Annotated in this window: 111 protein-coding genes, 1 tRNA gene and 2 pseudogenes (1 of these 114 running past the window's edge); 29 read left to right on the plus strand and 85 right to left on the minus strand. The window is 57.1% G+C overall.

Translation table 11 applies throughout. The features are described from left to right. Positions 1 to 35: 35 nt before the first annotated feature. Positions 36 to 1,208: a cation:proton antiporter gene (locus ACXADZ_RS11375; protein WP_475196409.1), complete on the plus strand. Its 1,173-nt coding sequence runs from the start codon at positions 36 to 38 to the stop codon at positions 1,206 to 1,208. Here the strand turns inward: ACXADZ_RS11375 and ACXADZ_RS11380 are convergent, their stop codons facing one another. Next, entirely contained in the window at positions 1,209 to 1,616 is a 408-nt protein-coding gene (locus tag ACXADZ_RS11380) for a c-type cytochrome (RefSeq protein ID WP_475196411.1), read from the minus strand. It lies immediately after the preceding gene. Between the two features lie 160 nt (positions 1,617 to 1,776). After that, positions 1,777 to 3,381: a Na/Pi cotransporter family protein gene (locus ACXADZ_RS11385; RefSeq protein WP_475196413.1), complete on the minus strand. Its 1,605-nt coding sequence runs from the start codon at positions 3,379 to 3,381 to the stop codon at positions 1,777 to 1,779. Positions 3,382 to 3,820: 439 nt separating this feature from the next. On the opposite strand from ACXADZ_RS11385, the gene ACXADZ_RS11390 reads away from it, so the two are divergent. After that, positions 3,821 to 5,041: an APC family permease gene (locus ACXADZ_RS11390; RefSeq protein ID WP_475196415.1), complete on the plus strand. Its 1,221-nt coding sequence runs from the start codon at positions 3,821 to 3,823 to the stop codon at positions 5,039 to 5,041. A 283-nt stretch (positions 5,042 to 5,324) separates the two neighbouring features. Further along, positions 5,325 to 6,701: an MFS transporter gene (locus ACXADZ_RS11395; RefSeq protein ID WP_475196419.1), complete on the plus strand. Its 1,377-nt coding sequence runs from the start codon at positions 5,325 to 5,327 to the stop codon at positions 6,699 to 6,701. On the opposite strand, the gene ACXADZ_RS11400 is transcribed toward ACXADZ_RS11395, so the two are convergent. Both ACXADZ_RS11400 and ACXADZ_RS11405 read right to left on the minus strand, forming a co-directional pair. After that, on the minus strand, positions 6,702 to 8,294 hold the full coding sequence (locus tag ACXADZ_RS11400; protein WP_475196422.1) for a trypsin-like peptidase domain-containing protein: 1,593 nt from the start codon (positions 8,292 to 8,294) through the stop codon (positions 6,702 to 6,704). It abuts the gene before it with no gap. Positions 8,295 to 8,513: 219 nt separating this feature from the next. Further along, positions 8,514 to 8,933 (minus strand): Hsp20/alpha crystallin family protein, encoded by a 420-nt coding sequence (locus ACXADZ_RS11405; protein WP_475196425.1) that lies wholly within the window; start codon positions 8,931 to 8,933, stop codon positions 8,514 to 8,516. A gap of 364 nt (positions 8,934 to 9,297) precedes the next feature. On the opposite strand from ACXADZ_RS11405, the gene ACXADZ_RS11410 reads away from it, so the two are divergent. Next, a complete protein-coding gene (locus ACXADZ_RS11410; RefSeq protein WP_475196429.1) occupies positions 9,298 to 10,602 on the plus strand; it encodes a ferredoxin reductase family protein in 1,305 nt (434 codons plus the stop codon). Positions 10,603 to 10,939: 337 nt separating this feature from the next. Next, positions 10,940 to 11,503, plus strand: a complete 564-nt coding sequence (locus tag ACXADZ_RS11415) for a flavodoxin domain-containing protein (protein WP_475196432.1) — start codon at positions 10,940 to 10,942, stop codon at positions 11,501 to 11,503. A 78-nt stretch (positions 11,504 to 11,581) separates the two neighbouring features. Here ACXADZ_RS11415 and ACXADZ_RS11420 read toward each other — a convergent pair whose 3' ends face one another. The 20 genes and pseudogenes from ACXADZ_RS11420 to ACXADZ_RS11515 all read right to left on the minus strand — a co-directional run bounded on the left by ACXADZ_RS11420 (position 11,582) and on the right by ACXADZ_RS11515 (position 30,188). Then, positions 11,582 to 12,427, minus strand: a complete 846-nt coding sequence (locus ACXADZ_RS11420; RefSeq protein ID WP_475196435.1) for a universal stress protein — start codon at positions 12,425 to 12,427, stop codon at positions 11,582 to 11,584. Positions 12,428 to 12,515: 88 nt separating this feature from the next. Beyond that, positions 12,516 to 12,893: a SnoaL-like domain-containing protein gene (locus tag ACXADZ_RS11425; RefSeq protein ID WP_475196438.1), complete on the minus strand. Its 378-nt coding sequence runs from the start codon at positions 12,891 to 12,893 to the stop codon at positions 12,516 to 12,518. A gap of 85 nt (positions 12,894 to 12,978) precedes the next feature. Next, positions 12,979 to 13,125, minus strand: a pseudogene (locus tag ACXADZ_RS11430) (IS6 family transposase); the annotation flags it as partial. Between the two features lie 83 nt (positions 13,126 to 13,208). Then, the gene (locus ACXADZ_RS11435) at positions 13,209 to 14,216 is read right to left on the minus strand and encodes a LacI family DNA-binding transcriptional regulator (protein ID WP_475196441.1); all 1,008 of its coding nucleotides are present in this window, start codon (positions 14,214 to 14,216) and stop codon (positions 13,209 to 13,211) included. A 5-nt stretch (positions 14,217 to 14,221) separates the two neighbouring features. Beyond that, complete coding sequence (locus ACXADZ_RS11440) at positions 14,222 to 15,391, minus strand: dihydrodipicolinate synthase family protein (RefSeq protein ID WP_475196443.1); 1,170 nt, start codon at positions 15,389 to 15,391, stop codon at positions 14,222 to 14,224. Between the two features lie 4 nt (positions 15,392 to 15,395). Further along, on the minus strand, positions 15,396 to 15,704 hold the full coding sequence (locus tag ACXADZ_RS11445; protein ID WP_475196444.1) for a Dabb family protein: 309 nt from the start codon (positions 15,702 to 15,704) through the stop codon (positions 15,396 to 15,398). A 2-nt stretch (positions 15,705 to 15,706) separates the two neighbouring features. Further along, positions 15,707 to 17,293 (minus strand): GMC family oxidoreductase, encoded by a 1,587-nt coding sequence (locus ACXADZ_RS11450; RefSeq protein WP_475196445.1) that lies wholly within the window; start codon positions 17,291 to 17,293, stop codon positions 15,707 to 15,709. Between the two features lie 16 nt (positions 17,294 to 17,309). Next, complete coding sequence (locus tag ACXADZ_RS11455; RefSeq protein ID WP_475196448.1) at positions 17,310 to 18,068, minus strand: 3-ketoacyl-ACP reductase; 759 nt, start codon at positions 18,066 to 18,068, stop codon at positions 17,310 to 17,312. Further along, on the minus strand, positions 18,065 to 19,555 hold the full coding sequence (locus ACXADZ_RS11460; protein ID WP_475196451.1) for a GMC oxidoreductase: 1,491 nt from the start codon (positions 19,553 to 19,555) through the stop codon (positions 18,065 to 18,067). The genes ACXADZ_RS11455 and ACXADZ_RS11460 overlap by 4 nt, the downstream gene beginning before the upstream one ends. Further along, positions 19,552 to 20,664 carry an ABC transporter ATP-binding protein gene (locus tag ACXADZ_RS11465; protein WP_475196454.1) on the minus strand — a complete coding sequence of 371 codons (1,113 nt, stop codon included), beginning with the start codon at positions 20,662 to 20,664 and terminating at the stop codon, positions 19,552 to 19,554. Before ACXADZ_RS11465 ends, ACXADZ_RS11460 begins: the two co-directional genes overlap by 4 nt. A 6-nt stretch (positions 20,665 to 20,670) precedes the next feature. Beyond that, positions 20,671 to 21,552 (minus strand): carbohydrate ABC transporter permease, encoded by an 882-nt coding sequence (locus ACXADZ_RS11470; RefSeq protein ID WP_171189151.1) that lies wholly within the window; start codon positions 21,550 to 21,552, stop codon positions 20,671 to 20,673. After that, positions 21,552 to 22,445, minus strand: a complete 894-nt coding sequence (locus ACXADZ_RS11475) for a carbohydrate ABC transporter permease (RefSeq protein WP_170376146.1) — start codon at positions 22,443 to 22,445, stop codon at positions 21,552 to 21,554. Before ACXADZ_RS11475 ends, ACXADZ_RS11470 begins: the two co-directional genes overlap by 1 nt. Positions 22,446 to 22,546: 101 nt before the next feature. Continuing rightward, on the minus strand, positions 22,547 to 23,797 hold the full coding sequence (locus ACXADZ_RS11480; protein ID WP_171189153.1) for an ABC transporter substrate-binding protein: 1,251 nt from the start codon (positions 23,795 to 23,797) through the stop codon (positions 22,547 to 22,549). Positions 23,798 to 23,853: 56 nt separating this feature from the next. Further along, positions 23,854 to 25,377, minus strand: a complete 1,524-nt coding sequence (locus ACXADZ_RS11485; RefSeq protein WP_171668972.1) for an aldehyde dehydrogenase family protein — start codon at positions 25,375 to 25,377, stop codon at positions 23,854 to 23,856. Positions 25,378 to 25,381: 4 nt separating this feature from the next. Continuing rightward, entirely contained in the window at positions 25,382 to 26,149 is a 768-nt protein-coding gene (locus ACXADZ_RS11490) for an enoyl-CoA hydratase/isomerase family protein (RefSeq protein ID WP_475196458.1), read from the minus strand. After that, entirely contained in the window at positions 26,146 to 27,717 is a 1,572-nt protein-coding gene (locus ACXADZ_RS11495; protein ID WP_475196459.1) for an acyl CoA:acetate/3-ketoacid CoA transferase, read from the minus strand. Before ACXADZ_RS11495 ends, ACXADZ_RS11490 begins: the two co-directional genes overlap by 4 nt. Next, a complete protein-coding gene (locus ACXADZ_RS11500; protein ID WP_475196461.1) occupies positions 27,717 to 28,718 on the minus strand; it encodes a Gfo/Idh/MocA family protein in 1,002 nt (333 codons plus the stop codon). The genes ACXADZ_RS11495 and ACXADZ_RS11500 overlap by 1 nt, the downstream gene beginning before the upstream one ends. Before the next feature lie 211 nt (positions 28,719 to 28,929). After that, entirely contained in the window at positions 28,930 to 29,103 is a 174-nt protein-coding gene (locus ACXADZ_RS11505) for a TauD/TfdA dioxygenase family protein (protein ID WP_475198566.1), read from the minus strand. Positions 29,104 to 29,194: 91 nt separating this feature from the next. After that, positions 29,195 to 29,674: pseudogene (locus ACXADZ_RS11510) on the minus strand (IS6 family transposase); the annotation flags it as partial. Positions 29,675 to 30,098: 424 nt separating this feature from the next. Further along, positions 30,099 to 30,188, minus strand: a tRNA-Ser gene (locus ACXADZ_RS11515). A 202-nt stretch (positions 30,189 to 30,390) separates the two neighbouring features. Here ACXADZ_RS11515 and ACXADZ_RS11520 point away from each other — a divergent pair. From ACXADZ_RS11520 to ACXADZ_RS11555, 8 genes are all read left to right on the plus strand, one after another. After that, positions 30,391 to 31,713 (plus strand): SPOR domain-containing protein, encoded by a 1,323-nt coding sequence (locus tag ACXADZ_RS11520; RefSeq protein ID WP_475196464.1) that lies wholly within the window; start codon positions 30,391 to 30,393, stop codon positions 31,711 to 31,713. Positions 31,714 to 31,729: 16 nt separating this feature from the next. Beyond that, positions 31,730 to 32,896 (plus strand): D-alanyl-D-alanine carboxypeptidase family protein, encoded by a 1,167-nt coding sequence (locus tag ACXADZ_RS11525; RefSeq protein WP_171092109.1) that lies wholly within the window; start codon positions 31,730 to 31,732, stop codon positions 32,894 to 32,896. Continuing rightward, the gene (gene tmk, locus ACXADZ_RS11530; protein ID WP_475196466.1) at positions 32,893 to 33,519 is read left to right on the plus strand and encodes a dTMP kinase; all 627 of its coding nucleotides are present in this window, start codon (positions 32,893 to 32,895) and stop codon (positions 33,517 to 33,519) included. The genes ACXADZ_RS11525 and tmk overlap by 4 nt, the downstream gene beginning before the upstream one ends. Before the next feature lie 3 nt (positions 33,520 to 33,522). Beyond that, entirely contained in the window at positions 33,523 to 34,644 is a 1,122-nt protein-coding gene (locus ACXADZ_RS11535) for a DNA polymerase III subunit delta' (protein WP_475196467.1), read from the plus strand. After that, positions 34,641 to 35,447 carry a TatD family hydrolase gene (locus tag ACXADZ_RS11540; RefSeq protein WP_475196468.1) on the plus strand — a complete coding sequence of 269 codons (807 nt, stop codon included), beginning with the start codon at positions 34,641 to 34,643 and terminating at the stop codon, positions 35,445 to 35,447. Before ACXADZ_RS11535 ends, ACXADZ_RS11540 begins: the two co-directional genes overlap by 4 nt. Further along, a complete protein-coding gene (locus tag ACXADZ_RS11545; protein ID WP_171668664.1) occupies positions 35,444 to 36,241 on the plus strand; it encodes an MBL fold metallo-hydrolase in 798 nt (265 codons plus the stop codon). Before ACXADZ_RS11540 ends, ACXADZ_RS11545 begins: the two co-directional genes overlap by 4 nt. A gap of 54 nt (positions 36,242 to 36,295) precedes the next feature. Beyond that, positions 36,296 to 37,228 carry an AEC family transporter gene (locus tag ACXADZ_RS11550; RefSeq protein ID WP_171646694.1) on the plus strand — a complete coding sequence of 311 codons (933 nt, stop codon included), beginning with the start codon at positions 36,296 to 36,298 and terminating at the stop codon, positions 37,226 to 37,228. Positions 37,229 to 37,289: 61 nt separating this feature from the next. Continuing rightward, positions 37,290 to 37,988 (plus strand): CbiX/SirB N-terminal domain-containing protein, encoded by a 699-nt coding sequence (locus ACXADZ_RS11555; protein ID WP_475196471.1) that lies wholly within the window; start codon positions 37,290 to 37,292, stop codon positions 37,986 to 37,988. Positions 37,989 to 38,002: 14 nt separating this feature from the next. On the opposite strand, the gene ACXADZ_RS11560 is transcribed toward ACXADZ_RS11555, so the two are convergent. From ACXADZ_RS11560 to ACXADZ_RS11580, 5 genes are all read right to left on the minus strand, one after another. Next, positions 38,003 to 38,995: a GGDEF domain-containing protein gene (locus tag ACXADZ_RS11560; RefSeq protein ID WP_475196472.1), complete on the minus strand. Its 993-nt coding sequence runs from the start codon at positions 38,993 to 38,995 to the stop codon at positions 38,003 to 38,005. Continuing rightward, on the minus strand, positions 38,992 to 39,579 hold the full coding sequence (locus ACXADZ_RS11565; protein ID WP_475196474.1) for a heme NO-binding domain-containing protein: 588 nt from the start codon (positions 39,577 to 39,579) through the stop codon (positions 38,992 to 38,994). The genes ACXADZ_RS11560 and ACXADZ_RS11565 overlap by 4 nt, the downstream gene beginning before the upstream one ends. A 118-nt stretch (positions 39,580 to 39,697) precedes the next feature. After that, on the minus strand, positions 39,698 to 41,257 hold the full coding sequence (locus ACXADZ_RS11570; RefSeq protein WP_171668669.1) for a trimethylamine methyltransferase family protein: 1,560 nt from the start codon (positions 41,255 to 41,257) through the stop codon (positions 39,698 to 39,700). Positions 41,258 to 41,374: 117 nt separating this feature from the next. Then, positions 41,375 to 42,067: an HAD family hydrolase gene (locus ACXADZ_RS11575; RefSeq protein WP_171668670.1), complete on the minus strand. Its 693-nt coding sequence runs from the start codon at positions 42,065 to 42,067 to the stop codon at positions 41,375 to 41,377. A gap of 24 nt (positions 42,068 to 42,091) precedes the next feature. After that, on the minus strand, positions 42,092 to 42,376 hold the full coding sequence (locus ACXADZ_RS11580; protein WP_171092130.1) for a DUF3572 domain-containing protein: 285 nt from the start codon (positions 42,374 to 42,376) through the stop codon (positions 42,092 to 42,094). An 88-nt stretch (positions 42,377 to 42,464) separates the two neighbouring features. Here ACXADZ_RS11580 and ACXADZ_RS11585 point away from each other — a divergent pair, with 88 nt between their 5' ends. After that, positions 42,465 to 43,865 (plus strand): diguanylate cyclase, encoded by a 1,401-nt coding sequence (locus ACXADZ_RS11585; RefSeq protein WP_475196477.1) that lies wholly within the window; start codon positions 42,465 to 42,467, stop codon positions 43,863 to 43,865. Between the two features lie 6 nt (positions 43,866 to 43,871). Here ACXADZ_RS11585 and ACXADZ_RS11590 read toward each other — a convergent pair whose 3' ends face one another. Genes ACXADZ_RS11590 through ACXADZ_RS11605 form a run of 4 tightly spaced genes read right to left on the minus strand, consistent with a single transcriptional unit; the run spans position 43,872 to position 45,779 of the window. Continuing rightward, positions 43,872 to 44,345, minus strand: coding sequence for a periplasmic heavy metal sensor (locus ACXADZ_RS11590; RefSeq protein WP_475196480.1), 474 nt, complete (start codon positions 44,343 to 44,345; stop codon positions 43,872 to 43,874). Beyond that, entirely contained in the window at positions 44,342 to 44,695 is a 354-nt protein-coding gene (locus ACXADZ_RS11595; protein WP_475196482.1) for a hypothetical protein, read from the minus strand. The genes ACXADZ_RS11590 and ACXADZ_RS11595 overlap by 4 nt, the downstream gene beginning before the upstream one ends. Continuing rightward, the gene (locus ACXADZ_RS11600; RefSeq protein WP_475196484.1) at positions 44,685 to 45,302 is read right to left on the minus strand and encodes an RNA polymerase sigma factor; all 618 of its coding nucleotides are present in this window, start codon (positions 45,300 to 45,302) and stop codon (positions 44,685 to 44,687) included. Before ACXADZ_RS11600 ends, ACXADZ_RS11595 begins: the two co-directional genes overlap by 11 nt. 6 nt (positions 45,303 to 45,308) lie before the next feature. Then, entirely contained in the window at positions 45,309 to 45,779 is a 471-nt protein-coding gene (locus ACXADZ_RS11605; RefSeq protein WP_475196485.1) for an EF-hand domain-containing protein, read from the minus strand. A 220-nt stretch (positions 45,780 to 45,999) separates the two neighbouring features. Between ACXADZ_RS11605 and ACXADZ_RS11610 the strand changes: the two genes are divergently transcribed. Both ACXADZ_RS11610 and ACXADZ_RS11615 read left to right on the plus strand, forming a co-directional pair. Beyond that, the gene (locus ACXADZ_RS11610) at positions 46,000 to 46,398 is read left to right on the plus strand and encodes a DUF983 domain-containing protein (protein WP_171092142.1); all 399 of its coding nucleotides are present in this window, start codon (positions 46,000 to 46,002) and stop codon (positions 46,396 to 46,398) included. Between the two features lie 25 nt (positions 46,399 to 46,423). Further along, on the plus strand, positions 46,424 to 47,125 hold the full coding sequence (locus ACXADZ_RS11615) for an NUDIX hydrolase (RefSeq protein ID WP_475196486.1): 702 nt from the start codon (positions 46,424 to 46,426) through the stop codon (positions 47,123 to 47,125). 10 nt (positions 47,126 to 47,135) lie between these two features. On the opposite strand, the gene ACXADZ_RS11620 is transcribed toward ACXADZ_RS11615, so the two are convergent. From ACXADZ_RS11620 to ACXADZ_RS11780, 33 genes are all read right to left on the minus strand, one after another. Continuing rightward, positions 47,136 to 48,803, minus strand: coding sequence for a ribonuclease J (locus ACXADZ_RS11620; protein ID WP_475196488.1), 1,668 nt, complete (start codon positions 48,801 to 48,803; stop codon positions 47,136 to 47,138). Then, the gene (locus tag ACXADZ_RS11625) at positions 48,800 to 49,579 is read right to left on the minus strand and encodes a type III pantothenate kinase (protein ID WP_171092148.1); all 780 of its coding nucleotides are present in this window, start codon (positions 49,577 to 49,579) and stop codon (positions 48,800 to 48,802) included. The genes ACXADZ_RS11620 and ACXADZ_RS11625 overlap by 4 nt, the downstream gene beginning before the upstream one ends. A 12-nt stretch (positions 49,580 to 49,591) precedes the next feature. Then, entirely contained in the window at positions 49,592 to 50,341 is a 750-nt protein-coding gene (locus tag ACXADZ_RS11630) for a biotin--[acetyl-CoA-carboxylase] ligase (RefSeq protein ID WP_475196489.1), read from the minus strand. A gap of 54 nt (positions 50,342 to 50,395) precedes the next feature. Beyond that, on the minus strand, positions 50,396 to 51,838 hold the full coding sequence (gene nuoN, locus ACXADZ_RS11635; protein WP_171105703.1) for an NADH-quinone oxidoreductase subunit NuoN: 1,443 nt from the start codon (positions 51,836 to 51,838) through the stop codon (positions 50,396 to 50,398). A 15-nt stretch (positions 51,839 to 51,853) separates the two neighbouring features. Beyond that, on the minus strand, positions 51,854 to 53,398 hold the full coding sequence (locus ACXADZ_RS11640) for an NADH-quinone oxidoreductase subunit M (protein WP_171668679.1): 1,545 nt from the start codon (positions 53,396 to 53,398) through the stop codon (positions 51,854 to 51,856). After that, positions 53,398 to 55,575, minus strand: coding sequence for an NADH-quinone oxidoreductase subunit L (gene nuoL / locus ACXADZ_RS11645; RefSeq protein ID WP_475196491.1), 2,178 nt, complete (start codon positions 55,573 to 55,575; stop codon positions 53,398 to 53,400). Before nuoL ends, ACXADZ_RS11640 begins: the two co-directional genes overlap by 1 nt. A 7-nt stretch (positions 55,576 to 55,582) precedes the next feature. After that, on the minus strand, positions 55,583 to 55,888 hold the full coding sequence (gene nuoK / locus ACXADZ_RS11650; RefSeq protein WP_005984024.1) for an NADH-quinone oxidoreductase subunit NuoK: 306 nt from the start codon (positions 55,886 to 55,888) through the stop codon (positions 55,583 to 55,585). A gap of 4 nt (positions 55,889 to 55,892) precedes the next feature. After that, positions 55,893 to 56,495 carry an NADH-quinone oxidoreductase subunit J gene (locus tag ACXADZ_RS11655; RefSeq protein ID WP_170615376.1) on the minus strand — a complete coding sequence of 201 codons (603 nt, stop codon included), beginning with the start codon at positions 56,493 to 56,495 and terminating at the stop codon, positions 55,893 to 55,895. Then, entirely contained in the window at positions 56,492 to 56,902 is a 411-nt protein-coding gene (locus ACXADZ_RS11660) for a carboxymuconolactone decarboxylase family protein (RefSeq protein ID WP_171092158.1), read from the minus strand. The genes ACXADZ_RS11655 and ACXADZ_RS11660 overlap by 4 nt, the downstream gene beginning before the upstream one ends. After that, positions 56,899 to 57,393 (minus strand): NADH-quinone oxidoreductase subunit NuoI, encoded by a 495-nt coding sequence (nuoI, locus tag ACXADZ_RS11665; RefSeq protein WP_170331439.1) that lies wholly within the window; start codon positions 57,391 to 57,393, stop codon positions 56,899 to 56,901. The genes ACXADZ_RS11660 and nuoI overlap by 4 nt, the downstream gene beginning before the upstream one ends. Then, positions 57,390 to 58,163, minus strand: coding sequence for a methyltransferase domain-containing protein (locus ACXADZ_RS11670; RefSeq protein WP_475196493.1), 774 nt, complete (start codon positions 58,161 to 58,163; stop codon positions 57,390 to 57,392). Before ACXADZ_RS11670 ends, nuoI begins: the two co-directional genes overlap by 4 nt. 4 nt (positions 58,164 to 58,167) lie before the next feature. Then, positions 58,168 to 59,205: an NADH-quinone oxidoreductase subunit NuoH gene (gene nuoH, locus ACXADZ_RS11675; protein ID WP_475196494.1), complete on the minus strand. Its 1,038-nt coding sequence runs from the start codon at positions 59,203 to 59,205 to the stop codon at positions 58,168 to 58,170. Beyond that, positions 59,198 to 59,413 (minus strand): hypothetical protein, encoded by a 216-nt coding sequence (locus tag ACXADZ_RS11680; RefSeq protein ID WP_171092164.1) that lies wholly within the window; start codon positions 59,411 to 59,413, stop codon positions 59,198 to 59,200. The genes nuoH and ACXADZ_RS11680 overlap by 8 nt, the downstream gene beginning before the upstream one ends. Next, positions 59,410 to 61,431, minus strand: coding sequence for an NADH-quinone oxidoreductase subunit NuoG (gene nuoG / locus ACXADZ_RS11685; protein ID WP_475196496.1), 2,022 nt, complete (start codon positions 61,429 to 61,431; stop codon positions 59,410 to 59,412). The genes ACXADZ_RS11680 and nuoG overlap by 4 nt, the downstream gene beginning before the upstream one ends. 7 nt (positions 61,432 to 61,438) lie before the next feature. Continuing rightward, positions 61,439 to 61,885: a DUF5333 family protein gene (locus tag ACXADZ_RS11690; RefSeq protein ID WP_475196499.1), complete on the minus strand. Its 447-nt coding sequence runs from the start codon at positions 61,883 to 61,885 to the stop codon at positions 61,439 to 61,441. Between the two features lie 3 nt (positions 61,886 to 61,888). Continuing rightward, a complete protein-coding gene (locus ACXADZ_RS11695; protein ID WP_475196501.1) occupies positions 61,889 to 62,293 on the minus strand; it encodes a DUF5333 domain-containing protein in 405 nt (134 codons plus the stop codon). Between the two features lie 101 nt (positions 62,294 to 62,394). Then, positions 62,395 to 62,745 (minus strand): hypothetical protein, encoded by a 351-nt coding sequence (locus ACXADZ_RS11700; RefSeq protein WP_171092169.1) that lies wholly within the window; start codon positions 62,743 to 62,745, stop codon positions 62,395 to 62,397. Positions 62,746 to 62,782: 37 nt separating this feature from the next. Then, entirely contained in the window at positions 62,783 to 63,199 is a 417-nt protein-coding gene (locus ACXADZ_RS11705; protein ID WP_171092171.1) for an MAPEG family protein, read from the minus strand. Positions 63,200 to 63,204: 5 nt separating this feature from the next. Then, positions 63,205 to 64,503: an NADH-quinone oxidoreductase subunit NuoF gene (nuoF, locus tag ACXADZ_RS11710; RefSeq protein WP_475196505.1), complete on the minus strand. Its 1,299-nt coding sequence runs from the start codon at positions 64,501 to 64,503 to the stop codon at positions 63,205 to 63,207. A gap of 12 nt (positions 64,504 to 64,515) precedes the next feature. After that, positions 64,516 to 64,737, minus strand: a complete 222-nt coding sequence (locus ACXADZ_RS11715; protein ID WP_475196506.1) for a DUF5337 domain-containing protein — start codon at positions 64,735 to 64,737, stop codon at positions 64,516 to 64,518. Between the two features lie 30 nt (positions 64,738 to 64,767). Then, positions 64,768 to 65,886 carry an NADH-quinone oxidoreductase subunit NuoE gene (gene nuoE, locus ACXADZ_RS11720; RefSeq protein WP_475196507.1) on the minus strand — a complete coding sequence of 373 codons (1,119 nt, stop codon included), beginning with the start codon at positions 65,884 to 65,886 and terminating at the stop codon, positions 64,768 to 64,770. Further along, a complete protein-coding gene (locus ACXADZ_RS11725; protein ID WP_475196509.1) occupies positions 65,886 to 67,109 on the minus strand; it encodes an NADH-quinone oxidoreductase subunit D in 1,224 nt (407 codons plus the stop codon). Before ACXADZ_RS11725 ends, nuoE begins: the two co-directional genes overlap by 1 nt. Beyond that, entirely contained in the window at positions 67,109 to 67,231 is a 123-nt protein-coding gene (locus tag ACXADZ_RS11730; protein ID WP_256367953.1) for a hypothetical protein, read from the minus strand. The genes ACXADZ_RS11725 and ACXADZ_RS11730 overlap by 1 nt, the downstream gene beginning before the upstream one ends. Before the next feature lie 24 nt (positions 67,232 to 67,255). Next, positions 67,256 to 67,858 (minus strand): NADH-quinone oxidoreductase subunit C, encoded by a 603-nt coding sequence (locus ACXADZ_RS11735; RefSeq protein WP_475196512.1) that lies wholly within the window; start codon positions 67,856 to 67,858, stop codon positions 67,256 to 67,258. Between the two features lie 11 nt (positions 67,859 to 67,869). Continuing rightward, positions 67,870 to 68,403: a NuoB/complex I 20 kDa subunit family protein gene (locus tag ACXADZ_RS11740; RefSeq protein WP_010442777.1), complete on the minus strand. Its 534-nt coding sequence runs from the start codon at positions 68,401 to 68,403 to the stop codon at positions 67,870 to 67,872. Continuing rightward, positions 68,394 to 68,759: an NADH-quinone oxidoreductase subunit A gene (locus ACXADZ_RS11745; RefSeq protein WP_050602775.1), complete on the minus strand. Its 366-nt coding sequence runs from the start codon at positions 68,757 to 68,759 to the stop codon at positions 68,394 to 68,396. The genes ACXADZ_RS11740 and ACXADZ_RS11745 overlap by 10 nt, the downstream gene beginning before the upstream one ends. 187 nt (positions 68,760 to 68,946) lie before the next feature. After that, complete coding sequence (locus tag ACXADZ_RS11750) at positions 68,947 to 69,735, minus strand: crotonase/enoyl-CoA hydratase family protein (RefSeq protein WP_475196516.1); 789 nt, start codon at positions 69,733 to 69,735, stop codon at positions 68,947 to 68,949. 1 nt (position 69,736) lies between these two features. Beyond that, positions 69,737 to 70,588, minus strand: a complete 852-nt coding sequence (locus ACXADZ_RS11755) for a hydroxymethylglutaryl-CoA lyase (protein ID WP_475196517.1) — start codon at positions 70,586 to 70,588, stop codon at positions 69,737 to 69,739. A 77-nt stretch (positions 70,589 to 70,665) separates the two neighbouring features. Then, positions 70,666 to 72,597, minus strand: a complete 1,932-nt coding sequence (locus ACXADZ_RS11760; RefSeq protein ID WP_475196518.1) for an acetyl/propionyl/methylcrotonyl-CoA carboxylase subunit alpha — start codon at positions 72,595 to 72,597, stop codon at positions 70,666 to 70,668. A 5-nt stretch (positions 72,598 to 72,602) separates the two neighbouring features. Beyond that, positions 72,603 to 73,028, minus strand: coding sequence for an ASCH domain-containing protein (locus ACXADZ_RS11765; RefSeq protein WP_475196521.1), 426 nt, complete (start codon positions 73,026 to 73,028; stop codon positions 72,603 to 72,605). Between the two features lies 1 nt (position 73,029). After that, positions 73,030 to 74,637 (minus strand): carboxyl transferase domain-containing protein, encoded by a 1,608-nt coding sequence (locus ACXADZ_RS11770; protein ID WP_475196523.1) that lies wholly within the window; start codon positions 74,635 to 74,637, stop codon positions 73,030 to 73,032. After that, positions 74,634 to 75,554, minus strand: coding sequence for a hypothetical protein (locus tag ACXADZ_RS11775; protein WP_475196525.1), 921 nt, complete (start codon positions 75,552 to 75,554; stop codon positions 74,634 to 74,636). Before ACXADZ_RS11775 ends, ACXADZ_RS11770 begins: the two co-directional genes overlap by 4 nt. Continuing rightward, positions 75,551 to 77,074 carry an AMP-binding protein gene (locus ACXADZ_RS11780; RefSeq protein WP_475196528.1) on the minus strand — a complete coding sequence of 508 codons (1,524 nt, stop codon included), beginning with the start codon at positions 77,072 to 77,074 and terminating at the stop codon, positions 75,551 to 75,553. Before ACXADZ_RS11780 ends, ACXADZ_RS11775 begins: the two co-directional genes overlap by 4 nt. 136 nt (positions 77,075 to 77,210) lie before the next feature. Here ACXADZ_RS11780 and ACXADZ_RS11785 point away from each other — a divergent pair, with 136 nt between their 5' ends. Further along, positions 77,211 to 77,813 (plus strand): OmpW/AlkL family protein, encoded by a 603-nt coding sequence (locus ACXADZ_RS11785; RefSeq protein ID WP_475196532.1) that lies wholly within the window; start codon positions 77,211 to 77,213, stop codon positions 77,811 to 77,813. Between the two features lie 53 nt (positions 77,814 to 77,866). On the opposite strand, the gene ACXADZ_RS11790 is transcribed toward ACXADZ_RS11785, so the two are convergent. The 3 genes from ACXADZ_RS11790 to ACXADZ_RS11800 all read right to left on the minus strand — a co-directional run bounded on the left by ACXADZ_RS11790 (position 77,867) and on the right by ACXADZ_RS11800 (position 81,090). Further along, a complete protein-coding gene (locus ACXADZ_RS11790) occupies positions 77,867 to 79,030 on the minus strand; it encodes an isovaleryl-CoA dehydrogenase (protein ID WP_475196535.1) in 1,164 nt (387 codons plus the stop codon). A 158-nt stretch (positions 79,031 to 79,188) separates the two neighbouring features. Next, positions 79,189 to 80,379, minus strand: a complete 1,191-nt coding sequence (locus ACXADZ_RS11795) for a DegT/DnrJ/EryC1/StrS family aminotransferase (protein WP_171092198.1) — start codon at positions 80,377 to 80,379, stop codon at positions 79,189 to 79,191. A gap of 39 nt (positions 80,380 to 80,418) precedes the next feature. Then, complete coding sequence (locus tag ACXADZ_RS11800; RefSeq protein ID WP_475196538.1) at positions 80,419 to 81,090, minus strand: HAD-IA family hydrolase; 672 nt, start codon at positions 81,088 to 81,090, stop codon at positions 80,419 to 80,421. Between the two features lie 134 nt (positions 81,091 to 81,224). On the opposite strand from ACXADZ_RS11800, the gene glmU reads away from it, so the two are divergent. The 4 genes from glmU to ACXADZ_RS11820 are packed head-to-tail and all read left to right on the plus strand — an operon-like array spanning position 81,225 to position 85,642. Further along, positions 81,225 to 82,577 carry a bifunctional UDP-N-acetylglucosamine diphosphorylase/glucosamine-1-phosphate N-acetyltransferase GlmU gene (gene glmU, locus ACXADZ_RS11805; RefSeq protein ID WP_475196540.1) on the plus strand — a complete coding sequence of 451 codons (1,353 nt, stop codon included), beginning with the start codon at positions 81,225 to 81,227 and terminating at the stop codon, positions 82,575 to 82,577. Positions 82,578 to 82,581: 4 nt separating this feature from the next. Next, positions 82,582 to 84,405, plus strand: coding sequence for a glutamine--fructose-6-phosphate transaminase (isomerizing) (glmS, locus tag ACXADZ_RS11810; protein ID WP_475196542.1), 1,824 nt, complete (start codon positions 82,582 to 82,584; stop codon positions 84,403 to 84,405). 3 nt (positions 84,406 to 84,408) lie between these two features. Beyond that, entirely contained in the window at positions 84,409 to 84,951 is a 543-nt protein-coding gene (locus tag ACXADZ_RS11815; protein ID WP_475196543.1) for a pyridoxamine 5'-phosphate oxidase family protein, read from the plus strand. Between the two features lie 4 nt (positions 84,952 to 84,955). Further along, the gene (locus ACXADZ_RS11820) at positions 84,956 to 85,642 is read left to right on the plus strand and encodes a DNA alkylation repair protein (RefSeq protein ID WP_475196545.1); all 687 of its coding nucleotides are present in this window, start codon (positions 84,956 to 84,958) and stop codon (positions 85,640 to 85,642) included. Here the strand turns inward: ACXADZ_RS11820 and ACXADZ_RS11825 are convergent. Further along, positions 85,630 to 86,061: a hypothetical protein gene (locus tag ACXADZ_RS11825; protein ID WP_475196548.1), complete on the minus strand. Its 432-nt coding sequence runs from the start codon at positions 86,059 to 86,061 to the stop codon at positions 85,630 to 85,632. The two genes, ACXADZ_RS11820 and ACXADZ_RS11825, sit on opposite strands and share 13 nt — an antisense overlap. A gap of 91 nt (positions 86,062 to 86,152) precedes the next feature. On the opposite strand from ACXADZ_RS11825, the gene moaA reads away from it, so the two are divergent. Together moaA and ACXADZ_RS11835 are read left to right on the plus strand one after the other, a co-directional pair. Continuing rightward, positions 86,153 to 87,160 (plus strand): GTP 3',8-cyclase MoaA, encoded by a 1,008-nt coding sequence (gene moaA / locus ACXADZ_RS11830; RefSeq protein ID WP_171092643.1) that lies wholly within the window; start codon positions 86,153 to 86,155, stop codon positions 87,158 to 87,160. Between the two features lies 1 nt (position 87,161). Next, positions 87,162 to 88,460 (plus strand): 3-deoxy-D-manno-octulosonic acid transferase, encoded by a 1,299-nt coding sequence (locus tag ACXADZ_RS11835; protein WP_475196550.1) that lies wholly within the window; start codon positions 87,162 to 87,164, stop codon positions 88,458 to 88,460. Between the two features lie 66 nt (positions 88,461 to 88,526). On the opposite strand, the gene ACXADZ_RS11840 is transcribed toward ACXADZ_RS11835, so the two are convergent. The 5 genes from ACXADZ_RS11840 to ACXADZ_RS11860 are packed head-to-tail and all read right to left on the minus strand — an operon-like array spanning position 88,527 to position 95,089. Next, positions 88,527 to 89,690, minus strand: a complete 1,164-nt coding sequence (locus ACXADZ_RS11840) for a M20 aminoacylase family protein (protein WP_171184902.1) — start codon at positions 89,688 to 89,690, stop codon at positions 88,527 to 88,529. A gap of 17 nt (positions 89,691 to 89,707) precedes the next feature. Then, positions 89,708 to 90,871, minus strand: a complete 1,164-nt coding sequence (locus tag ACXADZ_RS11845) for a M20 aminoacylase family protein (RefSeq protein ID WP_475196552.1) — start codon at positions 90,869 to 90,871, stop codon at positions 89,708 to 89,710. Between the two features lie 15 nt (positions 90,872 to 90,886). Next, positions 90,887 to 92,053 (minus strand): M20 aminoacylase family protein, encoded by a 1,167-nt coding sequence (locus ACXADZ_RS11850; protein WP_475196554.1) that lies wholly within the window; start codon positions 92,051 to 92,053, stop codon positions 90,887 to 90,889. A 43-nt stretch (positions 92,054 to 92,096) separates the two neighbouring features. After that, positions 92,097 to 93,263, minus strand: a complete 1,167-nt coding sequence (gene argE / locus ACXADZ_RS11855; protein ID WP_475196557.1) for an acetylornithine deacetylase — start codon at positions 93,261 to 93,263, stop codon at positions 92,097 to 92,099. 5 nt (positions 93,264 to 93,268) lie between these two features. Further along, positions 93,269 to 95,089: an ABC transporter ATP-binding protein gene (locus tag ACXADZ_RS11860; protein WP_171668704.1), complete on the minus strand. Its 1,821-nt coding sequence runs from the start codon at positions 95,087 to 95,089 to the stop codon at positions 93,269 to 93,271. Between the two features lie 284 nt (positions 95,090 to 95,373). Here ACXADZ_RS11860 and ACXADZ_RS11865 point away from each other — a divergent pair, with 284 nt between their 5' ends. The 3 genes from ACXADZ_RS11865 to ACXADZ_RS11875 all read left to right on the plus strand — a co-directional run bounded on the left by ACXADZ_RS11865 (position 95,374) and on the right by ACXADZ_RS11875 (position 99,155). Next, positions 95,374 to 97,080, plus strand: coding sequence for a peptide ABC transporter substrate-binding protein (locus tag ACXADZ_RS11865; protein WP_171092219.1), 1,707 nt, complete (start codon positions 95,374 to 95,376; stop codon positions 97,078 to 97,080). A 94-nt stretch (positions 97,081 to 97,174) separates the two neighbouring features. After that, positions 97,175 to 98,182 carry an ABC transporter permease gene (locus ACXADZ_RS11870; RefSeq protein WP_170375080.1) on the plus strand — a complete coding sequence of 336 codons (1,008 nt, stop codon included), beginning with the start codon at positions 97,175 to 97,177 and terminating at the stop codon, positions 98,180 to 98,182. Next, entirely contained in the window at positions 98,175 to 99,155 is a 981-nt protein-coding gene (locus tag ACXADZ_RS11875) for an ABC transporter permease (RefSeq protein WP_475196562.1), read from the plus strand. Before ACXADZ_RS11870 ends, ACXADZ_RS11875 begins: the two co-directional genes overlap by 8 nt. A gap of 7 nt (positions 99,156 to 99,162) precedes the next feature. Here the strand turns inward: ACXADZ_RS11875 and ACXADZ_RS11880 are convergent, their stop codons facing one another. The 6 genes from ACXADZ_RS11880 to ACXADZ_RS11905 all read right to left on the minus strand — a co-directional run bounded on the left by ACXADZ_RS11880 (position 99,163) and on the right by ACXADZ_RS11905 (position 105,876). Then, positions 99,163 to 100,260 carry an MFS transporter gene (locus ACXADZ_RS11880; protein ID WP_475196564.1) on the minus strand — a complete coding sequence of 366 codons (1,098 nt, stop codon included), beginning with the start codon at positions 100,258 to 100,260 and terminating at the stop codon, positions 99,163 to 99,165. A gap of 108 nt (positions 100,261 to 100,368) precedes the next feature. Beyond that, on the minus strand, positions 100,369 to 101,646 hold the full coding sequence (locus tag ACXADZ_RS11885; RefSeq protein ID WP_475196568.1) for a DUF3422 family protein: 1,278 nt from the start codon (positions 101,644 to 101,646) through the stop codon (positions 100,369 to 100,371). Positions 101,647 to 101,753: 107 nt separating this feature from the next. Beyond that, positions 101,754 to 102,110, minus strand: a complete 357-nt coding sequence (locus tag ACXADZ_RS11890) for a VOC family protein (protein WP_475196569.1) — start codon at positions 102,108 to 102,110, stop codon at positions 101,754 to 101,756. A gap of 149 nt (positions 102,111 to 102,259) precedes the next feature. Next, positions 102,260 to 103,714 carry an NAD(P)(+) transhydrogenase (Re/Si-specific) subunit beta gene (locus ACXADZ_RS11895; RefSeq protein ID WP_475196570.1) on the minus strand — a complete coding sequence of 485 codons (1,455 nt, stop codon included), beginning with the start codon at positions 103,712 to 103,714 and terminating at the stop codon, positions 102,260 to 102,262. A gap of 13 nt (positions 103,715 to 103,727) precedes the next feature. After that, positions 103,728 to 105,299, minus strand: coding sequence for a Re/Si-specific NAD(P)(+) transhydrogenase subunit alpha (locus ACXADZ_RS11900; RefSeq protein WP_475196573.1), 1,572 nt, complete (start codon positions 105,297 to 105,299; stop codon positions 103,728 to 103,730). Positions 105,300 to 105,426: 127 nt separating this feature from the next. Then, complete coding sequence (locus ACXADZ_RS11905) at positions 105,427 to 105,876, minus strand: methyltransferase family protein (protein WP_475196575.1); 450 nt, start codon at positions 105,874 to 105,876, stop codon at positions 105,427 to 105,429. A gap of 175 nt (positions 105,877 to 106,051) precedes the next feature. On the opposite strand from ACXADZ_RS11905, the gene kynU reads away from it, so the two are divergent. Further along, positions 106,052 to 107,245 carry a kynureninase gene (gene kynU, locus ACXADZ_RS11910; RefSeq protein WP_475196576.1) on the plus strand — a complete coding sequence of 398 codons (1,194 nt, stop codon included), beginning with the start codon at positions 106,052 to 106,054 and terminating at the stop codon, positions 107,243 to 107,245. Here kynU and ACXADZ_RS11915 read toward each other — a convergent pair. Beyond that, positions 107,238 to 107,816 carry a TetR/AcrR family transcriptional regulator gene (locus ACXADZ_RS11915; protein WP_475196580.1) on the minus strand — a complete coding sequence of 193 codons (579 nt, stop codon included), beginning with the start codon at positions 107,814 to 107,816 and terminating at the stop codon, positions 107,238 to 107,240. The genes kynU and ACXADZ_RS11915 overlap by 8 nt on opposite strands. A 99-nt stretch (positions 107,817 to 107,915) precedes the next feature. On the opposite strand from ACXADZ_RS11915, the gene ACXADZ_RS11920 reads away from it, so the two are divergent. Next, entirely contained in the window at positions 107,916 to 108,380 is a 465-nt protein-coding gene (locus ACXADZ_RS11920) for a (2Fe-2S)-binding protein (RefSeq protein ID WP_475196582.1), read from the plus strand. Positions 108,381 to 108,383: 3 nt separating this feature from the next. Further along, positions 108,384 to 110,624, plus strand: coding sequence for a xanthine dehydrogenase family protein molybdopterin-binding subunit (locus tag ACXADZ_RS11925; protein WP_475196584.1), 2,241 nt, complete (start codon positions 108,384 to 108,386; stop codon positions 110,622 to 110,624). A gap of 56 nt (positions 110,625 to 110,680) precedes the next feature. Here the strand turns inward: ACXADZ_RS11925 and ACXADZ_RS11930 are convergent, their stop codons facing one another. From ACXADZ_RS11930 to ACXADZ_RS11940, 3 genes are all read right to left on the minus strand, one after another. Then, complete coding sequence (locus ACXADZ_RS11930; RefSeq protein WP_475196586.1) at positions 110,681 to 111,490, minus strand: autotransporter outer membrane beta-barrel domain-containing protein; 810 nt, start codon at positions 111,488 to 111,490, stop codon at positions 110,681 to 110,683. An 80-nt stretch (positions 111,491 to 111,570) separates the two neighbouring features. After that, complete coding sequence (locus ACXADZ_RS11935) at positions 111,571 to 111,918, minus strand: hypothetical protein (protein ID WP_475196589.1); 348 nt, start codon at positions 111,916 to 111,918, stop codon at positions 111,571 to 111,573. A 492-nt stretch (positions 111,919 to 112,410) separates the two neighbouring features. Then, positions 112,411 to 112,746: the end of a gamma-glutamyl-gamma-aminobutyrate hydrolase family protein gene (locus tag ACXADZ_RS11940; RefSeq protein ID WP_171184935.1), read on the minus strand. 441 nt of this gene lie beyond the right edge of the window; the window shows 336 of its 777 coding nt (coding positions 442-777); its start codon lies beyond the right edge, outside the window; it ends in the stop codon at positions 112,411 to 112,413.

Consider the following 112,746-nt stretch of genomic DNA (forward strand, 5'->3'; position numbering starts at 1 on the left):
AGTAGTCTAGACAAGAACTTAACGTTTGGATTTCTATGCACATTGCCGGCTTTCTGATTACTCTTGGTGTTCTCTTTCTTGCCGGATTGGCGGCCGACCAACTAGGCCGGGCCACGCATCTTCCTCGTGTTACAACCTTACTGTTCCTCGGACTGATCGCCGGGAACGCCGGAATGGGGCTAATCCCACTCGACGTTGCCATGTGGTTCGACGAGATTTCCATTGTGGCTTTGACGATGGTCGCGTTCCTTCTTGGCGGATCTTTGACCCACGAGAACCTGGTTCGACATGGCCGGGCCATTCTGACGATTTCGATTTCAATCGTGGTTGCAACCCTTGTTATCGTGTCTGCTGGATTGACCGCAATTGGTATGCCGTTTGGATTGGCATTGGTGTTGGCGGCAATTGCCACAGCTACGGCTCCGGCCGCCATGACTGATGTGATCAAACAATCTGGGGTGTCTAACAGCTTTACCGAGACATTAAAGGGCGTCGTCGCAATTGATGACGCTTGGGGTCTGATCGTTTTCAGCATCGCCCTGGTTCTGGCCGGTCATTCGGATGGTTGGGCCAGCATCACCGCCGCAGCGATGTGGGATTTCGGGGGCGCCATTGTTTTGGGTGTCACCTTGGGCGTTCCGTCCGCTTACCTAACCGGCCGTTTGAAACCGGGAGAGCCAATGCAGGCAGAAGCAGTGGGCATCGTCTTTCTTACAGCGGGTCTCGCGCTTTGGCTGGAGGTTTCATTTCTAGTAGCAGGCATGGTTGTCGGCGCGGTGATCGGGAATCTTGCCCGCCATCACGACCGTGCTTTTCATGAGATCGAGCACATTCAGTGGCCATTCATGATCCTGTTCTTCCTGTTGGCTGGCGCCACGTTGGAAATTGAAGCCTTCGGTTTGATGGGCTGGGCTGGTGTTCTTTTCCTATTCTTACGTGCCGTGGCCCGCCTTGTCGGAGGTTACTGCGGAGCAAAACTGGGCGGCCTGCCTCGCCGTCAGACCCGCTGGTACGGTCCCGCTTTGTTGCCACAGGCTGGTGTCGCGGTAGGTATGGCCCTTGTAGCCGGAGAGCAATTTCCGCATTGGGCCGCGTCGATCATGGCCTTTACTCTAGCCAGTACTGTGGCCTTCGAGGTGTTGGGGCCGCCGTTGACTCTCATGTCAATCAGACGAACGGCTGAAACGGATGACCAGATTGGTCAGTGACTATTCAGACTGGATCGATTCAAGAAAGGCGAGCAAATTCGCCAACGGCAGGCCTACCATCATAGGTTGCCCATTAGGTAGAGCCACCGCGATTTGTTGGTCTGTCTCAAACACCGCGCCAAAGATTGGCATTTCGCCCCCATGGGCGAGCAATTGTGAACGACCATCAATCTGTTCAGCTATGCGAACTATCGGAAACACACCGTCGTTTTCGCCCGCCAATTTGGTAAGGTCGGGTGTTCGAATAGCCAACATTTCGGCCATTGGCCCGTCTCCGGTCGCTTCGAAACCGTGACATTGCCAGCAATACGTCCGGTACAAATCACTTCCCTCACTGACGCTGACCTCCTGCGCTAGTGCAGGCCCCGTGACGAATAGTGCCAGTAAAATCCCTCGATAAACCTGCATATTCCCCTCCAAATCTCTGCCACAAATGAAGATCCCATTAAACAGTATAGCTAAGGAACGTCTTTGACCTTGCTCATGTTGTCCGCACCTGCACGAACATTGGCGTTTCAGTCGAATAGCGTTTGAGCGCGCGCCGAATCTAATCCAAGCCAACCTCCAACTACGCAACCTCGTCATCGACCTCACCACCCTTGCGCCCAGACGGCACTCCTTCCAATGCGTTCAAATGCAGACGAATTCGCCAGAGGTGATAAGACACTCGATGCAACCATCTGAGGGCATCCAAGCGAGCCCAGACCACGTCGACCGGCAGACTGTCAGTCGCAGCGTCAGAGATGAGCAAGTCTCTGCGAAGTTTCCTCTGTCGTCGCAGAAAACGGCGAACGCGGTTCAGCGTAATTTCACACTCCACTGGGTCGTCGATTTCCAAATAGCCATCAGTTGCTGCAATCATCACCGAAGCAAGCCGCTTCAACCGCCAGTCTTTTGGTAACTCGCTTATCCGATCATCTTGGCCACACCGGTAAAGCAACCGGTCAAGATGATCCAGGATATGGTACATATCCTTGATGTTGGATATCTCTGCGTCGGGCATGCTGGGCAGTTCTATTTTGTCCAGATACGAGCGGGCTTCGGACACGGCGGTCTGATTGTTATTCCGACCAAAATCGATTCCGTTTGTCTGAGATGCCCCCAGACACGACCGAAGGTGCGCCACTTCGGCCCTTACAATGCGTTCGACTGCAGCCTTTGCCGCATCCACGGCTAATTCCGGCATCCCAAGGACAAGCGGATCCAGAGATCTCGTTAACTCAGCACCTCGGTCAGGTATAAGCGCCTCGACAAATCTGGCGAAGGGTTTCGCGAACGGCAAGATCAGCGCCACGCCTATGGCGTTGAAGAAACTATGGAACGCGACCAGCGCAGTCAGAGAATTTCCGGCCCCCGCCCCGCTTGCAAACACCGAAGTAAATGGACCTAGCAAGAAAAAAGCCATTGCTCCTGTCATCACGTTGTAGATCACATGAGCAAACCCGGTTCGACGCGCCATCGTGCCCCCGCCCAAAGTCGCCAGAACTGCCGTAAAAGTCGTGCCCACATCCATTCCAATGACGAGAGCTGCTGCTTGAGGGAAGTTCACAGCACCCGCGCTCAACGCAGCCAATGCGGTCGCAACGCCAGCGCTCGAAGACTGCGTCACCATCGTGATAAGCACGCCTATCAATACAAGCTTCAGCCTGCCTAGCAGTGTATCTGGCGGGAAATCGGCAGGAGTCACTATGCCGCGAAATACGTCAAGCCCGGACTTGAGTTGCTCGATCCCAATGAAAATCAAGCTGAACCCGGCCAACGCCAGCCCAAGGCCGGAAACCGCTTTCCTTCCCGAAAGCGCCAGCAAAGCCCCAACAAAAACAACGGGCAACATCACTTGCCCCAGGTCTAGCTTGAACCCCAAGAGCGCGACGAGCCAACCTGTCATAGTCGTTCCGATATTGGCCCCAAAGATGATCCCAAGCGCCTGTGGAAACGTGAGAAGGCCAGACGCGACAAATCCTACTGCCGCGACAGTCGTTGCACTAGAAGACTGGATTGCAGCTGTCGTGACCGCGCCTGTTACCGCCCCGGTAAACGGTGTCGACGTGAACCGACCCAAAATATCTCGTAATTTCGCCCCTGCCAAAGCCTTCAAACCGTCCGTCATCAGCAGCATGCCGATAAGAAACAGGCCGATGCCACCCAAAGCTGGTAACAGGTTCCAGAACATCGCGAATAGCTTTTCACCTTTGATCTGACATTGCCGAACATTTTAGCTTTGCCTTTAAGTTCGACGGTATTCGACAATTGGTTTGCATCCAGCATCGCAACCCCGACACTGCAAGTTGATTGACATAGATCAAAGCACCAACATGAATCACATACTGAAATGCGAATGTTTCAACTTGTTCTACGTTCACCGACCTGTCCCCAAGCGAACACTATGGTGAACGGAATTTTGTAGGAGTGGAAGTTCCACCCACGGGGGCTCGGCAGAAGTGATGGCGAGCCCCCAGTTGGTTGATTGGCGCTCAATGCGCCCACACGTTGAGACACAAAGCATTCGGTGCAGCTTTGACCATAGGGTTGAGCTGCTCCGCCAATCGCGGAAATTAACGAGAAGGACGCCAGTGACGACGTTCTGAATGGGCAGTTGGTGGAAATCGCTTATGAGCTCTGTTGATCCAAACGAACAGAAACTCAGACGGGCCCTTACTACCCCGTTGCTCACGCTTTACGGCCTTGGGGTGACGGTCGGAGCGGGCATTTACGTTTTAGTCGGTGCGACAGCAGACATTGCCGGACCGTTTGCGGCGTTGTCGTTCGTTGTAGCCGCGCTCGTCGTATCACTGACCGCGCTTTCGTATGCAGAACTCGCAACACGATTTCCTGTCAGTGCAGGTGAAGCAGCCTATGTTGAGGCGGGATTTCAGAAAAGATGGTTGGCGGTTTTCGTAGGGCTCGCGGTCGCGGCTTCGGGGGTTATCTCTGCCTCTGCCGTTGCAATTGGCGCAGCATCATATCTTCATGCTTTGACCGGTTTTGCGATTCCTGTTTTGACCATCAGCGTCGTTTTGATCATGGGTCTAATCGCGCTTTGGGGGATCACTGAATCGGTCTTTGTTGCGGCCGTCATTACGATCATCGAGATCGCAGGCCTTCTCTTTGTGATTGGCTGGGGCATGTCGGTTCAGGATCCGCAGGGATACGGGATCAGTTCGATGCTTCCACCACTTGAACTCGACGCGTGGAGAGGCATTTTCGCAGCATCACTTCTCGCCTTCTTTGCATTTGTTGGCTTCGAGGACATGGCCAATGTCGCGGAAGAGGTCAAAGACCCCGTGCGCACCATCCCAAAAGCGATTTTACTAACCCTCGTTCTGGCGACCATGTTGTATCTGGGAACCTCAATGACGGTTCTACTTGTTGTTCCGATCGATGTTCTCTCGACATCCACAGCACCCCTCGCGCTTGTGTTTTCAAACGCCCCCGAGGTGATCAAACAGGGGTTTTCCGCGGTCGCGATTGTGGCGACAGTCAATGGAGTACTGATCCAGATGATCATGGCCTCGCGGGTGATCTACGGCCTAGCTGACCGTAACCATTTACCGAAGGTTCTGGCGATTGTCCCAAAAGCAACTCAGACACCAGTTATCGCTACTTTGCTGGTCGTGGCGATCATCGTTTTGCTGACCCAAACTATACCGATTGGTACTCTGGCAGAGCGCACGTCTCAGATCGTTCTAGGCGTCTTTGTGCTCGTCAACATTTCGCTGATCTTGCTGAAGATGAAGCCGGACGAGGCCGCCAAGCACTTCCGTGTTCCTCTTGTGGTACCGATCCTTGGGGTGATCACCAGTGCATTGCTTTTCGGATCTGGATTTCTCTAACTAAACACAACGACCCAAAGGCTTCCACGAGCTACCACGGCAAATGACGACTGACCAAACTTCAATAGGATCAAAACTTTCGGCCTGGTGGCATAGAACGTTTGTGGATCTGGTTCAGCAACTGCAATGGTCGTATTTACCGCCATTGATGGTCTACTTCGCTGCCGGCGTGTCCGGCCTGACCTCGGTCGTCGGAGTTTTTTTCCTCAAAGACTATCTAGATTTATCCGCCTCTTTCGTTGCTGGACTTGCATTTTGGGCTGGTATCCCGTGGATACTCAAAATGCCGCTTGGCCATGTCGTGGACCTGTTCTGGCGCTGGAAGTCCCTGCTGATCCTGTTTGGCGCATCCCTGATCACGTTGTCATTGCTAACAATGTATGGGCTTGTGACCGCGCCTGCACAGATGTCCAGTTTCATGCCACTGGAAGACTGGTATGTTGTTGCCTTGCTGTTGGCGCCTTCGGGCTATGCCATTCAGGACGTTGTTGCCGACGCCATGACGGTTGAGGCGGTTCCCAAGGTCAACCAGCACGGCCTCCCGTTTACACCTGAAGAAACCCGTGCACAGCACACAACGATGCAGACCTTGGGCAGAGTCTCGATCATTTCCGGGTTTGCGGCGGTTGCGGCTGTGAACATCTGGATTTTCTCTGGAACCGAAGATCTGCAAAAATCCGAGCGCCTCGCGCTCTATGGCCGAGTGTACCTAGTAGCACTGGCCATACCCGTGTTGTCGGTCAGCGGAGTCGTTCTTCACAGCTTGATCCAGCGTCAACGTGTCCAGCGGGGACACCCGCCCCACACACCGGACGCAGTCACAGAAGTCAAATGGTCCATATTGCTCGGCGGTCTCGCATTCGTGGTGCTCAGCATCGTTCTGGGAACCGCTGATTTCGAATTTGCGCAGGAAACAGTTTTCGCGGTTTCCCTGACGGTAATTCTGTACCTCATGTCGCGCCTGCTCAAAGAGCTGGAACCGGCCCAAGCCAAAGCCTTAATTGGGACAGCGACAATCATTTTTGTTTTCCGTTCCGTTCCTCTGCCGGGACCAGGCCTGACCTGGTTTGAAATCGATGAACTAGAGTTCGATGAGCAATTCTTAGCAATCTTGGCTTTGTTGACTTCGCTGCTGGCGCTGCTGGGGTTAATTGTTCTGCGACCATTCATGGCCAACCGCTCAATTGCGCATGTGGTGATATTGCTGACAATCGCCGCAGGCATACTCGCCCTGCCTAACCTTGCTCTCTACTACGGCATTCATGAATGGACAGCGGAGCGAACCGGCGGAATTGTAGACGCAAGATTTATTGCCATTCTCGACACCGCCGTTGAGTCTCCACTCGGACAGATCGCCATGGTCCCGATGTTGGCTTGGATTGCACGCAATGCCCCAACTCATTTGAAAGCGACCTTCTTTGCCGTGATGGCATCGTTTACCAACATGGCATTGTCGGCCAGCAGCCTCAGCACCAAATACCTCAACCAGACATACGTCGTCACGCGCGCTGTCACCAAGCCCGAAACCGGTGAGGTCACGTCGACTGCGGACTACAGTCAACTTGGGTACTTGCTGATCTCCGTGGCCCTGATCTCAGTGATCGTTCCACTGGTCACTGTGTTCTTTGTTCAAAACTCGCGCTTCCGAACGAGCGAATGATCACTGGCTTTCCACCTCTCCTAGCAGAGTTCTGAGATGTGAGACCGGGACGCCGATGTTTGAACCACCAAACTCGGGCAGGATCGCAGCATTGATCGCAACGACCTCGCCCTGCCGATTCAATGCTGGTCCTCCACTCCCACCGGTCGTAGTCTCAGCGTCATAAACGATGGCGCTCCCACTTGTCCGCGCGACGATCCCCCGGCTTGCTAGCGGGTGAATCTTGCTTTGAGCGGAAAGCCGGGACGCAATCGACCAAAAGTTCAACGTTCCTTCTTCCTCCAGTTCCTCTAGAAAGCCCGGACCAGCCTGCGCGATCAAAGCTTTCAAACCCGTTGGATATCCCAACAGATAAAGCTCTTCACCAACGCGCGACGTGGCATCCGCCAACGGAATTCCGAGGTCCTGAACGCGGCTTGGCTCAACTGCCAAAATCGCCAAGTCTGCGGCTTCACTGAACCGGACCAAACGCGCCTCTATTGGTTCCGTCTGATCAGGCAAATAGGCCAGCAGTCTCAACATCTCTGGCTCAAGACCAGCGTCGCTCAGCGCTTTCTCTCGGTTCCCCGAGGTCCAGGGCAAAGCGACATGGCGGTTGGTGGCCATCAATGGCACCCCAGCAATCAAAAACCCTGTTCCGGTGAACTGAAATTCTGCAGGTTCGCCGGTCCCGTCCGGTTCGATCCAAGGCTGGCCAAACGGGGTCTTCAGGTTTTCTCTGTTAGGTCCCAACACATGCCGTAAAATCTTTCCGCTTTCCACATGGCGCAATCCGTAAGCCCCCTGAAGGAAAGCGACCGATCGAGTGGAGGCAGCGATCACCCGCGTTGGTGCTCCCGCCCGCTGCTCCAAGGTTCCAAGACGCTGCTCGGTCGACAGAACTTGGTTTTCAAAAGCATCACGCAACGAAGCCAGGTCATCAGGCGTAAGTGCATCTTCTCGCGTCTGGGCAAGCATAACCGCGACCGCTTCGATTTTACGGGACTCCTGTTCGATACTATCCGCCAAGCGCCGGTCGTTTTGGTAAAGTAGGTACCCAAACCCCGCGATCACAAGAAGCGTTGCAAGTACTGTGATCCTGAACAGTGTCGTGGTCTGAGACGCAAGCCGCAGCCCACTATCGCGCAAGGCACCAGACAGCTTTTTAGCGAAAGGTCGGCGGCTCGCTCGGGCGTAGGCATATGCGTCACTAAAGATATCTTCGACCGTATGGTGCGCGGGAAATGAGTGATCGCACAACCTGTATCGAGACATAGGACCCTTTTCGCCAAACTCGATCATGTCGCCATGCCTCAGAGACACCGATGAGGCTTTTTGTCCGTTTACCCATATATTGCGCCCTGCCGACGCGGTTATTGTGTAACCGTCGTCAACCCACTGTAGGGTCGCAATATCGTTATCATGCGGAGGCAGGTTGCCTTTAGGTCGAAGGCTTAACACCCTGCCATCGTCAACAGAAACGGTCAGGGCTTTATCGACCAGCCAGTTAACGTTTCCGCGCGATGGTCCGGTCAGGCTCTCCAGAAAGGCCCGAACCTCACCTTCACCAGCATGTCCAGAGGGTGTCATGTCGCTCACTTCTGGTTTGCGCATTGTGGCTCCCTATCCAAACGCGTGAGGGCATTCTACCACGCCGCAACACCAAACCCATGGTTTGACGCAAATGTACAAAAAAGCACATTTAAACAAGCACCTGCGATGTTTACCGAATTCAACCCAAAACATCTATCAGACCGCGGTTCGAAGAAGGCCGATCCATGATCGGCCCTCTGCTTTGGCATTTTCAAGCCTCGTATCGAGCCAACTGACCGTTTATTTCGACGATACTTTGATCTTACGGCTTGGATCCTGAGGCTCAGTTTTCGGCATTTCGATATGCAGAACGCCCTTGTCGAATATTGCTGAAATCTTGTCGATTTTCACAGTGTCTGGCAGCGACATGGCTCTGGAAAAGCTGCCGTAGCTTCTTTCGCTGACACGCAGATCGCCCGTTTCGTCATGCGCAATCTTCTTCTGACCGCGCAGGATTAGCCTGCGATCCTTGATTTCAATTTCCACATCATCCTCTTCGAGCCCTGGCAATTCAGCCGTCAGGACAATCGCAGAATCCGTTTCTTGGACATCGATTGCAGGTGAAATCGCACCTGTCATGTCAAGAGACGGAAAACCCGTGCGTTGCGCAGCCGTTTCCATCGGTAGGAAGGGTGATCCTCCCCCCAAAAAACGCGACATCAACGTTTCCATTTCACGCCGAAAGTTGTCGGAGAGCGGATGCGTTCCAATGAAAAGTTGCGGGGACTTTTTCTCTTCTAGCATTTTTTGAGCCTCTTCCTTTGGTCTGATTTCGCGCGCGCAACATTATGGCAGAAAACGCGGTCAAGGACCTTGATCTTGCGCAAGCATACAACCTGATCCGTCGCCAGATCGCTCGCACCGGTTGAACGAACAGAAACGGGAACCGTCGTCCAACAGACTTGTCAGGTCGTGCTGGAGTTAACACCAATCTCAGTAGTCTTGATCGGAACCCCAGGTCAGCTTAGCGTTTATTCTAAATGAGCCTGAGTTGCCTACCTTTAGCGCAGTGGAGCAAAACCGTATGAAATGGCCTTATCTGGCGTTGATTTACGTTTTGCTGATCTTGGCTCCCTTGGGTTTTTCTTGGTCTCTGGGATGGCCACCGCGATCCTTTCATCAAGAGCTCGCGTCCGGGCTTGGAATGCTTGCGTTTTCAATAATCTTAGTCGAGTTCCTGCTGTCTGGCCGGTTCAGGTTCATCTCTTCCGGCTTAGGTATGGATGTGACTATGCGGGTGCATCAGTTGATGGCGCGGACAGCACTTGGCTTTGCACTCATACACCCGCTGCTGTATCAGGGTACGCCTTCTGGCGGACGCCGCCCGTGGGACGAAACAAACCAACTTACGATTTCGACCGACTTTTCCACGCTGGTATCGGGCATCGGCGCATATTTTTTACTGTTCATTCTGGTCGCCTCGGCAATTGCCCGCAAATCCCTTGATTACAAATACGAAACATGGCGCCACTTACACGGGCTGGGAGCCTTGGTGATCGCATGCCTGCTGTTGCATCACACGGTCTATGCTGGGCGCTACGGTGGGCATCCGGTATTGATGTATCTCTGGCTTTCCCTGACCAGTATTGCAGTTGGAACTTTGCTGTATGTCTATCTCGTTCGCCCTTTGCGTCAGAGGAAAAGGCCGTGGCGGGTCACTTCTGTGTCTCGACTAACACCGAAGCAATGGGAGTTGCGTCTCAAGCCCCATGATCACAACGGACTAGCCTTCGAAGCAGGGCAGTTTGCCTGGCTAAACGTCGGCCACAGTGCTTTTTCGCTGCATGAGAACCCGTTCTCGATTAGTTCGGCACCAGCCGAAGGCCCCGAAGTTTCATTCGTGATAAAGGAGCTTGGGGACTTCACATGCGGTCTGGGACAGATCGCTCCGCAAACCACTGTCTATCTAGATGCCCCACACGGGAACCTGTCGATCAGCCACCGCAATGAGACAGGCATTATTCTGATCGCAGGTGGTGTCGGGATCGCGCCCATGTTGAGCATTATGCGTCAAGTTCGACTGAGTGGAACACAAAACGATCTCAAGCTTATCTATGGCAACCGGGTGGAGGAGCAGATTGTTTTTCGCCAGGAGTTGTCCAAAGAAGACACAGTATTTGTTCTATCCGAACCGCCAAAGGATTGGCGAGGCGAAACAGGTTTGATCGACGGTCCCCTGTTGGACCGTAATTTATCTTCCAAGCAATTTGAGAGCTGGCTTTTTGTTCTCTGCGGCCCCCCTGCCATGATGGACGCCGTCGAAGATCATCTGATCGCTCGGGGCACCGCGTCACACCGGATTTTGTCTGAAAGGTTTGACTATGATTAGCCTGATCAGAAACCTGCCCGCACGCCAACAAGTGAAGGTCATTGTGTGGTGCATCAGTTTTATAATCCTCGTCGCTGCCTTGGCCTTTTCTTTAAGGTAGCAAAACAAGCCATTGGGCCACGGCCAGTCTCAAAAATTGTCCGCCAAAAAGGCCGATTTGATTCGAGATGTAGGTCGCCGCAAACTTCCTTAAAAACATGCTCTGCGTGGACAGCAAAAGCGTACCACGACTTTCCCGATACGCTCCCATGTAACGCCTTTGATGGAGATCAAGGGCAACGCAGGCCACTTATTCATAATCAGCAATCTATTCAGACCGATTTATGGGAGGATCGGAATGACCGTACTCATCGCCTTCGCTACAGTCGAAGGCCAGACAGAAAAGATTGCGTGTTTCATCAACGATGTCGCGAAGAATGCTGGTTTCAACGCAAAGCTGATCAATACCGACGAAATGCCCAGCCACGTTTCGCTTGGCGATGTGGTCAAGGTTGTTCTTCTGGCCCCTGTCCACGAGCGTAGGCACCCCAATTCATTTGAGGCATTTATCGCTTCAAATAGAGATGCCTTAATGAAGCGAAAGTCTCTCGTGCTTTCCATCGGTTTAAAAGCTGCTTTTGCGTCAGGTCGAGAAGAAGCACGCGACTATCTTGACGAAATGCTTCTTCGAACAGGTTTTGAACCAAATGCGACGGCTTTGATCGCAGGCGCGGTGAGGCCCGAAAACTACGGGTATTTTGAGAGGGAGATCCTTAAGCACGTCGTCTTGCTCGGTCGAAAAATCGATCCACGAGAAGGAGCAAGGGAGTTTACTGACTGGGATGAGCTAACGTCAATTGTGATAGATTTCCTTGGCGAAAACGGTCGGGCGAACACGCTTCAACCTCCAGCAAAATCTTAAAAAATGGTTTCTCAAGTATTTACCGATGAATTTTAATAGTTTTGGCTCCCAGAAAGTCACAGTCGTCGGCTCACTTCATCAGTGTCCTAAAAGCACTGGTAAACTTGTCTGCTCCAACATTGCTTGCGTCGTGCCCCCAAAAACTGACTCTCGCAAATGGGAATGCCCATAAGCTCCCATAACAACGAGATCGGCCCCCGCTTCGCTTGCTCGTTCTTGAATGCAGTCTGCAATTGAATTTCCCCCGCACTGGAACTGCGACACGGTCACGTCGCAACCGTGATGGCCGAGCCATTCAGCTAGGTCATTTCCGGGCACGCTACCTTCTAAGTCCTCAGGCGACGGGAAATCAAAACACCCAATCACAACTTCATTGGCCGCCAGAAGAATGGGTAAGGCTAAATGCGTCGCCCTAGACGCAGGCAAGCTGCCATTCCATGCCAAAAAAATGCAGTCGCGTTGGGCAAACGGATCTCCATTGATCATCAGAGCGACAGGCGAATGAAACAATACTCCGCACGCGATCATGTGAAATAAATCGGGATCTCTTCGCAATCCAGCGTCTAGAAAGGCGATATCGGAGAATTTTGCTTGTTCTGCTACAATTTGCCGCAACTCTGCTCCAAGCCCCATAAAGGCAACTACATTTGCCGATACGCCCCGCCCAACCAGAAGCGCTTCAACTCTAGTGGCGCGAGACTTTAAGGCGGCTTTTTTCGCGTGAAGAACGTCCAACCAGTTTGAGGGCAGACCCGCCTCAACGAACTTGTTTGACCCATACTTCAGGTAAGGCAGGCTAGGTAACGCCGCGATCAATACGCAATTCAAATGGTCGTTCTGGATACGGGCAGTATCAGCGCATTCCAAAATCGACGCGTCATCGGCATCAACTCCCACATAATATGCCACTGTTCTGTGTTGCATTCCCGACCTCCGTCCGGAATTTCACTTCGCCCGAAAGCCGTGCGCATTGATTGAACCAACAAATAGCCGATGTTGTTAGTCGCTTATCTTACTTCGGCAGCATGAAGAACTCTTCCAACACAATCTTGCCTTCCGCCACCGAATACACTGCGATCTCACGCAGGGTCATACGCTCACCCGTAGCCTTCTGAATTACTTCAGCTCTGAAGCGCACTCCAAAGCGGTTGGGTGGGTGGACGTAGGGGCCGTCCACTTCTAGTTCTTTGATTTCATGCGATGCCAACCAATCCTCTCTTTTTCCCTTGATGGCTTCGCGACCCTTTGAAACGCGGAATTGTCGAACCGGAGGCAGAACGGCCTCTATCGACTGTGCGTTTTCGGCATAAATTTCATCAACACTTCCAAGGCCCCTGCGCTCACGCATGGCCTTGACGAAGGATCTACCGATTTCAATCAACTCTTCCATGACCCCCCTCCCCTAGATCGCCATTGAGTGTACCACTTCTTGCCCGCTCAATTCTTGACAAGGATCAATAAGCACATTGGTGGAAAGTATCGGGACTCACCTCGATGCCAAGATTGTGCAGCAGATCTTCGAGATTTCGAAGCGAGAGCGGCAATCGAGTGTATAGCGTTACCGCAATGCGGATGATCTCGGGACTAATTTTAAAGAATTTGAAAGAGGCAGGTCTGGTCATGGCAAAAGCACGCGACCGCTATGTCCCGCTCAACCAAAGCTCTTCTGACAAGACCTCTCGACAAAGGCTGGTATAGTCTTTTGCTACACCGTGTCTTTCGTAGTTTGCCTCAATACCAAACGCGTTGAAGTCCGCGTGTATTGCGCTGGCGTGGCACCATCCTGCAACCACAGCAAAACAGTGTCCGCAACTTGTTCTCCAAACTCAGAGACGCCGCAGTGTACGGTAGACAAAGCTGGCCAGCATTCTGATGCTTCCTTGATGTCGTCGAAACCGACAATCTGAAACTCCGTGCCAATCTTTATCTGAGTTTCATGGCAGGCATTAATCATCCCAAAAGCAACAAGATCATTGAAACAGACTGCGGCATCGCACGCAGGATGCTCTTTGAAGAGGTTGACCGTTGCTTCATGTCCAAATGATCGGCTGGATTCCCCTGTTTTTACAATAGGCTGCAAGTGGTTGTCTTTCATCGCACTGATATAGCCGGACAGTCTTTCCTGAGTGACTTCGGCACCATCCAGACCACCGACAAAGGCGATGTTCCGCGCGCCCGTTTCGATCAGGTACTGCGTTGCCGCGCGTCCACCCTCTGCGTAATCAGGAGCGATAAAGGGAAATCTGCAAGTTTCGCTTTCAACCTGTCGCAAGACTTGCATCAACGGAATGCCAGCTCGCTCTACCGCGGAGAGGGTGTTTGTGACATCGCCATAAGCAGGCGATAGGATCAAAGCAGAAACACCGTGCTCAAGCATCGCGCCCACCACCTGATCCTGAAGTTCGGGGTCTTCGTTTGTGTTCGCCAATACGACCGCATAGCCTCGGGACGCCAGCGCCATCTGTAACGAAGTCGCAAACTCAGTGAAAAACGGGTTGGTCAGGTCGTTTATCACCAAACCTATTAGCGCCGTTCCCGTGGATCGCAGATTTGCCGCCGATCGGTTATAGACATACCCGATCTCTTTCATCGCGGTATGGACGAGCTTGCGTGTCTCCGGCTTCACCTGCGGACTGCCCTGCAAAACAAGGCTTACCGTCGACTTGGAAACGCCCGCCGAGTTGGCGACATCTATGATCGTGGGTCTTCGCATTCAGGCTATTGTTCAACTCCATGCAAGCTGAGAAGCGTGGTCATCCGTGCTTTAGCCAGTTCAGGGTCTGAGAGTAAACCGGCCTGATCCGCCAATCTGAACACTTGCGCGTAGTGGCAGATGTCACGGCTGGATTGGAACCCACCCGGCATGATGAAATGGGACTGGGCTCCGTTCAGCCATGCCAGACAGGCAATCCCGGCTTTGTAGAACCGCGTCGGAGCCTTAAAAATCTCTCGACTGAGGGGAATAGTCGGTGCGAACAGCGCGTTGTAGCGATCCATGTCGCCCATAGCCAACGCCTCAAGCGCCTGGCTGGCGGCGGGGGCGATAGCAGCGAAAATGCCGAGTAGAGCGTGGGAAAAATGCGTTCCATCCCCGGCAATAAGATCGGCGTAGTTGAAATCGTCACCAGTGTAGAGGCGCACGCCGTCCGGCAACCGCGCGCGGAAGTTTTCTTCATGTGCCTGATCCAGCAAGGATATTTTTATCCCATCAACCTTGGCGGGATTTTCGTTTATCAGGGACAGCACAAAGTCGCTGGCCGCGTTGATGTCCGTGCTACCCCAATAGCCCGTCAATGCAGGATCGAACATATCGCCCAGCCAGTGCAGGATTACAGGCTCCGCAGCCCCATCGATCAGCGCGCGGTATACATCATGGTAGGTGTCTGGACCTGCCTTGATCGATGGGAAGGAGCGTGACGCCATGAGGATCAATTGCCCTCCGCCGGCTTCGATCGCCTCGGCCTGATGCTCGTAGGCTGACAGGATTTCACCCGCTGTGTTCAACGCGCTTAGAGGCAAGTGATCAGTCCCTGCCCCACAAGCCACCCGAGGCGACAACGGATGCGCCTGCGCAGCCTTCATTGTGCGCTGGATCAGCTCCAGCGCGGTCTCCCACTCGACGCCCATACCCCGTTGTGCGGTATCCATGGCTTCGGCCAGACCCAGCCCCTGATCCCAGAGTCCCTGACGAAATCGCAGGGTCGCTTCCCAATCAACTGCGGGACGCCCATCCCAGGGATTACGTTCCGCCAGCGGGTCTGAAACCACATGAGCCGCCGCAAAGGCCGTGCGCGTCAGAGGCACCTGCGGCTTGCGCGGTACTAACGGCGTTCCGGTCAGCGCATAGGGTTCCAGCTGCCCCTCAGGATTTGGCAAAATCAATTTCATTGTCTCAAACCTCCAAATCCAGAACCAGAATGCCGTCGATGCCACCCACCGCGTCCTCGACCAGTTGCGCGCCCAGCGCCTTGTGCGTTTCGTTGTTCTGATAGGCCTCTAGCGCGGCCCAATCGTCGAAGTCGATCACGAAACCATGCATGTATCCGCGTTCGATCTGCTCGGGGCTCTCACTGCGGCCCCCGGTAAACCCGCTGGCTCCGGGAAGGGCCTTTGACACGTCCTCGAGACCTTTGTAGATGGCTCCGATTGTCTCCTCGGTCACGTCGGCGCGGAATTTGGTCAGTACGATATGGCGGATCATTTTTAGAAACCCTGATCTTGTTTGATCATGTCGGAAGCTTTTTCCCCGATCATGATTGTAGGTGCATTGGTGTTCGATGAATTGACCGTCGGCATAATCGACGCATCCGCGACGCGAAGCCCTTCGATCCCATTGAACCGCAGGCGCGGGTCCAGAACGGCTTCGGCATCGCTGCCCATACGACAGGTACCAGCGCAGTGGTGCGATGTTTTGGAGTGTACACAGATAAAATCGAAATACTCCTGCTCGGTCCGCACATCCGGACCCGGCAAACGTTCTGCCAAGATGTACGGCTTCAGCGCATCCTGAGCGAGGATGTTCTGCACCAGCTTCAGCCCCCGAATGGACATCTCGCGATCGTAGGGATCCGCCAGATAGTTGGGATCTATAAGCGGCATCATCGCGGGGTCTGAACTTTGCAACCGGACGGTTCCGCGTGATCTGGGTCGCAAAAAACAGGCGTTCAGTGTAACCCCACCGTTGGGCATCGCCTCGACCCCTGCCTCAATGCCGGTACCAAGCCCCAGATGCAACTGAAGATCCGGTGAACGCGCATCCGGGTCTGCGTACCAGAACCCACCCGTTTCGAACAGGCTGGACGCGACCGGTCCCTTGCGGGTGAAAAGGTATTGCAGGCCTGCAAAAGCTGAAAGGTGCAGCTTAGCGAAACGGTCGTAGGTGTGCGGGCCGGTCACTTCGCAGATGGAATACAAATCCAGATGGTCCTGCAAATTCGCGCCCACCTGCGGCTGATGAAAAACCGCGTCGATGCCAAGGCTGTCCAAATGATCCGCGGGGCCAATTCCCGACAGTTGCAACAAGCGCGGCGAACCGATGGCACCTGAGGACAGAATGACCTCTTTCGCGGCGGAGATCTTGTCCCCATTCATCATCTCGACACCAGTCGCCCTGCCTTTGTCCACCGTAATGCGGCGGACCTGTGCGTCGGTGCGCACGGTCAGGTTCGGGCGGCTGAGGTTCGGCGCGATAAACGCCATAGCAGCAGAGGATCGTCGCGCATTGCGCTGGGTCAGCTGATAGTATCCCGCGCCGTCCTGTTTCGCCCCATTCACATCGCGCGTTTCGGGAATCCCCACTTCCCCTGCGGCCTTGATGTAGGCGTCGCAGATTGGCAAAGGTGCTGCGGGCATGGACACGCCCAGCGGTCCGCCCTTGCCGTGAAACTCGTCGTCGTAGGTGTCGTTGTCTTCGGACTTTTTGAAATAGGGCAGCACGTCGGCATAACTCCACCCCTCGCACCCCATCTGTCTCCAGTCATCGTAATCCTGAGCTGCACCCCGCGTGTAGATTTGCGCGTTAATTGCAGACCCTCCGCCGATCACCTTGGCCTGGGTGTAGTTGAAGACCTTGTTCTGCATGTGCCTTTGCGGAACCGTGGACCAGCCCCAGCTGCCGATACCCTTGGTCATCTTCGCGAACCCGGCTGGTAAGTGGAAGAACGGGTGACGGTCGGTGGAGCCGGCCTCTAGCAACAGCACACGCGCCGACGGTTCTTCGGAAAGACGCACAGCGATCACCGAGCCTGCCGAGCCGCCCCCAATTACAATGAAATCATATCCTTCAGACATTCTTATATGCCCTGACTTACAGACGTGAAATCGACAAGCCGCCATCCACCGGGATGGCGGCACCGTTCGCAAAGTGCATATGCCCCTGAACCAGTGGGACGACAACGGACCCAATATCCTCGGGCTCACCCCAGCGTGCCGCGGGAACAAGACCGCCTTCGATACGGTCGGTGTACTTGTCGCGCACGCCCGCCGTCATCTCGGTCGCGATGATGCCCGGTCGCAGCTCAAAGACGCCGATGCCTTCGGGGGCCAAGCGTACTGCGAACAACTGAGCCATCATCGCTGCGGCTGCCTTGGACACGCAGTACTCGGCGCGTTCGATCGATACCATTGTCGCGCTGACAGAGGTGACAAAGGTGATCGAACGATAGGTATCTTGCGGCTGCTCCAACATGCGCCGGGCCACCTCTTGCGCCAGAAAAAACGCGCCACGCAGGTTGATATTCTGCACGAAGTCCCAGTTCTCGGGCTTCAGATCCAGCATGTCGCCGCGCACTGGCGCCCCAACCCCTGCGTTGTTTATCAACGCGGTGATCGGGCCCAAATCGGCTTCGATCTGATCCAGTAGCGCCGGAACGTGATCAATGTCGGACACGTCGTGCTGTACATAAATTGCGCTTGGGCCAAGCTCTGCCAAAGCCGCCTTAACGACTGGTTTGTCGGGCTCCGAGCGAGAGGCAATTGCGACCTTGTACCCCACCGCGATCAAGGCACGCGCCACCCCTAGTCCAATGCCCTGTTGTCCTCCGGTCACCAATGCTGTTCCGGTCATGCGGCGAACTCCGTTTCAATGATATGACGCCCCGAGCGGAGTGCGAGTGCGGCTATAGTAAGGGCCGGATTCACCGCCGCAGATGTCGGAAGAACTGACGCGTCGACGATGAACAGGTTCTTGTGGTCGTGGCTGCGACAGAACGTGTCGACGACACTGCTTGCCGGGTCATTGCCCATCCGTGCAGTTCCGCATTGATGCGACGGAGTTCGCCGATCAAATGGTCGCGACAGTACCACGGGAAACCCGGCCTGCTTCAGATGCGCCTTTAGCCGCGCAACCAAGGCCTCGTGCGCAGCCCAATTCGAGCGTTTCCAATCCAGCTTGATCTGGTCACCTTCGACCGTCACCCGGCTTTCTGGGTTCGGCAGATCCTCGGACATAGCATAGAAATCAAAACTGCGACTTGCGATCAGTGCTGCAATTGGACCCGGTAGATTGGTTTGCGACGCAAGGATCGGCCCAGTGATCTTTCCCAACATCTGAATGTTGCCCAAAGGCAAGCCACCCTGTCCGTCGCTGTTGTAATAGTCGTTGAACATCAATGTCTTTTGATAGACCGCCCTGTTTCGGCGCAGCGGATGAAGGGCCAGCACCGCCGAACAATTGTGGTTCATGAAGTTCCGTCCGACCTGATCGGACCGATTGGCAAGACCGATTGGACAATTGTCGTTCGCGGACTGCAGCAACAGTACCGAGGACTGTACCGCACCTGCTGCAAGCACGATGACCGGCGCACGCAGGGTACCGTGGCCATCAACTTCGACACTTGTGACACGACCAATGGCATCAGCCTTCAATTTTCGGACACGCGCGTCAGTTAGCAGCTCGACATTCCCATGCTTCAATGCCTCGGCGAGGGCACAGGTTTCGGCGTCCATTTTGCCGCCGCATGTATTGGGAAACGCATCCCAAGTTGTTTGCCCAGCCCGCAACCAGGTTTCGATATCCACGCCCAAAGGCACTGAGGACGGCGTCAGGCCTGCGTGGCTTAGCCGGTTCCTCAGGTCTGCAATATCAACCTCATCCGGCACAGGTGGGTGCGGATAACCCCTACTGTGCGGCGGTTCGGTGGGGTCCTCTTTGGTGGTCCCACGTGCGTCGTAAAGCTGTTCCGCGGTGGTATAATCCGCCTCCAGCTCTTCATAGGGCATGGGCCAGCCGTGCGAATAGCCACCCATATGCTGACGCGGCTCAAAATCCTCTTTCCGATAGCGTATCAAAGCTGCGCCGTAGAACTTGGAATTTCCACCAACGCAGTAGTAGTTTCCGGGGTTGAAAGGTTTGCCTGCTCCATCCAGCCATGTTTCATCAGGGCGAAAGTGCCCATTGGCAAAGATCGCTTTTGGGTCTCGATCCTGAGGTGAGAGCTGCAACCGCTTGCCTCGTTCAAGGATCAGAATGCGACGACCGGACGGAGCCAACGCCGCAGCCAGTGTTGCCCCTCCGATACCCGACCCAATGATTATGACGTCAGCTCGATTCATGGAAGGATCCGCATCTCGCTTTCGGGATCAAAAGCCACGGCCTTTTCCATGTTCACTGCAAAGTTGAAATCCTGACCCGGTGCCACTTCGGCATCCGAACGCATACGCGCGATCACATCTCGTCCGCCCAATTGCATCGAGACGAAGGTGTCCGATCCAGCGGGCTCCGTCACCACGATACGGTTGGCCATCTGCGCGATGTTCGACGACTTTCGATCCGCGCCATCCATATCGGTGATTGTCTCAGGGCGGATTCCCAACAAGATCTCGTGCCCATCCCATGCGGCCAAGTTGTCCTGGCTGAACGGAAGTTGCGCCATAGATCCGTCGTGAACGGCGACCTCTGCATGAGGGCGGCCATTCAAAACCGCAACCTTGGCCGGTACCACGTTCATCGCAGGCGAGCCCATGAATGTTGCAACGAAGATATTCGCGGGTGTGTCATAGATTTCCTGCGGCGTACCCAGCTGTTGGACATAACCGCCGTTCATTACGGCGATCCGGCTTGAAAGCGTCATCGCCTCGATCTGGTCATGCGTCACATAGACGATGGTGGTCCCGAGATTTTGATGCAGCTTCTTGATCTCGGTTCGCATGTCGACGCGAAGCTTGGCATCCAGGTTCGAGAGCGGTTCATCGAACAGAAATACATCAGGGTTCCGTACCAACGCGCGACCCATCGCAACCCGCTGGCGCTGACCGCCCGACAACTGACCGGGCTTACGATCCAGCAACTGCTCGATCTGCAAGAGCTTGGCAACTTCTTGCATCGCTTTGTCGCGTTCAGGCTTGGGCACACCATGCATCTCAAGTCCGAAAGTGATGTTCTGCCCGACCGTCATATTGGGATACAAAGCATAGCTTTGGAAAACCATGGCAATGTTGCGGTTGGACGGGTGCACCCCGTTCATCACCTGATCCTTGATGCGGATTTCGCCGCTGGTGATCTCTTCCAGCCCCGCGATCATGTTCAGCAGAGTGGATTTGCCACAGCCCGAGGGACCGACCAGAACCAGGAACTCTCCTTCCTGCACCGAGATGTCGACCTTGTGCAGAACCTCAACCGCCCCGTAGGATTTGGTCGCGTTGTCTATGTCTAGAAAACCCATGAGGTCTTATCCTTTCACCGAACCCGCCATCAGGCCGCGGACGAAGTATCGTCCGGCCACGATGTAGACGAGCAGAGTTGGCATGGCCGCCAGAATGGCGCCTGCAAAATGAACGTTGTATTCTTTCACACCGGTTGATGACTGCACCAGATTGTTCAACGCCACCGTCATCGGTTGGCTGTTGGCATCGGCAAAGGACGCGCCGAACAGAAAGTCATTCCAAATGTTGGTGAACTGCCAGATGATCGAAACCACGGCGATCGGCCCGGAACTGGGCAGAAGAATGCGCCAGAAAATCTGGAAGAACCCGGCGCCATCAATCTGCGCCGCGCGGATCAGCTCGGTCGGGAACACAGCGTAGTAGTTACGGAAGTACAGCGTCGTAAAGCCAATCCCGTAGACAACGTGGACAAGTGCAAGACCCCAGGTGGTGCCTGCCAGCCCGATTATGCCCAACATCCGTGCCATCGGGATAAGAACAATCTGGAACGGGATGAAGCAGGCGAACAGCATCAGACCGAATAAGATGGTGTCGTACTTGAAGCGCCATTTGGTCAGCACATAGCCGTTCAACGCCCCAAGAATGGTCGAGACGATCACCGCCGGGACCACCATCTTGATCGAGTTCCAGAAGTAGGGCTTCAGCCCAGTCGGATCGACGCCGATCTGCGCCGAAGACCACGCCTTGAGCCACGGCTCAATCGTGAACACATGCGGCAGGTTCATCATGCCGCCGCCGGTGATCTCTTCCAATGGCTTCACCGAGTTCACCAGCATGACATAGAGCGGCAGCAGGTAGAACAGACCGAACAGAAGCAGCACCAGATAGATCAACGTGCGCGTAACGCGGCCCGTTCGGATTGCGGTATCCTGAGTAGCTTGAGACATCAGCGTTTCTCCCGCAATTCAGCGTAAAGATACGGGATCATGATCGCGGCAATGGTCATCAGCATAATCGTGGCCGAGGCCGCACCGATCCCCATCTGGTTTCGCGTGAACGTGTAAGAATACATGAAGGTCGCGGGTAGTTCTGTGGCGCGACCGGGGCCACCCCCGGTCAGGGCGATGACAAGGTCAAAGGTCTTGATCGCCAGGTGGCTGAGGATCACGAAGGCCGACAAGAAGGCTGGTCGTAGTTGCGGGATAATGATCCGGCGATAGAGGTTCCAGTTCGACGCGCCGTCCATCTGCGCAGCCCGCAGAATTTCATTGTCGATCCCACGCAGGCCAGCCAGGAACATTGCCATCACAAAGCCGCTCGTCTGCCAGACGGCTGCTAGAACAACTGTGTAGATGGCGTAATCACGGTTTTTTATCCAGTCGAACTCGAAGCTGGTCCAGCCCCATGTGTGCATCACGTTTTCCAACCCGATACCAGGGTCAAGGAACCACTTCCAGGCTGTACCGGTGACAATGAAGCTCAGAGCCATCGGATAGAGGTAGATGGGACGCAGCAGCCCTTCCCCCCGGATTTTCTGATCAAGGAAGATCGCCAGGCCCAGGCCGATACAGGTGCAGATCACGATATATAGGCTCGCGAAAATCCCCATATTGATCAACGAGGTTTCCCAATGGCTCAGCCGCCACAGTTTGTCGTAGTTTTCCCATCCGACCCATCCAAAGGACGGCAGGATGCGACTGTCGGTGAATGACAGGTAGACCGAAAACAGAATGAACCCGTAGACAAAGACCAGCATCATCGCCAGCGACGGTGACAGGACCAGCTTGGGTATCCAGTTCTGAAGGCGTGTCTTAAAATCCGCGTCGGCTGAAGCAGCCATGGCGCGCCCTCCTCGTTCGAGTCGTGTTAGATCGGAGCTTTTGCGCCCGTTTGGTGAAAGGGCGGCCAGACCGCCGCCCCATCGGGAGGATCAATTGTGGATCACTTGGCGATCGAAACGGCGTCAACCAGTTCGGTCACGGCATCTTCGCTGCCGTACTCGCCGTTAAAGTGGGCGGTCACCACGTCATAGACGGCGTTCTTGACTGACGCCGGCGCGGCATGTCCGTGTGCCATCGAGCCGAACAGGTTGCCTGACGAAGCCGCGGCGGCCAAATCTTTCATGCCCTGCTGACCACACGCATCCAGATCGCTTCCATCCACGTCAGTACGAGCCGGGACAGAGCCTTTCACCTTGTTAAAGGCAATCTGGAAGGATGGCGACAGGATCGCGCTGGCCAGCGCGGCTTGCTCGGCCGATACCGTACCGCCCTGATCAAACATCATGAACTGGTCAGCGTTGAAGGTGACCTGATCCTGAGTACCCGGGAAGCGGAAGCACAAAAAGTCTTCGCCCGGCACTTTGCCCGCGTTTAGGAATTCGCCTTTGGCCCAATCACCCATCATTTGGAAGCCGGCTTCGCCGTTGATGACCATCGCTGTCGCCAGGTTCCAGTCACGACCCGAGAAGTTCTCATCCACGTTGTCGCGGATAAAGGCCATACGGTCAAACGCTTCTTTCATCGCGTCGCCACCCAGCGTTTCCTCGTCCAAGTCGATGAAAGCCGCTTTGTAGCCGTCAGGCCCCAGCGTCGACATCGCGATAGCATCGAACACGGTCGCGTCCTGCCATGCCTGACCACCATGCGCGATCGGGGTGACACCAGCGGCTTTCAACGCCTCAACTGCGGCGACGAATTCTTCCCAGTTGGTGGGCTGTGCAATGCCGTTGGCGTCCAGCACCGCCTTGTTAGCCCAGACCCAGTTGGTCGAATGCACGTTCACAGGAGCCGAGACCCATTTGCCGTCATGCTTGGCGAAGGCTTTCAGCGCATCTGGGACGACGTCATCCCAACCTTCCTGGGCTGCCACTTCGTTCAGATCGGCCAGCGCGCCCTGATCGGCCCAGTCCAGAATGTCAAAGCCCAGAGCCTGAACGGCTGTTGGAGCGTTGCCTGCGGTGACGCGTGCGCGCAGAACGGTCATCGCCTGCTCACCACCGCCACCTGCAACAGGCATGTCGGTCCAGCCGATGCCCTGTCCAGAAAGGTCGTCCTTGAGAACGTTCAATGCTGCAGCCTCGCCGCCAGAAGTCCACCAGTGCAGAACTTCCACGTCTTCAGCGTGCGCAAGGCTGGTCGTGCACAGTAGACCTGCCACAAACAGCGATTTTGTATTCAAAAATTTACGCATTCTTGTTTCCTCCCTTAATGCGTTATTCTCACTCGGGACCAATCTGGTGCCCGGTCTTAGTCGTGTGGAACCCATGGCGCCCGGCTGTTGCCGACGCGCATGACCACTGATTTCACTTCGAAGAATTCCTCGAACCCATATCGTCCGATTTCCCGCCCCTGCCCGGATTGTTTGACCCCACCGAAAGCGACCTCGGGGAACCCGTCCATCCAGGTATTGGTCCAGACCGTTCCCGCTTCTGCTCGGCGGGCAAACTCTAGGCAGGTGTGAACGTTTTCGCTCCAGACCCCTGCCGACAGACCGTAAGCGCTATCATTGGTGAGCGCGATGGCTTCGTCCAGTGTTTTGAAAGTCAAAACGGACAGAACCGGCCCGAATACCTCATCACGGGCAATGGGCATGTCGGACGAGACGTTGGAAATCACAGTCGGCTGATAAAACTGAGCACCGAGGCCTTCGACCTCCAGCGGCTCACCACCCAGATCGATAGTCGCACCGGACGCCCGCGCCTGTTTGACATAAGCGTCGATTTTTGAGTTGTGCTCCGGTGTTACAATAGCTCCGACTTGCGTTGTCGGGTCCAGTGGATCGCCGAATTTGACTTTGCGCGACAAGGCAACGACTCGCTCACGGAAATCGTCGGCGATATCTTCGTGCACAATGATACGACTGCTTGAATTGCAGCACTGGCCGACATTGAAATAAACACCGAACACAACGGCATCCGCCGCTGCATCCAGATCGGCATCAGGAAAGATGACCTGCGGGTTTTTGCCCCCAAGCTCCAGCGCAACTTTCTTAAGCGTGTCCGATGCAACCACGCTGATCGTCTTGCCCACGGCTGTCGAGCCGGTAAAGCTGACCATATCCACGCTGTCGTGGCCGGACATAGTGCGTCCGACGGGAACGCCGTAACCAAGCACGACATTACAGACACCTGCGGGTAAACCGGCTTCGACCAACAGCTCGGCAAGCATCAAGGTTGTCGACGGTGTCATCTCAGACGGCTTCACAACAACAGTGCAACCAGCGGCCAATGCAAAGGGGAGCTTCTGACTGAGGATCCAGAACGGGAAATTCCATGGCGTGATGATGGACACGACCCCAATGGGTTCCTTCAACACGACACCCATCATGTCTGCGCCGAGAGTGTTATGACTGTCACCGTGCGTACTGCGCGCCAACGAGGCAGCATAACGCCAAAGGTCTGCGGCACCTCCTACCTCGCCCTTGGATTGGCTGATCGGCTTGCCACTCTCCAGCGTTTCGATCAGGGCGATGCGGTCGACGTTCTGCTCGATCAGTTCTGCAACTCTCAGAAGAACCGCTGCCCGTTCTTTGCCGGATGCGCGGCTCCAATAACCGGTGTCGAACACCTTGCGCGCCGCCTGGATCGCGGCCTCGGCTTCAGCCTCGCCACCCAACGCCGAACGGCTGACGATGTGCCCGTGCGAGGGTGAGCGCCGTTCGAACGTCTCACCCGACGCGCTATTCTGCCACCTGCCATCGATGAGATGCCGACCTTCGAACAACGGCGGCAACTCGAACGGGATAGCAGGGTTGATGGTGATATCTTTCATATTGTCAAAGGCCCGAAAATGTGGGGTTACGTTTTTCAATGAACGCGGCAACGCCTTCTTCGCGGTCCGCTGAGGCGGCAATCGCTGCGCTACCAAGGGCTTCGACCACGGCATGAGTGTCTTCACCGACCGCTGCATGGATCATGTTTTTTGAGATTTCGGTGGCGCGAGGCGAAAGGTCGCTAAGTTCGGCGGTGATCTCAAGCGCGCGCGCCAGAGCGTCGTCAGTCACCTCGGTCGCATAGCCCAAGGCCACGGCGCGGTCAGCACCAATACGGCGCCCAAAGAGGGCCATCTCTTTCACCGCAGCTTCGGGGATCAGCCGGGTCAACCGCTGTGTCCCGGACCAGCCGGGTACAATCCCGACCCGAGCTTCAGGTAAAGCCAACGTGGACCGCGGGGTCATCAGGCGCAGATCGCAGCAACTGGCCAGCTCTAGCCCACCGCCGAACGCATGACCATTGATCGCAGCAATTGTTGGCTTGCCGATCCGCGCCAGGCGGTCAAAGATGCGATGTCCATCACGGACCCAATGGCGCGCGAATTCGGCGGGGCTCAGACCACCCCAAGCGCCAATATCGGCCCCACAACAGAACGCTTTTTCACCCGCGCCGGTCAGAACAAGCGCACGAATAGATACGTCACGCTCGACCTCTGTCAGGCCAGCTTCCAGCGCGTGCAGCATATCTAAAGTTAGCGCATTGAGCTTGGCCTCGTTGTCCAAAGTCAGGACGGCGGTTGCACCCTCGATATGAATGCGCAGTTTGCTCAAAGTGTCATCCCCATCGGGCCAACTGCGAATAGCGACTTGGGCATCTGAACCGCGTTTTCCGCGACTTTGACGCGACCACCTGAAGCTTCGACAATATCGCGCTGCGCCTCAATGCCGGGCATGATTTCCGTCGCGACCAGCCCCTGATCCGTCAGGCGAATAACGCAACGCTCAGTCACATAGAGCACATCCTGACCGGTTTCCCGGGCACGGCGGCCCGAGAATGTGACATGTTCGACCTGATCCACCATCTTGGTGAATTTTCCGGGGGCATTCACACGGATACCATCATCCGCCAGATCAATCTTGGCGCCAGCTTCGAACCAGCCCGAGAACACGATCTTTTTGGCCCGCGTGGTTATATCGACAAAACCGCCACAACCTGCTGTCAAATAGGGTTTTTTACCAAGTTTGGAGACGTTCACATTGCCTTCGACATCGACCTCGAGGAACGAGAGGAACGACATATCGAACCCGCCGCCCTGGAAATAGATGAATTGCTGTGGTGACGGCACATAGGCATGCGCGTTGGATGCGCACCCAAAGGCAAAGCCGGTTAGTGGGACACCACCGACGGCCCCCTGTTCGATCGCCCATGTCACCGCCTGAGGATGGCCTTCCTCCAACAAGACACGCGGAACCATTGCGCTGATGCCAAAGCCCAAGTTGGCGCTCATGCCGCTGCGCAGTTCTTGCGCAGCCCGTCGCGCGATGACCTTCTCGACACCGTGCTCGGCCAGCGAAAAACTGTCCCACGGGCGCATAATCTGGCCAGAGATCGCCGGGTCATAGGGCGTCTCTGTCGTTTGCATCTGCTCTGGGTCTTCAACGATCAGATCGACCAGATGCCCCGGCACGCGCACGTCATGGGGGCGCAAGCTACCTGCAGCAGTCACACGTTGAACCTGTGCGATCACGAGCCCACCGTGGTTGCGTACGCAAATCGCTTGCTCCAATCCGCCCAGATAGGCACCTTCATGTTCATAGGTCAGGTTGCCAAACTCATCCGCCGTGGTTGCGCGCAAAACGCAAACGTTCGGGTTGATGTTTGGGAAGTGCAACCAAGTCTGACCGTCGAATTCCTTGCGATTAACGATGGGAGCCGTCGCACCACGCTCGTTCATCGCGCATCCTTCGCGAACAGGATCCACGAAAGTCTCAAGCCCGACCTGCGTCAGAACACCAGGTCGATGCGCTGCGGCTTCGCGATGCATGTCGAACAGAATTCCCGATGGCACGTTGTATGCAGCCACTCGATCTTCGACAATCATTTTCCAGATTTTCGGCATCTCAAGGCTGGAAGGGCCCGACGGGTATGATCCGGCGAGAACGCGACTTAGAAGTCCATCCTGCGCCAGATAGTCCATGCCCTTTACGCCATACATATCCCCTGCAGCAATAGGGTGTAGCGTTGTAATGTTGCGCGGATGCCCTTCAGTGCGAAACCGCTCTCCAATCGCCTTTAGAACAAGGTCAGGGCAACCCAGAGCCGAAGACGATGACACAGAGACGACCGCATTGTCCGGGATGCGAGAAACGGCCTCGGAAACAGAAACCAGCTTGGTCATCAGAAACCACCATAATCTACATTGATACGCCGACCCGAGGCTGCGGCTTCTCGCACACAAAGCGCCACGGACAACGATTTCACGCCATCGGGCCCGTCAGCCGCCGGGCGACCTTCCCCGATGGTCGCGGCGACAAATTCTGATACGCCCTGAACGTAGAGCGAATGATCCGAAAACGGGATCTCTTCGCTTCCGGCTTCAGTCACCAGATTGATCGACCCAACCGGTCGCTGCGTCATGACGCCATGCCCAAAAATCGAACCCTTGGTTCCGTGAACTTGCAGGTCCGACCCGGCAAACGGGTGCGTAAAACTTTCATGTGTCATGACCATTGCGCCCGAGGGCATCGTCCAGACAGACATGCAGGAGTCTTCGACGCCCTGCCCCATCCCGGAACTGGCCATTTGCGCGACGACAGACACCGGGTCTTCATTGAGCAGGAAGCGAGTGACATCTGCATCATGAACAACGATGTCGGGGATCACGCCGCCACCAGCATCCGCAGAGTTTATACGCCACCCCTGCAAGTTACCCGGCAGATGCACTGCGTGATGGATTCGTAGCGAGAGAATGTCTCCGACGCGCCCGGCTGCAATTAGGTCACGAATTGCGCGATGGCTGCCAGAGCAACGCAGGTGATGATTGGTTCCAAATGTCACGCCAGCCGTGTCGGCCGCACGCACCATTTCGATAGCTTCCGCTTGCGTCATCCCAAGCGGCTTTTCACACAGTACATGCTTACCAGCCGAAATGGCTGCCATTGCCTGACCGTGGTGTTTCTCATTGGTTGAGGAAATATAAACAGCCTGAACATTCTCGTCAGCAAATGCAGCGTCCAAGTCTGTGGTGGCATTGGGAATACCGTGTTCATTGGCCCAGGTTTGCACCCGGTCAGGCGAATTGCTGACGACCCAGGTCACGTCGTTGCCTGTCTGCTGACGCACCGCGCCCAGCATGTGTTGTGAAGCTATCGTACTCGCTCCGACAAAAGCCCAGTTCATCTGATTTCCCCGAATTTGGAACGTTCCAATTGTCTAGTGGAACGTTCCAAGTATGACAAGAAAAAACTCTTAGCGCGCTTTAAATGTAAGAAAACATGGCTAAAACCGCGAAGCTGGACACTTCATCAAAAGCAATCACAGGGAATTGAAGAGATTCATAGCGTGTCGGCTCTCCGACTGAGTCGCAGAAATTCGCCGCGCGCCACTTGCATCATTGCGTCAGAGCGTCTCCTTCCACCGTCACCCTGTGCATAAGGCGTCGAAACCCATGGCAATCGTTGATCGCTTTGTGGCAAGTCGCTCTTTTGTCCGAAATGGCGATGTCTCCTTCCTGCCAACGCAGGCGGCATTGGAATTCGGGCTGCTTGCAATGATCATAAATCATAGCCAGCACCTCGGCAGACTCATCCGCGCTCAAGCCTTGGTGCTGTCAGACGAATTCGAACCTTTCTCAGTTTGCCGCGGAAACCGCGAACCTATCCGGAACAAAGTTGACGCCACTCGCTAAGAGCGGCGGTCCGGGTCAGCTTGAAGGAGTCTCTGCTGGTGAGCGATCTTTCCTGGTTGAAGTGGTTGTAGACAGAGGAATGGACGGAGGCGAATTTCTGTAAACTTCGCATGCGCCTGAAACGCAGCATCGCACGTTCGCGCCGTCGGAAAGGAAGGTGCGAATTCTCGACGCGGTTGTTGAGCCACCTGCCCGTCTGTTGTTTTTCGAGCGCGCCCATTTCTCTGAGCGCAGCCTTGTAGGAAGCGAAGCGATCTGTGACGATCTCTTCGGCGCAACCGTGCCGCTACATCAATTTCTTGAGGAATTTCAGTGCTGCAGCTTTGTTTCGGCGTTTGGTGACAACGGCTTCCAGCACCTCGCCTTCGTGATCAACGGCCCGCCAAAGATAATGCCGCTTGCCATTCACCTTCACGAAAACCTCGTCAACGTGCCACTTCCATTTGGAGACCCACCCACTTGATTGGTCCGAACAGGAACGCCTGTTCGGCTTTTGATAGCTTCAGATCCTGCTTCCCTGATACAGGGCTCGCCCTCCCTGATCCATCGGCACAATTCCCTGTTCCCGCGAGAAAATTCCCTGTTCCACTTTTTAGGGAATTTGCAGCATAAACCTCTGAAAAACACACAGTTCTGATAGGAGAAATGACGGAAATCAGACCTGTTTTGCAGAAATTCCCTGTAAATTGCCGCTTATCAGGGAAATCCAGCCCAAAGCGACCCCGACAAAATGCGACACTGAGACTGGCGCCTGAATTGTCCTCTGAATGTACAGTCTGCTCTGTCTCTGATTGAAAGCGCATGCGCCAACGCTCGGGAATTGCGGCAAAATTCCGAGTCAGAAAGTACAACTGAAGTGAGACAGGTATGAGTGGCGGGGAGACAGGGATTCGAACCCTGGGGACGCTCTCACGCCCAACGGTTTTCAAGACCGCCGCATTCGACCACTCTGCCACCTCCCCGTCGAAAGCCGGGTCTAAGGCCAAGTTCGATCAGAGGCAAGTCGAAAACGGGAAATCTTGCCGAAGAGTTTTCAGCGCTCTTTCCATGACCCTTCAGCCACGTTATGATCGGGTGGAAAGACCGAAACAGGCTGGCATACAGAACCAGCAGACCGGCAGCGGGGTTCGTGAAACGAAACCCCTTCAGGCAAGGGATAAGCAGATGAAGCGAGCGATCGAGACACGCCCGGGGCCCAAAAGGCTGGCGTATCTGGCGTTGACTTTGACGATTTTGGCCGGATGTGAAGAGGCTTTGGGTACAGCTGAAACCGCCGAAAAGCCCCAGGACAACGATGGGAAAATCGAACTTATACCCCAGGTGACCAGTGGTTCGCAGCGCGACGTAGAAGCACCGGACGTTTTCCGCGTTACCGAAGCGGGGCTTTGGGATGGCCGACCATCGTTGGGTGGCATCTGGGTCGCGCATCCGGACGTGACGCAACCCGAGCGCGTTGTGATCAAGAACACCACCAACAACAAATCCGTGACTGGTGCCTTGTTCCGGCGCGAGCGCAACTTGCCCGGCCCGGCGCTTCAGGTCTCGTCCTCGGCAGCGGAACAGCTTGGGTTGCTGGCAGGGTCACCTACAAAGCTTAGCGTTATAGCGCTGCGTCGCGAGAAGGTCGAAGAGCCCCCATCTGAGGAAACACCACCAGTTGAGGACGCAACCGCAGAAACCGAGACCGCATCGGCAGATGCAGCAACCGATGGCCAAGCCACGGGTGATACCGAAAAGCCGGCCAAACGGAAATGGTGGCAAAAGAAAGAGCCCGCAGCTGCTGCCGCCGGTACCGCCGCTGTTGTAGCAAGCGCTTCAGGATCCGAAGAGGACGAGACTGCAGAAACGGAAACGGTCAGCGATTCTGCTCAGGAAAACGCAGAGGAGCAAACCGAAGCGCCTTCTGAAAAACCGGCCAAACGGAAATGGTGGCAGAAGAAAGCACCCGCTGCTGCTGCCGCCGGAACTGCCGCAGCCGCTGGAACCGCAGCGGCTGCAACAGATGCAGCCACAGATAGCGCCGAAGTTGCGACCGAGGCTGCTGCTGCCGTAACCTCTCCGGCTTTGTCAGATGCGCCGGTCGAAGCCCCGGCCGAGAAACCCGCCAAGCGGAAATGGTGGCAAAAGAAGGATCCCGCAGAGATCACCGAAACGCCACTGGACCCGATCGAAGGTGCCGCCGCCGCAATTGATGCGACCGAAGCGACACCAGCAGCGGCGACGGCTGCGGCTGCCGCGACCACCGCATCTCCGCTGAGCAAACCGTTTGTTCAGATCGGAACCTTCAGCGTCGAGGATAACGCCAACTCTGCCGCACAGAAGGTGCGCAGGAACGGTATGTCCGCAGTTGTTCGGGAACTAAAAACCGCAAATAACACCGTCTGGCGGGTGCTGGTTGGCCCTGCCGCAACCCGGGCCGAACGCAAAGCCATTCAGAAGGACGTAAAAGACCTTGGCTTCAAAGACGCGTTCACCGTATCCGACTGAAACAGGGAGACGCAGCATGCTAGCCTCGATGCGCACATCCGTTCTGGCCATGGGGATTGCCCTCATGGGACTGCCCGCACACGCTTTTGATACCACAGCTCGCGCTGCTTATGTGATTGACCAGACCACCGGCACTGTTCTTCTGTCAAAAGACGCCGACCAGCCCCTGCCGCCCGCGTCGATGTCCAAGTTGATGACGCTGTATGTGGCCTTCGAGGCTTTGCGCGATGGCCGACTGACACTGAATGAAACCCTGCCCGTGTCCGAACACGCGATGAGCTATGGCGGCTCGACCATGTTCCTGAACACGCAGGACCGCGTCACCGTCGAAGACCTGCTGCGCGGCATCATCGTTTTGTCGGGCAATGATGCCTGCGTCGTTATCGCCGAAGCACTTAGCCCCGACGGAACCGAGGCCGGGTTTGCGCGGTACATGACCCAACGCGCGCAGCAGATGGGCATGAACAATTCCAATTTTGCCAACTCGAACGGCTGGCCTGCCGCCGGTCATATGATGTCAGTGCATGATCTGGCTGTTCTTGCGGATCGCTTAATTTCGGACTTCCCGGAATATTACCCCCTCTTCGCTGAGGAGGTTTTTGAATTCGACGGTCGCGCGCCGTCAAATGCCCGCAATCGAAACCCGCTGTTGAAGCTGGATATCGGCGCGGACGGTTTGAAAACCGGCCACACGCAAGAGGCCGGCTATGGCCTTGTCGGCTCTGCCAAACAGGGTGACCGGCGCGTCATTTTCGTTCTGACCGGTCTCGACACCACCGGCCAGCGGGCAGAGGAGGCTGAGGCCGTGGTTAACTGGTCGTTTCGAAATTTTGTCGAGAGGACAGTTGCCAACGCGGAAACGCCGATAGCCGAAGCCCAACTGTGGATGGGTGAGAAAAAGACCGTCGGGCTTGTTGCCGAAGGTGATCTGAACGTGCTGTTCCCGGTTCTGGGCACCCAAAATGTCGAGGCCGAAGTTGTGTATGACGGCCCAATCAACGCGCCTGTCCAGAAAGGCCAGCAATTGGCTGAACTGGTGATCAAGCCCGAAGGACTGCCCGAGATCCGGCGCCCGCTTGTGGCTGCCGAGGACGTAGCCGTAGGTGGCTTTGTCGTGCGGATGCTGACCGTTGGTGGCATCGTATTGAAAGACGTGATCAACAACCCACTGGAGTCGATGTGACGAAAGCGGGGTTATTTCTGACCTTCGAAGGCATTGACGGATCAGGCAAGTCAACCCAGGCGCGGATGCTGGCGGATCGTCTGCGCGCGCAGGGACATGAGGTCGTGCTGACGCGCGAACCGGGCGGCTCACCGGGGGCCGAGGAAATTCGCCGACTTGTTCTGGAAGGCGACCCGGATCGGTGGTCGGCCGAGACAGAGTTGCTGCTGTTCACCGCAGCCCGCCGCGACCATCTGGAGCGCACCATCGAACCCGCCCTTGCGGCAGGTAAAGTGGTGATTTGCGACCGTTTCGCAGACAGCACACGTATGTATCAGGGCTTGTCACGTGGCGACCTGCGCGCTCTGGTGGATCAGTTGCACAGCCTGATGATCGGCCGGGAACCGGACATGACGTTGCTGATCGATATGGACCCGGAAACGGGCTTATCGCGTGCAAAAGGCCGACAGGGCACAGAAGAGCGGTTCGAAGATTTCGGCCCCGATCTGCAAAGGAAAATGCGCTCAGGGTTTCTGGCGCTGGCTGATGAATTCTCGGGCCGGTTTCGCGTCGTGGATGGCAACAGAGACATGGACAGCGTTGCGCAGGATGTGACAGATATCGTTCAAGCAGCTTTGCGGTAAACGATGAGCGACGATACTCCTTCTCCGGATCAGGTGCCGGGTGCACCGCATCCGCGCGAAACCGCGCGGCTATTTGGCCAGGACGCGGCTGAACACGCATTTCTGACGGCCTACAATTCCGACAGGCTGCACCACGGTTGGTTGCTGACCGGGCCGCGCGGCGTCGGCAAAGCGACGCTGGCCTGGCGGATCGCGCGATTTTTGCTGGCCACACCCCCGGCAGATGACGGCGGCTTGTTCGGAGCGCCGCCGCCGCCAGAAACGCTCGAAATTGATCCCGATCATCCGGTGTCGCATCGCATGCAGGCCGGAGCCGAACCAGGACTGGCCGTTGTCACCCGATCTCTGAATGATCAGGGGCGGTTGCGCGGCGAAATTGTCGTGGAGGATATCCGCAAGCTTGGAAAATTCTTTGGTCTGTCCTCGGCTGATGGCGGACGCCGGGTGGTGATTGTGGATTCGGCGGATGAAATGAACATCAGTGCTGCCAACGCGCTGTTGAAGATGCTGGAAGAGCCGCCTGCGCGCACCACGCTTTTGCTCGTCTCGCACCAACCTTCGCGCCTGCTGCCAACCATCCGGTCGCGCTGCCGCACGCTGCGCCTTGGCCCGCTGATTCCGCAGGACATGCAAACCGCCCTGTCGCAAACCGGAACAGAAGTTCCCGCCCAGACTGAACACCTGGCCGCACTTGCGGCAGGATCAGTTGGGGATGCTGTGCGGTTAATCAATCTTGGCGGTCTGGACATTTATGCCGAGCTGATCGCCATTCTGGGCACCCTGCCCCGTATGGACCGGCAACGCGCACTGGCATTGGCCGAAGCCGCAGCACAGCGCGGTGCCGCCGAGCGTTTCGAACTGTTGCTAACGCTCATCGATGTCGCCTTGTCACGGCTGGCTTTGACTGGAGCAACCGGTACACCCCCCGTACCCGAAGCGGCCCCAAACGAAGGTGAAACGCTGATGCGTCTTTCGGCTTCCCCCGATCAAGCCCGCCGCTGGGCAGAAGTCGCCGCGACAATCACGGCACGCGCACGGCATGGTCAGGCGGTGAACCTTGACCCTGCCGCTCTGGTCCTAGATACGGTGTTCAAGATACAGGAAACCGCCGGTCAGAACAGATGAGCGACACCCCCCAGATTACCGACAGCCACTGCCATCTGGACTTCCCGGATTTCGACGGCCAGTTGGACGAGATCATCACGCGCGCAGCCGAGGCTGGCGTGACCCGCATGGTCACGATTTGCACCAAACTGCGCAACGAACCCAGCGTCCGTGCGATTGCCGAGGCCCATGCGCCCGTCTTCTATGCCGCCGGCACGCACCCGATGAGTGCGGCGGATGAGCCGATAGCGTCGGTCGACGAACTGGTTGCCTTGGCCCAGCACCCGAAATTCGTCGGCATCGGAGAGTTTGGTCTGGACTACCACTATACCGCCGACAGTGCGGAAGAGCAGAAACAATCCTTGCGCATCCATATCGAAGCGGCCCAGCGCACTGGCCTGCCCCTGATCATTCACGCCCGCGCAGCGGATGATGACATGGCCCGAATTCTGGCCGACGAGTATCGCAACGCACCCTATTCCTGCGTTATGCACTGCTTCTCTTCTTCTGCCGAATTGGCCAAGGCCGCGCTGGATCTGGGCTTTTACCTGTCCATGTCCGGCATCACCGCCTTCCCCAAAAGCCAGGAGTTGCGCGATATTTTCGCAACTGCACCGGTAGACCGCATTCTGGTGGAAACAGACGCGCCCTATCTGGCCCCACCACCCTATCGTGGCAAACGCAACGAACCCGCCTACACCGCCCACACAGCCCGGAAAGGGGCTGAGGTTTTCGGCATGGATTATGCCGCTTTTGCAGCCCAGACACAGGTGAATTTTGACCGCCTGTTCACCAAGGCCGCGCTGTACAAGGCCGCTGCATGACCGGGATGCGTTTTACAATTCTGGGCTGCGGTTCCTCGGGCGGCGTACCAAGGCTGGGCGGTCAATGGGGCGACTGCGATCCTACAAACCCGAAAAACGTGCGCCGTCGCTGCTCGCTGCTGATTGAACGCGATGGGCCGGATGGAACGACCTCGGTTCTGGTCGATACCACGCCGGATATGCGCAGCCAGTTGCTGGACACCGGTACCGGGCGGTTGGATGGGGTGGTCTATACCCACTCGCACGCGGATCATGTGCACGGGATCGACGACCTGCGCATGATCGTGTTCAACATGAAAACGCGCGTACCCGTCTGGGCGGACGGTGACACGCAGAACGCCTTGCTGGGGCGTTTCGGATACGCGTTCATTCAGCCCGAAGGTTCACCTTATCCTCCGATCCTGGACCTCAAATCCATTGATGGCCCGTTCGACATCGATGGTCCCGGTGGACCCATTACGTTGCGCCCGTTCAAAGTGAACCACGGCTCAATCGACTCTCTTGGGTTCCGAATCGGTCAGCTGGCCTACCTGCCGGACGTTGCCGAGATCTACGACGACGCCTGGCCCGAGATGGAAGGTTTGGACTGGCTGATCATCGATGCATTGCGCCGCAACCCGCATCCCACGCACGCGCATCTGGAAAAGACGCTGGGATGGATCGAACAACTGCAACCAAAACGCGCCGTGCTCACCAATATGCATATCGATCTGGATTATGCGACGGTTGACGCGGAAACTCCCGACTATATCACCCCCGCTTTTGACGGGATGGTGATCTATCAGGCGCAATAAGCCCCTGCCCCGCGCGCTCAAGATATCACAGCGCGCCTGCCGCACGGGGGCCAAATGCTGCAAAGCCTGATCGACGTCATTCTACCGGTCTTCCTTGTGATCGGTGCCGGATACACGGCGACCCGCACGGGCTATTTCAAACAAGAGCACGTCGATGGGTTGATGAAATTCACCCAAGGTTTTGCAATTCCCTGCCTGCTGTTCCTGGCCATCGCACACCTGGACCTTAGCGCCAGTTTCGATCCCCGGCTTTTGGCCAGCTTCTATTCCGCCGCTGCGTTGTGCTTCACTGCGGGTCTCTTTGGAGCAAGGATCATTTTTGGCAGGGACTGGGAAGACTGCGTGGCCATCGGATTCTGTTGTCTGTTTTCCAACTCGGTCCTGCTGGGCCTGCCGATAACCGAACGTGCTTATGGCCCTGAGAACCTGACGGGCAACTACGCGATCATCGCCTTCCATTCTCCGTTTTGTTACGGCGTTGGGATCACGGTGATGGAGGTCGTGCGCAATCGCGGCAACGGCGGTGTACATATGGCGCGATCAGTTCTGTCAGCGATGTTCAAAAACGCACTGATTCTTGGTATCGCGCTTGGTTTTGTCGTCAACATAACTGGTCTGGTCATCCCAGCAGTCGTGGACGAAGCGCTTGAGCTTGTTACCCGCGCCGCCTTACCGGGGGCGCTGTTTGCGTTGGGGGGTGTGTTGGTTAAATACAAACCCGAAGGCGACTTGCGCACCATTGGTTTTGTCTGCTGCATCTCTCTGATGCTGCACCCCAGCCTAGTTTGGTTATTCGGAACATCCACCGGCCTGCCGCAGGACCTGTTTCGATCAGGCGTGTTGAATGCCGCCATGGCACCGGGCTTTAACGCCTATATCTTTGCGAATATGTATGGCCGCGCCAAACGCGTTGCGGCTTCGTCCGTTTTGATCGGAACAGCAGCATCTATAATCACCGTCTGGCTTTGGTTGAGCCTTCTGGGCTAACACAGGTGTTGACTTCGGTTTTCGCAGTAACACCTATCGCAGAACGCAGCAGGAGATCCGAATGCCACACGCCATAGTCGTCGCCCACGGCCAGCCCTCTGACCCAGATCCCGCTGAGGCCGCGTTGGCTGCATTTGCAGCCAAGGTCGACGCGTTGGCCGAACATGTAACGGTGAGTTCTGCGACGCTGGCCAAGCCCGGCGCGCTTGAGGCCAAATTGGACGGCCTTCCTGAAAATTCAGTCATCTACCCGCTTTTCATGGCGAAGGGGTGGTTTGTAACAAGTGCCCTGCCGAAGCGAGTTGGAGATCACAGGGCACGTATTTTGGATCCTTTGGGCATTGATCCCGATCTGCCCGCGCTGACGGCGAACGCGCTAGAAGCGAAGTTGCGAGAAGAGCATTGGGCGGCCAATGCGACGGATTTGGTGATCGCTGCGCATGGGTCGGGCCGCAGCCGAAATCCATCGGCGGTGGCCAATGAATTTGCGGACCGGCTTGGCAGGCAGGTTGCATTTCAATCGATCCGGGTTGGCTTTGTCGAAGAACCGCCCTCGATTGCCGAAGCCGCGCGAGATGCATCTAATCAAGCGATTTGCCTACCGTTCTTCGCCTGCACCGGAGGCCATGTTCTAGAAGACGTACCCGAAGAGCTGGAGCGTGCCCAATTCAAAGGTATCGTCATGCCCGTTGTCGGAGAGCTCGCGCCCATTCAGCGGCAGATCGCACAAAAGGTCACCGAGGCGTTCACATCTGCGTGACCCTTGGTGGATGTTCAGGATTGCGCCTTGCTCAGTGTCGAATAAAGCCGATGGCACGATCGACCATCCCGTTTGGCCTGATACAATGCCAAATCTGCAGCATGTAAGATATCAGCCGCTTTGGGCACTTGAAACTGAGTGGACAGAGCCGTGCCGATGCTGGCTGACACAGTACAGTGCTGGTTTTGAAACAGCATAGGCTCGTTCAAGCGTTGGATGAGTCGGTCAGCAATTGCCTTCAATCTGTCGTCCTGCGCCAGGTCTTTGAAAACAATGACAAACTCGTCCCCACCAACACGCGCAACCGTATCTTCGCCGCGCGTCTCCTCAATCATAATGCGGGCCGCCTGTTGCAGGACGAAATCACCAGCAGCGTGACCCAGTTTGTCATTCACTGATTTGAAGAAATCCAGATCCAGATGCATCAAGGCAAAAGTCGAATTACTTGAGATCAGATTTGCCAGCACGTGATCCATGGCCCTGCGGTTTTTTAGCCCGGTTAATGTGTCGGTATAGGCCTGTTCTTCAGCGGCGAGCATGGCGCCTTGAAGCCTCAGGTTTAGCGACCGCGACGCCTCCATCGCGGCAGATTTAGCCTCGACCAGATAAAGCAGTTCGATGGCAAGGTCGGTGCCTGAGAAATCCGCACTTGTCAGCGCGTAATCCCGCACCGCATCCAGAATTGAAATCCCGAATGACAGGTTGATGACCGCACCACCGGACTGCGGCAAAGGGGCGACCAAGCCCTTGAGGGTTGTACGCGGTTCATCTTTGAACTTCAGGTGCAACTTGGCCCCGGCCATCGATAACAACGCCGGAATGGTTGTAACTGTTCTGGGGCGGATCAGTTCAAACACTTCCAGAAACCCCTGCCCGGTCAGGGGCAATTCTGGTCGCAGTTTTTGAAGTGTTGGCCCCGCTTGTTGTATTCGTCCGTCTTGTTCGACCAACAGGAACATTGGACAAAGCGTTTCCAGAAGGCCCGCAAGTTCGTGAGTATCGGTCATCTGCTGGGCGCCCCCAAATCAAAGTGACGCCCTTCCGCGAAAGCGCTTTCAACCAACATGATGGAAATGACGTCACTGTCCTGCTGCTGCCCTTCATGTGACAGTATGACCAATGCGCCGTAGTCGTCTGCCATGGCACGCAAAACACCAACCATGACACTGGAATAGCCGGGCAAGCCTGGAAAGCAGCATAGCTGATACTCCGTGGCCGATAGCTCTCGCAGTTCAAGGGCCGGCAAAGTCAAATCTGACACGGCCAACCGCACCCGGTCGGCCAGATCGTCCAGCGAATGCAGAAACTCTACATAGCTTACGCCGCCAAACCTGAGCAGGCGACGCAGCCCTTCCATGTTCGGGTGGGACACAAGATATGTCCCCAAATCCTCAAGAATCTCGGCCTTTGGTCGGTTCAGATCGCCACTCAGCGCATCCAACACTCTTGTCGTCATGTCATCATCATAGATGAGCATGGCTTCAAACTCGCGAAACCCTAATCGCGCATCTTCGGTCACACGCAGCCAGCAGGCCTGCCCATAGGTAGCGCAGACAAAAGACTGTATCGCCCGATTGATCAGACCATGCATCGGAAACCCCAACTTGGTGTCCCCTGCACTCTGTGCTGACAAATCTTAACAAATAGACAAAATCCACCCTGAGTTGCAGCGAATGCAACCGGGTATCACTTCGACATTTGTCGATTGCTCAGAAATCTGTCGGCGCGCCACCCTCGGCTTTGCGGCGTTCCACAAACTCTGCCAGTTCTTCGCGAATGGCTTCATCCATTGGTGGAGCGTCAAAGCTCGAAATGATCTCTTTGAACATGTGGTGGGCGCGTTCGGCTGTCCAAATGCCACCAGCAACCTCCCACCCTTCATAGTTCTTCCAGTCGCTCAGGAAGGGTTGATAGAACGCGGTGGTATAACGGTCCTGTGTGTGCTGAATGCCGAAGAAATGACCGTCATTGCCAACTGAGCGGATCGCATCAAGCGCGATCTCATCAGGGCCGGTGGCAGTCAATTCCGGGTTCATATAACGCTGAATTTGTTGCAGGATTTCGCAATCCATAATGAACTTTTCCGGGCTTGCAATCAGGCCACCTTCCAGCCATCCAGCCGCGTGATAGACCATGTTGGTGCCCGATTGTACGGATGCCCAAAGCGAGTTTGACGTCTCCCAAATCGACTGACCATCGGGCACGTTTGCAGCACAAACACCCGACGATCGCATCGGCAGCCCGTAGAACCGCGCCATCTGGCCGGTCATCTGGGTCGAGCGCATGTATTCCGGCGTCCCAAAAGCGGGTGCTCCGGTTTTCATATCGACATTCGACGTAAATGTGCCGATCACGCACGGAGTTCCCGGGCGCACATATTGGAACAGGGCTATAGCACATAGCGCCTCGGCCAGTGACTGGGCCACCGCACCTGCCATTGTCACCGGTGCCATGGCCCCGGCCAACGTAAAGGGTGTCACCACAATTGCCTGTCCACGTCGGGCCAGCCGTAGGCACCCGTCGATCATAGGCTGGTCATGCTTTAGAGGAGAGGTAGAGTTAATGTTGGTGTACATGCGTGGAGCGGCATCGAATTCTTCGTGGCTCAGACCGCCTGCGATGCGCACCATTTCCATCACATCCTCGACGCGCTCTTTGCCCAGAGAGTAAGCATGCATGGTTTTGTCGGTCAGCGTCAGCTTGTCGTAAAGGACGTCCAGATGCCTTATACTGGCGTGAATATCGACAGGTTCGACCGGATAACCTCCGGCGAAATGGATGCAGTTGAAATATTGCGTCAGTTTCAACAGATTTCGGCACATCTCCCGGTTGCCGGGAACTTTTGTGCCGATCTCCATATCCCAATAATTCGGCGGCGATGAGACATTGCCGAACAGAATGTTCTTTCCACCAATCTCGATCTTGCGATCCGGATTGCGTGGCGTGATCGAAAATTGACTGGGGGCTTTCGCAATCATCTCCATGACAAAGTCGCGCCCCATGCGCACATTGTCACCTTCGATGGTACAGCCTGCCTCACGCAGGATGCCTATTGCCTCTTCATTGTAAAATTCGATCCCGATCTCTTCCAGGATACGCATGGCCCCGTCATGGATCGCTTCGATGCCAGCCTGATCCAAGGGCTCTGTGGGATGGTCGAGGTTGATGGGCGGATCCCAGGGCATCTGATCGATCGCTGCAGTTCCTCTGCGCGCTGCGGCCCCAGCGCGGCCTCCGCCGCGACGCTTGCGTGTTGTTGTATCGCCCATCACGGCCTCCATTCCTGCTTTAAACAAGCAAGCCCGGAAGACACGATGATGGCCGCTCTGTCTGCGACAGAATATGTCGGTTTTCTATTTTGGCCGTCGATTGTCGGATTTAACCGTTTACTTGCTGGCTAACCATGCAGGGATATGTCCGATATCGGGCAGGACGACGTCGGCCATGGGCGCCAGCGCCTCTGCTTCGGCCAAACCCGTCAAAACACCTATCGTCGTCATCCCGGCAGCCCGCCCGGCTTGGAGATCATGAAGGCTGTCACCAACCATTGCGACCCGTGAAGGTTCAACCCCAACATGCGCGGCAAAGGCCAGCAGTTGACCAGGGCCTGGCTTGAACCCGTGACCACTGTCATACCCCGCAACAAAGTCGAAATGCTCCCGAATCCCGACGGACTCAAGATGCTGCAAGGCCGGATGTTCACTGTCATTGGTGGCCACACCCAGCTTAATCCCCGCATTCTGCAAACTTTCCAGAAACGGGACCAGAGGAACAGCAGGCGACTGAGGGGCAGCAGCTGCTTCGGCGTTCATCAGATCCACGATCTCATCAACGGTCATGCTGTCGACATGAGCGGCCAATACGTCGGCGATTTCTTCAACAGTCGCAGCGATAACGATACTGTCTGCGTTGTATCTCTCTTGCTCCAGGTCATAGCCGATTATCTGTCCAAGTTCGGCGGCGCGGGTTGTGTCACCATTAGTCAGTCGCAGCAGCAAAGAGCGGCCAAAGCCACCCCATGTGTTTGCAAAATCAAACAGCGTGCCGTCTTTATCGAAGACGATTGCATCTATCGGCATCAAGTTCTCCAGCGGAAGAGGATTTCAGGTCCAATGTACATCAGCGCCGCCGGACAAAACCGTCCGCGCCTGAGCAGGAAGATCATAGGCTAGCGCGTTGGCATCACAAAACGCCATGACCCACGAGTCGTCAAGTACCAGAAAATCCAGCACCGACGCCAGAAATTCCGGGTCTGCTGCACGCTCGCGGACATCTTGCACCGACGCGCCCGTCGAGCCCAAAAATACAGGAAAAAGCTCTTCATTTCCGGCCAACCAGCCCAAAGCTGTCAGAGCCAGCGTTTCCGCGGATTCGGATGATATCGACATAAACTGCGCTCAGATCCACTTTTGGAAAGGGTTTGTTAACCAAACTCATAAACACTTTGTTCACGCATGCAATCAACGGTGAACAACTATGTCTGTGCAGGGAACCATCCTTGTCCTCGACGGGGTAGCAACCAATCGCATCATGCTGAAAGTTCAGCTGACAGCGGCTTGGTATCACGTAGTCCAAGGTGAAAAGCTTGAAGGGCTGTTGTCGCTTGTGCGTCGCACTCAGCCTGATCTTGTTCTGACAGCTCAGACCTTGCCAGATGGAACAGTTGCGGATGTCAAAAAGGTGACCAAGACCGTTCCCGGGCTTGAAGATGTACCAGTTGTTGTACTTGCCGCACAAAACGACAGGGATGCGCGGCTGCGTGCCTTGCAGGATGGGTTGGACGATGTGCTGACGCATCCTTTCAAGGATACCTTGCTGTTGGCGCGTATCCGAAGCTTGTTGCGTGCCCATGCTGCCACTCAAGACCTTCAGGTCAGCAACGGTTCGCAGCCGATCGGGTTCGGGGAACCGGCACCAAGCGTTATCCGCCCGCCAAAAGCCGCGAAAGTTCATATTCTGACACATGCCGCGCAAACCGGCGTCATGTGGCACAAGGCGCTCAACGATCAGCGTCAGTTTTCTTTGTCCTGGCACCTGCAATCGAACCTTCAAAGCGTCCTGTCTGGCGCTGTCCCGGACGCCATCGTTGTCGAATTGGGCGCTCATCCGTCAGATCTGAATATTCTGGCTGATCTCAGATCGCGTAACGTCACGCGAAACACGGTGTTGATCGGTGTGCTTAAAGACGACAATGCCGTTCAGGCATCAGAGGCATTGGATCGGGGTGCCGACGCCGTTTGCCTGGATGGATTCTGCGCGCAGGAAATCCTGCTTCGGCTGGACAATCAAATCGCGCGCAAAGCCCGGCTGGATCACATGCGTGTATCTCTGAAAAAGGGACTTGCGGACTCGTGGATCGACCCGTTGACCGGGCTGCATAATCGCCGGTTTGCTATGCGAGCGCTGGACCAGATCGCACGCGAATCTGCGCGAACAGGAAGCAGTTTTGCTGTCATGCTGGCAGACCTCGACCACTTCAAGGCAATCAACGATGACCACGGTCACGCGAGTGGCGATCTCGTGCTGAAGCAGGCGGCAGAACGTATGCGTGGTGCCCTTGGCACCAACGGATTTGTCGCCCGTATCGGTGGAGAAGAGTTCATGATAGGCGCGCCAAATGTAACACCCAAACAAGCGATGCGGCTCGCTGAATCCCTCTGTGACAGCATTTGCAACGCGCCGTTTCAGCTCTTGGATCAGGGACCGCAAGTCAAGATGACAGTCAGCGTCGGGATGAAAATGTCCCAAGGCCCGTTCCCCAACCAAGAAAGTCCCACGCCACATATTGAGAACCTGATTAAGTCCGCTGACACCGCACTTTATGCGGCGAAAAAAGCCGGTCGCAATCAGGTGAGCGTCCGGCAAAACGCGGCTTAAAACCTATTAGTCCTTTTTCTTGTGTTTATGCGGACCGCGTTCGACAATGTCCTGTAGTCGATCTGCATACGCCTGTCTGTCCTGATCGCTCATGGCGGTAACGCGCGCCAACCATTGCGTTTGCAAAGCCTGCTGCAATGCAGCCGTTGCCTGTGCCTGCTGTAGCAACAGCACTTCAACGGCACCCGGATCAAAGGGTACCGTGCGCAAAGCCTGGCTCATCGCCTCAAAATCCTGTTTGCGACCACTGGTCCCTTTTTTGTGCAGCCCCGACAGTTCACCCCGCATCGCTTTGCGGTCGTCTTTTGGCAACGCTCGGTACAAGGCCGGGCCAAATCCCGGCGGTGCTTTGGCGTGATCCCCGCCTTTCAGACGCAACACAGTGCCTACAGCAACGCCAACGATCAACAGATTCAGAGCCAGAGACACAACCAGGACAACGGGCATCCACCGGCGTTTGGGTTTGGGATCAGCGTTCATTCCGTGGTCTCCAGAAAACTCGTGTCATAGCCAAGGTCGGCCACAAGAAAGGCCGTCTCTTGCGTTGTCAGCAGGTTGGCAGGATCGGGCAAAAAGGCAGGCGCGGAAAACCCGATCCAGACTCCGGCCGCACTGGCCGCAACAAGGCCACTCAACCCCTGCCAGCCACCCAAATTGCGCACCAGCCTGTCCCACAACGCAGGCCCCGGTTGTGGCGCGGATTTCATGCGGCCCAAGCGCACCGCCTCGGCATCCGTTTGAATGCGCACGGCCAAATCGTCTGGCAAGGCCGGCCGTTGTTGCCGTGCTTGTGCAAACAAATGATCCAGTTCCAGATCGTCATCCGCCATTGTCATACCCCAGTTCTTCGCGCCGTCCCGCCAGAATGGCGGCGAGGCTTCGTTTGCCACGCGCTGTCAGACTTTCCACCGCTTCCACGGAAACACCCATGATCCCGGCAATTTCGGGGTTGGGCAATTCTTCTATATGGCGCAGCACAACCGCTTGTCGCTGCCGTTCGGGCAATTCGGCCAAGGCGATCTGCAACGCGTCCTTGCGCGCCTCGTCCTGCATCCGGTCAACTACACTGGCTTGACCATCTTCAGGCTCGGGAACGTCCGACAGCCTGTCCGGTGTCTTCTTGCGCCGGATGTCCACACACAGGTTCAGCGTCACCCGGTACAGCCAGGTCGAAACTTTGGCCTGACCCGACACCCAATCCGGTGCCATTTGCCACAGCCGCATCATCGCCTCTTGCGTCACATCTTCCGCCTCGGTCCGATTGCCCAACATGCGTAACGCGACCGAGTAACACCGTGGCCCAAGTCGGTCAGTAAGCACCCGCGCGGCCTCGGCGTCGCCATCGGCAAAGCGCCCCAGCAACGCATCGTCGCTGAGGCTGCCCGCGCTGCACATCGCATCGCCGGCATCTTGTGGGTGGGAGGTCAGATCCTCCATCCTGCATCAGCTATCGTCTGCGTCCGAATTGTGATGCTTTTTCTTGTGGTGCCGCCCCATCTTGTCTTTGGCATCGGCAAATTCCTGTTCCGAGATTCCGCCACTGTTATCCGCGTCCATCCGATCAAACATCTTGTCAGCCCGGCGGGGTTTCGGCAACTCGTCCTGGCTCAGAAACCCGTCGCTGTTCGCATCATTCTTTTCGAACATCTTGGCGACGCGGTCACTTGCCTTTTTCTGTGCAGCGGCTTGCATCTCGTCAAGGCTCAACTGGCCATCACCGTCGGTATCCGCTTGCGTGAAACGCGCGGTGCGGTGGGCCTCCAACTCTTGCTGCGTCACCTGACCGTCGCCATCGGTGTCGAGCTCTTGAAAGGATACAGGCTCGCGCCCGCTTTTTCCGGCAGCCAGAACAGATGTGCCTGTAACGGCAACTGCGGACAAAACAATAGCCGTGATAAATGTCGCGTTTTTCATTTCGTTTTTCCCGTTTTGACGCGGCCCCAGTGCCGCTGCTCATATCAATTCAAACGCGGGGCAGCGGAAATTCCGTCGCAGAAAAGTGGATTTTATTAAGAATGGGATCAGAAGCGTTTTCGGCGCATCGGGTACTGAGCGTTGCAAAGCGACGCACCCCCCTTTCAAATCCGCCCGTTCAGGCGCATTATCGCGCAAAGATTAATGCGCGAGTTATATTATGACGGATCAGACGATCGACACAGCGACCGACACAGAGCGTGAAACATGGCCCGCCCTTGTCAAAGGGTTTCGGTGCAAGTGCCCCAACTGTGGTGAGGGCAAGCTGTTGCACAGCTATCTCAAGGTCAATGACAGCTGCTCGAATTGCGGGCAGGAACTGTTTCATCACCGCGCCGATGACGGTCCGGCTTATCTGACCATCCTTCTTGTTGGTCACCTGCTGGCACCTGCTTTGCACGTGTCTTACGTCCATTGGCGGCCAGACCCCTGGACCATGGCCATCGGATTCTCAATTGGATGCGTTGCTCTGTCGCTGTACCTGCTGCCCCGCTTGAAAGGCGCTGTTGTCGCGTATCAGTGGGCCCGCCGTATGCACGGTTTCGGAACATCCAAGTGAACCCAACCGGCCGCGTGGCGCAGATATGACAGTAGACAAGACCGCCATCCGTGACGCCGCTACTGTCATCGTTTTGCGGGACAGATGGACCAACCCGTCGATCCTCATGGGTCAACGCGGCTCCAAAGCCGTGTTCATGCCGAACAAGTTTGTGTTCCCTGGCGGTGCCGTTGATCCAGCGGATTCAGAAGTGCCCCTTGCGACCAAGCTGCCCGATCTGTGCCATGACCGTTTGGCAGAACAGGTCGAGTCCGGACTGCAACACGCGCTGGCCGCCGCTGCCATTCGAGAGCTCTGGGAAGAAACCGGGCTTGTTCTGGGCCAGCCGGGTGCGTGGCCAGGTCATGCACCTGACGATTGGCAGAGTTTTTCGGCGATGGGATTTGTGCCGTCTGCAGCTGCGTTGCAATTCGTTTTCCGCGCTGTAACTCCGCCCGGTCGACCTCGTCGGTTTGACGCACGGTTCTTTTTGGTCGACGCGGAAGCCCTGCAAGGTGATCTGGACGATTTCAGTCGCGCCTCGGATGAGCTGTCGCACCTGCAATGGGTGCAACTGGACCGCGCGCGAGATTTAGACCTGCCCTTCATAACCGAGGTTGTTCTTGCCGAAGTAGCGGCCCGGGTTACATCCCCCGAGCCTCCAGTGTCCGTTCCTTTCTACAAGAATGACGCAGAAGCCAATCTGTTTTTGCGGCTCAGGGGATACCCGATGCCCGATCACGACTGACGGATCGGACTCACCGCATCCGGCTGACAACCACTGTTACTTCGGGCTTCTTGCCGATTTCCGCTTTGGCGGTCTGCCGCACGATCCGGCGCATCTCGTCTTCCAGCTTGTCATCATCGCGTAAAGTTTTGGCCGCGGCCCGCATCAGGAATTGATTCAGGTCCTCCTCCAGAACCTCCACCAAAGCGGCGCGCGAAGTTCCGATCTCGGGGAGGCCCATGGTATCGCACCAAGGTTCACCCAGCGGTTCGTCTTCCTCGTCCAAGACCACAGTGACCGTGACATGGCCGTTCAATGCCATGCGGATACGATCCCGCACAACGCCGTCCAACGCGCCGATCTTGACCGACCCGTCCAAATAGGTGCGCCCGGTTTCAACATAGTCGACAACAGCCGGGGCATTACCGCTGAGATCCAACATGGTACCGTTCACTGCCAGCACACCGCTTCTGCCACCTTGCTCGGCCAGTTTGACGTGCTCGCGCAGATGACGGTGTTCACCGTGCATCGGGATCACGACTTGCGGATCGATCAGCGCATGGACCTTCTCAAGATCAGGCCGGTTGGCATGGCCTGACACGTGATAGAGACCCGAACTGTCATCGACGACATCGACGCCCTTTTCGCTGAGCTGGTTCATGATGAAGATCACGCCCCGCTCATTGCCCGGAATGGTTTTCGAGGAAAACAGGAACAGGTCACCTTCGGCCAGTTCCAGACCACGGTACTTGCCACGGGCCAGTTGGGCGCTGGCAGCACGGCGTTCACCCTGGCTGCCGGTTACGATCAGCATCAGATTCTGGCGCGGAAGATCCAACGCCTCTTCCGCGCTGATCACCTTTGGGAAATCCGACAGGATGCCGGTTTCGGTTGCGGCCTCGATCATCCGGCGCATGGCGCGGCCCAACAGGACAACTGACCGCCCTGCCCGCTGACCCGCTTCGGCCAGTGTTTTGACCCGCGCAACGTTTGAGGCAAACGTGGTCGCCACGACCATGCCTTCGGCGTTTTCGACCAGTTTGGTGATTTCCGGCCCAACTTCGGATTCCGAACGGCCCGGATGGGCCGAGAACACGTTTGTGCTGTCGCAGACCAGCGCCTTGACGCCGGGTTTGGCGACCTCAGCCCACAAATCTGGATCAAAAGCCTCCCCCACGACAGGCTGCGCATCCAGTTTGAAATCGCCCGAATGCACGACCCGTCCCGCAGGCGTATCGATGACCAACGCCGCGCTTTCGGGGATCGAGTGCGATACAGGCAGGAAACCAACCGTAAAAGGCCCGACCGCGACCTGTTCGGGCCAGGCGGATACGGTTGTTACGGCCTCGGTTGGGTGCGCGTGTTCTTCCATCTTGCGGCGGGCGATATTGGCCGTGAACGCGCGGGCATAAATCGGCGCACCCAAGGCTTCATAGCAATGCGCCACCGCGCCAACATGGTCCTCATGCGCGTGGGTGATAAAAACGCCGTCCAGCCGGTCTGCACGCTCTTTCAACCACGAAATATCCGCATAGATCAGGTCAACACCGGGTGTTGTGTCCATGTCCGGAAAGGTGACACCCAAATCAACAAGGATCAGGCGCTCCTGTCCGGGTTTACCATAGCCATACACATAGGCATTCATGCCAATTTCACCCGCGCCACCCAGCGGCAGGTAGATCAATCTTTCACTGCTCATTCGGAGCCATTATCCTTGTTATAGCGATGGATCACGGTCAAACCGTGCATCGTCAGATCATCTTCGATTGCGTCGAACCCTACGTCGGCCTGATCGAACAAAGGGGCCAGTCCACCAGTACCCACAACTTTCATCGGCATTCCGTATTCGGTTTTGATCCGGGCGATCAGCCCTTCGATCAGGCCGGAATAGCCCCAATACACGCCCGATTGGATACATCCAACCGTATTCGTCCCGATCACTTTATCCGGCCGGGTAATATCGATATGCGGAAGCGCAGCCGCCCCCTGATGCAGAGCTTCAAGGCTAAGGTTTACGCCAGGCGCGATAATGCCCCCGACATAAGCCCCGTCGGCGGCAACAACGTCAAAGTTTGTTGCTGTGCCAAAATCCACAACAACCACATTGCCACCGTGACGATCAAACGCACCCACTGCGTTGGCCAACCGGTCAGGCCCGGGTACCGTGCCTTCATCCACACGAGGGGGCACGGGTAACAGACAATCCGGTTTACCCACCACCAGCGGCCGGCATCCAAAAAAACGATCCGCGAAGATACGCAGGTTGAACACAACACGCGGCACTGTTGAGGCGATGATGACATCCGTAATGACCGCTTCGATGCCATAGTGTTTCACCAGAGTCGAATACCAGGTGAAATATGCGTCTGCCGTGCGCGCATGGTGGGTCGACGTGCGTAAGGTGCACAGAAACTTCTCGCCGTCCCAGATCGAGAAAACGGTATTGGTGTTGCCGCAATCAATGGCCAGAAGCATTTAACGCCCCTTTCAAAAATACACGTCTGCCGCAGGAATGCTCACGCGGCCTTTGGCGGTGTTTAAGACAAGGTTGCCGCTTGCGTCTACTGTTTCGAAGGTTCCAACCGTCTCTGACGTTCCGGTACGTGCGGTGATGACCTCTCCCAACCGCGCCGCGCGGGCCAGCCACGCGGTGCGGATCGGGTCAAACCCATAGGTGACGAATTGGGTTTCATACCTAGCATAAGCTGCGGCCAGTTCGGTCAGGAAATCTTCGGGCGAGACATTTGAACCGGTTTCCGACAGCAATGAAACGGGCCGCATGGCACCAGGTTCGACCGCATCCGCGTCAGGTGCATTGGCCAGGTTCACACCGATGCCGATCGCCAGATGCGCAACACCTTGCCCCTGCCCGGTGCTTTCCAGCAAGATACCGGCCAGCTTACCCCCGTTCAGCAGAACATCGTTGGGCCATTTCAGCGACAGACCGGCCGTTCTTCCGGTCACAGCAACACAGGCGTCGAACAAGGCCAATGCGGCCACAAAGCTGCGTAGCGCTGCCTGTTCCGGCGCACCTTGCGGGCGCATCAGCAACGTCGCCGCCAAATTGCCCATGGGATTGGCCCAGACCCGGCCCCGCCGTCCGCGCGCCGCCGTTTGGTGATGTGCCATAATCCAAACGGGACCTCGGGCAGTGGGTGCAATCCGCGCTGCCTCATTGAGTGTGCTATCGACTTCCTGCAGCTCGTGCAGTCCATAGCCTTGGGGCCATTTGGTCATATCAAAAAGGCTCGGTCACGCGACCGAGCCCCTCCTTCCGAGTGTGCAAGACCTTCAGTTGACAAGCGTCGCTGCCGCAGCTGCCGCCGCGCCCTCGACCCCAAACTGATAGAAGATACCGATCAGCATCAAGGCGGCCGAGCCCATCAAGGCGACCCACAACACCGGCGTCGACCGGGTTTCAATCGGGTCTTCGTTTTCAGCACCGAAATACATGTAGAACACGATCCGCAGGTAATAGAAGGCACCGATGACGGACGCGATGGCCGAGACGATCACAAGGCCGGTCAGACCCGCGCTGACACCTGCTTGCCAAACGCCAAATTTCGCAAAGAAACCCAGCATCGGTGGCACACCGGCCAGCGAGAACATCAGGATCAGAACGGCAAGGGCTTTGCCCGGATCGCGCTTGGAATATTGGCGCAGGGCGTCAATATCGGTGATCGGTTTGCCGTCCCGTTCCATCATCAGGATGAAGGCAAAGGTTCCGATGTTCATAGTCACGTAGATGGCCAGATACATCAGCATCGCTTTAATGCCCAACTCAGTACCTGCTGCCAAACCGATCAGAGCATAACCCATATGGGCAATTGACGAGAATGCCATCAGACGTTTGATGTCTCGCTGACCAATCGCGGCGACAGCACCCAGCAGCATCGACAGCACCGAAAGCAGCACGATCACCTGCTGCCAGTCTTTCACAATGCCACCAAACGCGTCATGCATCAGTCGCGCAAAAAGGGCCATGGCAGCCACTTTCGGCGCGGTGGCGAAAAAGGCTGTAATCGGCGTTGGCGAGCCTTCGTACACGTCCGGTGTCCACATGTGGAACGGCACGGCCGAGACTTTGAAGGCCAGACCAGAGATCAGGAAGATCAGACCAAACAGCAAGCCAATCGAAACTTCTCCGGCCTGAACGGTTGTGATGATGCCTGAAAAGAGCGTTGTTCCAGTAAAGCCATAAACCAGCGACGCACCATAAAGCAGCAGACCCGAGCTGAGCGCACCCAGCACGAAATACTTCAGACCCGCTTCGGTCGACTTCGCACTGTCACGACGCAATGCCGCGACAACGTATAGTGACAGAGATTGCAGCTCGAGCCCCATGTAAAGCGACATCAAATCGCCCGCGCTGACCATCATCATCATGCCAACAGCGGCAAGTGCGACCAGTAGCGGATACTCAAACCGCAGCAAATCGCGGCGCGCCATGTAGTCCTGGCTCATGACCAGAACGGCACCTGCCGAAAGCAGGATCGCAACCTTGGCGAAACGGGCGAACCCGTCATCGACGAACATGCCATTGAAGGCCACGTTGGTCCCCTCGCCTTGTGTGGCGATCCAGATCGCCAGAAGGGCCATCAGACCAGCTGTGGTCCAGACCAACAAAGGTGCCATGCCGTCTTTCGTCGTATAGACAGCCCCCAAGAGCGCCGCCATCGCGTAGAGCGCCAGAATGATTTCCGGCAGGATAATTGTCAGATCAGCCTGGATCATGTCTCCAAAGCTCCCTTAGTGCGAGGCGGCCGTCTGGGTCGCAGCCTCAGCTGCGGCCAGAGCCGTGTCATAGTTCGAAATCAGCGCGGCGGTGGATTGCCCGATCACATCCGTTACCAGCGACGGGTAAACGCCCAAAAGGATGGTCATCACGATCAGTGGGGCAAAGATCAGACGTTCGCGCGAGCTCATGTCGGTCATCGCCTTCAGGCTTTCCTTGATCAGGTCGCCAAAGACCACGCGGCGGTACAGCCACAGCGCATAACCGGCGGAAAAGATGACACCGGTCGCAGCCACAGCTGTCACCCAGGTGTTGACCTGGAAGGCCCCCATCAGGGTCAGGAATTCCCCGATAAATCCGGAAGTGCCCGGCAAGCCGACATTGGCCATGGTGAACAGCATGAAGACCAGCGCGTAAGCAGGCATCCGAATGACCAGACCGCCATAAGCCTCGATATCGCGGGTGTGCATCCGGTCGTAGATCACGCCGACACACAGGAAGAGCGCCGCCGAGATAAACCCGTGGCTCAGCATCTGGAAGATCGCGCCATCGATACCCTGCTGGTTTGCCGCAAAGATGCCCATGGTCACAAAGCCCATATGCGCGACCGAAGAGTAAGCGATCAGCTTCTTCATGTCCTCTTGCACCAACGCCACCAGCGAGGTGTAGACAACCGCAATCGCAGACATCCAAAGCACCAGATCGGTCATCACCGCCGAACCCACAGGGAACATCGGCAGGCTGAACCGCAGGAAGCCGTAGCCACCCATTTTCAGCAGGATCGCCGCCAGAACAACCGAACCCGCGGTCGGCGCTTGAACGTGCGCATCGGGCAACCAGGTGTGCACCGGCCACATCGGCATCTTCACTGCGAAAGAGGCAAAGAAGGCCAGGAACATCAAAGTCTGCATACCGCCGACAACATAGATGCCCAGCACGCTGAAGCTTTCCGATGAGAACTGGTGGCTCATCAGAGCCTCAATATCCGTGGTGCCTGCATCCGCGTACATCGCAACCATCGCAACCAGCATCAGCACCGAGCCGAGGAAGGTGTAGAGGAAGAACTTGAAGCTGGCGTAGATGCGGTCCTTACCGCCCCAAATGCCGATGATCAGGAACATCGGGATCAGGCCTGCCTCGAAGAACAGGTAGAACAGCACCAGATCCAGCGCCATGAACACGCCTAGCATCAGGGTTTCCAGCAGCAGGAAAGCCACCATGTATTCCTTGACGCGGTCGGTGACATTCCAACTGGCCAAAATGGTCAGAGGCATGATGAAAGTGGTCAGCAACACGAACAGAACGCTGATGCCATCCACACCCATCTTGTATTTCAGACCCATCAGCCACTCACCCTCTTCCACCATCTGGAAGCCGGGGTTCGAGGGATCAAAACCGGTATAGATGCCAATCGATACCAGGAAGGTCACGGTCGTCGCCAGCAGCGCAATCCACTTGGCATTGCGTTGGGCCGCAGCGTCATCCCCATGCAGGAACAGCGCCAGAATACCTGCTGCAATCGCCGGGATGAACGTAACGATGGAAAGGATATTGTCCATTAGTTGGCCCCTCCGCCGATAGACATCCACGTTACAAGGGCTGCGATGCCCAGCACCATCCAGAAGGCATAGGTAAAGATGTACCCGGTCTGCGCCTTGCCTGCGAGGCGGGTAAAGAAGGGAACAACGCCCATTGCTACTCCGTTCAGGAAGCCATCAATTGTATTTCCATCGCCGCGCTTCCACAGGAACCGGCCAAGGGCGATGGTGGGTTTGACAAAGATAACGTTGTAGATCTCGTCAAAGTACCACTTGTTCTTGAGGAACAGGTACAGCGGGCGCTGGTTCTCGGCCAACCGCGCGGGCAGCGTCGTGTTCACGATGTAGAACCAATAGGCCACGACAAAGCCGAGGACCATCGCAACAAAGGGCGAGACCTTAACCCATTTCGGAGCGGCGTGCGCATCGTCCAACACGTGGTTGTCCGGTGCCATATACAGCGCGCCCTCGCCCGGTTCGCCGACAAAGGCATAGTGGTGATCACCACCATGAGCAGCTTTGTCACCGTGGCCGTCGTCTGCATGGCCCTCATCCGCATGTGTTTCAGCGCCATGACCATCATCCGCATGACCGTCATCCGAATGTGCGGCATCGTCATGCTCTTCGGCTTTGCCATGATCGCCGGCCTCTGTGTGCTCTGACGCTTCGGCAACAGGGATGCCGTAGAACTTACCAACCTTGTCGGCGTGGCCAAAGAAGTTGCCGTACCAGATCATCCCGGCAAAAACCGCGCCCAGTGACAGAACGCCCAGCGGCACCAGCATGACCATCGGGCTTTCATGCGCGTGATCATGCGTATGTTTGTCGCCACGCGGCTCACCGTAGAAGGTCAAGAAGATCAGACGCCAGCTGTAGAACGAGGTGAACGCAGCCGCCACAACCAGTAACCAGAAGCCATAGCCCGAGCCGCCCGCATAAGCGCTCTCGATGATGGCGTCCTTGGACAGGAACCCGGCAAAGCCAAATGTGGTCAGCGGAATACCAACGCCGGTGATGGCCAGCGTGCCGATCATCATCGCCCAGAAGGTATATGGGATTTTCTTCCGCAAACCGCCGTATTCGGTCATCTCCTGCTCGTGATGCATGGCGTGGATCACGGAACCCGCACCCAGGAACAATAGGGCTTTGAAGAAGGCGTGAGTGAACAGGTGGAACATCGCCGCCGAGTACATGCCCACGCCAGCAGCCACGAACATGTATCCAAGCTGAGAACAGGTCGAATACGCAATCACGCGCTTGATGTCGGTTTGCACCAGACCCACCGTGGCCGCAAAGAACGCGGTGGATGCGCCCAGTACCGTGATGAAGCCGGTTGCGCCCGGCGCAAACTCCATCAGCGGCGACATGCGGCAGACCAGGAAGACACCCGCAGTCACCATGGTTGCAGCGTGGATCAGGGCCGACACAGGCGTCGGGCCTTCCATCGCGTCCGGCAACCAGGTGTGCAGGATCAACTGAGCGGATTTACCCATGGCGCCGATGAACAGCAGCACACAGATGACTTCAATTGCAGTCCACTCTCCCCACAGGAAGTGCAACTTTTCTTCGGCCAGCGCCGGGGCAGATGCAAAGATGTCCGAGAAATTGATGCTATCGGTCAGGAAGAAGATCGCGAAGATCCCCAGCGCAAAGCCGAAGTCACCTACCCGGTTCACGATGAACGCTTTCATCGCCGCCGCATTGGCCGAAGACTTGCGATAGTAGAAGCCGATCAACAGGTACGAAGCGACACCCACGCCTTCCCAGCCAAAGAACATCTGAACCAAGTTGTCCGCCGTCACAAGCATCAGCATGGCGAAGGTGAAGAAGGACAGATAGGCAAAGAAACGCGGCTTATAGCTTTCGCCCTCACGCCACTGCGGGTCGTGATCCATGTAGCCGAAGGAATAGAGGTGCACGAGCGCCGAAACGGTTGTCACCACGATCAGCATGATCGCGGTCAGACGGTCCAGACGGATCGCCCAGCTTGTCGACAACGAGCCGCTTTCGATCCAGCGCATGATCTCAATCTGTTGGGTCACCCCATCAAATGTGAAGAAAACGATCCACGACAGCAGACAGGCCAGAAACAGCAGACCGGTGGACGTCCACATGGCGGCTTTCTCGCCAATGAATTTCCAGCCAAAGCCGCAGATCAGCGCGCCCACGAGCGGGGCAAAGAGGATGGTGGTTTCCATAGTTCTCTTAGCCCTTCATCATATTGACGTCTTCAACCGCGATGGTGCCACGGTTACGGAAGAAGCAGACCAGAATGGCCAGACCAATCGCCGCCTCGGCCGCCGCAACGGTCAGCACGAACAGCGTAAACACCTGCCCGACAAGATCGCCGAGGAAGCTGGAAAACGCCACGAGGTTGATATTCACCGCCAGCAGCATCAGTTCGATGCTCATCAGCAGGATGATGACGTTCTTGCGGTTCAGGAAGAGACCGAAGATGCCGATGACGAACAGCGTCGCCGCGACCGTAAGATAGTGTTCAAGTCCGATCATCGTCTCAAAGTCCCTGCCCCGGTTTAACGTCCTTCAACTCCATCGCCTTGGCCGGGTCTCGCATCATCTGGCCGACGATGTCCTGACGCTTGATGTCCTGACGGTGGCGCAATGTCAGCACGATGGCGCCGATCATGGCCACCAGCAGGATCAGGCCCGCCAGTTGGAACAGAAGGAAATATTGATCATAAAGGATGACACCCAACGCCTCGGTGTTGTGGCGGTCCGCTGGAACTGGCTGGGCCAGATTGGCCGCCGCACCCTGCGCGCTGTCCCAAGCGCCAAAGGCCATGACGAACTGCATCAGGATGACCAGACCGATCAGCAGGGCCAGCGGCATATAGCGTGCCATCTCGGCCTTGAGTTCGGCAAAGTCCACGTCCAGCATCATCACCACGAACAGGAACAGAACCGCGACCGCGCCTACATAGACGATGATCAGCAGCATCGCCACAAACTCGGCCCCCAGCAGCACGAACAGCCCCGCCGCCGACAGGAAGGACAGGATCAGCCACAGCACCGAGTGCACCGGCTGGCGGCTGATCACCGTGAACAGCCCGCCGGTGATGGCGCTGATGGCAAACAGATAGAAGGCAAAGACGGTCATTGATCCTCATCCTCGTTGCCGCCCATGACCTCTTGCGCCAGATCCAGCGCGCGGGTCATGGCCGGGATGCCGGCAAAGACCGACATCTGACCGATCGTTTCCACGATCTCTTGTTTCTTGGCACCCGCTTCCAGCGCGTGGCGCACAGTTTGGCGCACGGCACTATCCGCTTGCGCGCCCTGACAGGTCAGCCCGGCCAGCGTCAACAGCAGGCGGGTTTTGGCATCCAGCCCGTCTTTGTTGACGGTGTTGCCGAACATCATCTCCATGACCTCTTTAGGCATGGTCGGCCACAGCGCTTCGAACCCCTTGGGCGAAAAGCTTTCCATCGCCGGGTTCATAGCCTTGGCCATGTCCTGAGCCTGCTTCATCATCAGCTCGAACGGATTTGTCGGGCTGTCAGTCATCGATACGGCGCGTCCATTTCCAGATTGCGGGCGATTTCGGCTTCCCAGCGTTCGCCGTTATCCAGCAGTTTTTCCTTGTCGTAGAACAGCTCTTCGCGGGTTTCCGTGGCGAATTCGAAATTCGGCCCTTCAACGATGGCATCAACCGGGCATGCCTCTTGGCAGAAGCCGCAATAGATGCATTTGGTCATGTCGATGTCGTAACGTGTCGTGCGGCGGCTGCCGTCTTCGCGCGGCTCCGCGTCGATGGTGATGGCTTGCGCCGGGCATACTGCTTCACACAGTTTGCAGGCAATGCAGCGTTCTTCACCGTTGGGATAACGACGCAGCGCATGTTCCCCCCGAAAGCGCGGCGACAGAGGGCCCTTTTCGTGCGGATAGTTCACGGTGGCCTTCGGGGCGAAAAAGTACTTGAGCCCCAGTTTCATACCGACCCAGAAGTCCTGTAGCAGAAAGTACTTGGCGGCGCGGGTGTAGTCGATTTGAGTCATAGAGAGCTAACCTTCTGATCATATCGCGTTCCACCGGCATTGGAGTAGTCACGCCAGTGCGTCTCGTAGTCACTTTGAAGAACCGTGTCCATGAGAGCCGCTTCGGAACCGCGCTGGATTTCATAATACAAATAGACCTGCCCATCCGGGAGGGCATCGCCCAGGTCGATCCGTTGTTCTCCATCCGCCGGATCTTGTAGATCCAAAATCGCCTGGTGAAAGGCACGGCTGCGTTGAATCGCCTGGCACGTGTTGACCACGCAGCCCGCGTTCCGACGCCAGAACGAATAGACCAGTTCCGGATTGAACTGATACATCCCATGCCCGGCCCAGCCGTTCAGGCCATTCACCGAGATGAAATGCCCGCCGGGCTTCAGCATGTGAAACACGTTTTCCAACGCAACGGGGACGTTAAACACATGCTCAATCGTTCCACCGTCGAAGATGAAATCGAATTGACCCGCAAGTTCTTTCGGAATGGGGCGGTTTAGGTCCTGGAGGATCGTCGCGCCTTCGTGGTCCGAGAAATCCATAGTTTCGATTTCACCGAACCCCAGCTTGCGAAAGAACGTCTCGCTGTAGCCATCCGACTGCTGGAGGTATTCCAACTGAATATGGTCCAGCCCCTCTCGGCGCAGTTTGCGCTGAAAGATTCTGGGCGGCCGCAGGCGAACAAATTCCTGACGGCCCAGCATCAATGAACGGCCTTCCACAGAGTGCCGTGTCGAAAACTCGACAAGCTTGGAGAAGACTGTGAAATCGATACCCAACGCGTTAGCCCCCCACGCTCCAGCGGGCGAACGCACCCCAGAACCAGTCGAACTTTGCCGCGAAGGCCACAAAGACCACCCAGGCCAGCGAGAACGGCAGGAAGACTTTCCAACCCAGCCGCATCAACTGGTCATAGCGGTAGCGTGGCGTGATCGCCTTGACCATTGCGAAGAGGAAGAAGAAGAACGCCATCTTCGCGACCATCCACAGCACGCCATCGGGCAGGCCCGGGATCGGTGACAGCCAGCCGCCGAAGAACAGCAGCGTGGTCAGCGCGCACATCAGGAAGATCGCGATGTATTCACCAGCCATGAACAGAAGGAAGGGTGTGGCAGAGTATTCAACCTGGTAACCGGCGACCAGTTCAGATTCCGCTTCGGGAAGGTCGAATGGCGGTCGGTTGGTTTCAGCCAGCGCCGAAATGAAGAACAAGAAGACCATCGGGAAGTGCGGCAGCCAGTACCAGCTGAAGAAGCCGAACGAGCCGTCCTGCGCACGCACAATGTCACCAAAATTCATCGACCCGGTCGAGATGATCACACCGATGATGATCAGGCCAATCGAAACCTCGTACGAAATCATCTGCGCAGCAGAGCGCAAAGACCCAAGGAACGGGTACTTTGAGTTCGACGCCCAACCCCCCATAATCACGCCATAAACTTCCAGTGAAGACACAGCGAACACATAGAGAATGGCGACGTTGATGTCCGACAGCACCCAGCCATCATTGAACGGGATCACTGCCCAGGCAATCATCGCCAGTACAAAAGAGGTGAGCGGTGCAAGGATAAAGACGGTCCTGTCTGCCCCCGCCGGGATGACGACCTCTTTGACCACATATTTCAATGCATCGGCCACCGATTGCAGCAAGCCGTACGCGCCAACCACGTTCGGTCCGCGACGCATCTGGACAGCGGCCCAGATCTTGCGATCGCCGTAAACAAGGAACAACAGCGAGATCATCACAAACGCAACAACTGCAAGCACTTGCGCCAGAATGATGATGGCTATTCCGCCTGGGGTGTTAAAGAAATCAGCCATTGGTCCTCACACCGTGGGTATTCCGTTTTCCGCGCGCGATGCAAAGGCCAGGTGCCTGCGCAAAGTGCGACTGGGTCGGCGCGTTGGTGTAAACAGCATCTGCCGCTTCAGCGCCACCCTTAATCTTCAGTTTCACACACAAATCCAGCGCGGCGAACTGCCACCCGGCAGCCGCCTTTGCTTGTGATATGAAACGGTTCCGGCTCATTCCGCCGCGATCTTTCCAGTCTGACGCGCCTGCGCCTGTGCCGAAAGTTCGGCCATCAGTTGAGACGCACGGGCAATCGGGTTGGTCAGATAGAAATCCTTGACCGCGTTTCGGAACGTGGCCTGACCCAGCGGCGCTGCGTCGAGCGGTTGAACCTCATTCTCGATCACCTCATCGATCCGGGCCAGTTGCGGCACAGCTTCAATGAGTGCGGTTCGCAATTGCGCCAGTGAGTCGAATGGAAGTTTCGCGCCCAACTCGGCCGACAATGCCCGCAGAATGGCCCAGTTTTCCTTGGCTTCGCCCGGCGCAAAACCGGCACGCATTGCCAGTTGCGGGCGTCCTTCGGTGTTCACGAACAAACCGTTTTCTTCGGTATAGGCCGCGCCCGGCAAGATCACGTCGGCGCGGTGAGCGCCACGGTCTCCGTGGCTGCCCTGGTAGATAACAAACGCGCCTTCGCCGATCTCAATCTCATCGGCACCGAGATTATAAATCACGTCGGCAGCGTTGACGGCATCCATGCCACCTTCGTTGGTCGCATCTACATCCATCGCACCCACGCGCGAGGCCGCAGTGTGCAGTACCAAAAGCCTGCTTTCGGTATTGGCTGCAATGGTTTGCGCAGACGCCAACACAGCAGCGCCGTCTGCTTCTTGCAGGGCACCCTGCCCCACGATCACCAGCGAGGGCTTGCCCTTGATGGCGTCGTCACCCCCCATGTCGACGACCTTCTGCAAGGCCGCGCGATCATCGCCCATGTGATGGTAGTCATAGGTCAGATCTACTGCGGGACCGACCAGAGCCACCTCGGCACCATGCGCCCAGGCTTTGCGGATCCGCGCGTTCAGTACCGGAGCCTCATCACGCGGATTGGTCCCGATCAGCAGAATGCGTTCGGCCGAGTCTATGTCTTCAATCGTAGCGGTTCCGACATAAGCCCCACGGTTGCCAGCAGGCAGCTTGGCCCCATCGGTGCGGCATTCGACAACACCGCCCTGCCCTTCGATCATCTGCTTCAAGGCAAAAGTTGCTTCGACCGAGGCCAGATCGCCCACGATCCCAGCAGGTTTTTCGGCGCTCTTCAGTGCCTCAGCAGTTTTGGTCAGCGCCTCGGGCCATGAAGCCGGGCGCAACTTGCCGTTTTCGCGAATGTAGGGCTTGTCCAAGCGCTGACGACGCAGGCCATCCCAGACAAAGCGGGTTTTGTCACTGATCCACTCTTCGTTCACGCCATCGTGGTTGCGCGGCAGGAAGCGCATCACTTCGCGCCCTTTGGTGTCCACGCGGATGTTCGAACCAAGGGCGTCCATGACGTCTATGCTCTCGGTCTTGGTCAGTTCCCATGGGCGAGCGGTAAACGCGTAGGGTTTCGACGTCAGCGCCCCAACCGGGCACAGATCGATGATGTTGCCCTGCAGGTTCGATTGCAGTGTTTCGTTCAGGTACGAGGTGATCTCGGCATCCTCGCCCCGCCCGGTCTGACCCATCTGCGTGATCCCGGCGACCTCGGTCGTGAAACGCACGCAGCGGGTGCAGCTAATGCAACGCGTCATCGCCGTGCCAACCAGCGGGCCAAGATCCAGATCATCGACTGCGCGCTTCGCTTCTTTGAAACGCGAGCCCGAGACACCATAAGCCATGGCCTGATCCTGAAGGTCACACTCACCGCCTTGGTCGCAAATCGGACAATCCAGCGGGTGGTTGATCAGCAGAAACTCCATCACCCCTTCGCGGGCCTTTTTGACCATGGGCGAGTTTGTCTTGACGACCGGAGGCTGACCTTCCGGCCCTGGGCGCAGGTCGCGCACCTGCATCGCGCACGAAGCCGCCGGCTTGGGCGGGCCGCCCACAACCTCGACCAGGCACATCCGGCAGTTTCCGGCGATCGACAAACGTTCATGGTAACAAAAACGCGGCACTTCTACCCCGGCTTGCTCACAAGCCTGGATCAGGGTCATCGCGCCTTCGACTTCGATTTCCTGCCCGTCGATATTGATCTTGCGGAGGTCAGACATGATTTCGTTAGCCTTTCAGGAATGCACCGATCCGGGTGCCGTTGGCAATCTCGCGTTGGCCAGCTGCGCAGAACGTGTCGGGCTGACCCACGACAACACCGCTTTGCTGGATGTATTTGATTAGGTCGTCCTGCGCGCGCTTACGCGGAATGGCATCGGCCAAATAGCGTAAGTCGCTTTCTTGATAACCCTTGGCCTTGAGCTCGGCGTCCAGTGATTTCATCTGCGCCTGCGCCTCGGGTCGATTAAACGAAATCGCCCGGCATTCGCCAGCGATTTGCTCAGCCACGGCAGCAGAGAACGCAAAGTCGTACAGTTCCGGCGGCAGCTCGGCGCGAAACTCTGCCCGAGAGGCGGCAGTGTCTGTCGCAGAACTGGTTGGCGTTTCGCACGCCGACAACGAAATCAGCAATGCCACACCAACTGCCCCGGATCTGAGAACCTGAACGCCCATCCGTCAATCCGCCCTCAAGTAAACGCCAATGGCGCTGTTTCGTTGAATTTCCTTTTGGCCCAACGTGCAAAACGTGGTGGGGTTTTCATAAGTCACCCCGTTTGAGGCTAGATAAGCCTCACCCTTGGTGCGCATGCGGTCTTTTTCTGCGTCCAACTCGACATAAGACCGGATTTCCCGGTCTGTGTATCCCAAGTCATTCGCTTTGGAGCGCAGCCCCCACATCACACTGATCGCCTTCAGTCGTCGCCCGCTGATCGAGGGGCAGTATTCCGAAATCTCGTTTGCGATGGCGATGTAATAGAGTTCATTGTCGATCTCTTTGACATCCCTCAAGGGCGGTTTTGCCTCTGCTACCGCAGGAACAGCCATCAAGGCAGCCATAGCGATTGTTTTTGCATAGAACATAGGTTTTCCTTTCGTCTTGGAATTTCCAAGACGAAAGGATGCGCGTCTGCTAGGCAATAACGCCCTACGCGCCCTGTCGTGATATGCAAAAACACTGGACATCATGGGCGTTTGCAGGTTCCTGCAAATGTGAGTTGATCATCCGCGATGGTAAGCTGTTGCGGTTCCGTGTCCGGCCCCACTTTCCAATCAATCCGCGACGATCCGAAGTTTTGCACACAGAACTTTGTGCCTTCATGGCGCCCGGCCTCACGCGCGCCATCCAATGACGCGGACACACCTTTGACGACCACAGTAAAGTCGGCGGGCGACTTCTTCTTATCGACAGCTTTGGCCTTGGTCCGGAACGCCTGACCATCGAACAAAAGCCGGTCCTCGGACGGTCTGATCAATCCGCAGGCGGATACACTGACCAAAGCCAGAACAACAACCAGGGTCTTCGAGATCTTCATACTTTCCCTCATTGCAGTCTTTACCGCCGCCTTGCCGTTAAAACGCCGCCACCAAGGCCATAAGGCCGATTACAAACATGCAGGCCCAGCCCAGCACATACAGCACGGACCGCAGACCGCTGTTCGGCTTGCCGATCCCCCTAAGATGCACCACCAGCATGAGCAAGCGCGCAACCAAAGCAACTGACGCCAGAAGGTTGACCCAGAATGGGCTGACCCCCAGCAAAATTGCTGCAACTACAACAGTCAGAAACGCCGGAAGTGTTTCAGTTCCGTTCAGATAGGCCCGGTTCAAACGATAGGCTTGATCACCGTAGTCTTGTTCAGGCGTCGCACCCGGTGCCAGTCCCTTGCCCTGCTTGGCCAGCGCAGAAAACGGGGCCAAAAACAGAACCACCAACGTGAAAAACACAACGGATGCTATGGCGTGTGAATATTCAGCAAAGGCTTCCATTCGGTTTACTCCGCTGCCATCGCACCCATGCGGCCCGACTTCTGGGCCTTGATGCGGTCCTCGATCTCTTCCCGGAAGTTGCGGATCAGGCCCTGGATCGGCCAAGCGGCCGCGTCACCCAAGGCACAGATGGTATGGCCTTCGACCTGTTTGGTCACATCAAACAGCATGTCGATCTCTTCCAATTCGGCCTCGCCGCGCACAAGACGGTCCATGACCCGCATCATCCAGCCGGTGCCTTCGCGGCAGGGCGTGCACTGTCCGCAGCTTTCGTGCTTGTAGAATTTCGACAGCCGCCAGATCGCCTTGATGATGTCCGTCGACTTATCCATTACGATCACCGCAGCCGTACCAAGGCCCGAGCCCAGATCATTGCGCAGGTAATCAAAATCCATGATCGCGTCGCGCATGTTTTCACCGCGCACGCAAGGAACAGAGGACCCACCCGGGATTACCGCCAACAGGTTGTCCCAACCGCCGCGAATGCCGCCGCAATGAGTTTCAATCAGCTCTTCGAATGAGATCGACATGGCCTCTTCGACGACACATGGGTTGTTCACATGGCCCGAAATCGCAAACAACTTGGTGCCCGCGTTGTTCTGGCGGCCAAAGCCTGCGAACCAGTCCGCACCCCGGCGCAGAATGGTCGGCACAACGGCAATTGATTCCACATTGTTCACCGTGGTTGGGCAGCCATAAAGGCCAGCCCCCGCCGGGAACGGAGGTTTCATCCGCGGCATGCCCTTCTTGCCTTCAAGGCTTTCGATTAGGGCGGTTTCCTCGCCGCAAATATATGCGCCTGCCCCGTGATGCAGGAAGATATCGAAATCCCAACCCGAACCAGCGGCGTCCTTGCCCAAAAGACCAGCGTCATAAGCCTCGTCAATCGCGGCCTGCAGCGCCTCGCGCTCGCGGATGTATTCGCCGCGCAGGTAGATATAGCAGGTATGCGCGTTCATCGCGAAAGAGGCGATCAGACAACCTTCGATCAGCGTATGCGGATCATGGCGCATGATCTCACGGTCTTTGCAGGTTCCGGGTTCGGATTCATCCGCGTTCACCACCAGATAAGCCGGACGACCGTCGCTTTCCTTTGGCATGAACGACCATTTCAGGCCCGTCGGGAAGCCCGCGCCGCCGCGACCGCGCAGACCTGAGTCCTTCATCGTCTGGATGATCCAGTCGCGGCCCTTTTCGATCAGGCCAGCAGTGCCGTCCCAATGCCCGCGGGCCTGTGCGCCTTTCAGCGTGCGCTCATGCATCCCGTAGATGTTGGTAAAGATCCGGTCCTGATCCTTCAGCATCGCGTGTTACCTTCAGCTGTCCTGACGCATGCGCCAGAGTTGAAAAATGTTGATGCCTGCATAGATGAAACCCGCCAAGGCAGCGAGATCAAACAGCAAGGCGTGCCGGGTGGTCAAACCCAGCGCGGGGCCGATGAACAGGTTCATGCCAAGCCAGATCAGCATGGTCACGGCGATGACCACTCCGATGTGTCGACCCTTGCGGGCTATGGCCTGTTCCTTATCTTTGTCCATCTTTCCCTGATGCCCCGGGTGGGCATCCGCTTAGTCTTCGTAGGTGCCGTCTTCCTTGGCACGTTTGGCGAATTCGGTTTCCTCACCCGCCGCAAGCTTGGCCGCCTGTTCGATCCAGCCGTCGCGTTCGATCCGGCCTTTGAACTTCAGACGTGCATCAACCCAGGCCACATGTTCGGGTGTCCAGGCCGCGATCTGGTCGTAGTGATAGAAACCCAGCTCATTCAGCGTTTCTTCCAGCTTCGGTCCCACACCCTTCAGCAGCTTAAGGTCGTCCGGCAACCCGCCACGCGCCTCGGTCAGCGTTCTGGGCGCGTCTTCTTTGACAGCTTCCGGCTCAGCCTTGGCTTTCGCTTCTTCCGCTTGCTTCACCGCCGGTTTCGCCGGCTCTGATGCTTTGGGAGGCTTCGCCGCAGCCGAGGCTCCGGCCTGCTTGCCATCCTTGCCCAACCAAGGCGTCAGGATCGGCACTTCGGTGCCGTCGATGCGCTTGACCGTGTCGCCCAGATCCGTCGCCAGCTCAACGCTTGCGTTGTATTGCGGCTTGCCAGCTTCATATTCCGACAGACTGCTCAGCCCCTTCAACGGCTCAGCCGCATAGCGCCCGTTCTGCGGTCCGGGTGTCGGTACCTTTCCAGCGGCCAGATCATCGATGATCTTACCAAAACTCTCAGCCGTCAGGTCTTCGTAGTAATCCTTGCCGATCTGCGCCATCGGCGCATTGGTGCAAGAGCCGAGGCATTCCACCTCTTCCCAGCTCAACTTGCCATCAGCGGACAGCTCATGCGGCTTGACGGCAATCTTTTCCTTGCAAACTGCAATCAGATCCTCGGCCCCGCAGATCATACAGGAGGTCGTGCCGCACACCTGAATATGCGCCACCGAACCAACCGGTTGTAGTTGGAACATGAAGTAGAAGGACGCAACCTCAAGCACGCGAATGTAGGCCATGCCCAGCATGTCGGCAACGGATTCAATCGCCGGGCGGGACAGCCATCCCTCCTGCTCCTGCGCGCGCCACAGCAGCGGGATCACCGCGCTGGCCTGACGGCCTTCGGGGTACTTGGTCATCTGCGCTTCGGCCCATTGCTGGTTGGCAGCGGTGAAGGCGAAGCTTTCGGGTTGTTCGGGGTGAAGACGGCGGAGCATTAGCGGTCAATCTCTCCAAATACGACGTCCATGGTGCCGATGATGGCGGCGACGTCGGCCAGTTGGTGGCCTTTGGCAACGTGGTCCATGGCTTGCAGGTGCAGGAAGCCCGGCGCGCGCAGTTTGGCCCTGTAAGGCTTGTTGGTGCCGTCGGCGACCAGATAGACGCCGAACTCGCCCTTGGGGGCCTCGACAGCGGCGTAGACCTCGCCTGCGGGGACGTGGAAACCTTCGGTATACAGTTTGAAGTGATGGATCAGGCTCTCCATCGACGTCTTCATGTCCGATCGTTTCGGCGGGGTGATCTTGCCACGGGCCAGAACGTCTCCGGGGCATTCTCGGATTTTGGCAATGGCCTGACGGATGATCAGCAGCGACTGGCGCATCTCTTCCATCCGCACCAGATAGCGGTCATAGCAGTCGCCGTTCTTGCCGACGGGGATTTGGAACTCGAACTCGTTATAGCATTCATAGGGCTGCGCGCGGCGCAGGTCCCATGCCAGACCGGACCCACGGACCATTACGCCCGAGAAGCCGTATTTCTGAATGTCATCCTCGGTCACAACGCCAATATCAGCGTTGCGCTGTTTGAAGATGCGGTTTTCGGTCAGCAGACCATCAATATCATCCAGAACGGCGGGGAACTCGTGGCTCCACGCCTCGATATCGTCCAGCAGTTCGGGCGGCAGGTCCTGATGCACACCACCGGGGCGGAAATAGGCGGCGTGCAGGCGGGCACCACAGGCGCGCTCATAAAACACCATCAGCTTTTCGCGCTCTTCGAACCCCCACAGAGGCGGGGTCAGCGCGCCAACGTCCATCGCCTGCGTGGTCACGTTCAGCAGGTGGTTCAGGATGCGCCCGATCTCGGAATACAGCACCCGGATCAGCGACCCGCGGCGCGGCACCTCAACACCGGTCAGCTTTTCGATGGCCAGACACCAGGCATGTTCCTGATTCATCGGCGCCACATAGTCCAGACGGTCGAAATACGGCAGGTTCTGCAGGTAGGTCCGGCTTTCCATCAGCTTTTCGGTACCACGGTGCAGCAGGCCGATATGCGGGTCGCAGCGTTCGACGATCTCGCCGTCCAGCTCGAGCACCAAACGCAGAACCCCGTGCGCCGCAGGGTGTTGCGGACCGAAATTGATGTTGAAGTTGCGGATCTTCTGTTCTCCGCTCAGCGCGTCCGTGCTGCCGTCATCGTATCTTGAGCCGTCCATCACCGCCCTCGTTTCTTCTTCGCTTCGGCCCGAACCCGGACCTTTTCGGCCTCGGCCGCCTTGGCGGCAGCCCCAGCAAGCAAAACTCCAAGCGCCCCGAGCATGATCAGTTCTCCCAACATCTCAGCAACGCTCCATCATCAGTGTCAGCTTTCCTGCTTTTCATCGCCCGGAAGGATGTAATTCGCACCTTCCCACGGGGACATGAAATCGAACTGCCGATATTCCTGAACCAGACTGACCGGTTCGTAGACAACACGCTTTTGCGCCTCGTCATACCGTACTTCGGTATAACCTGTGGTCGGGAAATCCTTGCGCAACGGATAGCCGCGGAACCCATAGTCGGTCAGGATGCGGCGCAGGTCGGGGTGGCCCGAGAACAGGATGCCGAACATGTCGAACACCTCACGCTCGAACCAGTTGGCCGAGGGGTGAACGTCGACGATGGACGGCACCATGTCTTCCTCGCGGATCGAAACCCGCAGGCGGATGCGCTGGTTTTGGTACATCGACAGGAAGTGATAGACCACATCGAACCGCTTGGCGCGTTCGGGATAGTCGACACCGGTGATGTCCACCAAAGTCGAGAATTGGCAGGACCGGTCGGTTTTCAGGAATTCGACAAATTCCACCAGGTTCGACGGGGCCACATCCACGTTCAGCTCGTCATGGGTCACATCCCAGGACAAAACACAATCTGCCCGCTTCAGCTCCAGCTGGGCACCGAGTTCTTTGAGTGCTTCGCTCATCGGCTCTCTCCTCAGCGGACGATGGTGCCGGTACGGCGGATTTTGCGTTGCAGCTGCATCAGGCCATACAGCAGCGCTTCAGCGGTCGGAGGACAACCGGGCACGTATATGTCCACAGGCACAACACGGTCACAGCCACGCACGACCGAATAAGAATAGTGATAGTAGCCACCACCGTTGGCGCAGGAACCCATCGAGATCACATAACGCGGCTCGGGCATCTGGTCGTAAACCTTGCGCAGCGCGGGGGCCATCTTGTTGGTCAGCGTTCCGGCCACGATCATCACGTCCGACTGGCGTGGGGATGCGCGCGGCGCGATACCAAACCGTTCCGCATCGTAGCGCGGCATCGAGGTATGCATCATCTCAACCGCGCAGCAGGCCAGACCAAAGGTCATCCAGTGCAGCGAACCGGTGCGGGCCCAGTTGATAATATCCTCGGTCGAGGTCAGCAGAAACCCTTTGTCCTGCAGTTCCGCGTTCAGGGCCTGGGTGGCAACTTCTTTGTCGACACCGGCGGTGTTTGCACCCGTCATCACTCCCATTCCAGGGCCCCTTTCTTCCATTCATAGGCAAAGCCAATGGTCAGAACGCCCAGGAACACCATCATGGACCAGAAGCCTACATCACTGATGTCCTTAAAGCCGACGGCCCATGGAAACAGGAAGGCAATTTCCAGATCGAAGATGATGAAGAGAATCGATACCAGATAAAACCGAACGTCGAATTTCATCCGCGCATCGTCGAAGGCATTGAACCCACATTCATATGCGCTGACCTTTTCAGGGTCGGGATTGCGGACGGCCAGCACCACAGCGGCCAGAATCAAGACGATCCCAAGGCCCACGGCAACGGCCAGAAACACCAGAATCGGGAGGTACTCCCGCAGCAGGTCTTCCACGTATAGCTCCTTTCCTGCGCATCTCCCAAAAGGGTGCGCCGTCAATTGGCTTGTTGACTGGACATTCTCTATCCGTGCGGGGTCAGGTGGTCAACAGAACACAATGCCCCACGACATCAAACATGCACTTGACAGCGCGGCATAGAATCGCAGCGCTGGTGTTCCAGAACAAATAAGCAGAGACCGCTTATCCCGTGTTGCTCCAGGATGGGCTACGTTTCTCAAAAAACGCCGAAATCCCTTCCCGCGCCTCTTCGGTTTCCCACCGTTCGACCAGCGCATGTATGGTTCGATCGATCACAGCATCGTCAATGCGCGGCCCGAGGCTCTGAACAAGCGCTTTGGCCGAAGCAACAGCCCCTGGTGCGCAGGTCAGATAGGGTCGAATTTCCGTCTCGACAGCAGCTGACAATTGATCCGCTGATACACTTCGCGCCAACAATCCCAGATCAACGGCTTCAGCGGCATCAAACAAACGGGCCGACATAAAAACGCGTCGTGCGCGCGCCTCACCCATACGGGCGGTGACGTATGGCCCGATTGTTGCCGGGATCAGACCCAGCCGCGTTTCCGTCAATCCCATCTTCAGGCTGTCGACGCCAATGGCGACATCGCAGACAGCCGCCATCCCAACGCCACCGCCAAAGGCGTTGCCTTGCAATACCCCGATCAAGGGCTTGGGCATCGTATTCAGGGCTTGCAACATCTCGGCAAGCTTGCGGGCCTCGGTAAAGCGCGTCGCTTTATCCGCTGCCATCTGGTCCTGCATCCAACCCAGATCACCACCAGCACAAAAGCTTTTGCCATGCGCCGCAAGGACAACTACTCGAACATCAGCATCCTGACCCAACTGTCCTGCGGCTTGGGTCAATTCGGTGATCATCAGACCTGACAGGGCATTGTGCTTCTCTGGCCGATTCAGAGTCAGAGTGGCGACACCACGTGAATCGGTCGCAATCGCGAGTGTTTCAAACATGTCAGCCTCTTAGCGCCTTTGCCATCCGTGCAGCTTCTTCAATCACAGCCAGATCCAGCCCCGTCTCGTATCCAAGTCTCTGCAAATGGGCGGCGACGGCTTCGGTCGCCACGTTGCCTTCAGCCCCCGGCGCATAAGGGCAACCGCCCAACCCGCCCACGGCCGCGTCAAACACGCGCACGCCCAGCGCCAGCGCCGCATCGATATTGTCAATTGCACGTCCATTGGTGTCGTGGAAATGCCCCGCCAGCCGCGTTACTGGAACTCTTTCACGCACCGCCAAAAGCATATGAGCGATCTTGTCGGGCGTCCCCTGCCCGATCGTATCGCCTAACGAGACCTCGTAGCAGCCCAGAGCAAACAATTTATCTGCAACCTCGGCCACCTTCTCGGGCGGGGTCGGACCATCGTAGGGGCAATCGGTCACGCAAGAGACGTAACCACGGACCGGCAGGTCGATGTGGCGCGCTGCTTCAAGAATCGACGTAAACCGCTCAATCAATTCCTCGATTGACGCGTTGACATTGGCTTTGGAAAAACCCTCGGAAGCCGAAGCAAACACGGCAATCTCGTCGGCCTTGGCCGCCAGCGCATCCTCATACCCGCGCATATTGGGCGTTAGCGCCGCGTAGCGGATTCCATCCGCGCGGTTGATCCCGGCCAGAACTTGTGCCGACCCGGCCATCTGCGGCACCCATTTTGGGGACACAAAGCTTGCGGCTTCAATCCGGCGGAACCCGGCCCGGCTGAGGCTGTTGATCAGAGCAACCTTGTCAGCGACCGGTATCTCATTTTTTTCGTTCTGCAGCCCATCGCGCGGCCCTACCTCATAAATCTCGACCTGATCACCCATGTCTGCGCTCCTCCCGGCTTATTCACATTCCACTACGGATTGCCCGACCGTGCCACGTGCGGCGGTGCGGGTACAGATCACTCTTCCTCCAAACGCACCAGCGCTGCCCCGGCCTCGACCTGAGTACCCTCTTCGACCAACACCTCGGCCACAACGCCGTCACGCGCCGCCAGCAGGGAATGCTCCATCTTCATTGCCTCAAGAATGGCCAGGCGATCACCCTCTTGCACCGCTTGCCCCGCTGTCGCAAAAACCGCTTTGACCAGACCTGGCATCGGGGCCTCGATCACGTTGGTGTCGCCTGTAGCACTGGCATCCCTGTCCAGCGGGTCGATCAGGTCGAAGCTGCGGCCATAGTCCGAGAACACGGTCAGCGTCGATCCGTTGACAGAAACCCGAGGCACAGGCGCACCATTCAGCGCCCAGCGATCCGAGGTCCGCTCGGCCAAGACGCGATCCTCTCCAATCTGCCAAATCTGACGATCTGGCCCGTCGACTTGCACGTCCAGATCCAAAACGTCGCCCCGATCCGACAGTTGCACGGCCCGATGCAACGGTGCCCAGAGCGAAAACCCAGTTTCCGGTTCAACGTCCACAAGGTTCAAGGCCGTCATCGCAGCTGCAACAACTGCCACGACCGAAGGTTCTGGCTCTTGAACCAATGTCTCAAGATCCCGCCCGATCAAGCCCGTATCCACATCGCCCGAGGCAAACCCCGCATGACGGGTCAGCGCCCCCAAGAAGGCAAGGTTTGTTACAGTACCCGCCACTTCGGTCTGCTGTAACACACGGTGCAACGTCTCAAGTGCGACAGAGCGGGTCGGCCCGTGCACAACCACTTTGGCAATCATCGGGTCATACCAAGGACTGATCGTATCCCCGGCCCGCACGCCACTGTCAGCGCGACAATTCGATGGGAAACTCAGATGCGTCAGCGTACCCGTCGCAGGCAGGAACCCTTTCGGAACATCTTCCGCATAAAGCCGTGCCTCGAAGGCATGCCCTTGAATTGACAGGTCTTCCTGTTGCTTCGGCAAGGTCTCGCCCGCCGCGACGCGTAGCTGCCATTCGACAAGATCGACGCCGGTGATCGCTTCGGTCACGGGGTGTTCCACCTGCAGGCGCGTGTTCATCTCCATGAACCAGAACCTGTCGGGGCGCAGGCCGTCCGAGGCGTCCACGATGAATTCGACCGTGCCCGCGCCCTTGTAGCCAATCGCCTCGGCTGCACGCACGCCCGCCTGCCCCATAGCCTCGCGCATCTCAGGCGTCATGCCAGGGGCCGGAGCTTCTTCGATCACTTTCTGATGGCGCCGTTGCAATGAACAATCTCGTTCGAAAAGATGCACCGCATGGGTGCCATCGCCAAAAACCTGCACCTCGATATGGCGCGGTTTGGCGACGAATTTCTCGACCAATACTGCGTCGTTGCCGAACGCGGTTTTAGCCTCGCCACGGGCGCTGTCCAAAGCAGACGCGAAATCCTCGGGCCGCTCGACAAGACGCATCCCCTTGCCGCCACCGCCTGCAACGGCTTTGATCAAAACGGGATACCCGATGGTATCCGCTGCGCCCGCCAAATGTTCAGGGTCCTGATTGTCACCGTGATAGCCTGGAACCACCGGAACACCAGCTTGCTCCATCAGAACCTTGGCGGCATCTTTCAGGCCCATCTTGCGGATTGCATCCGCTGACGGGCCAATGAAAACCAACCCCGCAGCCTCAACCGCATCCACGAAATCAGGGTTTTCGGACAGAAACCCATAGCCGGGATGGATGGCCTGCGCGCCCGTATCCAACGCGGCCTGAATGATCAAATCGCCTTTCAGATAACTCTCAGCCGGGGCCGCACCGCCGATATGCACGGCCTGATCCGCCATCTGCACATGCTTGGCCGCGGCGTCCGCATCCGAATACACCGCCACGCAGGACACGCCCATCTTCTGAGCGGTTTCTATGACGCGGCAGGCGATCTCTCCCCGGTTGGCAATCAGGATTTTGTTGAACATCTTTTTCACCCTTCCAAGGCCAAGTCTTCCACCAGTCGAAACCGTTCGCACACGAGTTTCATCTCGGGATCAAACCCACCGTTTCGTTGGAAATAGCGACGATGATGGTCTTGCCATTCTTCGAGCGTTTCAGTCTCGCCTTCCGCCAAAGCGAAATCCTCGGTCACATCGCAGTACCGCTGAATTGAAACATCCACGGTTTCAATGACCAATGCCGGTGTATCGTCCCAGTTCAGCGCAATATCGCGGCGACCCCGCTTGGGCATTTCAGAGCTACCATCAGGATAGTTGCTCAGCGCGTCGCAGGTCGCTGTTTTGCGGCCACTGCGAACCAATGCCAACAGTTCAGCGCTCAGCGCTGCGTTATCGCCAAATTTGAATGTCTGAGCGCCGGGATAGCGGGCCGTAAGGGTTTTCAAGCTCACGCTCATCTTACATCCTGAACACGCCGAAACGTGTCTCCTCAATAGGTGCGTTCAGCGCCGCACTCAGCGACAGGGCCAGTACGTCGCGCGACTTTCGCGGATCGATGATGCCGTCATCCCAGAGTCGCGCCGAAGCGTAGAGCGGGTGCGATTGTTCTTCGAACATCTCCAGCGTTGGGCGTTTGAACTCGGCCTCTTCTTCGGCCGACCATGTGCCGCCTTGCCGTTCGATCCCGTCACGTTTGACTGTGGCCAAAACCCCTGCCGCCTGCTCACCACCCATCACCGAAATCCGCGAGTTCGGCCATGTCCACAAGAACCTTGGCTGATAGGCCCGACCGGCCATGCCATAGTTCCCAGCCCCGAACGAGCCGCCCACCAGCATGGTAATCTTCGGCACCGAAGTCGTGGCCACCGCCGTCACCATCTTGGCCCCGTGCCGGGCGATGCCTTCGTTTTCGTATTTCCGTCCGACCATGAAGCCGGTGATGTTCTGTAGGAACACGATCGGCGTCTTTCGCTGCGAACACAGCTCCACAAAATGCGCGCCCTTCTGAGCGGCTTCGGAAAATAACACACCATTGTTGGCAATTATGCCGACCGGGCAGCCTTTGACATGGGCGAACCCAGTCACCAACGTGTCGCCAAAGCGCGGTTTGAACTCATCGAACCGAGAGCCATCGACCAGCCGCGCAATGACCTCGCGGATGTCGTAGGGCGTGCGCAGATCGGCGGGGACGACGCCAAGAATCTCTTCGGGGTCGTAAGCAGGCTCTTCAGGGGATTCAAACTGTAGGCCGGGCTTCAGCCCGGCACCGCCCAACGACGCCACGGCCCGCTGTGCGAGCGCCAGCGCGTGCGTGTCATCCTCGGCCAGATAATCCGCCACGCCGGACAAGCGGGTGTGGACGTCTCCTCCACCCAGTTCCTCGGCACTGACGACCTCGCCTGTCGCGGCCTTAACCAGAGGTGGCCCGGCCAAAAAAATGGTGCCCTGCTCTTTCACGATGATCGTCACATCAGACATCGCGGGCACATAAGCCCCGCCCGCCGTACACGACCCCATCACCACCGCGATCTGAGCGATCCCCTTCGCGCTCATCCGCGCCTGATTATAGAAGATGCGGCCAAAGTGGTCGCGGTCAGGGAAGACCTCATCCTGATTGGGCAGGTTCGCACCGCCACTATCGACCAGATAGATGCAGGGCAGATGATTTTCCTCGGCAATCTCCTGCGCGCGCAGGTGTTTCTTGACCGACAGCGGGTAATACGTGCCGCCCTTTACGGTGGCGTCGTTGCAGACCACCATGACCTCACGCCCCTGCACCCGGCCAATGCCGGCGATCACCCCAGCACAAGGCGCGGCATCGCCATACATCCCATGCGCCGCCGTAGCACCGATTTCCAGAAACGGAGAGCCCGCGTCCAAAAGGTTCGCGACCCTGCGTCTGGGGAGCATCTTGCCCCGTGATTCATGCCGCGCGCGGGATTTCTCGCCCCCGCCCATGCGGGCCGCTTCGGCAGCAGCTGAGATTTGGGCCAGCGCGTCGAGATGGGCCGCGCGGTTTGTCTTGAAGCCTTCGGACGTGGGCATCGCTTTGGACGTGAGTTTCATTTCTTCTTCTCGCCTCCAAGATCAAACTTAAACTTTTGTCGCTTGACAGCTGAGCCTTTCGGAAAATCAAAAGGTAGTTGCAACGTCATTTCATTTCTTCCATCTATCTCTGCCTTTCGGACTTCGACGATTGCATCCATTAGCAAACACGTAGCAAAAATTCGTTTTTTGTCTTTTTCAGGCGTCAATTCTTCTGTTCCGAATGAAATTGAAAGCCGATTGTTCTTTTGATCTTCAAACCAATCTACCCAATTCAAACCGTCAAAAACTTCGTTTATTGTGTTAAACTCGCCATCGTTGCCTGCAATTGCCAGCGAGAGCCCTCTACCGAATGAAACTGCTTTCCCATGTTTGAAAGCATTGATGGCTCCTCTTTCGCAAACTAGTGAAGCTTCCTCTCTCACTAACTGAAACAGTGCTTCATCATCGTAGTCGGCTAAGGTATTTGGTGAACCGAAAGCCCGGAACGAAAGCCACTCCTCAAAGGCCAAGGGTCTGCCAGAAGTACTGGCTGAATACCCATCGGGTACGTTGCCGAGCGAGATTTCTCGGACTGCATTGAAGAGCCTTTCTCCTCGTTTTACCGAAGCAACCCTTGCAAAAGGATTTTTTCCAACTTGGGAAAAAAGCAAAAGCATAAAGGTTTCTGAGCAAAAGTAGCGCAATGCTCGCACCAAGTACGACGAGTAAAGCGAATAGTTTTCCCGAGACCTCTCAATCCTTTGCATGAGCTCATGGTTGCTCAGTGTTTCCGACGTGTTTTTATCGACAAGCTTTACAGAGGCATGCTTCGCGGAATGAACGCATTCTGCAACCGTCCAAAAGTAAAAAGGATCGAACTCGCGATAGAAACGAACATCCATTTGATCAATGAGATCTAAAACGGGAAATCCAGCTGTTTGAGTTTTATTTGTCACGATACCTCCCCCGCCGCACGCGCCTTCAGTTCCTTCCGGATCACCTTCCCCGTCACCGTCATCGGCAGTTCCTCCAGAAACGCCACCTCACGCGGGTAGGAGTAATGCGCCAGACGGTCTTTGACCCAATCCTGCAACTCCTGCGCCGACGCCACAGCCCCCGGTTTCAACACCACATACGCCTTGACGATCTCGGTCCGCAGCGGGTCGGGCTTTCCGACCACGCCTACGGTCGCCACCGCTGGGTGGGTCAGCAGGCAATCCTCGATCTCGGCAGGGCCAATACGGTATCCGGCTGAGGTAATAACGTCATCATCGCGACCAACAAAGCGCAGGAACTCACCCTCCCAAACGCCGCGATCTCCGGTGATCAACCAATCGCCTCGGAATTTCTCAGCCGTCGCCTCGGGCCTGTTCCAGTATTCCAGCAGCATCGAAGCCGAGCCGCGCCGGATCGCCACGTCGCCTTCCTCGGTCGTTGGATTGCCTTTCTCATCGATCACCGCCACCTCATGCCCCGGCACCGGTTTGCCGATGTAACCGGGCTGCACTGGGAAATCCTCGGCGCAAGAGGACACGACCATATTACATTCGGTCTGGCCGTAGAACTCATTGACCGTCAGACCAAACGCCTTTTGCCCCCAGGCCAGCATCTCGGCCCCCAAGGGCTCGCCCCCGGACGCGACCGAGCGAAGGCCGGGAATGCCCTGATCTGCCGCTTTCAGCATTCGCAAGGCCGTGGGCGGAAAAAACACGTTGCGCACTCCGCCGCGCGCAACAATACCGGCGCAGGCTTCGGGCGTGAATTTCTCAAGCCGCGCCGCGACCACGGGAATACCAAGCGCCAGGCCCGGCATCAACACATCGAACAAACCGCCGATCCATGCCCAATCCGCCGGTGTCCACAGGCAATCGCCCCCACGCAAATGGTTATGACTGATCGAGACACCCGGCAGATGCCCTGTCAGCACCCGGTGCCCGTGCAAAGCCCCCTTTGGGCTGCCGGTGGTGCCCGAAGTATAGATCAGCACCGCAGGATCATTGGGGCCTGTGTCGGCGAACGGCAGGGATGGGCCCGCCTCGCCTATTTCAGATGCAATCAGAGCCTCGGCCAGATCGCCCAGCAATTCAGCGCCCTCGGCATCGGTCAGCACAATTTTGGCTCCAGCATCGCCGACCCGCGACCGCAGGGCATCCTGTTTGAACAGTTTGAACAGCGGAACTGAGATCGCCCCGATTTTCCAGATCGCCAGATGAGCTGCGGCGCACCACGGGGACTGGCTGAGCAACACGCCGACGCGATCTCCTGGCTGTACGCGGCGCAACAGCGCGCGGGACAGACCATCCGCCATCTGGTCCAGTTGGCCATAGGTCACACTGCGGGCATCCGGATCAGTCAGATCAACAACCGCCACCTGATCTTTTGCATGGCGCAGGCATTGCTGCGCCATATTGAGCCGATCCGGCAGGTCCCAGCCGCCCCCTGGGCGCAAACCCGGTATGCGCTCAGGGGTTAGCACGGCAAATTTTCCTTATTTTTCTGTCACTTCCCTGAATCTCGTCGCCACCAGCTTTCACAGGAACTTGATGCAGATCAGAGTGCTCAAGGCTCTGTTCTGCGACGTCAGACGCATCAACAGAACCAAAGGCAAAACAATGACCAAAAAGCTCGCCGCATTGACCCTGTCCACCGCGCTGATTGCGATGGCCGCCCCTGCGTTTGCTCAATCGCAAGGTGACTGGACCGTCGGCGTCGGTGTGGGTTATCTGGACCCGAAATCCGACAACGGCACGATTGCAGGTGCACCTGCCACTATCGACGCAGATACGCGCCCGATCTTCACCGCTGAATACTTTATCCGTGACAATCTGGGTATCGAACTGCTGGCCGCAACCCCGTTCAAACACACAATCGCTTTGGGCGGTGTTGATGCGGCTACGGTCAAGCACCTGCCGCCCACCCTGTCGGTGAACTATCACTTCCCGACCAATAGCGCGTGGAAACCCTTTGTTGGTGCCGGCCTGAACTACACCATCTTCTTTGACGAACAGACCGCTCTGGGCGATCTCAAGGTCGATGACTCCTTCGGTGTTTCGCTGCAGGCCGGTCTGGACTACATGGTCAGCGACAATGGCGCGGTCCGTCTGAACGTACGTTGGTTCGACATCGACTCGGACGTTTCGCTGAACGGCACCAATATCGGCAACGCGGAAATCGATCCGTTCCTTGTCGGCGTTTCCTACGTCCATAAGTTCTGATCCTGTCTTTCAAGCGCCCTGCGGTTCCCTCGTCCGCAGGGCGTTTTTTGTGTTCAGAGCATTTCAGCCATCAGCTCACGACCAATCAGCATCCGGCGAATCTCGCTGGTGCCCGCGCCGATCTCCATCAGCTTGGCATCACGGAAGATCCGGCTTACTGGCGCATCGGACAGAAAGCCTGCCCCACCCAGCGCCTGAACCGCCTGATGCGCCTGCGCCATCGCCTGTTCCGAAGCGTAAAGGCAACACGCCGCCGCATCCTGACGCGTCACATCCCCCCGATCACACGCCTTGGCGACCTCGTACACATACGCCCGCGCCGAGTTCATCGCCGTGTACATGTCGGCGATCTTGCCTTGCATTAACTGGAAGCTGCCGATGGGTTTGCCGAACTGTTTGCGCTCGGCCAGATAAGGCATCACCTCATCCAGACAAGCGGCCATGATACCCGTACCGATCCCAGCCAGGACCACACGCTCATAGTCCAGCCCCGACATGAGCACGGCAACGCCTTTACCCTCTTCGCCCAGCACGTTCTCGAACGGCACCTCGACGTCTTCAAAGATCAGTTCAGCCGTGTTCGACCCGCGCATCCCCAGCTTGTCGAAATGAGGTGAGGTCGAGAACCCTTTCATTTCTTTCTCGATCAGAAAGGCCGTGATACCCTTTGACCCGGCATCCGGATCTGTCTTGGCGTAAACGACCAGAGTATCTGCGTCCGGTCCGTTGGTGATCCAGTATTTATTGCCATTCAGACGGTAATGATCGTTCCGCTTCTCCGCCCGCAACTTCATCGACACGACGTCGGACCCGGCTGAAGGTTCCGACATGGCCAACGCACCGACATGATCACCCGAGATCAGGCGCGGCAGGTATTTCTGCTTCTGCTCCTCACTGCCGTTCAGCTTGATTTGGTTCACGCAGAGGTTTGAATGGGCCCCGTATGACAGGGAAACCGATGCCGAGGCCCGCGCGACCTCTTCGACCGCGATGGTGTGCGCCAGATAGGACATACCCGCACCGCCATATTCCTCGGGTACGGTCACACCTAAAAGGCCAAGCTCTCCCATCTCTTTCCACAACTCGTTCGGAAAGGCGTTGTTAAGGTCGATCTCGGCCGCCATGGGCTTGACCCGTTCCTGTGCCCAGCGATGCACCATCTCGCGCAGGGCATTCACATCCTCACCCAGATCGAACTTCATCGTGGCCATGAACATCTGCGTCCTCCCTCCGCGTTAATGAACAAGTGTTCAATAAATCAGTATCAGCGAATTCGTGCCCGGTCAATCTTTGTGAGCACCCCAAAGCAAAACGCCGCCCAACAGGGGCGGCGTTGCAAAATATTGAGCGTGCGCCGCAGACGCACTCCGCATGGTTACGACTGATAGACCGCACCCACCTCGGCCCGGATAATGCGCGCAATCAATTGGCAGTCTTCCAATGAAAACGTCAGAGGTACACGCATGTCCATGACACCAGCCAGAACTCGATCACTTTCCGGCATACGCTCACTGTCGAAATAGCGCCAACTGTCATACCGTGACGTGAACCCGGTTGGCTCTGCCCCCCCAAACCATTTCAGCTCGACCCCACGCGCCGCGCAACGGCTGATCACGTCGGCGATCCGTTCGGGCAACCAATCCAACAGCAGGAACTGGATCGAAGACCCTACATAGGTTTCCTCCTCGGGCCGCTCAACCATGGTCAGGCCCGGTGTTCCACGCAGCCCGGTCTCGATCTCGCGATAGCGCTCATTCCAACGCTCCACTTGACGGTCCAGATCCCGCAATTGCGGACGCAGGATCGCAGCCCGCAAATTGTCCATGCGACCGGAAACGTTTGGCGTGGTGTATTTGATCCGATCGAACACCTCGGGCCCCGGCGCGGCCAGGTGGCGCTCGTATAGCATGTAGGACCCTGACAGCATCGTGGCTTTGGCCGCCAATTCTTCGTCATCGGTGACAAGCAAACCGCCCTCACCCGAGTTGACGTGCTTGTACGTCTGACAGGAATAGCAGCCGATTGCGCCCTGCCGCCCCGACAACTGGCCGCGCCAGGCCGCGCCCATCGTATGCGCGCAGTCTTCAATCACGATCACCCCGGCGGCGTCGCACATCTGCATAAGTCGGTCCATGTCACACAGATGACCCCGCATATGGCTGAGCATGAGCACGCGCGCCTGCCCCAGCTTGCGCTCAAGGTCATCCAAATCGATGGTCAGGCTTTCCGTCACACCCACAAAGATGGCCCGCCCACCAACCGAAGCAATCGACCCCGGCACCGGGGCCAGCGTGAAGGCGTTGGTCAGCACCGGATCACCGGGTTGAACCCCAACCGCGCGAAGGGCGGTAGCCAGTGCATAGCCGCCAGACGACACAGCCAGACAGTATTTTGCGCCCATCTGCGCAGCGAATTCCTGCTCCAGCAGGGCCGTTTCCCCCAATTCACCTGCCGCTACGTTGTAGCGATGCAAACGCCCGTGGCGCAGAACGGCCAAAGCCGCCTCAATCGCGTCCTCGGGAAGGGGTTCCTGCTGCGTGAAATTGCCTGAGAATTTTTCGGTCATGATCTCGTTCTGAGGCTCCGACAAGGTTCGGTCAAGACGTTACGCCGCCGCACCAATCAAGGCAGGCACAAGGGAAGGTAAATCGTCAAAATGATGCAGCAAGGCCTCGGGTTCCAATGCCGCCATGTCGTCCCCTGACGGGCCGAAGGTCACGAGGACCGACGGAACACCTGCGGCTTTGGCGGTGTTGCGGTCCGTATCCGAGTCTCCGATCAGCACGCAAAAATCAGGGTCGCCCCCAGCGCGACGTGCCGCTTCACGCAGCGGGGCTGGGTCAGGTTTGCGGACCGGCAACGTATCTGCCCCGACCAACGAAGCAAAAAGGTCTCGCACACCCATGCGGGTCAGCAACAATTCAGCCAAATGCTCCGGTTTGTTCGTGCATATGCCAACACCGTATCCCGCGTTGCTAAGCATCTCAACCGCCTGCAACGCGCCCGGGTAAAAGCTGGTATGGGTGTCGATATCCTGAGCATAAGCTTCAAGCAGCACCGGGTAATAGGCGTGGACCGTATCCTCATCAAAGGCACCGACGCGTTTTAGCCCATGGGTCAACATCATGCGCCCACCGCGCAGCGCGATACCAGAATCCTGCCCATGGACCAGCACGTCACCATGCCCCATTTCGCGAAAACAATGGTTCGCCGCGGCCAGCAAATCGCCCGATGTATCCGCCAAAGTGCCGTCCAGATCGAAAATGACTGTACGCATTTAGCCTCCTTATTCGGCAGGTTTTCGCCGTGTCCTGTTTCAATCGGCAATCTTGTTTGATGGCCGAACGGCTTGCGCCTTTGACCTCAGCGGATAAAACGGTCGGCACCAAAACACAAAGAGAAAACGATTTCATGAGCATTGCCCTTGTCATCCTTGCCGCCGGAAAAGGCACCAGGATGAATTCGGATATTCCCAAAGTCCTGCATCCCATCGCCCAAGTGCCGATGCTTGTTCACGCGATGCGCGCCGGGTCCGTGCTGTCGCCCGAGCGTACAGTGATCGTCACCGGCCACGGGTCCGAAACTGTGGCAAAGGTGGCGCAGGGCGAAGACGAAGAGACGCAGATCGCCGTTCAGGAAGAACAGCAAGGCACTGCTCACGCAGTTGCTCAGGCGCGGCAAGCGCTGGAAGGGTTTGAGGGCGATGTTGTGGTTCTTTACGGCGACACCCCGTTTCTACAACCGGACACGCTGGAACGGATGATCGAGGCGCGGTCGCGGAACGATCTGGTCATTCTCGGGTTCGAAACTGCCGACCCCGCACGTTATGGTCGGTTGGTGATGAAGGGCGACAGCCTGGAACGCATTGTCGAATTTAAAGACGCCACTGATGAAGAACGGGCGCTAACCTTTTGTAACTCGGGACTTATCGCCTGTGACGCGCAGCTGTTGTTTTCACTGATCGATGATGTCAGCAACGACAACGCTTCGGGTGAATACTACCTGACTGACGTTGTGGAAATCGCGCGCAAACGTGGGTTGAACGTGACCGCCGTCGCCTGTGACGAGGCACAAACGCTGGGTGTGAATTCGCGCGCGGATCTGGCCGCGGCGGATGCGGTGTTCCAGTCACGTGCCCGCGCTGAGCTGTTGGACATGGGCGTTACCTTGATGGCCCCTGAAACAGTGTATCTGGCCTCCGATACCGTGATCGGGCGCGATACGGTGATTGAACCCAATGTGGTTTTCGGGCCCGGTGTTACGGTAGAAAGTGGTGCGACGATCCGGGCGTTTTCGCATCTGGAAGGATGCCATGTCAGCCGTGGCGCTATCATCGGGCCCTATGCCCGTTTGCGCCCCGGCGCCGAGTTGGCGGAAAACACGCGGGTTGGAAACTTCGTCGAAATCAAGAACGCTGAAATCGCCGAAGGTGCCAAGGTCAACCACCTTAGCTACATCGGCGATGCATCGGTGGGGGCTGCAACAAATATCGGCGCTGGTACGATCACCTGCAACTATGACGGCGTGATGAAGCACAAGACCACCATTGGTGAGAACGTCTTTATTGGGTCGAACACAATGTTGGTGGCCCCTGTGACCTTGGGTGATGGCGCGATGACCGCAACGGGCACCGTTGTGACCAAGAACGTGGACCCTGACGCGCTGGCAGTCGCCCGCGCCAAGCAGGAAAACAAGCCCGGATATGCGCGTAAATTGTTTGATATGTTAAAGGCGAAGAAGGCTCGCCGCGATAAAGAGGCCTGAGGTTATGTGTGGAATAGTAGGTGTTCTGGGGCAGCACGAGGCGGCCCCTATTCTGGTAGAGGCTTTGAAACGGCTGGAATATCGCGGCTATGACAGCGCCGGGATCGCAACAGTCAATGATGGCGCGTTGGGTCGACGGCGCGCGGTCGGTAAGCTGGTCAACCTCAGCGATCTGCTGGTGCATGACCCGTTGCCCGGCAAATCCGGCATCGGCCACACCCGTTGGGCCACACATGGCGCGCCTTCGGTCAACAATGCGCATCCGCACAAGGCGGGGCCTGTGGCCGTGGTGCATAATGGCATCGTTGAAAACTATCGCGAGTTACGGGCCGAATTGGCGGAACATGGCGTCGATTTCCAGACCGAGACCGATACGGAAACCGTAGCCCTGATGACCGAGCATCACCTCAACGCGGGCCTGTCGCCGGTTGAAGCCGCGTTCAAGACTATCGACCAGTTGGAAGGGGCGTTTGCACTGGCCTTTCTGTTCGACGGTGAAGACGACCTGATCGTGGCCGCCCGCAAGGGATCACCGCTGGCCATTGGCCATGGCGATGGTGAGATGTATGTCGGATCTGACGCCATCGCGCTGGCACCGTTGACCAATCAGATCACGTATCTTGAGGAGGGCGACCGTGCGGTTCTGACCCGCACTTCGCTGGAAATCCGCACCGAAACTGGCGAGTTGGCCAACCGCGAAAAGCGCAAGATCAAGCTGGATCATACACGCGCCGACAAGGGCGGGCATAAGCATTTTATGGCCAAAGAAATTGCCGAACAGCCCATCGTTGTGGCCGAGGCAATCCGGTCCTACCTGCCCACCAGCGGAGACCGGGTGGTGTTGCCCGATACAGATCTGGACTTCAGCAAGCTGGACCGCCTGACTATGGTGGCATGCGGCACTGCTTTTTATGCCTGCTTGACTGCCAAATACTGGTTCGAGCAACTGGCCAAGATGCCGGTTGAGGTCGATATCGCCAGCGAGTTCCGCTATCGCGAACCTCCGATCACCGACCGAACTCTGGCGCTGTTTGTCAGTCAGTCGGGCGAAACCGCCGACACGCTGGCCGCATTGCGTTATTGCGAAGGCAAAGCCGAGAAGATCGTTTCAGTTGTGAACGTCCCGGAAAGCTCGATTGCGCGCGAAAGCGATATCGCTCTGCCGATCCATGCCGGTGTCGAGATTGGTGTAGCCTCGACTAAGGCCTTCACCTGCCAGTTGAGCGTGCTGTTGATGCTGGCTTTGAAGGCCGCTGCTGACCGGGGAACGATGACAGACGAAGAAATTGCCGATCACGCTGCGGCGCTCCGCGGATTGCCAACCGTTCTGAACGCAGCGCTGGACCAGAACCGGGCGATCCGCAAAGCCGCCCAGCGCTTATCCGAAGCACGTGACGTTCTGTTTCTGGGCCGTGGCCTGATGTATCCGCTGGCTCTGGAAGGTGCGTTGAAACTGAAGGAAATCAGCTACATCCACGCCGAAGGTTACGCGTCGGGAGAGCTGAAGCACGGCCCTATCGCCCTGATCGACAAACACATGCCTGTGGTTGTGATGGCCCCTCGGGATACTGTGTTCGACAAGACCGTTTCGAACATGCAGGAAGTCATGGCGCGCAAAGGTAAAGTGATCCTTGTGTCGGATGATGACGGTATCGCCGAAGCCGGGGATGACGTCTGGAGCAAGATCCGCATGCCCCATGTCCATCACAATCTGACACCGATCCTTTATTCCGTTCCTGCACAGCTGCTGGCCTATCACACTGCCGTCGCCAAGGGCACTGATGTGGATCAGCCCCGCAATCTGGCAAAATCAGTAACGGTAGAGTGAACCATGGCCAAACAATTCCCTCAGCTCGAAGATGCGCACCGGAAATTCATCGAAGATCAGCATATGTTCTTCGTCGGCACCGCCGGAGCTGAGGGACAGGTCAATATTTCCCCGAAAGGGATGGACTCGCTGCGGGTATTGGGGCCCAACCGCATCGTCTGGATGAACCTTACCGGCAGTGGCAACGAAACAGCAGGCCACCTGATGCAGGTTAACCGTATGACGCTGATGTGGTGTTCGTTCAGCACCCGGCCCCTGATCCTGCGCACCTATGGAACGGCGCGTACCCTGCATGTCGGGGATGAAGGTTGGGACGAACTGGCTGACCTTTTCCCACATCATCGCAGCTCGCGGCAAATCTATGACCAGTCCATAGAAATAGTTCAGACTTCGTGTGGCTATGCCGTTCCATTCATGGAGTTCCAGTCCGACCGCGATACACTGCAGAAATGGGTCGACGGAAAATCCGACAACGATATCCGCGCCTACTGGGCAGAGAAAAACGGGCAGACAATTGACGGCAAGCCTACCGGCGTTCCGGTCTGATCTGATGTCCACCGAATTCCTGGATCAAATCAAAGCCCATGCCGACGCTGAGCGTGCGGATCAAATGGCCAGCTACCACAAGGTGGATCGCGTCTATCTTGGTGTCGCGAACCCCGTTTTGAACGACCTGAGCAAAGCATGGCGAAAAGAACTGGACGTCGCCGCGCGTGTCGAAGTGGCAAACGGACTGTGGCAGACCAACATTCACGAAGCCCGCGTTTTAGCGGCCAAGTTGCTGACTCAGGCGCGCATCCGCCCAGATGACGCGGTTTGGGACCTTTTGCAAAGCTGGCTGCCTGATTTCGATGCCTGGGCTATCGCCGACCACGCCAGCACAGCAATGCAAAAGCGGCTTTCAGCTAACCCTGATCGACTGGACGAAGTTGAACAGTGGACCCGATCCGATCATATGTGGACCCGCCGCGCCGCGCTGGTTGCAACTCTGCCCTGGACAAAACAGAACCACCCCAAGCCGGAAGACCTGCAGCGCCGCGACCGTATCCTCAGCTGGGCCGCCGGATATGTCCCGGATCGCGACTGGTTTATTCAAAAGTCCATAGCTTGGTGGCTGCGTGAGCTGTCCAAACACGACCCAGATCGCGTGATTGCATTTCTGGAAGAACACGGCAACGCGATGAAGCCATTTGCCCGCCGTGAAGCCGGCAAGTATCTGAAGGATCAGTTGGCGTAGACCTCGACCTCGACCAGTTCATCCAGCGGCACCAACAAAGCCCGCATGGCGTCCAGCGACAACCGGCTGCCACCGCTGGCAGGGCCAGGGATCGGAACCAGAGTGATATAGGCTTGTGCCCCGGTTCTTGGCACCACAACGCGCGCTGTTACCTCGCTTTCGACCAAGGGTGTCTGCATCCAACGTCCCGGCGTGGTCGGGTCTCCCAACCCGGCAATAGTGGTTCTGGCCCCAGCCCAACTGGGGCGCGCTGAAACTGGTTCCGGCTCCAGAATCTCTTCGGAAACAGCGGTCGCGGTCTCCACGTCCGCAACGGTTTGCGCAGGTGCGTCGCTTCGCCCAAATACGCGGTCGGTCGTGGACCGGACTGTATCGCAACCGGCGGCCAACACACACAGAATTAAAAGTGCTTTCTTCATGCCCAAATCCTACAGCCCTGCGCGCATCTGTACCAGCGCAAAGCACAGTTCACCCTTGTCGAGACCCGGTTCCGGCTTTACCTATTACGCCATGACAGCTCCGCTTATCGACCCGTTTGCCCGCGCCATCACATATCTCCGCGTTTCAGTCACGGACCGCTGCGATTTCCGCTGTGTGTATTGCATGTCCGAGAACATGACCTTTCTGCCCAAGAAAGACCTGCTAACGCTGGAAGAGCTGGATCGGATGTGCTCGACCTTTGTGAAGATGGGTGTGGAGAAGTTGCGCATCACGGGCGGAGAGCCTTTGGTCCGCCGCAATATCATGACTTTCTTCAACGCCATGACCCGTCACCTGGACAGCGGCGCGCTGAAAGAACTCACGCTGACCACAAACGGTTCGCAATTGCATCGCTTCTCAGAGGACCTCTATGCCGCCGGTGTGCGGCGTGTGAATGTCTCTCTGGATACGTTGGACGATGACAAATTCGCCAAAGTCACGCGCTGGGGGCGCTTGAAACAAGTCCTGAACGGCATCGATGCCGCGCAAAAAGCAGGCTTGCGGATCAAAATCAACGCGGTCGCATTGAAAGGGTTCAACGAACCCGAGCTGCCAAAGATTACCGAGTGGTGTGCCGAACGCGACATGGACCTGACCTGGATCGAGGTCATGCCCATGGGTGACATCGGCAACGAAGATCGTCTGGATCAATACTGGTCGCTTAAGGACGTGCGCAAAGAATACGAAAACCACTATTCCGTTACCGACTTGGCCGAACGCACCGGTGGCCCGGCCCGCTATGTTCGCCTAGAGGAAACAGGCCAAAAGATCGGGTTCATCACACCGCTGTCTCATAACTTTTGCGAAAGCTGCAACCGCGTGCGCCTGACCTGTACCGGCGAGCTGTATATGTGTTTGGGCCAGGAAGACATGGCTGATCTGCGCGCACCACTACGCGATCACCCCGAAAGCGAAGCGCCACTAGAGGACGCAATCCGGGCCGCGATTAACCTCAAGCCCAAGGGCCACGACTTCGACTATTCCCGTCAGGCCGTCGATGGCCAGATGAGCCGTCACATGAGCCATACAGGCGGCTGACATGCCCGGCACAGACGACCGCCCGACGCTGCTGTACAGACTGTACTGCGGCTTTACTGCTCTTGTGCAACCCCTGGCATGGCGAACCGTGCGCAACAAGCTGCGCGCAGCCGATGTACCTGAAGACCGAGAAAGAGAGCGTCTTGGCCACGCCAGCCTGCCCCGTCCATCTGGGCGTCTGATCTGGTTTCATGCCGCCAGCGTCGGCGAAAGCCTGTCGGTCCTCAGCCTGATCAAACGGTTGGCTGACCGTCTGCCAGATGCCGAGTTCCTGATCACCTCAGGTACGCCCACTTCTGCCGCATTGATCGCCAAACGCATGCCGCCCCGAACACGGCATCAATACCCACCGCTGGATACCGCGGGCCCTGTAACTCGCTTTCTCTCTCATTGGCGGCCCGATGCGGGAATCTTCGTCGAAAGCGAAATATGGCCCCGCCTGATCGTGGAAAGCCATCGGCAGAACATCCCGCTGGCACTTCTAAACGCCCGCCTGTCTGAAAAATCTGTCAGAGGCTGGAAGAAACGCCCTAACACCGCGCGTTTCATTTTATCCAAATTCCGCCTGTTTCTGACCCAGAATGACAAAACCGCAGCCAACCTGATCGACATCGGTGCAACACCAAGCCGCGTGCATCCGGGTACCAATCTAAAGGCAATGTCCGATCCCCTGCCGGTGGATCAAGCGACATTGCAGGACATCCAAACGCAGATCGCAGACCGCCCCGTCTGGATTGCAAGCTCAACCCACGCGGGCGAGGAAGAAACCGTTCTGACCGCGCACAAGACACTGCTTGAACGCTGGCCGAACTTGCTCTTGCTGTTGATCCCACGCCACCCAGAGCGTCGGGAGGACATTGCAACGCTGATCAAAGATGCTGATATGCCTGCATCTTTCCGATCCAGGGGCGAACTGATCAGAGAAAACACCCAGATTTACGTCGCTGATACACTAGGAGAAACCGGAACCTGGTACGCCTTGTGCCCGATTGTATTCCTCGGCGGCTCACTGAAAGAAATCGGGGGCCACAATCCTTTTGAGCCTGCTCAAGCCGGGGCTGCGGTGATCACGGGTCCGGGTTACTTTAACTTTGCCGAGACCTTTGCCCCGCTGATTAAATCCGGTGGCGCAATCGAGGTTCAAACCGCGGCTGAACTCTCCCAAGTCGTGGCGCATTGGTTGTCAGACCAGAACGCCCTGCAATCCGCACAAAAAGCCGCGCAATCTTGCGTAAACACGCAGTCAGATGCCCTTGAATCCGTCATCGACACCCTCTGTGCAGAGCTTGATCTGCACTAACAGGGTCCTTCTTCATCTGGCTGAAAATACCTCGGGGGTGTGGGGGCAGAGCCCCCACCTAGTGCCTCAGGCTGCTGGCATCCGTTGTTCGACAATCTCTGCCCACCAGCTACAACCGGCCGGGATGGCCTCGTCGTTGAAATTGTATTCCGGGTGATGAACCATGGCTGTGTCGCCGTTGCCCACAAGGATATAAGCACCTGGACGCTCTTCCAGCATGAACGCGAAATCCTCGCCGCCCATCACCAACGGGGCCTCTTCACAATCGCCAGACACTGACTTTGCCACATCCGCTGCAAACGCGGTCTGCTCGTCGCTGTTCACCATTACCGGATAGCCACGGATATAGGTCACGTCCGCGGTGCCCCCGAACGTTGTTGCCACGCCTGCACAAATCTCATTGATCCGCTTTTCAGCCAAATCGCGCATATCCTTGCTCATGGTACGCACGGTCCCTTTGATCTGCACAGTTTGCGGGATCACGTTGAAAGCCTTTGATGAGGTTTCAAAAGACGTCACCGACACAACGACCTGATCAATCGGATCCGCATTTCGGGACGCAATGGTTTGCAAAGCCAAAACCGCCTGCGCCGTCATCACGGTCGTGTCCACCGTCTCTTGCGGTTTGGCTGCGTGCCCGCCGCGACCTTCAAAGGTGATGTCGAACTGATCAGTAGCTGCAAAGAAAGAGCCAGGACGAATGGCAAAGCTGCCAACCGGTTTACCCGGCCAGTTGTGCATTCCATAGACTTCCTGAATGTTCCAGCGGTCCATCATGCCGTCTTCACACATTTCACGGCCACCACCGCCACCTTCTTCGGCGGGTTGGAAAATCACCACCACAGTGCCGTCGAAATTGCGTGTTTCAGACAGGTACTTTGCCGCCCCCAACAGCATCGCTGTGTGACCGTCATGACCGCAGGCATGCATGGCACCCGGTGTTTTCGAGGCATAATCCAGCCCGGTCGCCTCATGAATCGGCAGCGCATCCATATCTGCGCGCAGACCAATCACCTTGCCCCTGCTGTCCGACTTGCCCTTGATCACACCCACGACACCGGTGCGTCCGATGCCGGTGACAACCTCATCGCAGCCGAACTCTTTGAGTTTCTCGGCCACAACTGCGCTTGTACGGTGGGTTTCAAACAGGATTTCGGGGTTTTCGTGCAGATCCCGTCGCCAAGCGGTGATCTCATTCTGTAATTCGGCAAATCGGTTTTTAACTGGCATTTCTTCTCTCTCCTAATTCAAGCCGCCGGCATCCGGCGCTCGACCATTTCCGCAAACCACGAGCACCCGATCGGGATGATCTCGTCGTTGAAGTTGTATTCCGGGTGGTGCAACCCGGCGCTGTCTCCGTTGCCCAGAACAATGAAGGCTCCGGGCCGTTCTTCCAGCATGAACGAGAAATCCTCGCCCCCCATCACCATCGAAGCCTCGACACAACTGCCACCAACAGAAACAGCGGCCTCTTCGGCATAACCTGTCTGTTCTTCAGCATTGATCGTCACCGGTACACCGCGCGTGTAATTGACGTTCACCGAACCACCGAACGTCGCGGCGATCCCTTCGGCGACCTCTTTGAGGCGTTTCTCAATCAAGTCGCGCATCTCGTTCGAATGCGTGCGCACCGTACCGCGTATCTGCGCCGATTGCGGAATCACGTTGAACGCTTTGGACGAGGTCTCAACCGACGTTACAGACAGGACGCCCTGCTGAATCGGGTCTGCGTTGCGTGACACAATGGTCTGCAAAGCCACGATCAATTGCGACATCATCACCGTCGTATCCACAGTCTCATGAGGTTTCGCCGCGTGACCGCCCCGCCCTTCCAGCTGAATCGAGAACTCATCCGCTGCCGCAAGCAACGGCCCCGACCGGATCGCAAATTGTCCGGTGGGCAAACCCGGAACATTATGCATGGCATAGACTTCCTGAATGCCGAACCGGTCCATCAAACCGTCTTTGCACATGGCTTCTGCGCCATTGCCGCCTTCTTCGGCGGGTTGGAAAATCACCACAGCGGCTCCGTCGAAATTGCGGGTTTCAGACAGGTATTTCGCTGCGCCCAAAACCATGGCCGTATGCCCGTCATGACCGCAGGCATGCATCGCGTTTTCTGTTTTCGAGGCATAGTCCAACCCGGTTTGTTCCTGCATCGGCAGCGCATCCATGTCCGCGCGCAGCCCGATCACGCGGCCCTGCGTGTCGCTTTTGCCGCGAATGACCCCGACTACACCGGTCCGACCAATGCCAGTGACAACCTCATCACAGCCGAACTCCTTCAGCTTTTCGGCAACCAGTGCGCTGGTGCGGTGGGTGTCATACAGAATTTCCGGATGTTGGTGAATGTCACGCCGCCAACCTGTGATTTCATCGTGCATCTCTGCAAGGCGGTTTTTAATCGGCATGTCATTCTCCCTGATTTATGCGACGGGCAATCGTCGTTCCACAAGCTCGGCAAACCAACTGCAGCCGGCGGGAATGGCGTCGTCATCAAAATTATATTCGGGGTGATGGCACATGGCCGTGTCCCCGTTCCCGATAAAGATGTAGGCTCCGGGCCGTTCTTCAAGCATATAGGCAAAATCTTCGGACGGCATGATCGGGTCCGTGCTGTCGTTGACCTTACCCGAGACAGCTTGGGCTGCCTCGGCTGCGTACGTTGTTTCGGCATCCGAGTTCACGGTCACAGGGTAACCAGGCTCCCAAACTACCTCTGCCGTGGCTCCAAAGGCCGACGCCGTATCCTCGGCAATCCGGCGCACCCGCTCTTCCGCGATTGCGCGGTATTCAGGATCCAGCGTCCGAACTGTTCCCTGTAAACGCACGGTGTGCGCAATCACGTTTGACGCCACACTGTCCGTTTCGAAAGTTCCAACTGTCAAGACAACACGCTTGATCGGGTCAACCGTGCGCGACACCACGGATTGCAACGCAACAACGATATGCGAGGCAACCAGCGTCGTGTCCACCGCATCATGCGGCGCGGCGGCGTGCCCGCCCTTGCCGGTGACGGTAATTTTGAACTCATCAGATGAAGCCAACAGCGCACCCGGTCGAATGGCAAACTCACCCACGGGAAGACCGGGCATGTTGTGCATGCCATAAACTTCCTGAATGCCCCAGCGTTCCATCAACCCGTCCTGACACATGGCCAGTCCACCTGCGCCACCTTCTTCGGCTGGCTGAAAGATTAGAACCACGGTGCCGTCGAAATTGCGTGTCTCGGCCAGATATTGCGCTGCCCCCAACAGCATCGAGGTGTGACCGTCATGACCGCAGGCGTGCATCTTACCTGAAACGGTTGAGGCATAGTCCAGCCCCGTTGCCTCTTCAATCGGCAGCGCATCCATATCTGCCCGCAGGCCAATGACACGCCCCTGCGTATCCGTGCGCCCTTTGATCACTCCAACAACACCAGTTTTGCCAATCCCCGGAGTAATCTCGTCTACGCCAAATTCTTTCAGACGGTCTGCAACAAATGCTGCGGTTTCGTGAACGTCATACATAAGCTCAGGATGTGCATGTAGATAACGGCGCCACTTGGTAATCTCGCCATGCATTTCCGCAAGTCTGTTTTTTACCGGCATCTCAAAACCTCCCCTTCGGCTGCGTTTACCGCTTTACGTCGGATCAGGTGCCCAGCTTTTCAACCAAGCGCTGCATGAACTTTTGTCCAGCTTCGAACTGCGCGACCGAGATGAACTCGTTCGGCTGATGGGCCTGCGCAATATCGCCGGGGCCGCAAATCACCGCCGAATAACCAGCTTCCTGAAACTGACCTGCCTCGGTTCCATAGCTGACTACATGGCTGGCATTGTCGCCCGTCAACGCGCGCACCAGAGTTTCCGCTTCACCATCCTGTTCAGGCACGAGTCCCGGGATAGAAAAGTTTTCGGAAAGTTCGATACGGGCCTCGGGGTGCACTTGCTGCATACGGGCCTCAATCGCGCGGACCTGCTGAAAATAAGCATCCTGCCATTGCGCCTTGGATTCATCCGGCACGGTTCGGAAATCCATCATGAACTTACAGTCCTTGGCGGTGATATTGTGTGCTGTGCCACCTTCAATCATGCCAACATGGCAGGTCGTCCATGGCGGATCGAACACGGCGGCAACCGGGCTGGGGTCCGCCGCCATATTTGCTGCGTTCTGCTGGTTCGCCCAATTGATCAGAGGCGCCGCCTCCATGATCGCGTTGACGCCTGTGTGCATGATCGAGCTATGAACTTCGAATCCCGTGATGTGGGTATCAAAGCCAAAACCACCTTTGTGCCCTGTCACGGCCTGCATCATGGATGGTTCACCCACGATCACGGCGGATCCTTTGGGCAGAACTTCCTGCATCGCCTGGATCATAGGCGGCGCACCAGTGCAGCCGACCTCTTCATCAAAGCTGAGCGCAAGTTGCAATGGCCGTTTGACCCCAGCGTGATGCGCTTCGACAAGGGCCCAAATGGCCAAAGCGTCAAAGCCCTTCATGTCGCACGTGCCCCGCCCAAAATACTTGCCGTCTTTCTCGGTCACGGTGAAGGGGTCCGTATCCCACGGCTGACCATCCACCGGCACGACGTCAGTGTGACCAGACAGAACCACTGCGCCTTCTTCGATTGGACCAACATGCGCAAAGATCGCAGCCTTGTGCGGTTGATCCGGGTCGGGCCAGCGATGCGGTTTAATCCCGTGACCTAGCAAGTATTCCTCAACCCAATCCACCAGTGGCAGATTGGTTTCGCGGCTTACGGTTGGAAAAGAGATCAGCTTGGTCATGATCTCAAGCGGCGTCAGGCGATTTGCCATTGGTATTAGTATCCGCTGTCCGTCGTCAGGATGAAGTGACCCGGCTCCACCTCTTGATATTGCGAAGGTTTCGGCGTGTGGCCCACAGGATGAATCGGAGACGGAATCGGCTTGAAGTTCAGGTCTTTTTCGGACTTCCGCTTGTTGGGGTCCGCGATCGGAACTGCCTTCATCAGCGCCTGCGTATAGGCATGCTGGGGGTTTTCGAAGACCCGGGCGCGTGGGCCAAGCTCGACGATGCGACCCAGATACATGACCCCGACATAATGGCTGACCCGTTCAACCACGGCCATATCGTGGCTGATGAACAGATAGGACAGGCCCAGCTCGGATTGCAGTTCCATCATCAGGTTCAGCACCTGTGCCTGCACCGATACGTCGAGGGCCGAAACGGCTTCATCCGCGATGATCAGCTTTGGGTTAAGGGCCAAGGCCCGGGCAATGGCGATCCGTTGACGCTGACCACCTGACATTTCATGCGGGAAACGGCGCATGAAACTGCGGGGCAGCTGCACCTTGTCGAACAGCTGTGCGACGCGGTCTTGCAGCTCTGATCCAGACGCAACCCCATAGTTGCGCATCGGTTCAGCCACCTGATCCACCAACTGCATTTGCGGGTTCAGCGACGCGAAGGGATCCTGAAAGATCATCTGCATGTCCAGCCGCGCCTTGCGCAGGCCGGACGGATCCAGCTTCATGACGTCGACGCCGTCCAGATTGACCTCACCCGCCATGGGCTCGACCAGCCGCAGGATCGAGCGTCCGGCCGAGGATTTGCCGCACCCGGATTCACCCACAAGGCTGAGGGTCTGGCCCTTGTTCAGCGTGAATGAGACGTCTTCAACTGCATGGACGTTCGAAATCGTGCGCCGCAACAGCCCGCCTTTGACCGGAAAACGCGTCGTCAGATTCTTGACGGTCAGCAGAACCTCTTCGGTGCCGGGGATGGGGGCAATATTCTGCCCCTCCACCCCCAATAGCTTCATGGGCTCGGGTGCGGATTTACCCCGCATCTCACCCAGCTTTGGCACCGCGGCCAGAAGGGCCTTGGTATAGTCGTGCTGCGGGTTCTCGAAGATTTCCTTGACGGTACCCTCTTCGACCTTGTTGCCGCGGAACATAACCACCACGCGGTCAGCCATCTGGGCAACCACCGCCATATCGTGGGTGATGAACATCACTGCTGTGCCGGTTTCCCGCTTGAGACGGTCCATCAGAGCCAGAATCTCGGCCTGAATGGTCACATCCAAAGCCGTGGTGGGTTCATCCGCGATCAACAGGCGCGGTTCGCACGCCATGGCCATCGCGATGACCACACGCTGGCGCATCCCACCGGACAGCTCGTGCGGGTATTGCTTAAGGCGGCGTTCGGGTTCCGGAATGCGAACCTGACGCAGCAGTTCCAATGCCCTTTCTTCAGCCTGCGCTTTCGACATCTCCTTGTGGATGCGCAGCCCTTCGGTCAACTGGCGGCCGACAGTAAACACCGGGTTCAGGGCGGTCATCGGCTCCTGAAAGATCATCCCGATCTCGTTTCCGCGAATCTGTTTCATCAGATCCTGGTCGGCATTGGAAAGGTCCATCTCTTCGCCATCGCGGCGATCAAACAGCAGTTCGCCACCCGCAATCTCGCCCCCGCCGAACTCGACCAACCGCATCAGAGACAGCGATGACACCGACTTTCCAGAGCCCGATTCACCAACGATACAAACGGTTTCGCCCGGATTGACCTCGAACGAGACGTCTTCGACGCCAACGACAGGGCCGTCCTTGGTCTGAAATTCCACCCGCAGTTTTTTGATTTGTGCAATAGGCTGATCCAGCACGCGCACGCTCCCCTGACGTTGTCATTTTTGTTCTGAGTGCCGAACGCTACGGCGGGCTACCGGGAAAAGTCAAACGCATTACACATTTTCGCGACGGCACCACTTGCATTTTTTGCAAGTTCTGTTTCGATACCCCTCGTAACTGCTTTGGGGAGAGCGCGCGCTGAAAAACGTTAGCGCTATTATCTTTATCGATCAAAACCTTGCCCCAAAGCGGCAACGCCAAGTCCGCAGGCCATGCGGAAATAATCGAGACACAAACGTGTCCAATTCGGGAGTAAATTATGAAAATTAAAACCCTTTTGCTTGGTGCGATTGCAAGCACGGCAATGGCTCCGATGGCCTTTGCCGAGCGGGGATCGGACGGCAACGTCAGCATCATTTATTGGCAAGCTCCGTCGATCCTGAACCCGTTCCTGTCGGGTGGTACGAAAGATGTGGAATCAGCCTCTTTGGTGATCGAACCGCTGGCGCGCTATGACCAAGACGGCAACATGGTTCCTTTCCTGGCCTCTGAAATCCCGACTGTTGAAAACGGTGGTGTCAGCGAAGACCTGACCTCGATCACGTGGAAAATCGCACCTGGAATCACCTGGTCGGATGGCACGCCATTTACTTCGGCAGACGTGAAATTCACTGCTGACTACTGCATGCACCCCGAAGGCGGCTGCGCACAGGTTACAAAATTCGAAGGTGTAACTTCGGTTGAGGCGGTGGACGACCTGACCGTTAAGGTCACTTTCGATGCGCCCACCCCGTTCCCGTACGGACCCTTTGTTGGTGGCGAGAGCCCGATTATTCAAGCGGCTCAGTTCGCAGATTGTGTGGGTGCAAAAGCGCCTGAGTGTACCGATCAGAACTTCAACCCGATCGGAACCGGCCCGTTTGTCGTCACCGAGTTCAAACCGAACGACGTGATCACCTTCAAAGCCAATGACAACTATCGTGATCCGGCCAAACCGGCCTTTGCGACCGTAACCTTCAAAGGTGGCGGCGACGCAACTGCGGCGGGTCGTGCCGTAATGGAGACAGGCGAGTTTGACTATGCCTGGAACCTACAGCTGGCGCCTGAAGTGATTGCTCAGATGCAGGAAGGCGGCAAAGGTACTCCGGTTGCAGGCTTTGGTCCGCTGGTCGAGCGCATCATGCTGAACCAGACCAACCCGTCACCGGACCTGCCGGAAGGCGAGCGTTCGACGGCCAAACATCCGCACCCGTTCCTGCAAGACCCTGCGGTCTACAAGGCCCTGTCCATGGCAATCGACCGCCCGCTGCTGGTTGAGATCGGCTATGGCCAGGCGGGTAAAGTGACCTGTAACTGGGTTCCGGCTCCTGCTGCGTTCAACTCGACTTCAATGACTTGCGACACGCAGGATATCGAAGGCGCGAAGAAACTGCTGGATGACGCTGGCATCGTTGACTCCGATGGTGACGGCGTTCGCGAAAAAGACGGCGTTCCGCTGAAAATTGTCTATCAGACATCGACCAACGCCGTTCGTCAGGACTTCCAGGCGCTGATCAAGGAATGGTGGAGCCAGATCGGTGTTGAAACCGAACTGCGCAACATCAACGCGTCGGTCTTCTTTGGTGGTGACCCGGGTTCGCCTGACACCTTCCAGAAGTTCTATGCTGACGTTGAAATGTACGCCAACACCTTCAACGGCACTGACCCGCAGTCTTACCTGGGCAACGGCCTGTGCGACAAAGCACCGAAGCCGGAAAGCCAGTGGCAGGGTGAAAACATCAGCCGCTTCTGCAACGAAGAGTTCGACAAGCTGCATGGTCAGCTGGCCGAAACCGCTGGTCTGGAAGCCCGCGCTGAGATTGCGAAGCAACTGAACGACATCATGGTTCAGAACGGCGGCATGATCCCGCTGGTCCACCGTGGTCGTCTGTCGGCGCACGCAAACACGCTGGGTGGCGTTGTCCTGAACGTTTGGGACAGCGAGCTGTGGAACATTGCGGACTGGTACCGCAAGACCGGTTCCTAAGCATTAGTCTTGCAAAGCCGCGCCCCGACGTATCGGGGCGCGGTCATTTGCAGACCACTCCAACAAAAAGACGCATCAACAAAGGCGCCTTTGAATGCTCAACTTTACAATCAGACGACTGGTGCTGGCCGTACCCACGCTGCTGTTCATCAGCCTCGTCATTTTCCTGCTACTCGAGCTTGCCCCCGGCGACCCGATGGCGCAGGTCCCGCTTACCGTCCCGCCCGAAGTCAAAGAGAAGATGCGCGAAGCGCTTGGCCTTGGCCAACCCATGCATATCCGGTTCTGGAAATGGATCGTGCAATTCTTCTGGATCGAACCGCAGGTTCTGATCGACCACATGTTTGGCACCACCTTTTCCGAAGGTGACCTGCGTGTGATTTCGTGGCAGACCCGCTCGCCCGTTATGGACATCGTCGTTCAGCGTATCCCGCAGACTCTGTGGGTTGTCGGCACCGCCTATGTGGTCGCCATCCTGATCGCCCTGCCCATCGGCATCTATTCTGCTTATCGCCAGTATTCGTGGTTCGACCAGATGGGCACCTTCGTGTCGATGGTTGGCTTTTCGGTGCCGCCCTTCTTCTCGGGCGTTCTGGTGATCGTGATCTTCTCGGTCCAGCTGGGGTGGTTCCCGTCGATCTATGACACCACCCATGTGGTCAACAGTTGGGACAGCTTTGTTGTACAGCTGAAACAGATGATCATGCCGGTCATGGTTCTGGCCTTGCAAATCACGGCACAGCTTTCACGCTTCATGCGCGCCTCGATGCTGGACAACCTCAATCAGGATTACGTCCGCACCGCCCGCGCCAAAGGGCTTAGCGAATACACCGTGGTTATGGTTCACGTCCTGCGCAACTCGATGATCCCCGTGGTCACCGTAATTGCACTGGGTATCCCGGCCATCTTCGGCGGCGCTATCATCACCGAGCAGGTGTTTAAGGTGAATGGCATCGGACAGTTGCTGATCGGCGCAATTCAGGCCAACGACCTGCCGATGGTGCAAACCCTGACCTTCATCTTTGCCGTGCTGATCGTGCTGTTCAACCTGATCGCCGATGTTCTTTACGGCATTCTGGATCCGAGGATTCGCTATGACTGATACCGACAAATCAGACACGCTGATCCCGGATGAAGGATTGGCACCTGCTTCCACCGCGCTGCCAACCGCTGACGTGATGGAGGAACTGGCCACCCCACCCCGCAGCCAATGGCGCGATGTGTGGGATCAGTTCAAAACCCACAAGGGCGCGATGATCGGTGCAATCCTGTTCATCTTCATTGTGGCTGGCGTCTACTTGGGGCCGTTCCTATGGAGCATTGATCCAACGCAGATCGACATCCGTTCGCGCAATCAGGGGCCAAGCTGGGCACATCCGTTTGGAACCGACCAGTTGGGCCGGGACATTCTGGCACGCATGATGTCGGGCGGGCAGACCTCGGTTTCGGTGGGCATCACGGCAATGCTTCTGGCGCTGTTCTTGGGGTCGTTTATCGGTGTCTTGGCCGGGTTCTTCAAACGGCTTGACGGACCGCTGATGCGCCTGACGGACCTGTTCCTGGCCCTGCCCCTGCTGCCCCTGCTGTTGGTCATGATGCTTCTGTTCCGCGAGCCTTTATCGGCTGCCTTTGGGTTGGAGCGTGGAATTTTCATCCTGATTGTCTGCGCCATCGGCATCACCTCTTGGATGCCAACCGCCCGGATCGTGCGGGGCGACGTTTTGGCCATCAAGGAACGTGAATTCGTTCTGGCGGCGCGCTCTATCGGCACCAGCAACAGTCAGATCATCACACGGCATATTCTGCCCAACGTGCTTTCGCCGATCATGGTGTCCGCGACGCTGGGGATTGCCACGGCGATCATCACCGAAAGCGCACTGTCCTTCCTTGGTCTGGGCTTCCCGCCTGATTTCCCGACCTGGGGTCGCCTGCTGTTCGACGGTGTCGACTACTTGCAGCAATACCCTGAACGCGTGTTCTGGCCCGGTCTGGCAATCTCGTTGACCGTGCTCAGCGTGAATTACCTGGGCGACGGTCTGCGCGACGCGCTGGATCCGCGCATTCGCGGGCGTTAAATCACACTCAGTCGGCGCGCCTTAGCGCGCCGGCCAATAGAATGATCAGGACCGCCAGCGGCAACAACACCGAGAATGCCAGACGCAGGCCAAACAATTCCGCTAAAAAGCCGATCAATGGCGGCCCGATCAACAGCCCCCCATATCCCAAAGTTGCAACACTGGCGATGGCCTGCCCCGGCGGCACATCCGGGTCACTTGCAGCCCGACTGAACGCCAGCGGCATAATCACGGCATAGCCCACACCCATCAGGGCAAAACCAGCCAAGGCGGGCAGAGGATCCGTCGCTGACACAACGGCAAACACGCCAAGAGCAGCGCAAAGCCCGCCACAGCGCGCTGTGGCAACCGGGCCGAAACGTTCAATGACAAAAGCACCGGCAAGGCGAAACGCTACCATTGTCACAGAAAAGACGGCATATCCCAGGGCCGCAACGCTTTCAGTTGCGTCCGTGATGTCACGCAAATAGATCGCGCTCCAATCTGCAACGGCACCTTCGCCCAATGCCCCGCACAATGCCGTAAACCCTACCAACACCAATATACCGGATGGCAATGCAAAAACGGATCCCTGCCCGCGATCCGAACGTTTTGAAGTCCAGCGCACCCAGGACAAGGCCAGCGCAAGTCCAACGACGACGCCCCCTGCCAGCAAGAAGTGCATAAGCACATTCAGCCCCATCTGAACAGCAGCGTATCCACTCAGCGCGCCAAGACCCGCACCCAGACTCCACATCGCGTGGAATGAAGACATCACAGGCTTATCATATGCCTGTTCGACCTCTGCCGCCCAGGCATTCATCGCCACGTCCATGGAGCCATGGAAAGCACCAAAGATGAACAGAAAGACCGCCAGCCCCCAAAATCCCCAGGCCATGGCCAGCAGGATTAGCGACAAGGTGTAGAGCATCGCAATGACGCGGGTGATAGCAACAGCGCCGAACCGATCCGTAAGCCGCCCGGTGATGGGAAAAGAACATACAGCACCAGCCGCCATGAACAGCAACCCGTAGCCCAATTCTTCATGAGACAGGCCCAACCGGTCGCGCACGGCAGGAATGCGCGAGGCCCATATCCCGAACAAAGCACCATTCAGAATGAACATGGCGGCAACAGCCCGCCATGCTGCACCTAAAGAAATCACAGGAAACCCTCGCGTCGCTCGCCAAACGTCCCCCGTTCTACAGGTCCAGCCGAATTTGGCAATTGCCGCTCAACCAAGCCGCTTGCGGATCCGACGGATTGCGAACCATACTCCGGCCACAACGGGAACTGTAACCGCTGCCGTCAACATACCTTTGCTAATGCCCGAAGCCGTCAGCGGATATAGAAGATAGCTCACCAATGAAACCGCGTAGTAGCTGATGGCAACAACGGACAGCCCTTCGACAGTATGCTGCAGCCGCAAGGCCAGGTCCGCCCGACGGTCCATGCTTTCCAACAACGCCTGGTTCTGCGCACTGCGTTCCACATCTACCCTGGTTCGCAGCAACTCGCCCGCGCGGATAGCCCTGTCAGACAAAGCCTGAAGACGGCGTTCAGTGGACTTAACTGTCCGGATCGCAGGGTCATAGCGCCGCATCATGAAATCGGCAAAGTTCTGACCGCCCTGGAACCGCTCTTCCCGCAACACTTCAATCCGCTGATTGACGATAGCTTCATAGGCACCCGTTGCCCCGAACCGGAACGAGCACCGGGCTGACAGAGTTTCAAGTTCAATCGACGTCGACAGCAGATCCTGCAAAAGCGAGTCGGGCTGCGCCGAGTTGTCGGTCATCTGTCCCATCAACCGGGTTAACTGCCCATCCAACTCTCCGATACGCGGCATCAACTGCTTAACGCGCGCAAAACCCAACATGGACATCGCCTTATAGGTTTCAATTTCGCACAAGCGCTGGACAATTCGCCCCGTTCGGCGGCGACCTGTTCCTTCGGCCACGAACAAAGCAAACCGCATATGGCCTGCCGGATCGATGCGAAAATCGCTGGCGCATACGGCGGCATCATCCAATACCCTGGCCACGGCCAGGCTTTCAGGCTCGAACCAGTCCAGCAATTTGGACTTAATCGCGTCGTCACTTTCGCGCTCTACGACACGAACCATCACAGATGTGACCCTTTGGCCCGGACTGGCCATCAACCAATCAAGAGGAAAAACTTCGAAATCGGCCGGGTTGAACGCACGGTCACTCACGTTCTGCGCGATTGCCGTGTAGGTGACAAACTCTGTGTGTTGCTCCCATTTTAGCCAATGCCGACCGATCTGACCGGCGTAATGCGTGGCATCAGGCTGAGGATGCTGCGCGCCATGGCGATCCAGAAGATTGATCAAATGGGCCAAATCCTGACTACGATCACGCGCAACCGCAGCCTCGGATTTCTTGATTGCTAAAAAAACCACTGTGCATGGCATAGACGCAACCGGGAATGGTCGTGCGTGCAGTTCATTGGCCAGCGCATAGCGAAGGGGGTGGTCGTCAATCGGTGTCATTCAGGGCTCCGCCTCGTCACGCGCACTATACGACACATATCAGTTACATCAATTCTCTTTTTGTTTCATATACTTACAGGGATACTAAGGTATACAAGCCGGCTATCTCATTGATTTGGCTGCCACAGCTCGATGGGATTGCCCTCAGGATCGTGGATGCGCGCGAATTTCCCAACCTCGCTGTCCCAATCCGGATGCGTTTCAACGGCGATTCCAGCCGCCTCCAGTTGCCGAGTCATGGCCGCCAGATCATCGACACGGAAGTTGATCATCCATTGCTGATCTTCCCGCCCGAAATACTCGGTGTCCTGCGCAAACGGAGCAAAGACAGTATAGCCTTCGCGTTGTTTCCAAGGCACGGGATGGTAATGATCGACGCCCAGGTGTTCCGCGTACCACGCGCTCAAAGCTTTTGGATCGCGGGCGCGAAAAAACACGCCTCCTATGCCATTCACCTTCTGCATCACAAACCTCCTGACCAATCCATTTTACCACAATCCGCTGCTTCATCTGGCTAAAAATACCTTGGAGGTTAGGAGGCAAAGCCTCCTGCAATACAAAAAAAGAAAAGGGCGCCCGAAGGCGCCCTTTGCAATTGGATTAAGTCTTTTGATCAGTCGATCATGGGCAGCAGTTTGTCGAGCGACTGTTTCGCGTCGCCATAGAACATGCGTGTGTTCTCTTTGAAGAACAGCGGGTTTTCGATACCTGAATAGCCGGTGCCCTGACCACGTTTCGACACAAACACCTGCTTCGCCTTCCAGCACTCAAGAACCGGCATCCCGGCGATGGGGCTGTTGGGATCTTCTTGTGCGGCCGGGTTCACGATGTCATTTGAACCGATCACGATGGCCACGTCTGTGTCGGGGAAATCGTCGTTGATCTCGTCCATTTCCAGCACGATGTCATAAGGCACCTTTGCCTCGGCCAACAGCACGTTCATGTGGCCAGGCAGACGACCTGCAACCGGGTGGATTGCAAAGCGCACCTCTTTGCCCTTGGCACGCAGCTTGCGAACAAGCTCGCTGACTGACTGCTGCGCCTGCGCCACGGCCATACCGTATCCCGGGATGATAATGACACTGTCCGCGTCATTCAGAGCAGCCGCAACGCCGTCCGCTTCAATGGCGATCTGTTCACCTTCAACGGCCATCTGTTCCCCCTGCGGGCCACCAAAGCCCCCAAGGATCACGCTGACAAAGTGACGGTTCATCGCCTTACACATGATGTAAGACAGGATCGCACCCGACGAGCCCACCAGCGCACCAACCACGATCAGCAGGTCGTTGCCCAGCGAGAAGCCAATCGCTGCCGCCGCCCAGCCCGAATAGCTGTTCAGCATCGACACAACCACCGGCATGTCGGCGCCACCGATGCCCATGATCAGGTGATAGCCGATGAACAACGCAGCCAGCGTCATCAGGAACAGCGGGAAGAACCCGCCGGTGCTGGTGTACCAGAACAGGCAGATTAGCGAGAGGCCCGCAGCAGCCGCGTTCAGCGCATGACCGCCGGGCAGTTTGGTCGCCGCGCTCGTCACTTTGCCCGCCAGCTTGCCATAAGCCACGACCGAGCCGGTAAAGGTGATCGCACCGATGAAGATGCCCAGGAACAGTTCCACATGCAGAATTGCCAGCTCCGCCGGGGTCTTCTTAGCGATCAGTTGCGCAAAGGACCCCAGACCGTCCAGTTCAACCCCTTTCGCGGCGTCGGCAATCGCAAAGACCTCGGCCACGTTCTGAACTTCAAAATGCGCGTTGAAGCCCACGAAGACCGCCGCCAGACCAACCAGAGAGTGCATCGCAGCCACAAGCTGCGGCATCTCGGTCATCTGCACGCGCTGCGCCACATATTGACCGATCAGACCGCCGCCGATGATCAGCAGCAGCGACAGCAGCCACAGGCCCGAGCCCGGACCCACAAGCGTAGCAAAGACCGCCAGCGCCATACCAACAATGCCGTACCAGACCGCCCGCTTGGCGCTTTCCTGGTTCGACAACCCGCCCAAAGCGAGGATGAAAAGAACAGCCGCAACAACATAAGCGGCAGTGGTGAAGCCAAATTCCATGTGCCCGGCCTCCTTAAGATTTCTGGAACATGGCAAGCATGCGCCGTGTTACGAGGAAGCCGCCGAAGATGTTGATCCCGGCCATGAAGACAGACAGCGCCGCCAGCAGAATGACCAGGAAAGACCCCGATCCGATCTGCATCAAGGCCCCAACGATAATGATCGACGAGATCGCGTTGGTGATCGCCATCAGCGGTGTGTGCAGTGAATGCGCCACGCCCCAGATCACCTGAAAGCCCACAAACACGGCCAGCACAAACACGATGAAGTGCTGCATGAAGCTGGCCGGAGCAACCAGCCCCACCAGCAGCATGAGCGCGCCACCGACACCCAGCAGTGTGAACTGCTGCTTAGTTTGCGCCTTAAAGGCCGCAATCTCCTGAGCCTTTTTCTCTTCCGGGGTTAGTTCTTTGACTTCCGGCTTCTTCTGCGCCGCAATCGCCTGCACCTTGGGCGGCGGCGGCGGGAACGTGATCTCACCCTCATGGGTCACGGTTGCGCCGCGGATCACGTCATCTTCCATGTCATGGTTGATCTGACCGTCTTTTTCAGGCGTCAGGTCAGTCATCATGTGACGGATGTTGGTCGCATACAGAGACGACGATTGCGCCGCCATCCGGCTGGGGAAGTCGGTATAGCCGATGATGGTCACGCCATTGTCGGTCACAACCTTCTCATCCGGCACGGTGCCTTCAACGTTGCCGCCCCGCTCGGCCGCGAGGTCAACGATGACCGAGCCCGGCTTCATCGCCTTGACCATGTCCTCCAGCCACAGCTTGGGTGCCGGGCGGTTCGGGATCAGGGCGGTGGTGATGACGATGTCCATCTCTGGTGCCAGTTCGCGGAACTTGGCCAGCTGCGCGTTGCGGAACTCTTCGGACTGAACGCTGGCATAGCCGCCAGTGGCCGCGCCATCCTGCTCTTCTTCTTCAAAGTCCAGATAGACGAACTCGGCCCCCATGGATTCGACCTGTTCGGCCACTTCCGGGCGCACATCAAACGCATAGGTGATCGCGCCCAGAGACGTCGAGGTCCCGATGGCGGCAAGTCCAGCCACACCCGCGCCCACGATCAGCACCTTGGCAGGCGGTACTTTACCGGCGGCAGTCACCTGACCGGTGAAGAAGCGACCAAAGTTATTACCAGCTTCGATAACCGCGCGATAACCTGCGATATTGGCCATCGACGACAGCGCATCCATCTTCTGCGCACGGCTGATACGCGGCACCATCTCCATCGCGATCACATTCGCGCCCTTGGATTTGGCCAGCTCCATCCCGTCTTCATTGCCCGCCGGGTTAAAGAAGGAAATCAGCGTCTTGCCCTTGGTCAGACGCTTCATCTCGGTCTCAGTCGGGATACGCACCTTGGCGACGATGTCCGAACTCTTCCACAGGGACGCAGCCGTCTTCACGATTTCAACGCCCACGGCTTTGTACGCCTCATCCGAGAAACCGGCGGCTGCACCTGCCCCTTTCTCAATCTGGCACTCATAGCCCAGTTTCTGCAACTGCACAGCAGAGTCCGGCGTCATCGCGACCCGGTTCTCGCCATCCAATATTTCCTTCGGTGTGCCTATCTTCACTGGCAGTCCCCCTAGAGTCTAAGGCCGAGCAGGTCCTCGGGTATGGTTTGTTAAGAAAAGATGTATCTTGCGTAATTTTATTTCGCAAGCGCAGCATCGGTTACGTTGTGTCATGAGCCAGCCCCTCTTACACCCACCGACGCGTTTTGCGCTCATAGCGTGCAAAATCTGCGCGGAAGGTGCGACGCAGGCGATCCTCTTCAGGCAAAATGAACCGACGTTCGAGCACCCACACAAAGACGGGCACCAGCACCAGCGAAAGGACAGCATCAAACCGCAGGATCAGACCCGCCAGGATCAGCACATCACCCAAATAGATTGGGTTGCGGCTGCGTTTGTAAATTCCGGATTGCACCATCGCACTTGGTGTTTCATGCGGAATGACAGTGGTCTGATGTCGGCGGAATTCGACAACTGCCATAACCGCCAACAGGACGCCACCTCCGATCAAAACACCACTGATCAGGTCGGTCAGCCCGCCTTCAAGCGACAGGCCCAATCCCACGTACCGGCCCTGCAACCATGCCAGAAGGACAAAGCCCGCAAGCCACACAGGGGGAACATCGATCCAGCGCATAGTTGGTCCTTTGTGGATGACGTAACGTAAAGATACGTGTCGTTTCTGGGCGCTGTCCTATCGTTTTCAGAACAGAATAGCAAAACCCCACGATGTCGCATCAGTGGACAGGTTAGTTTGGATCGGGTACGCCCGAGGGCAAACAGCGACAGACAAACACAAAAAACGAGCTTTCATGACCGATTTCGCCGCAACCAAAGCCATGTTCTCCCTACCCGAAGGTATCCTTTATCTTGACGGCAACTCTCTTGGGCCTCTGCCTAAATCAGCGACCTCACGCGTACAGGAGATGCTGACAGATGAGTGGGGACAGATGTTGATTACCGGTTGGAACAAGGCCGGTTGGATGGGGCTGCCCACCGGGCTGGGCGACCGCATCGGACGTCTGATCGGTGCCGAACAGGGCAGTGTTGTCACAGGCGACACCTTGTCGATCAAAGTGTATCAGGCCGTAGCCGCCGCGCTTGAGCTTAACCCCTCGCGCAAGGTGGTTCTGTCAGACAATGGCAATTTCCCATCTGATCTGTACATGGCCGACGGTCTGCTGCGTTCGCTGGGTGAAGAGTATGAACTGCGCGTTGTAGATCCCGAGGACGTGGCCGCTGCTATCACGGAAGAGATCGCGGTCTTGATGCTGACCGAAGTGGATTACCGATCGGGCAGAATGCATGACATGAAAGCCCTGACCGAATTGGCTCATGCCAATGGCGTCGTCACCGTATGGGATCTGGCACATTCGGCCGGGGCAATTCCGGTCGATCTTGCAGGCTGCAATGCCGACTTTGCTGTGGGTTGCACATATAAATACCTCAACGGCGGTCCCGGTGCCCCAGCCTTTATCTATGTCGCACCACGACTGGCGGAAACAGTGCGACCTGCCCTGTCCGGTTGGCTGGGACACGAAGCCCCGTTTGCCTTTGATCTGGACTATCGCCCCGGCAGCGGGATCGAACGCATGCGCGTGGGCACGCCCCCCGTGATCCAAATGACGGCGTTGTCCGCGGCCATGGATATATGGGATATGGCGGAAATTACTGATGTCCGGGCAAAGTCCATTGAATTGACCGAGTTGTTCATCAGCCGTGTTGAGGCGACCTGCCCCGAGTTGAAACTGGCCAGCCCACGCACACCAGAGTTACGTGGCAGTCAGGTCTCATTCCGTTTCGAGGAAGGCTATGCCGCAATGCAGGCCCTGATCGCGCGTGGCGTGATCGGCGACTTCCGTGCGCCAGATATCATGCGGTTTGGCTTCACGCCGCTCTATATCGACGAAGGCGATGTGATCAAGGCAACCGAGATTCTGGCCGATGTCATGCAGAACAAGCTGTGGGACACGCCTGAATACAAGGTTCGTCAGCGCGTTACCTGACCTCAAGCCCCGCACCAAAAAGGGCGGCAACCTGCGCCACCTGCTGTTCGTAGACCTCTGCCCCTGCACCGATCAGCTTTAGCCCCTTGAGCGTGGCCGCGATCGTTCGTCCGATCTCGGCCGCGTCAGCCAGCAGGCGCACGCGGCCCGCCTGTTCCTGCTGCGTCAGCCAGTCTGCGTATAGTCCCGCCAGCTTTGCCTCACCCGCCGCGATGATTTCAGAAGACAGAGATTTGGTGTTATCCAGTATTTCAAGCCCATGTGGCGAGGCCAGAATTTTCGCCATCCCGTCCGTCTGAGCCTGTATCGCGCGGATCAACACCTCGGGCACCGATCCTTGTGTCGCCAGTGCCTGCGCCACAGCGACGGTTTTTTCGGCATAGTATAACTCTGTCAGCTTGCTGACGATTGCCTCTTTGTTTTTGTAGTGCAGATAGACTGCAGGCCGGGACATCCCCGCACCGCGCGCAATATCGTCCATCGAGGTCTTGCGATACCCGTACGTAGAAAAGGCTTGAAACGCCGAGTTCAGGATCGCCTTTTGCCGTGAATCGTCAGTCGTGTCTTTCATGTCTGAAGAACTGACACTTTTTGATTAAATTGTCAATTGACACCCTGACACTTTTCTCTAATTATGTCAGAAACCAGCCACAGCAACGAGAGGTGCGCCATGGCGACGGCCCTTAAGATCAATGGAAAACAACATCAGGTGGACTTGCCTGATGACGTCCCCCTGCTCTGGGTTCTGCGGGATGAGGTCGGGTTGACCGGCACCAAATTCGGCTGCGGCGTTGCCGCCTGCGGAGCATGCACCGTTCATATCGACGGCGAGGCCGTGCGGTCCTGTCAGGTTGCGTTGTCGGATGTTTGGGGTGACGTGACCACAATCGAAGGCATTGGTGCACCGGATGCATTGTCCGCGCTTCAACAAGCCTGGGTCGATCATCAGGTTGCGCAATGCGGCTACTGCCAGTCTGGACAGGTCATGCAGGCTGCCGCCTTGCTGGCAGAAAACCCTTCGCCCACCGATACTGACATTGACGACGCGATGCAGGATAACCTCTGCCGCTGTGGCACATACCCCCGAATTCGTGCAGCGATTCACGATGCCGCTGGCAAGTTGAAGGAGGCGTAAGTCATGGGAAAAGTTGGTAAGATCCTCCGCCGCACGTTCCTGATCGGCTCTGCCGCAATTGTTGGTGGCGTAGCCTTTGGCGCGTATTACGTCACCCGTCCAGCCGCCAACCCGTTGAAACCCGGCGAAGGTGAAGCGGCGTTGAACCCGTTTGTGCTGATCGACCAGAATGGCGTCACCCTGTTCGCCCCCCGCGCTGAAATGGGTCAGGGCGTGAAAACCACATGGGCCGCACTGATCGCCGAGGAACTTGACGTCGATCTGGATCAGATCACCGTTCTGCATGGCCCGGCGGCAGCGGCCTATTACAACTCCGCCCTGGTGGGCGAAGGATTGCCCAACAAGGGTTATGACATCTCGAATTTCCAGCACAATCTGGGTGAGGCACTGGGTGTTCTGGGCAAGACGCTGAGCCTGCAGGTCACCGGTGGTTCGACCTCGATGAAAGACGGGTTCGAGCGGATGCGGCAAGCGGGTGCTTCGGCGCGCGAAACGCTGAAACGTGCGGCCGCAGACCGGTTAGGCGTTGACCCTTCTGACCTGCAAACAGCCTCGGGCCATGTTATTGCACCCAACGGCGACAAGATCGCCTATTCCGAACTTGCCGAAGATGCGGCTGGATTGGAACCGGTTGAAGTGTCTCTGCGCGATCCGTCCGAATGGCGCTATCTGGGCCGGACGCAACCGCGTCTGGACATGGTTGGCAAGGTTACCGGCACCGCCGAATTCGGCGTTGATGTCCGCCTGCCGGGCATGAAATTCGCAGCCGTGCGCATGAACCCCAAACTGGGCGGCGCGATGAATGGCTTTGATGACAGCACTGCAAAATCCATGCCGGGGGTCGAGAAGGTTGTCGATCTGGGCACAGGTGTGGCCGTGATCGCCAACAACACCTGGTTGGCAAACCAGGCGGTCGAGGCCATCGACGTTAACTGGGGCGATGCGCCCTACCCGCCGGACACCGACGGTATCTTTGCCAAGATAGCCGAGGCTTTTGACGACGCGCCGAATTCGACCATGCGCGACGATGGCGATGTCAGCGTGACCCCCGAGGGCGCGACGGGAATCACCGCTGAATACCAAGTGCCCTATCTGGCCCACGCCACGATGGAACCGATGAATGCCACCGCGCTATATACCGGAAACGCAGTGGAGCTGTGGTGCGGCAACCAAGCCCCGACCCTGATTCAGTTCCGCGTCGCGAACACCGCCAATCTGGACACCGAGGCAGTGCAGATTCACACCACCTATCTGGGTGGCGGATTTGGTCGCCGGGGCGAACTGGACTTTGGTGAGATCGCCACCAAGGTTGCAATGGCCATGCCCGGCACGCCGGTTCAAACGACCTGGAGTTGTGAAGAAGACATGCGCCACGATTTTTACCGCCCCGGAGCCATTGCCCGGATGCGCGGCGCCGTTCAAGACGGCAAAGCTGTTCTGATCGACGGCAAGGTTGCTTCGCAATCCCCAACCCAGCAGGCGGTTGAACGCTACACCGGCTTCCCCGGTGGCGGCCCCGACAAGGTGCTGGTCGAAGGGTTCTTTAACCAACCCTACGCCGTGCCGAACTACCGGATGAGTGGCCATGTCGCGGATCTGGCCGTCCCGGTGGGCTTCTGGCGCTCGGTCGGTAACAGCCACAATGGCTTTTTCCATGAAACCTTCATGGATGAAATGGCCCATGCAGCTGGGCGCGATCCGCTGGAGTTCCGGCTTGAACTGATGAAACCCGAACACGCTCCGTCTGCCGGATGTCTTGAAGCCGTGAAAGAGATGTCGGGCTGGACCGGCAAAACGCCTGATGGCGTAGGCCGGGGTGTCGCCTTTGCCTACAGCTTTGGCACACCCGTGGCACAAGTGATCGAGGTCGTCGACGAGGACGGCACCATCCGCATCAACAAGGCTTGGATCGCCTGCGACATGGGGCTGGCGCTGGATCCTGACAACGTCAAGGCGCAGATGTTCGGCGGTATGATCTATGGCCTGTCCGCTGCGTGTTACGGCGAGATCACCTTTGCAGACGGTGAAGCCGAGCAGTTCAACTTCCCTGACTATGACGCCATGCGCATGCACACGACCCCGCAGGTCGAGGTGCGCGTTCTCGAGACCAACCGCCACATGGGTGGCGCAGGAGAGCCCGGCACGCCCCCCTCGATGCCCGCGCTCGGAAATGCCCTGTTTGATCTGACCGGAGAACGCGCCCGCAGCCTGCCGCTGATCAACCAGTTCAACCTTCTGGTTTGATCACAAAACGCCGGCTCAGTGACATGAGCCGGCGTTTTTACTTTTTGCACTTAGCATCAGAAATTGACTGACAGGAAAATCGACGCTTCCGTTGCGTCCAGATCATCCTCGAACAAACTCAGATAACCCAGCGTTGCTTCGAAAAAGACGGCTTCACTTGCGCGTCCGCGAACCCCGACGCGTGTGGCCCAGGTCAAATCAGTCTGTGATCCCCCGCCAATGCCAATATTGTCACGGTCCAACCAGTACGTTGCGCTTAGCGTCGCGAATGGAGATACAATCGATCGTGACGTGACAAATGGCCTGCTAACTTCCAACTCAGGCGTCAAGGCGCTGTAAGTCGCAGAAGCAACTTCACCAATGATGTTTACCGGAACCCCTGCCAAACTACCGCTCAGATCATAGTCTTCCGCGCTGTAATTGTAGTAGTCAAAGGCAACCGACGGGCGCAGCAGGAATTGCCCGGCCTCATATTGGCCAACAGCTTCCAGATTGGCACGCCAACGCGTGCGATCAAAATCACCAGTCAATCCCAAGACGTTTGCATCCGTTGAAAACTCTCCAACAGTCGCCAACCCGTTCAGCACCCACCTCTCGGACATACGCCAGGCAAAATATGGCCCGACGGCCAACCCTTTGGTGTCTTGTCTGAACTGGCCCTGAAACCCTTCGACATCAATGTCTTCGTATTCAACCTGAAATCCAATGACCAAGTCCGGCGTGACAAGCCTGTCGAAACCTGCCGCAAAATAATTGTCGTTTACGTCGACTTCCGTGACACCGCGCGTGTCTTCGATTTCGGTATAGGTGAAGTCTGTCCACACATTCCACGTGGATGGCGGTGCAAGATCACGGCCCTCTGTCAAAGGAGGGCCTGCGAGGGGCGCTGTTACAGTGGGATCACAAAGTGCCGCGTCGAGTTTACCCGTCGCTGCGTCAACGCACTCTACGCCGACAGCATATGCCCCTGCAGAAGCACCTTGGGGTTGCGTACGAGGCAAGGTAGCCGTTGTTCCACCTCCACCAAAACCACCACCGGTCCCGCCAGAACCGCCGCCACCAAAGCCGCCACCGGATCCACCAGAACCGCCGCCGCCGCCAAAGCCACCACCGGAGCCACCTGAACCGCCGCCACCAAAGCCGCCGCCGGATCCACCAGAACCACCGCCGCCGCCAAAGCCGCCACCGGAGCCACCTGAACCGCCACCGCCACCGCCACCAGAACCACCACCGCCACCAGAGCCACCACCGCCACCGGGCAAGCTCCAGTTTCGTTGTTGATTTTGCGTATCAATCAGGCAATCCCGGCCATTAGGTGCTCCGCCAACTGCAAACAACCGGTGCACTCCACCGTTTCCATTCGAAACAAAGGGCGAAAAGCTTAGATGAACACCTCGACGGGACTTGGTCCAGGTGTCTACTGTTGTGTTCCGTTGCGCAGCTTCGAGGCGATAGTCGCCTTGCTCTGTCGCTGACAACCAGACCGAAGAGGATGAGTCGGGCGTGCGCCCGATATAGAACAATTCTCCCAGAGAGCCACATTGCTGCGCGACCCCTCAGCCGAGAAACTGGAAGACACTATCAGTGTTCCCGCAAGCAGCCTAATCCGGCCCCGTCGCCTTTGGGTTGACTCGCTCATCGCTCGACCCTGCCCTGTTTCATGTCAACAGCGACAGGCTCTCAGACCCGCTGGCCAGCTCAAAAGGTTATTCAGCGGACCTCAAAAATAAATATTTGAATGTTGCGATGCAGTGACGTGACTCAAGAGAGCAGCGGGCAAGTACAGTTAAGCAGACTGCTTGATCGCAGTACAACCGCCACGATTCCAAACCCGGACAGCGTTTCCAAAAGCCTCGAACAGAGGGCGCGACACCGGGTCGTTGATGGCATCCCATTCCGGGTGCCACTGAACAGACAGCGTAAAGCCAGGCGCGTCTTTGATAAAGATCGCCTCGGGCGTGCCGTCGGGCGCGTGACCTTCGATGACGACACGTTCGCCAATCGTCTTGATGCCCTGCCCATGTAGGGTGTTGGTCATGACCTCGGTCGCGCCAAACACATTGTGGAACACTCCGCCCTCATCCAGTGTCACCACATGCCGCAGCGCAAACTTCTCTTCCAG

This window comes from Ruegeria sp. ABM4_193 (genome assembly GCF_056158705.1).

What these genes read in the sequence shown, in the direction of transcription:
- ACXADZ_RS11890 (WP_475196569.1), bottom strand. Translation starts at nt 102,110, where the DNA reads ATGCAGAAGGTGAATGGCATAGGAGGCGTGTTTTTTCGCGCCCGCGAT.
- ACXADZ_RS11785 (WP_475196532.1), top strand. Translation starts at nt 77,211, where the DNA reads ATGACCAAAAAGCTCGCCGCATTGACCCTGTCCACCGCGCTGATTGCG.
- ACXADZ_RS11865 (WP_171092219.1), top strand. Translation starts at nt 95,374, where the DNA reads ATGAAAATTAAAACCCTTTTGCTTGGTGCGATTGCAAGCACGGCAATG.
- ACXADZ_RS11495 (WP_475196459.1), bottom strand. Translation starts at nt 27,717, where the DNA reads ATGACCAAGCTGGTTTCTGTTTCCGAGGCCGTTTCTCGCATCCCGGAC.
- ACXADZ_RS11870 (WP_170375080.1), top strand. Translation starts at nt 97,175, where the DNA reads ATGCTCAACTTTACAATCAGACGACTGGTGCTGGCCGTACCCACGCTG.
- ACXADZ_RS11550 (WP_171646694.1), top strand. Translation starts at nt 36,296, where the DNA reads ATGCTGCAAAGCCTGATCGACGTCATTCTACCGGTCTTCCTTGTGATC.
- ACXADZ_RS11765 (WP_475196521.1), bottom strand. Translation starts at nt 73,028, where the DNA reads ATGAGCGTGAGCTTGAAAACCCTTACGGCCCGCTATCCCGGCGCTCAG.
- ACXADZ_RS11690 (WP_475196499.1), bottom strand. Translation starts at nt 61,885, where the DNA reads ATGGGCGTTCAGGTTCTCAGATCCGGGGCAGTTGGTGTGGCATTGCTG.
- ACXADZ_RS11695 (WP_475196501.1), bottom strand. Translation starts at nt 62,293, where the DNA reads ATGTTCTATGCAAAAACAATCGCTATGGCTGCCTTGATGGCTGTTCCT.
- ACXADZ_RS11735 (WP_475196512.1), bottom strand. Translation starts at nt 67,858, where the DNA reads ATGAGCGAAGCACTCAAAGAACTCGGTGCCCAGCTGGAGCTGAAGCGG.
- nuoK (WP_005984024.1), bottom strand. Translation starts at nt 55,888, where the DNA reads ATGATCGGACTTGAACACTATCTTACGGTCGCGGCGACGCTGTTCGTC.
- ACXADZ_RS11655 (WP_170615376.1), bottom strand. Translation starts at nt 56,495, where the DNA reads ATGACCGTCTTTGCCTTCTATCTGTTTGCCATCAGCGCCATCACCGGC.
- ACXADZ_RS11825 (WP_475196548.1), bottom strand. Translation starts at nt 86,061, where the DNA reads ATGAAGAAAGCACTTTTAATTCTGTGTGTGTTGGCCGCCGGTTGCGAT.
- nuoH (WP_475196494.1), bottom strand. Translation starts at nt 59,205, where the DNA reads ATGGCTGATTTCTTTAACACCCCAGGCGGAATAGCCATCATCATTCTG.
- ACXADZ_RS11405 (WP_475196425.1), bottom strand. Translation starts at nt 8,933, where the DNA reads ATGTCGCGTTTTTTGGGGGGAGGATCACCCTTCCTACCGATGGAAACG.
- nuoN (WP_171105703.1), bottom strand. Translation starts at nt 51,838, where the DNA reads ATGATCCAGGCTGATCTGACAATTATCCTGCCGGAAATCATTCTGGCG.
- ACXADZ_RS11535 (WP_475196467.1), top strand. Translation starts at nt 33,523, where the DNA reads ATGAGCGACGATACTCCTTCTCCGGATCAGGTGCCGGGTGCACCGCAT.
- argE (WP_475196557.1), bottom strand. Translation starts at nt 93,263, where the DNA reads ATGGCAAATCGCCTGACGCCGCTTGAGATCATGACCAAGCTGATCTCT.
- ACXADZ_RS11755 (WP_475196517.1), bottom strand. Translation starts at nt 70,588, where the DNA reads ATGGGTGATCAGGTCGAGATTTATGAGGTAGGGCCGCGCGATGGGCTG.
- ACXADZ_RS11850 (WP_475196554.1), bottom strand. Translation starts at nt 92,053, where the DNA reads ATGCCGGTAAAAAACAGACTTGCGGAAATGCATGGCGAGATTACCAAG.
- ACXADZ_RS11740 (WP_010442777.1), bottom strand. Translation starts at nt 68,403, where the DNA reads ATGGGAGTGATGACGGGTGCAAACACCGCCGGTGTCGACAAAGAAGTT.
- ACXADZ_RS11390 (WP_475196415.1), top strand. Translation starts at nt 3,821, where the DNA reads ATGAGCTCTGTTGATCCAAACGAACAGAAACTCAGACGGGCCCTTACT.
- ACXADZ_RS11455 (WP_475196448.1), bottom strand. Translation starts at nt 18,068, where the DNA reads ATGACCGGAACAGCATTGGTGACCGGAGGACAACAGGGCATTGGACTA.
- ACXADZ_RS11565 (WP_475196474.1), bottom strand. Translation starts at nt 39,579, where the DNA reads ATGCATGGTCTGATCAATCGGGCGATACAGTCTTTTGTCTGCGCTACC.
- nuoG (WP_475196496.1), bottom strand. Translation starts at nt 61,431, where the DNA reads ATGTCTGACCTCCGCAAGATCAATATCGACGGGCAGGAAATCGAAGTC.
- ACXADZ_RS11680 (WP_171092164.1), bottom strand. Translation starts at nt 59,413, where the DNA reads ATGAGCCGGAACCGTTTCATATCACAAGCAAAGGCGGCTGCCGGGTGG.
- ACXADZ_RS11760 (WP_475196518.1), bottom strand. Translation starts at nt 72,597, where the DNA reads ATGTTCAACAAAATCCTGATTGCCAACCGGGGAGAGATCGCCTGCCGC.
- ACXADZ_RS11375 (WP_475196409.1), top strand. Translation starts at nt 36, where the DNA reads ATGCACATTGCCGGCTTTCTGATTACTCTTGGTGTTCTCTTTCTTGCC.
- ACXADZ_RS11595 (WP_475196482.1), bottom strand. Translation starts at nt 44,695, where the DNA reads ATGGCGGATGACGATCTGGAACTGGATCATTTGTTTGCACAAGCACGG.
- ACXADZ_RS11790 (WP_475196535.1), bottom strand. Translation starts at nt 79,030, where the DNA reads ATGTTCATGGCCACGATGAAGTTCGATCTGGGTGAGGATGTGAATGCC.
- ACXADZ_RS11750 (WP_475196516.1), bottom strand. Translation starts at nt 69,735, where the DNA reads ATGTTTGAAACACTCGCGATTGCGACCGATTCACGTGGTGTCGCCACT.
- ACXADZ_RS11895 (WP_475196570.1), bottom strand. Translation starts at nt 103,714, where the DNA reads ATGGAATTTGGCTTCACCACTGCCGCTTATGTTGTTGCGGCTGTTCTT.
- ACXADZ_RS11525 (WP_171092109.1), top strand. Translation starts at nt 31,730, where the DNA reads ATGCTAGCCTCGATGCGCACATCCGTTCTGGCCATGGGGATTGCCCTC.
- ACXADZ_RS11480 (WP_171189153.1), bottom strand. Translation starts at nt 23,797, where the DNA reads ATGCGTAAATTTTTGAATACAAAATCGCTGTTTGTGGCAGGTCTACTG.
- ACXADZ_RS11580 (WP_171092130.1), bottom strand. Translation starts at nt 42,376, where the DNA reads ATGTCGATATCATCCGAATCCGCGGAAACGCTGGCTCTGACAGCTTTG.
- ACXADZ_RS11630 (WP_475196489.1), bottom strand. Translation starts at nt 50,341, where the DNA reads ATGACCAAATGGCCCCAAGGCTATGGACTGCACGAGCTGCAGGAAGTC.
- ACXADZ_RS11700 (WP_171092169.1), bottom strand. Translation starts at nt 62,745, where the DNA reads ATGAAGATCTCGAAGACCCTGGTTGTTGTTCTGGCTTTGGTCAGTGTA.
- ACXADZ_RS11725 (WP_475196509.1), bottom strand. Translation starts at nt 67,109, where the DNA reads ATGGACGGCTCAAGATACGATGACGGCAGCACGGACGCGCTGAGCGGA.
- ACXADZ_RS11715 (WP_475196506.1), bottom strand. Translation starts at nt 64,737, where the DNA reads ATGGACAAAGATAAGGAACAGGCCATAGCCCGCAAGGGTCGACACATC.
- ACXADZ_RS11915 (WP_475196580.1), bottom strand. Translation starts at nt 107,816, where the DNA reads ATGAAAGACACGACTGACGATTCACGGCAAAAGGCGATCCTGAACTCG.
- ACXADZ_RS11575 (WP_171668670.1), bottom strand. Translation starts at nt 42,067, where the DNA reads ATGCCGATAGATGCAATCGTCTTCGATAAAGACGGCACGCTGTTTGAT.
- nuoI (WP_170331439.1), bottom strand. Translation starts at nt 57,393, where the DNA reads ATGACTCAAATCGACTACACCCGCGCCGCCAAGTACTTTCTGCTACAG.
- ACXADZ_RS11925 (WP_475196584.1), top strand. Translation starts at nt 108,384, where the DNA reads ATGGGAAAAGTTGGTAAGATCCTCCGCCGCACGTTCCTGATCGGCTCT.
- ACXADZ_RS11590 (WP_475196480.1), bottom strand. Translation starts at nt 44,345, where the DNA reads ATGAACGCTGATCCCAAACCCAAACGCCGGTGGATGCCCGTTGTCCTG.
- ACXADZ_RS11395 (WP_475196419.1), top strand. Translation starts at nt 5,325, where the DNA reads ATGCCGCTTGGCCATGTCGTGGACCTGTTCTGGCGCTGGAAGTCCCTG.
- ACXADZ_RS11610 (WP_171092142.1), top strand. Translation starts at nt 46,000, where the DNA reads ATGACGGATCAGACGATCGACACAGCGACCGACACAGAGCGTGAAACA.
- ACXADZ_RS11835 (WP_475196550.1), top strand. Translation starts at nt 87,162, where the DNA reads ATGCCCGGCACAGACGACCGCCCGACGCTGCTGTACAGACTGTACTGC.
- kynU (WP_475196576.1), top strand. Translation starts at nt 106,052, where the DNA reads ATGACCGATTTCGCCGCAACCAAAGCCATGTTCTCCCTACCCGAAGGT.
- ACXADZ_RS11875 (WP_475196562.1), top strand. Translation starts at nt 98,175, where the DNA reads ATGACTGATACCGACAAATCAGACACGCTGATCCCGGATGAAGGATTG.
- glmU (WP_475196540.1), top strand. Translation starts at nt 81,225, where the DNA reads ATGAGCATTGCCCTTGTCATCCTTGCCGCCGGAAAAGGCACCAGGATG.
- ACXADZ_RS11880 (WP_475196564.1), bottom strand. Translation starts at nt 100,260, where the DNA reads ATGTTCATTCTGAATGGTGCTTTGTTCGGGATATGGGCCTCGCGCATT.
- ACXADZ_RS11505 (WP_475198566.1), bottom strand. Translation starts at nt 29,103, where the DNA reads ATGATTTATGATCATTGCAAGCAGCCCGAATTCCAATGCCGCCTGCGT.
- ACXADZ_RS11840 (WP_171184902.1), bottom strand. Translation starts at nt 89,690, where the DNA reads ATGCCAGTTAAAAACCGATTTGCCGAATTACAGAATGAGATCACCGCT.
- ACXADZ_RS11465 (WP_475196454.1), bottom strand. Translation starts at nt 20,664, where the DNA reads ATGGGTTTTCTAGACATAGACAACGCGACCAAATCCTACGGGGCGGTT.
- ACXADZ_RS11475 (WP_170376146.1), bottom strand. Translation starts at nt 22,445, where the DNA reads ATGGCTGCTTCAGCCGACGCGGATTTTAAGACACGCCTTCAGAACTGG.
- ACXADZ_RS11435 (WP_475196441.1), bottom strand. Translation starts at nt 14,216, where the DNA reads ATGCGAAGACCCACGATCATAGATGTCGCCAACTCGGCGGGCGTTTCC.
- ACXADZ_RS11440 (WP_475196443.1), bottom strand. Translation starts at nt 15,391, where the DNA reads ATGAAATTGATTTTGCCAAATCCTGAGGGGCAGCTGGAACCCTATGCG.
- ACXADZ_RS11795 (WP_171092198.1), bottom strand. Translation starts at nt 80,379, where the DNA reads ATGACCGAAAAATTCTCAGGCAATTTCACGCAGCAGGAACCCCTTCCC.
- ACXADZ_RS11800 (WP_475196538.1), bottom strand. Translation starts at nt 81,090, where the DNA reads ATGCGTACAGTCATTTTCGATCTGGACGGCACTTTGGCGGATACATCG.
- ACXADZ_RS11545 (WP_171668664.1), top strand. Translation starts at nt 35,444, where the DNA reads ATGACCGGGATGCGTTTTACAATTCTGGGCTGCGGTTCCTCGGGCGGC.
- ACXADZ_RS11385 (WP_475196413.1), bottom strand. Translation starts at nt 3,381, where the DNA reads ATGTTCTGGAACCTGTTACCAGCTTTGGGTGGCATCGGCCTGTTTCTT.
- ACXADZ_RS11485 (WP_171668972.1), bottom strand. Translation starts at nt 25,377, where the DNA reads ATGAAAGATATCACCATCAACCCTGCTATCCCGTTCGAGTTGCCGCCG.
- ACXADZ_RS11555 (WP_475196471.1), top strand. Translation starts at nt 37,290, where the DNA reads ATGCCACACGCCATAGTCGTCGCCCACGGCCAGCCCTCTGACCCAGAT.
- ACXADZ_RS11380 (WP_475196411.1), bottom strand. Translation starts at nt 1,616, where the DNA reads ATGCAGGTTTATCGAGGGATTTTACTGGCACTATTCGTCACGGGGCCT.
- ACXADZ_RS11520 (WP_475196464.1), top strand. Translation starts at nt 30,391, where the DNA reads ATGAAGCGAGCGATCGAGACACGCCCGGGGCCCAAAAGGCTGGCGTAT.
- ACXADZ_RS11660 (WP_171092158.1), bottom strand. Translation starts at nt 56,902, where the DNA reads ATGACTGACAGCCCGACAAATCCGTTCGAGCTGATGATGAAGCAGGCT.
- ACXADZ_RS11820 (WP_475196545.1), top strand. Translation starts at nt 84,956, where the DNA reads ATGTCCACCGAATTCCTGGATCAAATCAAAGCCCATGCCGACGCTGAG.
- moaA (WP_171092643.1), top strand. Translation starts at nt 86,153, where the DNA reads ATGACAGCTCCGCTTATCGACCCGTTTGCCCGCGCCATCACATATCTC.
- glmS (WP_475196542.1), top strand. Translation starts at nt 82,582, where the DNA reads ATGTGTGGAATAGTAGGTGTTCTGGGGCAGCACGAGGCGGCCCCTATT.
- ACXADZ_RS11620 (WP_475196488.1), bottom strand. Translation starts at nt 48,803, where the DNA reads ATGAGCAGTGAAAGATTGATCTACCTGCCGCTGGGTGGCGCGGGTGAA.
- ACXADZ_RS11415 (WP_475196432.1), top strand. Translation starts at nt 10,940, where the DNA reads ATGACCGTACTCATCGCCTTCGCTACAGTCGAAGGCCAGACAGAAAAG.
- ACXADZ_RS11605 (WP_475196485.1), bottom strand. Translation starts at nt 45,779, where the DNA reads ATGAAAAACGCGACATTTATCACGGCTATTGTTTTGTCCGCAGTTGCC.
- ACXADZ_RS11410 (WP_475196429.1), top strand. Translation starts at nt 9,298, where the DNA reads ATGAAATGGCCTTATCTGGCGTTGATTTACGTTTTGCTGATCTTGGCT.
- ACXADZ_RS11705 (WP_171092171.1), bottom strand. Translation starts at nt 63,199, where the DNA reads ATGGAAGCCTTTGCTGAATATTCACACGCCATAGCATCCGTTGTGTTT.
- ACXADZ_RS11425 (WP_475196438.1), bottom strand. Translation starts at nt 12,893, where the DNA reads ATGGAAGAGTTGATTGAAATCGGTAGATCCTTCGTCAAGGCCATGCGT.
- ACXADZ_RS11585 (WP_475196477.1), top strand. Translation starts at nt 42,465, where the DNA reads ATGTCTGTGCAGGGAACCATCCTTGTCCTCGACGGGGTAGCAACCAAT.
- ACXADZ_RS11815 (WP_475196543.1), top strand. Translation starts at nt 84,409, where the DNA reads ATGGCCAAACAATTCCCTCAGCTCGAAGATGCGCACCGGAAATTCATC.
- ACXADZ_RS11420 (WP_475196435.1), bottom strand. Translation starts at nt 12,427, where the DNA reads ATGCAACACAGAACAGTGGCATATTATGTGGGAGTTGATGCCGATGAC.
- ACXADZ_RS11445 (WP_475196444.1), bottom strand. Translation starts at nt 15,704, where the DNA reads ATGATCCGCCATATCGTACTGACCAAATTCCGCGCCGACGTGACCGAG.
- ACXADZ_RS11500 (WP_475196461.1), bottom strand. Translation starts at nt 28,718, where the DNA reads ATGAACTGGGCTTTTGTCGGAGCGAGTACGATAGCTTCACAACACATG.
- nuoL (WP_475196491.1), bottom strand. Translation starts at nt 55,575, where the DNA reads ATGGAAACCACCATCCTCTTTGCCCCGCTCGTGGGCGCGCTGATCTGC.
- ACXADZ_RS11460 (WP_475196451.1), bottom strand. Translation starts at nt 19,555, where the DNA reads ATGAATCGAGCTGACGTCATAATCATTGGGTCGGGTATCGGAGGGGCA.
- ACXADZ_RS11600 (WP_475196484.1), bottom strand. Translation starts at nt 45,302, where the DNA reads ATGGAGGATCTGACCTCCCACCCACAAGATGCCGGCGATGCGATGTGC.
- ACXADZ_RS11450 (WP_475196445.1), bottom strand. Translation starts at nt 17,293, where the DNA reads ATGTCTGAAGGATATGATTTCATTGTAATTGGGGGCGGCTCGGCAGGC.
- ACXADZ_RS11845 (WP_475196552.1), bottom strand. Translation starts at nt 90,871, where the DNA reads ATGCCGATTAAAAACCGCCTTGCAGAGATGCACGATGAAATCACAGGT.
- ACXADZ_RS11570 (WP_171668669.1), bottom strand. Translation starts at nt 41,257, where the DNA reads ATGGGCGATACAACAACACGCAAGCGTCGCGGCGGAGGCCGCGCTGGG.
- ACXADZ_RS11885 (WP_475196568.1), bottom strand. Translation starts at nt 101,646, where the DNA reads ATGACACCGATTGACGACCACCCCCTTCGCTATGCGCTGGCCAATGAA.
- ACXADZ_RS11470 (WP_171189151.1), bottom strand. Translation starts at nt 21,552, where the DNA reads ATGTCTCAAGCTACTCAGGATACCGCAATCCGAACGGGCCGCGTTACG.
- ACXADZ_RS11770 (WP_475196523.1), bottom strand. Translation starts at nt 74,637, where the DNA reads ATGAAACTCACGTCCAAAGCGATGCCCACGTCCGAAGGCTTCAAGACA.
- ACXADZ_RS11400 (WP_475196422.1), bottom strand. Translation starts at nt 8,294, where the DNA reads ATGCGCAAACCAGAAGTGAGCGACATGACACCCTCTGGACATGCTGGT.
- ACXADZ_RS11640 (WP_171668679.1), bottom strand. Translation starts at nt 53,398, where the DNA reads ATGGACAATATCCTTTCCATCGTTACGTTCATCCCGGCGATTGCAGCA.
- ACXADZ_RS11730 (WP_256367953.1), bottom strand. Translation starts at nt 67,231, where the DNA reads ATGTTGGGAGAACTGATCATGCTCGGGGCGCTTGGAGTTTTGCTTGCT.
- ACXADZ_RS11625 (WP_171092148.1), bottom strand. Translation starts at nt 49,579, where the DNA reads ATGCTTCTGGCCATTGATTGCGGCAACACCAATACCGTTTTCTCGATC.
- ACXADZ_RS11920 (WP_475196582.1), top strand. Translation starts at nt 107,916, where the DNA reads ATGGCGACGGCCCTTAAGATCAATGGAAAACAACATCAGGTGGACTTG.
- ACXADZ_RS11905 (WP_475196575.1), bottom strand. Translation starts at nt 105,876, where the DNA reads ATGCGCTGGATCGATGTTCCCCCTGTGTGGCTTGCGGGCTTTGTCCTT.
- nuoF (WP_475196505.1), bottom strand. Translation starts at nt 64,503, where the DNA reads ATGCTGAAGGATCAGGACCGGATCTTTACCAACATCTACGGGATGCAT.
- ACXADZ_RS11560 (WP_475196472.1), bottom strand. Translation starts at nt 38,995, where the DNA reads ATGACCGATACTCACGAACTTGCGGGCCTTCTGGAAACGCTTTGTCCA.
- nuoE (WP_475196507.1), bottom strand. Translation starts at nt 65,886, where the DNA reads ATGCTCCGCCGTCTTCACCCCGAACAACCCGAAAGCTTCGCCTTCACC.
- ACXADZ_RS11615 (WP_475196486.1), top strand. Translation starts at nt 46,424, where the DNA reads ATGACAGTAGACAAGACCGCCATCCGTGACGCCGCTACTGTCATCGTT.
- ACXADZ_RS11540 (WP_475196468.1), top strand. Translation starts at nt 34,641, where the DNA reads ATGAGCGACACCCCCCAGATTACCGACAGCCACTGCCATCTGGACTTC.